The organism is Mycobacterium simulans (assembly GCF_900232995.1).
Lineage (GTDB): Bacteria > Actinomycetota > Actinomycetes > Mycobacteriales > Mycobacteriaceae > Mycobacterium > Mycobacterium simulans.
In genome coordinates this window covers 196,614-286,125 of record NZ_OCVX01000004.1, presented here as the reverse complement: position 1 = coordinate 286,125, position 89,512 = coordinate 196,614, and the positions used below count along the sequence as shown (strand labels likewise).

The window sequence follows — 89,512 nt, the reverse complement described above, 5'->3', positions numbered from 1 at the left end:
GCGCTGGCGGCCCCGGACCCGACGGCGGTGCGGCCGGGGCGATCGGCACCGGCGGCAAAGGCGGAGCCGGCGGCGACGGCGGCAACGGTGGCACCGGGCAAGCCGGCACCTCGGGAACTGCGCCTACCGCCGGCCGCCAGGGCGGTGGTGGCGGCGCCGGCGGCCGGGGCGGTGATGGTGGTGCGGGCATCGGCGGGGCCGGCGGTGGCGAAGGCGGCACGGGTGGCGCCGGTGGCAGGGGTGGTGACGGTGGCGAGGGCGGCAGATTTACCGGCACCAAAAACAGCGGCGAAGGTGCCGCAGGCGGCGTCGGTGGCGCAGGCGGCGCCGCCGGGGCCGGCGGGGTCGGCGGAGACGGCAACGGCGACGGCGGTACCGGTGGCCAAGGCGGCTCGGGGGGCAAAGGCGGGACAGGCGGTAACGGCAACGGGAGCGGCAGTGGCGGGATCGGCGGAGCCGGCGGGACGGCTGGTGCCGCCGGTATGGGCGGGGCCGGTGGCGGCAACACCGGCAACGGCGGCGACGGCGGAATCGGCGGAGCCGGCGGTGGTGGTGGCACCGGGGGCAAGGGGGGCGAGGCCAGCGGAGGTACCAACGGCGGTGCCGGTGGAAAAGGAGGCGCCGGGGCAGTCGGTGCCACCGGTGGGTCCGGCGGCACCTCGGTGTTGGGCACTGGTGGAACCGGTGGAACCGGTGGAACCGGCGGAAACGGCGGCACCGGCGGCGACGGCGACAACGGTTTCGGCAACGTCGGTACCAGCGGCGGCATCGGAAGCGCCGGCAGCGCTGGCCTCGGCGGTACCGGAGGCGCCGGCGGTGCCGGCGGCACCGCGGGCACCGGCGGCGCCGGGGGGCCCGCGTGATCCGACTAGTTCGGTGAGATTGCCGAAGCGACCTGCAGGGGTATGTAGGTCAGCAGCTGAGGAACGAGGCCGCCAAACTCCGTTTCGCCGAAGCTCACGGGGCTCTGGATGGGGATGGTGATAGGCCCAGCTGGAATGAGTATCGTCGCCGAAATCGGTTGCGGCTGAGCCAGAATCCCGTAGAAGGGTAAGTGGACCACGATCGGTGTATTGGCGCCGATGGTGGGGAGTGGCGGGGGGAGCACCACCGTCTCGGTCACCGGGATCGTTAGGTCGACGACGGTTTCACCGTTGAGGAAGCCGTCTGCCACATAGGCGGGCATGCCGAGGAGTGCGCCCACCGCGCCTACTCCGTCGCCGGCTTGCAGTGCCGTCCCGAACGCCGTCATGCCGGTGGCCAACCCGTCCAGGGTGGCGATCGGCGGACCGATCAGCGCAAAGCCCAATGAGGGCATGGCCACGCCGACCGCGTCGAACAGGTTCTGCACCATCTGGCGGGGGACGGAGCCCGGGGGCGACAGGTTGATCAGGTCCTGCTGCCGCTGTGCCGCAACATCCATCATGGGGAGTAGCTCGCCGGCCGGGCCGTGGATGATGACTTCCTGCCCGTTGCGCAGCTCGACTCCGTCGAGGAACAGACGTATCAACGCGCGCGGCACGCCGTGCACGGCGCCGTGGTAGTCGCCCGTCAGCGCCGATTGGCCGATCGTCCCCAGATCGGACTGAAAGCCCGGGAGATTGGCCTGAAGCTCTCGAGCCCCGTTCGCCAGTGACGTGTTGACAATGTGGTCGTAGGCGGCTTGTTTGGCGATATATGCCTGCGTCGCAGCGACCGGGTCGTAGGTCGCTGCGTACTGGACGGCGGCCTGCAACCTGGCCGGAAGGTTCTGGATGGTGTTTGCTATGTCCGTGGCGATTAGCTGCGCGTAACCCTGCTGGTTACTGATGACCTGCTGCAGCACCGGGAAGGGGTGGGCGGCCCAATTGCCGAGGATGGTTTGCAGATTGGCATTGGTATGGGCGAAGAGAGCTTGATATGGGCCAACGACAGGGGCTGGGGCGCCGGTCTGGTTGGGGCCGAATAGTCCCGGCAGGATTGAGCCGGGGTTGCCGCCAATAAGCGAGGAAATGACCGACCCGATCTGCTGACCGGCGCCATTGAAGATCCCCGAGGGCGCTCCGCCGGTGATCGGGCTTAGCCCGCTCGGACCCGTCGGGATCAAGCCGCCGAGAAGCTGGTCGGTGGCGGCCGCGGCGTTCGGAACGTTGGCGATCTCGGTGTTGAGATATGCCGTCGCGCCACCCTTCAACAACCTGACAAATTCGTCATGAAACGTCGCAGCCTGGGCGCTCAAAGCTTGAAACTGCTTGCCGTAGCTGCCGAACAGTTGGGAGAGAGCCACCGACACTTCATCGGCGGCCGCAGCCTCAACGCTAGTTGTAGGGCCCGCCGCCGCCGCAGTGGCTTCGGCCAGCGTCGAGCCCACACCCACTAAGTTTCCGGCCGCGCTGGTCAGTGCCTCCGGCGCGGTGATCACAAACGATATGGCGACGACCCCCTCGGCTCACCACTACCCACGAACGTGATCATGCTCCCAAAAGAGGCGCCGACACGGGCGCGAATCCAGCTATTGAGTCCTGCCATGGGCCGAACCCACCGCCTCACCCAGTGAGGCGAACCCGCCCTCATGCAACCGGTGGGCGATGCCGTCGTGAATGTTCTTGGCCCACAAGCCCCCGCCGTAAACGAAGCCGGTATAGCCCTGCAGCAATGAGGCTCCCGCGGTGATGCGCTCCCAGGCGTCGTCCGCGGTTTCGATACCGCCCACGCTGATCAGCACCAACCGATCACCGACCCGGTCATACAACCGGCGCAACACCTCGACCGCGCGTCGCGCCACCGGCGGGCCCGAGATACCACCGGCGCCCAGCTTGTCGACCCCGAGCGTGCTCAGTCCGGCACGCGACACCGTGGTGTTGGTTGCCACGATGCCAGCCAGACCCAGCTCGAGCGCCAGATCGGCGATGTCATCGATGTCGGAATCGGAGAGGTCCGGCGCGATCTTCACCAGCACCGGCGTCTTGCTAGCTGCGGTCTCGGCGAGGACGGCCTCAAGGATCGGCCGCAGCGACTCGACTGCCTGCAGATCTCGCAAGCCCGGCGTGTTGGGCGAGCTGACATTGACCACCAGATACGACGCCAGCGGTCCGACCAGCCGGGCGCTGGCGCGGTAATCGTCGACGGCCCCGGCGGCCGGGGTCGTCTTGGTCTTGCCGATGTTCACCCCGATCGGTATGTCGGGACTGTGCCGTGCGAGCCGGACGGCCAGTTCGCCGGCGCCGTGGTTGTTAAACCCCATCCGGTTCAGCAACGCGCGGTCGGCGGGCAGCCGAAACATCCGCGGAGCCGCGTTGCCGGGCTGCGGGTGGGCGGTGACAGTGCCGATTTCGGCGTAGCCGAAACCCAGTGCCCCCCAGGTGGATAGCCCGATGCCGTCCTTGTCGAATCCGGCCGCCAGCCCAAGCGGTCCCGGGAACCGCACCCCGAACACCGTGCTGGCCAGCACCGGATCCGTCGGGCCGAGCCGCCGCCGCAACAATCGGCGCACCCAAGCGATGGCGGTGACGTCGCGAAGGACGGCAAAAACCAATTTGTGAACACGCTCGGGCGGAATCAGAAACAGCAGTCGTCGCAGCAGCCCGTACCATCGGTGCTGGCCCAACGTCACAGCCCCGGTTGGTCAGGCAAGCGGTTATTGGAACGAGATTTCTTGCGGCGCAACAACACCCGCCTGCTGCCGTCGGTGTAGAGCCGCACCCGGGTCAGCTCCCAGCCGCGATACTCGGCCTCGATGGACAGTCGGGTGGACGCGCTGATCCTGGTCACTTCCGGCGGCAGGCGTAACGGCGCCCACTCGTATTCGTCGGACATGTCGGTGTCCCAACCCGCGGGCAACCGAGCCCGCCGCGGCGCGGGCCCGTTTTTCATGGGCGACCCGCCGCATGCTCGATGACCTGGACCCCAGCACCGGACCCCGACACCACGTACAAGGTGTCCGACGCTTCGTCAAAGGCCAGCGAGTTGGGTTGCTGCACAGTTGGGTAACGCACCTTTTCCACGGGTATTCCGGTGCTCAGATCGTAACCAATGACGATGTTCGACGCCGTTTGGGACACCCAGGCAAACTCCCGCGAGCCAGCCAAACCGTACGGGGCGCCCCGCACCGGGTAAGCCTGGCGCAGGATCAGCGGGTCGACCCCGTACACCAGCAGCTGGCCGCCACGCGTGTCGGCTACCAGGACCCGACCCAGGGGATCGGCGGTCAGCGTGGTTGCTCCCTCGCCGGCACGCAGGGCCTGCTCCGCATGACCGTCGGCGCCGATGGTCGTCACCGAAGTCTGGCCACGATCCAGCACCACTGTCGTATTTCCTTGTGCCACAAGGGCATCGACGCGTGCAAAGATCTTTATCCGGTTGGCTACCGAATCGGGCCTCGATTCGGAGGCGCCCAGCGTGTACACCGCGCCGTCGGCGCTGCCCAACATCAGCTTCCCGTCGGCGCGGCGCGCGATTGCGGTGTATTCGACGTTCGGGGTGCCGGCGACATTCACCTGTGTGACGTGTCCGGAGACCAGGTCGACTGTGAAATAGCCTCCGCGGGATGACAGATAGGCGATGCCGCGGCCGTCGCAGGTCAACGCCGTCGCAGGACCAGGTAGGACGATGGCACGCGGTGGAAGCTGTTCGTGACCGAACAGGCTGATGCTGGCCGGCCCCGCCGGGTTGGCCCCGGGGTCGAGCACCACCAACTGCCGACTACTGCCGTCGAAGAGCGCCGCCTGCGGGTGGCCGACCAGCGGCTGCACTGCGCCGGCCGGATTCTGCGACACGGGCGGTGACACGGCGGGCTGTGCAGGTTGCACAGTCGGAGGGGAATTATTTAGATAATTTGCCCTACACCCCACAACGAGCCCCGCCAAGGACAGCAAAAGCAATAATCCACAAACCTGCCGGTGAACTGCCTGTTTATTTGGCCTTAGCAACGCGTTAGCCCTCGAAAGTGGAACATCGGATCAAATTCTAAGGAACGTTGTGAACCCAATCTCGCCATGTTGCCCTCGCCAAGACGTACCGGCGAGGTATTCTCGCGGCATGACCGTCACCGCAGACCGGCATACTGCAGACAATGAGTTTGCTGTCGAGGACATGTCGACGGGGATTTTCGCCAGCGGGTACGGACAAGTCGGTGATGGACGCAGTTTTTCCTTCCACATTTCGCACGGATCACTCATTGTCGAAATTTACCGGCCGCGGCTGGCGGGGCCGGTTCCGCAGGCCGAAGATGTCGTCGCGAAGGCAGTGCGCAGCCTGGTCGACATCGACCTCACCGACGAGCGCAGCCTAGCCGCCGCGGTACGGGATTCAGTCGCGCGCGCCGAACCGGTATCTCGCTAGTTGTGATCGCAAGCCCGGCCGTGGCGATCGCAAGCGCGGGCGCAGCGGGTCGCCACCATCTGGACTAGTCACACTGAGTGGCGGCCGTCCTCATTAGGTACGGTCGTCGTCGTGTCTGCGGTTTCGGCGATGTCCTGGTGGCAAGTCATCGATTTGGCCGTGCTGCAAGGTTTAACCGAGTTCCTGCCCGTGTCCTCATCGGGACACCTGGCGATCGTGTCGCGGGTTTTCTTCAACCGCGACGCCGGCGCCTCGTTCACCGCGGTCACCCAATTGGGCACTGAAGCCGCAGTACTGCTCTATTTCGCACGCGATATCGTGCGGATCCTCAAGGCATGGTTTAACGGCCTGGTCGTCACGTCCCATCGCGACGCCGACTATCGGCTCGGTTGGTACGTCATCATCGGGACTATCCCAATCTGCGTCTTGGGCCTGTTGTTCAAAGACGAGATCCGCTCGGGTGTGCGCAACCTATGGGTGGTGGCGACGGCGCTGGTGGTGTTTTCGGGGGTGATTGCCCTGGCCGAGCATCTGGGTCGGCAGATCCGGGACATCGAGCACCTGAACTGGCGAGATGCCGTGGTGGTGGGCGTCGCCCAGTGCCTAGCGTTGGTGCCTGGGGTCTCGCGATCGGGGGCGACGATCAGCGCCGGACTGTTCGTCGGACTCGAACGCGAGCTGGCTGCCCGATTCGGCTTCCTGCTGGCCATACCTGCGGTCTTCGCATCCGGGTTGTTCTCGCTGCCGGACGCGTTTCACCCGGTAACCGAGGGGATGAGCGCAACGGGTCCGCAGCTATTGGCGGCGACCCTGATCGCGTTTGTCATAGGCCTCGCCGCGGTGGCGTGGTTCCTGCGGTTTCTGGTCCGGCACAACATGTATTGGTTCGTGGGCTACCGACTAGCCGCCGGGACGGGTGTGTTGGTCCTGCTGGCGACCGGGACGGTGTGTGCGACGTGACCGTCCTCCTGCTACGCCATGGCCGATCCACCTCGAATACGGCCGGGATCCTGGCCGGTCGCTCCGAGGGCGTCGACCTCGACGACAAGGGGCGCGCGCAGGCGACCGGCCTGATCGATCGGATCGGCACCTTGCCGATCCGGGCGGTGGTGAGTTCGCCGCTGCTGCGGTGCCGTCGCACCGTCGAACCCCTGGCCGACGCGCTGTGTCTGGCGCCCGTCATCGAGGACCGGCTCGCCGAAGTCGACTACGGCGAGTGGACCGGTCGCAAAATGGGCGACTTGGTCAATGAGCCGTTGTGGAAGGTCGTGCAGGCACATCCGAGTGCGGCGGTGTTTCCCGGCGGGGAGGGCCTGGCGCAGGTGCAGACGCGTGCGGTGGCCGCCGTGCGCGACCACGACCGGCGGCTGGCCGATCAGCATAGTGGCGACGTGCTCTGGCTGGCGTGTACTCACGGCGACGTGATCAAGGCGCTGATTGCCGACGCGTACGGCATGCATCTGGACGGCTTTCAGCGAGTGACCGCCGACCCTGGCTCGATAAGCGTGATCCGCTACACCCAGCTGCGGCCGTTCGTCGTGCACGTCAACCACACCGGGCCGCGACTATCGGCTGGCTTGGCGGCCGCGCCGCCGCAGCAGGAAAAGGGACAGGAAAAGGCTCAGGTGCCGTCCAGCGACGCCGTCGTTGGAGGCTCGACCGACTAGCGGGGCCGAACGCGCTATCTGCGATCGATCGCACAGCGACGGCAACTGCCGGTATTTTGGAGGTGCAATGGCCCGCGCAATTCATGTATTCCGCACACCCGACCGCTTCGTGGCCGGGACCGTTGGCCAGCCTGGAAACCGCACGTTCTATATCCAAGCGGTGCACGACTCCCGGGTGGTGTCCGTGGTCTTGGAGAAGCAGCAAGTCGCGGTGCTCGCTGAACGCATCGGAGCGCTGCTGCTCGAGGTCCATCGCCGGTTCGGCACCCCGGTTCCGCCCGAGCCCACCGAGGTTGACGATCTCAACCCGCTGATCATGCCGGTGGATGCCGAATTCCGGGTCGGGACAATGGGACTGGGCTGGGATTCAGAAGCGCAGACGGTGGTGGTCGAACTGCTGGCGGTCACCGACGCGGAATTCGATGCCTCCGTGGTACTCGACGACACGGAGGAGGGGCCCGACGCGGTGCGGGTGTTTCTGACGCCGGAGTCGGCGCGCCAATTCGCTACCCGGTCCAACCGCGTCATCTCGGCTGGGCGTCCACCGTGTCCGCTGTGCGATGAACCGCTGGACCCTGAGGGACACATCTGCGCACGCGCCAACGGATACCGGCGCGAGGCGCTGCTCGGGTCCAACGATGATCCCGAGGAATGACCACCGTGAGGCGTTGCGCGACGGCGCGGTGACGGTTCTCGGACGCATTCGCTCGGCGAGCAACTCCACCTTTCTGTGCGAGTCGACGTTGGGTGACACCAGCGTGCACTGCGTATACAAGCCGGTCTCCGGTGAGCAGCCGTTGTGGGATTTTCCCGACGGGACATTGGCCGGCCGTGAACTCAGCGCCTACCTGGTGTCGACGCAGTTGGGTTGGAATATTGTGCCCTACACCGTCATTCGCGACGGACCCGCGGGGTCGGGGATGCTACAGCTGTGGGTGCAGCAGCCCGGTGACGCTATCGATTCCGATCCCCGGCCCGGGCCCGACCTGGTGGACCTGTTTCCCGTCGGCAAGCCGCAGCCGGGCTATCTGCCGGTTCTGCGCGCCTATGACTACGCCGGCGACGAGGTGATCCTGATGCATGCCGACGACATTCGGCTGCGCCGGATGGCGGTGTTCGACGTGCTCGTCAACAACGCCGACCGCAAGGGCGGCCACGTCCTGCATGGTCTCGACGGGCATGTCTACGGCGTAGACCACGGCGTGTGTCTGCATGTCCAGGACAAACTGCGCACAGTGCTGTGGGGTTGGGCGGGTAAGCCGATCGACGACGAAACCCTTGAGGCGGTTGCCGGGCTGGCCGACGCGCTTTGTGGCCCGCTCGCCGAAGAGCTCGCCGGGCAGATCACCAGTGCTGAAATCGCCGCGCTGCGCCAGCGCGCGCATGCGCTGCTGGACAATCCAGTGATGCCCGGACCGAACCGACACCGTCCGATACCCTGGCCGGCCTTCTAAGCCGAGCTCTGCCGTCCGCGATACTGAAGCGGTGACTGACGCCGCGCTGGCCGCCGACCTCGCTGCCGACGCAGGAAAGCTGCTGCTGCAAGTGCGCGATGAGGTCGGGTTCGGGCAGCCATGGGCGCTCGGCGATGCGGGTGATTTCCACGCAAACGAGCTGATCCTGCGACGGCTCCGGGCCGAGCGGCCCAACGATGCGGTGCTAAGTGAGGAAGCCCACGACGATCTGGCTCGGCTGCAGTCCGACCGGGTGTGGATCATCGACCCGCTGGACGGCACTCGGGAGTTCTCCACGCCCGGACGCGACGACTGGGCAGTACATATTGCGCTCTGGCAGCGTCCCACCGACGGGCGGCCGGAGATTACTGACGCCGCGGTGGCGTTGCCGGCCCGCGGAAACATGATTTACCGCAGTGACACCGTGACCGCCAACGCCGCCCGGGTCGGTGTTCCCGGCACGCTGCGGATTGCCGTCAGCGCCACCCGGCCACCTGCGGTGCTGCACCGCATTCGGCAGAAGCTAGCCATCCAACCGGTCGCCATCGGTTCAGCCGGTGCCAAAGCCATGGCCTTGATCGATGGTCATGTTGACGCCTACCTGCACGCCGGCGGTCAATGGGAATGGGACTCGGCGGCGCCGGCGGGTGTGGTGCTTGCCGCGGGCATGCATGCGTCGCGTCTGGACGGCTCGCCGCTGCGCTACAACCAGTATGACCCCTACCTGCCCGACTTCGTGATGTGTCGTGCCGAGCTAGCTCCGATCCTGCTCGACGCTATCCGGCGGGCCTGGAGCTAGATGTTGCGTCCAGACCGTCCAGACTGCGCTCACCGCTGCCGATTGGGCCTTGGACAGGCGCTTAGCGCAGGCTCGGCGCCATTAAAGTCGACGGCATGAAGTCGTGGCCCCCCGTACCGGTCCCCGCGCTACCGGGACGCGGTCCTGAGCTACGGCTGTACGACACCGCCGATCGGCAGGTGCGCCCGGTGACTCCCGGTAGCAAAGCCACCATGTACGTCTGCGGCATTACCCCCTACGACGCCACCCATCTGGGCCACGCCGCCACCTACCTGGCGTTCGATCTGATACATCGGATATGGCTGGACCTCGGTCACGACGTGCTCTACGTGCAGAACGTCACCGATGTCGACGATCCGTTGTTCGAGCGCGCCGATCGCGACGGCGTCGACTGGCGCGACCTCGCCGAGCGCGAGGTCGAGCTCTTTCGCGACGACATGCACGCGCTGCGGGTATTGCCGCCCCACGAGTACATCGCAGCCACCGACGCGGTTGCCGAAATGGTCGAGCTGATCGAGAAGATGCTCGCCTCCGGGGCGGCCTACGTGATCGATCCGGAAATAGGGGGGCACCAGGACATCTACTACCGGGCTGACGCAACGCTGCAGTTCGGCTACGAGTCGGGCTATGACCGCGACACCATGCTGCGGCTGTTCGAGCAGCGCGGTGGGGACCCGCGTCGGCCCGGCAAAACCGACGAGTTGGACGCTCTGCTATGGCGCTCAGCGCGGCCCGGGGAGCCCACCTGGCCGTCGCCGTTCGGGCCTGGCCGGCCGGGCTGGCACGTCGAATGCGCCGCGATCGCGCTCAGCCGTATCGGCAGCGGCCTGGACATCCAGGGTGGCGGCAGCGACCTGATCTTTCCGCATCACGAGTTCACCGCTGCGCATGCCGAATGTGTCAGCGGCGAAAGGAGATTCGCGCGCCACTACGTGCACGCCGGGATGATCGGCTGGGCCGGGCACAAGATGTCCAAGAGCCGCGGCAATCTGGTGTTGGTATCAGGCCTGCGCGCTCAGGGGGTTGAACCTGCGGCGGTCCGGCTTGGTCTGCTTGCCGGGCACTACCGTATGGATCGCCTTTGGAGCCAGGAGGTCCTCGACGAGGCGACCGCCAGGCTGCAACGCTGGCGTACCGCGACCGCACTGCCCGCGGGCCCGGACGCCGCCGACGCTATTGCCCGGGTTCGCCGCTACCTCGCCGATGATCTCGACACGCCCAAAGCGATTGCCGCACTGGATGGTTGGACCACCGATGCGCTCGAGTACGGCGGCCACGACGCCCAGGCGCCAAAGTTGCTGGCAACCGCAATCGATGCCTTGCTCGGGGTGGTCCTGTAAGCGCACGGTGGTACGTTTTCGGCCATGACATCGCTGCAAGACAAGGTCGTCTTCATCACGGGTGCTGCCAGGGGAATCGGGGCTGAGGTCGCGCGCCGACTGCACAATAAAGGCGCCAAACTCGTGCTGATCGATCTCGGCAGGGCAGAGCTGGCCACGATTAACGCCGAACTCGATGGCGATGACCGCCTGCTGACCGTGGTTGCCGACGTACGCGACTTGCCTGCCATGCAGTCCGCGGCCGATCAAGCCGTCGAAAAGTTCGGCGGCATCGATGTTGTCGTGGCCAATGCCGGAATCGCCAGCTACGGCTCCGTGCTGCAGGTCGAGCCCGAGGCATTCAAGCGCGTGTTGGATGTCAACGTGCTTGGTGTCTTTCACACCGTGCGGGCCACCCTACCGGCGGTGATCGAGCGTCGTGGCTATGTCCTCGTCGTCTCGTCGTTGGCGGCATACACGGCGTGTCCCGGCCTGGCGCCGTACAACGCAACCAAGGCCGCAGTCGAAATCTTCGCCAACGCCCTGCGATTGGAGGTCGCCCACCGCGGTGTCAGCGTCGGCTCGGCCCACATGTCCTGGATCGACACCGCCCTGGTTCGCGACACCAGGGCTGACTTGCCGGCGTTCAGCGAACTCCTGACCCGACTGCCCTGGCCGTTGAACAAGACCACGTCGGTGAACAAGTGCGCGGTGGCTTTCGTCAAGGGCATCGAGGGCCGCAAGTCGCGCGTGTACTGCCCGAGTTGGGTGGGCGGGGCCCGTTGGGTAAAGCCGGTGCTGTCACTCCGGATCGGTGAACTGCCCGTCCGCAAAGCCGCCGCCGAGCTAGTGCCCCGCCTGGACGCCGAGGTCGCCGCGCTCGGCCGTTCCGCCAGCGCCTACAACGAGACCTTGGAGAGCTAATAGCCCGTGAAAGTGGCTATTTGCGGAGCCGGAATCGCCGGTCTTGCCGTGGCGGAACGAATGTCGGCGCTCGGCGCGGAGGTGGTGGTCCTGGACCGCTCATCCACTCCCAGGGCGCACGGCCACATGATCGATTTTTTCGGTTCCGGATACGAGGCTGCCGAGGCGATCGGGGTCCTGCCTGCAATTCAGGAGGTCGCATACCGCATCGACGCAGCCAGCCTTGTCGACGAGCACGGTCGCCGACGAGTCGGTCTGCCCTACGGGGAGATGGCGAAGGCACTGGACGGGCGGCTGTGCAGCGTCATGCGACCCGACCTGGAAAAGGTGTTGCGGGACAACCTTCCCCGGAATGTGGACCTGCGCATTGGTAGATCGCTGTCCAAGGTGTCGCACCGAGATGATGGGGTGACGGTGACGCTGGACGACGGAGCGGAGCTTGATGCCGATCTCTTGGTCGGCGCCGACGGCATTCACTCGACCGTGCGGGAGTTGGTATTCGGTGCCGAGTCGCAGTATCTGCGCTACCTCGGGTTCCATTGCGCCGCCTTTGTGTTCGACGCACCCGACGTCGGTGAGACTACGCGGGATCGGTTCGTCCTCACCGACACTGCCGACCGCCAGATGGGCTTCTATATGTTGCAAGACAACAGGATTGCGGTGTTCGCCGTGCATCGCACGTCCGATCCGAAGCTGCCACACGACACCCGCGCCGCCATCCGGGATAAATATGCGGGCATGGGATGGTTGGTGCCCGAGGCGTTGCGGCGATGCCCCAGATCGGAGGAGATCTACTACGACCAGGTCGCGCAGATCGAGATGCCGCGCTGGAGCAAGAACCGGGTGATACTGATTGGCGACGCCTGCTCGGCGGTGTCGCTGTTCGCTGGGCAGGGCGCTTCACTGGCGGTTGCTGGCGCTTATGTGCTCGCCGAACAGCTACGCAGAACGTCGTCAGTGGACCGTGCGTTGGACTTCTACGAGCGGCTTTGGCGTCCGGTGGTCGAGGAGAAACAGAGGGGCGGTCGCGATTCCGCCGGCTGGTTCTTGCCGGCATCGTCGTCGCAGCTCCGGCTCCGACGTGCCGCGCTGCGGTTGGCGTGGCTTCCCATAGTCAGCCGGCGCATCAGTGCCCGGTTGGTCGGCGAACCCACCGCCGTGATCGCGACGCTGCGTCCGGGTGGCGAGGATTCCGACAGCTCGCCAACGGCTGCCGAGGACTCGGTGCCTTGATGAGAAACGGTTCGGCTGCACAGCGCAAACGCCTTCGCCGCCTGGGTATTACACGATAGCCCGCTACGGCCCAAGGTGAACGCCAAAGTCGCCGCGTGTGGTCGTCGTACGGCGTACGATCTGCGTGTTGCCGCCTGGCTCGATAATTCACCGGGTGATGGCCGGGTGGCCGTGATTGAGCGGAGGCAACATGTCCTTTGTGATCGCGACACCGTCGGTGCTCGCCGTGGCGGCCTCAGATTTGACGGGAATCGGTTCGGCGATCACCGCGGCCAACTCGGCCGCGGCGGCCTCGACGACAGGCCTGGCGGCAGCCGCCGCAGATGAAGTATCGGCGACCATTGCGGCTCTGCTCGGTGGTCATGCACAGGCCTATCAGGCGATCAGCGCGCAGGCGGCGGCGTATCACGAACAGTTTGTGCAGGCATTGACCGCCGGCGGCGGACTATATGCGGCGACCGAGGCTGCCGCCGCCACGCCGATGCAAGAGGCGCTCAACCTGATAAACGCGCCCACCCAGCTGCTGTTGGGCCGCCCGTTGATCGGCGACGGCACCAACGGTGGGCCCGGGCGGGCCGGCGGGGCCGGCGGGCTGTTGTTCGGCAACGGCGGCAACGGCGGCGCGGGCGCGCCTGGCCAGGCGGGCGGCATCGGCGGCAGCGCCGGATTGTTCGGCAACGGCGGGGCCGGCGGCGCAGGTGGGGCCGGCGGGGCCGGCGGCAACGGCGGCACCGGCGGCTTGTTGTTCGGCAATGGCGGCCCAGGAGGGCAAGGCGGGTCTGCTGTGGCGGGCATCAATGGGGGCATCGCAGGGCACGGCGGTAACGGCGGCAGCGCCATCGTGTTCGGTAGCGGCGGAAGCGGTGGGCATGGCGGCATTGGCGTCACCGGGGCAGATGGGGTCAACCCGACCGTCAGCGCTAACGCGGCGGCGCCTGGCGTAGTGGGCGTTGGCGACGTCGAGGATGGAAATGCCACCGGTGGTCTAGGGGGAGCTGGTGCTACCGGACTAACCGGCGCCACCGGAGGCACCGGCGGGCAAGGCGGGTCCGCCGTCTCGCAAGTATCAGGCAATGCCACGAGCGGTGCTGGCGGTGAGGGTGGCCTTGGGGGTAACGGCGGCACGGGCGGGGAGGGTGGTGTCGCGACAGCCACTTCTGGCAGCGCTTTCGGTGGCGACGGTGGTAGGGGCGGTGACGCCGCGGCCGCCGGCGGTGCGGGGGGCACAGGCGGACGAGGCGGGGTCGCCCAGGCCCCCGGCAATGGCGCCGTGGCCGGTGATGGCGGTACTGGTGGCAACGGCAACTTCAGTGACGTGCACGGCGGCGTCGGTGGCGTCGGCGGTGCCGGTGGCGCCGGCGGTCACGGCGGGCTGCTGATCGGCAATGGTGGCGCCGGTGGCAATGGCGGCGTTGGTGGCGCCGGAGGTGCCGGCGCCCCCGGCGGCGTAGGCGGCGACGGCGGAATGGGTGGCAGCGGCGTGGCGGTCGGCGGTTTCGCCGTCGGTGGCGACGGTGGTACCGGAGGTAACGGCAACAGCGGTGCGTTCGGTGGCGTCGGCGGCATTGGGGGTCAGGGTGGCGCTGGCGGGGCCGGGGGGATGCCGGTCCTGTCTCTTTTACACATCCTCCGGGCCACGGGGAAGGGGGAAAAGTCGTTTGGCGGGCTCTGCTTGTAAAAAAAAGGCGCCGCCGCAGATAGCGTTCGAACTCCGCGGCTAGCGCGTCGCCGTCGATCTTGCCGAGAGCGTCGTTGACGTCAAGCTCCGCGTCGCCGTGTTGCTCGAGCGCCTGCACGTAATCAGCCAATTCCTCGTCTTCGGCGGTCATCTCGGTAATCTCGCGCTCCCATGCTTCGGCCTGCGCGGGCAGATCGCCCAGCGGCACCTCGATATCCAGCACGTCCTCGACTCTGTGCAGCAGCGCCACCGTCGCCTTCGGGTTCGGTGGCTGCGACACGTAGTGCGGTACCGCCGCCCAGAACGTCACCGCCGGGATGCCGGCCGCCACACAGGCGTATTGAAACACTCCGGCGATCCCGGTCGGGCCCTCGTAGCGGGTTTCCTCCAAGCCGAACAGCCGTGCCGACTCGGATGAGTAAGCCGCCCCGGTGACCGGCACCGGCCGCGTATGGGGGGTATCGGCCAGCAGTGCCCCCAGGATCACGACGGTGTCGACATTGAGTTTGTCGATGATGGCCAGTAGTTCATCGCAAAAGGTGCGCCAACGCATGTTCGGCTCCACCCCATACATCAGCACGACGTCGCGGTCGCTACCGGGCGGTCGGCAGTGTGAGATCCGCATCGCCGGCCACGCCAGCTCCCGAGTAACCCCATCGACTTGCCGGATGACCGGACGATTCACCTGGTAGTCGTAGTAAGCCTCGTCGTCGATCGCGACGATCGGGGCCGCATTCCATGAGGCAGCCAAGTGCGCCACCGCATCGCTGGCCGCGTCGCCGGCATCGTTCCAGCCCTCGAATGCCGCGACGACGACGGTGTTGTGCAGCTCCGGCAGCGTTTCGCTACCCTCCAGCCCACCGTCTAGCCCACCCTCTGGCCCCCCATCTGGCAGAGTCACCTAGCCAGCCTACGACCTTGCGGGCCGGCGACGATGCGGACACTGTCCTGTGGCAGATGCGGCCCCTGTGACTGCACGATCGCTGTTAGAGCGCTGTCAACGACTGAGGAAATTCCATAGGCCGACTATTCTTGCCATGTGACCGTGTCCTTTTGCCCGCCGTTTTCTAAAGCCAACGAACACTCCGACGACACCGATGTGCTCGACGTTTTGGCGCGGCGTCCGGCGGTGGGCTTACGTTTTTGTGGTGCTATGGGGGCGCAGCTACAAGTCGCCGATCTGAGCCTCGATGATGTCGCCAACCGGCGCCGACGCGGCCGAGACGAAATACGTTCGGCCGCAATCGGGTTAACCCCAACAACTACGACATTGCCGCCAAGATCCGCGAGCTGGCGCTCAAAAGGCACCGCGATCGCACAGCGGGTCAGGTCGAGCTGGGCGTCCAGACGTCGGGTGACGACGTAGACTTTTCTGGTCGAGAGGCGTTGCAACGGTTATTGGGGGGACCCGGTCCCTGCCGGTATCCGCCACGCTCGGCAGATTCAAGGACGCCTTCCGCTACGGAAGGATTGCATGTGAACGTGCCCGAGCCCAATATCGCTGAGCCGAAATTCAGCCCCGAGCCGAACATCCGACCCGACTGCACCGACGAACTGACGGCAGCTCTCGGACAGCGGATCATGGTGATCGACGGCGCGATGGGCACGGCGATCCAGCGGGACCGGCCGGACGAGGCCGGCTACCGCGGCGACCGGTTCACGGAGTGGCCGACCGCTCTGCAGGGCAACAACGACCTGCTCACCCTGACGCAGCCGCACATCATCGAGGGGATCCACCGCGAGTATCTCGAGGCGGGCGCCGACATCCTGGAGACCAACACGTTCAACGCGAACGCGATCTCGCTCTCCGACTACGAGATGGCCGACCTGACCTACGAGCTGAACTACGCCGGCGCCGCCCTGGCCCGCAGGGCAGCCGACGAGTTCAGCACCCCGGAGAAGCCCCGTTACGTCGCCGGCGCCATCGGACCGACGACTCGCACCGCGTCGATCTCGCCGGACGTCAACGACCCCGGCGCCCGCAACGTCTCCTACGACCAGCTGGTCGCCGCCTACCTCGAGGCTGCCAACGGCCTGGTCGACGGCGGTGCCGACCTGCTGATCATCGAGACGATCTTCGACTCGCTGAACGCCAAGGCGGCGGTGTTCGCGGTCGAGACGCTGTTCGAGGACCGCGGACGCCGGTGGCCGGTGATCATCTCGGGCACCATCACCGACGCTTCCGGGCGAACGTTGTCCGGTCAGGTCACCGAAGCGTTCTGGAACTCGATCAGGCACGCCAAGCCGATTGCGGTCGGCCTGAACTGCGCCCTGGGCGCGCCGGAGATGAGGCCCTACATCGCCGAGATGGCGCGGATCGCGGACACCTTCGTCTCCTGCTACCCGAACGCCGGCCTGCCCAACGCCTTCGGCGAGTACGACGAGACCCCGGAGCGCCAGGCCGGCTACATCGCCGACTTCGCCGACGCCGGCCTGGTCAACCTGGTCGGTGGCTGCTGCGGAACGGCGCCGCCGCACATCGCGGAGATCGCCAAGGTCGTCGAGGGGAAAGCGCCGCGCAAGCTGCCCGAGATCCCGGTGGCCACCCGGCTCTCGGGTCTGGAGCCGCTCAACATCACCGACGACTCCCTGTTCGTGAACATCGGTGAGCGCACCAACATCACCGGCTCCGCCCGGTTCCGCAACCTGATCAAGGCCGAGGACTACGACACCGCGCTGTCGGTCGCCCTGCAGCAGGTCGAGGTCGGTGCGCAGGTCATCGACATCAACATGGACGAGGGCATGATCGACGGCGTCGCCGCGATGGACCGGTTCACCAAGCTGATCGCGGCCGAGCCGGACATCAGCCGGGTTCCGGTGATGATCGACTCCTCCAAGTGGGAGGTCATCGAGGCAGGCCTGAAGAACGTGCAGGGCAAGCCGATCGTCAACTCGATCTCCATGAAGGAGGGCGAGGAGAAGTTCATCCGCGAGGCGCGGTTGTGCCGCAAGTACGGCGCCGCCGTCGTCGTGATGGCGTTCGACGAGCAGGGTCAGGCCGACAACCTGGAGCGCCGCAAACAGATCTGCGGGCGCGCCTACCGGATCCTGACCGAAGAGGTCGGCTTCCCGCCCGAGGACATCATCTTCGACCCGAACTGCTTTGCGCTGGCGACCGGTATCGAGGAGCACGCCACCTACGGGATCGACTTCATCGAGGCCTGCGCCTGGATCAAGGAGAACCTGCCCGGGGTGCACATCTCCGGCGGCATCTCCAACGTGTCGTTCTCGTTCCGGGGCAACAACCCCGTCCGCGAGGCGATCCACGCGGTCTTCCTGTACCACGCCATCAAGGCCGGCCTGGACATGGGCATCGTTACCGCCGGTGCGCTGGTGCCCTACGACTCGATCGACGCCGAGCTGCGGGACCGGATCGAGGACGTCGTCCTGAACCGCCGCGAGGATGCAGCCGAACGGCTGCTCGAGATCGCCGAACGGTTCAACAAATCGGACAAAACCGAGGATCCGAAGGCGGCCGAGTGGCGCAACCAACCGGTGCGCGAGCGGATCACGCACGCCCTGGTCAAGGGGATCGACGCCCACGTCGACGCCGACACCGAGGAACTGCGGGCCGAGATCGCCGCCGCGGGTGGTCGCCCGATCGAGGTGATCGAGGGCCCGCTGATGGATGGCATGAATGTCGTCGGCGACCTGTTCGGCTCGGGAAAGATGTTCCTGCCCCAGGTCGTGAAGTCGGCCCGGGTGATGAAGAAGGCTGTCGCATACCTGCTGCCGTTCATCGAGGCGGAGAAGGCTGAGAACACGGCGTCCGGCACATCCAAGTCCAAGGACACCAACGGCACGATCGTGATGGCGACCGTGAAGGGCGACGTCCACGACATCGGCAAGAACATCGTCGGGGTCGTCCTGCAGTGCAACAACTTTGAAGTGATCGACCTCGGTGTGATGGTGCCCGCGGAGAAGATCCTGGCCGCGGCGCAGGAGCACGACGCCGACATCATCGGCCTGTCCGGCCTGATCACCCCGTCGCTGGACGAGATGGTCAACTTCGCCGTCGAGATGGAACGCGAGGGGCTGGAGATCCCGCTGCTGATCGGTGGTGCGACCACCTCCCGCGCGCACACGGCCGTGAAGGTGGCGCCACGCCGCAGCGGTCCGGTGGTCTGGGTCAAAGACGCGTCCCGCTCGGTGCCGGTCGCCGCCGCGCTGCTCGACGACAAGCAGCGTCCAGCCCTGTTGGAGGCCACCGAGAAGGACTACGCGTCGCTGCGCGAACGGCACGCCCAGAAGAACGAGCGGCCGATGCTGACGCTGGAGAAGGCTCGCGCGAACCGGACGCCGATCGACTGGGAGGGCTACACGCCGCCGGTGCCCGCCCAGGGCGTCGGCGTGCGCGAATTTCATGACTACGACCTCGCCGAGCTGCGCGAGTACATCGACTGGCAGCCATTCTTCAACGCCTGGGAGATGAAGGGCAGGTTCCCCGACATCCTCAACAACCCGGCCACGGGCGAGGCTGCCCGCAAGCTCTACGACGACGCCCAGGAGATGCTCGACACCCTGATCAAGGAGAAGTGGCTCACTGCTAACGGGGTGATCGGGTTCTTCCCGGCGAACGCGGTCGGCTCGGGTATTGAAGACATCGAGGTCTACACCGACGAGACCCGTACCGAGGTGCTGACCACGTTGCACAACCTGCGCCAGCAGGGCGAGCACCGAGACGGCATTCCGAACCGGTCGCTGGGCGACTACATCGCCCCCCGAGAAACGGGGCACCGGGACTACATCGGCGCCTTCGCCGTCACCTCTGGGCTGGGCAGTCAGGAAAAGATCGCGGAGTTCAAGGCGGCCCTCGACGACTACAGCGCGATCCTGCTGGAGTCGGTGGCCGACCGGCTGGCGGAGGCTTTCGCCGAACGGATGCACGAACGGGTCCGCAAGGAATTCTGGGGCTACCAGCCGGAGGAGCAGCTGGACAACGAGGCACTCATCGGTGAGAAGTACGTGGGCATTCGCCCGGCGCCCGGCTACCCGGCCTGCCCCGAGCACACCGAGAAGATGACGCTCTGGAAGTTGATGGACGTCCGGGAGCGCACCGGCATCGAGCTGACCGAATCGATGGCGATGTGGCCCGGCGCCGCGGTCAGCGGCTGGTACTTCTCGCACCCGCAGTCGCAGTACTTCGTGGTCGGCCGGATGGCCCAAGACCAGGTCGCCGATTACGCGAAGCGCAAGGGCTGGACGCTGGCCGAAGCCGAGCGCTGGCTCGCCCCCAACCTCGGGTACAACCCGGAGGACTGAGCCTTACGTTGGTCGAGTTCGCGCTGGCCTCTGAGACGGTTTCGTGGCGACATCGTGCTTGACGATCGAGGACTCCAACACCGGCCCGTGTTCGTCGACGGTCGCGAGCGCACGGTGTCGTCGAACTTGAAGCAGTGCTCCTTGAGCTGCACCACCCGCACATCGCGCCCTTCTGCGGTTGTCAGATCCCTGCCAGTCCGGGCAGCGCCGACGGTCGACCGACGCGTTCGTCGTACACCACCCCGAGGCAATGCTTCAACGTCTAGCCGCTCCAGGTGTTCGGCAGCATCGGCTCTGCCGGGGCATCGTCAAATTTGCCACGGCTGAGGCGAGTGAAGCCTTTCGCTTGTGCCGCCGTCGATTTCGGAATTGTGTCGGAGAACCCGAGCGGCCCCGAGCCACGGTCACCGGCGGAGATCGGCTCGGCGGTCGGCGCGGCCGGGATCGTCATGGGGGTATCGACTTCGAGGAATTCATAACGGTGCTGCCGCAGCCGCCCGCGCCCTCTCGCGACTTTCTTCGCACTCGCCAGGGCGGCCTCGGCCGGGACTTTCGCTGCGGGTGCGGCGGCATCCGCGGCGGCAGCGACGAGTGATTTCGTTCGGGCACTGGGAGTGAACCCCTCGCCGTCGGGACCGCCGACTGCGTAAAACCCTTGGGCTGCACTCCATCCGAGCGCCGAATGAGACGCCGGTGCCGGCGACGTGGTCGGCGCCGGAGCGGGTGCTGCTGCGGCAGCGGAGCTGACGCCCGCCAGCGTGGCGCCGGTCGCCGCCGGCCACAGATGCTGGCCGGACCCATCGGAGTGCACACCAGCGACCACCGGCACCGCTTCTTGCGGTAACGCATCGAACCCGGCAATTCCGGCCAGGCCGATGAGCCCGGCCGGCAATCCAAAAGGACTCAGCGCTGGGGTGAACGGCCCGAAGTAAATCATCGGGTCCAGGAACAGGTAGGCCATGAATTTGAACACCGGGCCGGACACGAAGGAGATGAACCAGTCCAACGCCTGAACGACGAACTGGCCAAGCGGCCCCGACAGGGTCTCGGCGGCGAGGTTGCGAAGGAACGTCAGGAAATCCTGGAGGGCCTGAAGAATGATCTTCACCGGGTCGGGAAAGCTGCTGGCTGCCGGGGCGGCCTCGGCGGTGACAATCGCCGGCGCCCGCGACGTCGTGGGGGTCGCCGCCACGCTGTCCTGGGCGACGGCTTGATAGACGCTCATTGTGATGGCGGCCTGGATCCACATCCGCAGGTAGTCGGCCTCATTGAGAGCGATGGGGATGGCGTTGATACCGAAAAAGTTGGTGGCCACTAGAGCGCCATGCACGGCGTGGTTAGTCGCGAGTTCCGCGAGCGTCGGCATGCTCGCCAAGGCGGACGCATAACCCGCGGCGGCCGTCTCGTGTGCAGCGGCTGCTGCCATGGCCACCGCGGCGGCCTGGTTCAACCAGTAGAGGAACGGCTGATGGGCCGCCACGAACTGGTCGGCGGTCGAGCCCTCCCACGCGCTGGCCTGAACCGCAGCGAGAACGCTTGCGAGTTCCGTTGCAATGTCGGTGTATTGGACGGCGAGGGCGTGCCAAGCCTCCGCCGCGGCCAGCAGCGGACCGGGGCCGGCGCCGGTGGACAACAGCGTTGAATGCACCTCCGGCGGAAGCGCGAACCACATCGGCATGGCTACCATCGGCTGCTCCCTTGGACATGAGGAAAATAACGAGGGTAGGCTAGCCTACATTAGGCTATCCTAAGTAAGCGTCCTTTCGGTGTGGGCCCGGCTAAACCGCCGTGACTTTGCTCGCCGGCACATGGAACAATCGCTGGCCGTGAAGACCTTCGAGGATCTGTTCGTCGAACTCGGCGACCGCGCCCGCACGCGGCCGGCCGGCAGCGCGACGGTCGCAGCCCTGGACGCCGGGATACATACGCTGGGCAAGAAGATCTTGGAGGAGGCCGGGGAGGTGTGGCTGGCCGCCGAACACGAGCCCAATGAAGCGCTGGCCGAGGAGATCAGCCAGTTGCTCTACTGGACTCAGGTATTGATGATTTCGCGTGGACTGTCCCTCGACGACGTGTACCGAAAGTTATGAGCATGTTGCGGGTGGCGGTACCCAACAAGGGTGCGCTCAGCGAACCGGCCACCGAGATCCTCGCGGAGGCCGGCTACCGGCGCCGAACCGATCCCAAGGACCTGACCGTCATTGATCCCGTCAACAATGTCGAGTTCTTCTTCTTGCGGCCCAAAGACATTGCCATCTATGTCGGTTCCGGCGAGCTCGACTTCGGGATCACTGGCCGGGATCTGGCGCTGGATTCTGGTTCGCCGGTGCGCGAACGATTGGCGCTGGGTTTCGGGTCGTCCAGCTTTCGTTACGCCGGCCCGGCCGGGCAGCGCTGGACGACGGCCGACCTCGCCGGAAAACGGATCGCCACCGCGTATCCAAACCTTGTCCGAAAAGACTTGGACAGCAAGGGAATTCCAGCAACCGTGATCAGACTCGATGGCGCCGTGGAGATTTCGGTACAACTCGGGGTGGCCGATGCCATCGCCGACGTGGTGGGCTCCGGTCGCACGCTGAGCATGCATGATCTGGTGGCCTTTGGTGAGCCACTGTGTGATTCGGAGGCGGTGCTGATCGAGCGTCTCGACGAAGACCACAACGACAACGCCATCGCGGCGCGCGATCAACTGGTCGCCCGGGTACAGGGCGTGGTGTTCGGCCAGCAGTATCTGATGCTCGACTACGACTGCCCGCGCTCGGTCCTGGACCAGGCCACGTCGATCACGCCGGGATTGGAGTCACCGACCATTGCGCCGTTGGCCGACCCGGACTGGGTCGCAATCCGCGCGCTGGTGCCGCGCCGTGGCGTCAACGGCGTCATGGACGAACTCGCTGCTATCGGGGCCAAAGCGATCCTGGCTTCCGACATCAGGTTCTGCCGATTTTGAACATGTGGCGAGGCGGTCGCTGTGTTAGCGTCCCGCTAGGGCCGTTCCCGTGGCTGTTCGTCTGTCCCAGGAGGGATCGCTGTGACGCAAGTCCTTGTCCTGCTACTGGCCCTCTTAATCGGTTTCGTTGCCGGACTGCGTTCGGTGACGGCTCCCGCGGTCGTTGCCTGGGCCGCTTTCCTGAACTGGCTCAACCTCAACCACACGTGGGCTTCCTGGATGGGCAACATCGTGACGGTAGTGATCCTCAGCATTCTTGCGGTCGCCGAACTGATCAACGACAAACTTCCCAAGACACCGCCGCGGACCGCGACACCGGTGTTTGCGGTCCGGATTATCTTGGGCGGCTTGGCCGGCGCGGTCGTCGGCACCGCGTGGGGCTACCGGTGGGGCGGACTGGGCGCCGGTGTGATCGGCGCCGTGCTCGGCACTCTCGGCGGCTATCAGGCTCGGCGCCGGTTGGTTGCCGCCCGTGGCGGGCATGACCTGCCCATCGCCCTGATGGAGGATTCGATCGCCGTCCTGGGTGGTTTCGCCATTGTTGCGGCAGCGGCCGTTCTGTGACAGCGGGCTTCCGTGAGGCACAAGCCTTCGACGCGATCATCGTCGGCGCGGGCCAGGCCGGGCCGCCGCTGGCGGGCCGTCTGACCGAGGCCGGGCAGCGGGTCGCGGTCGTGGAGCGCAAACTGATCGGCGGCACGTGCGTCAACACCGGATGCATCCCCACCAAGACGCTGGTGGCGAGCGCTCACGCCGCGCATCTTGCCCGTCGCGGCGCCGAATACGGTGTTGCGACGGGACCGATCAGCGTGGACATGGCGAAAGTCAAGGCCCGCAAAGACGACATCATGCTCAACGACCGCAAGGGTGTCGAAGCCTGGTTAGCGGGCATGCACGGCTGTACCGTCTTTCGCGGACACGCCCGCTTCGAGGATCCGCACACGCTGCGGGTCAACGACGATGTTCTACGAGCTGACCGGATTTTCCTCAACGTCGGCGGCCGCGCGGTGGTGCCGGACATTCCTGGGCTGTCCGACGTCGAATTCCTCACCAACGTGTCGATCCTCGAACTCGACACGGTGCCCGAGCATCTCGTCATTATTGGCGGCAGCTACATCGCGCTGGAGTTCGCGCAGATGTACCGGCGCTTCGGGGCCCCGGTAACTGTCGTGGAGCGGGGCCCGCGGCTGGCATCCCGAGAAGACGAGGATGTCTCGGCAACTATCAACGAGATCCTGGACGCCGAAGGGATCGACATCGTCCTCGACGCTAACGATGTGCGGGTCACTAAGCGCGATAACGGTTTTGAGTTGACACCCAGGGCCGGAGCCAGCCCTGTTCAAGGAAGCCATCTGCTGGTGGCCGTCGGCCGACGACCCAACACCGACGATCTAGGTCTGGAGGCGGCGGGCGTGCAGACCGATGCCCGCGGGTACATCGTGGTCGACGACCAGCTGAAGACCAGCGTCGACCACATCTGGGCGATGGGCGATTGCAACGGCAAGGGTGCCTTCACCCACACCTCGTATAACGATTTCGAGATCGTTGCCGCCAATCTGCTCGATGATGAACCGCGTCGGGTCAGCGACCGCATCACCACCTATGCCCTCTATATCGACCCGCCCTTGGGTCGCGCGGGCATGACCGTGAGCCAGGTCCGCGCGTCGGGTCGCAAGGCGCTGGTAGGCAAGCGGCCGATGACCAGGGTCGGCCGAGCAGTGGAAAAGGGTGAGACGCAAGGCTTTATGAAGATCGTTGTCGACGCCGAGACCCACGAGATCTTGGGAGCGGCCATCCTTGGCGTCGGCGGGGACGAGACGGTTCACGCGATCCTAGATGTCATGTCAGCCAAGGCGCCGTACACCACGCTGTCGCGAACCATGCATATCCATCCCACGGTCAGCGAGCTCATTCCCACGATGCTGCAGGATATGTCGCCCCTCGACTAACCCGTCTCATCTGCGCTGGACCAGAAGCGTTTGCGCCGAGGTACCTACGAAACCGGTCTTATCGAAGACCTCGCACGTCGTCACCCCCACACCGTCCGGACCGATCGACGCGAGAGCGCGCAGCCCGAAATCGCGCCCTGTTGGCAGTCGGTGCAGGTGCACGACCGTGTCGGTGTTCATGAAGACGAACTCGCTCGGATCCAGAACTGCGCCCACGCCGTTGGCACAGTCCACCACGACGGCAAGTCGCTGTAGCGCCGATGTCGGCTCAGTGTCGACGATGTGGGCTAGTGGGCTGAACCAGGACACCGCGGCGGATTGTCCTTCGGTCTTCTGCGGGCGCCAATCGAGGGCGTCGAAATAGCCGCGAGCGTTTGCGAATGCGGCCGGACGGGGTTGAGCCGGTCCCTCCACGAGCGGGGGATAGCGGTCAGATGCTGTGTGGGCGGTGTCGGAAACCGCCAGCAGCCAAGCGGTTACCCGTGCCACCACACGATCGGCGACCATCTCGGCCATGATCATGCTGACGCGCGAACCCGAACGTTCCACCCAGGCCCGGGCCCGCACCGGGGCCACCGGAATGGCCCCGAGGATGTCCAGGCCGAGGCGGCCGATACGGTGACCGGAGCCCGCCGAAAGTTCCTCAATCAGCTTGGTCAGCAGCGCCAACGGGGGTGAGCCATGCTGAATTTCGGGACCCCAATTGCTGCGGGTGAAGTCGGTGGGGCTAAATGCCAGATAGTCGCCGTGACCGGGGAGGCTGCGGTAGAAGCAACCGTTCATGCCGCCGGTTCGGTCGGACACGAGTCCGTACCGTCCGGCCACCCCGGATAGGGCGGCGGCGTCCCGCCAAAGGCCGGGCAGTGCTTTTGGTGAGGGCACCAATCGCATAGTCGCGACTGGCTGGGCCGGAAATCGCCTGTCGCGCCGGCGGATTGGATCGCCCGCCAGATAGCCATCAACGTCTTCTCGAAACGCAGCAGCTCGTCACCGTCCGGTGAATAGTCCAACACCTGGCCATCGGCCAGATAGATCAGCCGCAGCCGGGTGGGTAACACTCCGCGGGAACGAAACAGCGCCACCGCGTAGAACTTCATTTGGAACATCGCCTTGAACTCGGCCAGCGCCCGCGCGGCCGGCGGCGCCTTGCCGGTCTTGTAGTCGACCACCCGTAGCTCACCGGTTGCGGCCACGTCGATCCGGTCGATAAAGCCGCGCAGCAGCGTGCCATCGGCTAGCTCGACCTCCACGCGCTGTTCGCAGCTTTGCGGGCTAAACCGCGTGGGGTCTTCGAGCCGGTAATAGCCGGCCAGCAATGCGCGGGCTTCGTCCAGCAATTGGACGCGCTGTCCGGGGTCGAGCTGGGCGGCCAGCTCGGGCTCCCCGGCGATCACTTGGTCCCAGGCGGGCTCCACGAGTGCGCTTGCCGCGTCCGGGCCACGCTGCACGGCGGGCAGCGCGTAGAGCTGCTCGAGCGCGACGTGCACCAGCGACCCCCGTAACTGTGCAACCGACGGCGCCTCAGGCAGCCGATCGATCGCACGGAACCGATACAGCAGCGGGCATTGTTTGAAGTCCGCCGCCCGCGACGGTGACAACGCCGGTCGCGACACGCGAACAGCCGGCTCTGGCGCCACCAGCTGGTCGGTCATGCCCGCAGCCTAGAGCGGGGCGCCGACAACCCCGAGCATCGACTACGGCGAGTCGGCTGGCACGCTATACGGCGTGTCAGCAACCGGCCCGTTCACCGTTGGTGAACGTGTCCAGCTCACCGACGCCAAGGGTCGGCACTACACGATGTCGCTTACCCCCGGTAGCGAGTTCCACACCCATCGCGGCTCGATCGCTCACGACGTGGTGATCGGGTTGGAGCAAGGCAGTGTGGTCAAATCCAGCAATGGCGCCCATTTCCTGGTGATGCGTCCGTTGCTGGTCGACTACGTGATGTCGATGCCTCGGGGACCACAGGTGATCTACCCCAAGGACGCCGCGCAGATCGTGCACGAGGGCGACATCTTTCCCGGCGCGCGGGTGCTCGAGGCGGGAGCCGGCTCGGGTGCGCTGACCTTGTCGCTGCTGCGGGCGGTCGGGCCGGAGGGACAGGTGATCTCCTACGAGCAGCGCGCCGATCATGCCGAACACGCTCGTCGCAACGTGACCAACTTTTACGCCGGACAACCCGACAACTGGCAGCTGATCATCAATGATGTCGCCGACTCCGAACTGCCCGACGGGTCGATTGATCGTGCGGTGCTGGACATGCTGGCGCCATGGGAGGTGCTAGACGCGGTGGGCAGGCTGGTGATCTCCGGCGGGGTGCTGGTGATCTACGTGGCCACCGTCACCCAACTGTCGAAGGTTGTGGAGGCACTGCGGGCTCAGCAGTGTTGGACCGAACCGCGATCGTGGGAGACGCTGCAGCGAGGCTGGAATGTTGTCGGTTTGGCCGTTCGGCCGCAGCACTCGATGCGCGGGCACACCGCGTTCCTGATTACGGCGCGTCGGCTGGCGCCCGGTGTAGTGGCTCCGGCGCCGCTGGGGCGCAAGCGCGAAGGACGAGACGGCTAAATTTCGTATCACCCGCCGTCCGGGCCAGCCGTACCTGCTTCGCCGGGGTTGCCGCTCAGCCGTCCGCCGACCCCGGCGACCCCACCGAACCCACCGAACCCACCTGCGCCAACGGTCAAGCTGGTTCCCCCGGCGCCGCCGTCACCCCCTGCACCACCGGCACCGATCAGTCGGGCATCGCCGCCGGCACCACCGGCCCCACCGTTGCCGCCTGCCATGCCGATGAACATGTCCCCGCCGATTCCACCGGCGCCACCTGCGCCGCCTGCACCGCCGTTGCCGTACAGCAGCCCGCCGTCGCCGCCGGCCCCACCGCCGCCGCCCGTACCGCCAGGTCCGCGAGTGATGTTGAAAGGGCCGTCCCCGCCGGCACCGCCGGCGCCGCCCTGGCCGCCGGTGCCGATCACCAGCCCGCCCCGTCTCTTATCCACATCTGACGCTGCGGCCCCGTGCAGGGGCGCACAGACCCGCCCCCCCCCCCCCCCCCCCCCCCCCGCCCCCGCCCCCCCCGGCCCCCCCCGCGGCCGCCCCCGCCCGCCCCCCCCCCCCCCCCCCCCCCGCCCCCGCCGTTGCCGTACAAGATCCCGCCGGCCCCGCCGGCCGCTCCGGTGCCAGGCGCGGCATTGGCGCCGTCGCCAATCAGCGGGCGGCCCAAGAGCAATTGGGTGGGCGCATTCAAAGCGTCGAGCAGCATCTGCTCGACGCTGGCTGCCTCAGCGGCCGCATACGCGCTCGCGCTCCCATTGAGGGCTTGTATAAAGCGGTCGTGAAATGCCGCCGCTTCAACGCTAAGCCTTTGATAGGCCTGGCCTTGCGCCGAAAACAGCGCCGCTACCGCAGCCGACACCTCATCAGCGCCGGCGCCCACCACCGCGGTGATCTGGGCCGTCGCTGCAGCGTTGGCCGTACCCAACGTGGAGCCGATGTGCTGCAACTGTGCGGTCGCCGCCTCTAACACCTCTGGGCTCACCAGCATCATTGACATTTCCCCACCTCCCACCGCCCGGGCATCCTGGCTCATTGCAGGGCCGACGCATTGGGTCAGACATAAAGCGTATCCCGATCCCAGCTGGACGTCCGGGCTTTGGGTGCCTGCATTCAGTGCGGATGACCTAGTCGTCGCTACGGTGCAATCCCCTTCGCACGGACAACAACTCGAACTCCGGATGTGCGGCTACCAGACGTTCGGCCGCGTCCAGGACATCGACGGCGTGGCCGCGATCGCTCGACACCACGGATACGCCGATGCCGGCCCGTCGGTAGAGGTCATTCGAACCGGTCTCGGCGGCCGAGACGCTGAACTTGCGTTGCAGCTCCGCAACCAGCGGGCGGATTACCGACCGCTTCTGTTTGAGCGAGCGCACGTCGCCCAACAGCACATCGAACTCGAGCCAGCCGATCCACATACGTTCCGCTCAGCCTGGAGTTGAAGTCGGGGCCGGCGCTTGGTTGGGGGCGGTCGACGGTGCAGGGCTGGGTGCGGGCGTCGAACCCCGTGAATTTCCCAGGGCCAGTAGCATTTCCGCGGTTTGCCGGGACAACTGCCAGCCCCCCTGGAAGGGCTTGAACTCCATCGGGAAGGTGAACTCACGGTTGTTGGGTTGGGCGGTGGTGACGACGACGGTGGCCACCACGTCGGATGGGTTCCGGTCCGACCAGGCGAGGTTGTTGGCCGCGAAGGTCATGGGCAGATACCCGCCGTCTCGCGCGGCGGTGGTGAACCGGTCCAAAGCGGCGGCCGTCTCGGAGGTTGAGCCTTCGACGAGGTTCAGCTTGTTGGGGCCCGGCACGGCCGGATCGGCGAGCCGCGACAGCACATCGGTCAGCGCTTCGGGTGCCGGCAGCGGGGCACTCGGCGGCGCCGCAACCGCACTTGAAGTCGCCGGTGGGACGGGGGGAGCAGCAGGCGACGTTTTCTTTGGCTCGTCATGCGCACACCCCGAGAATCCGAGCACCGCTACGACGGCGGCGGCGCTCAGGGGTATGCAGACATTTCGGCGCATCCAGAGGCAGTCTCGGCTATCGGCGGCTGACGAAAGAAACGAAAGTCACACCGGCGGCTGCGGCGCCGATCCCCGCGGCGGCTGCGACGCCTGTGGCTAGGGATTTCGCAGTCACAGTGATCCTTTCAAGGTCCTTTCAAGGTCCTTCCGAGGTTCTTTCGATCGGCCCGAGTCGAAGCAGAGGTTACCAGTGCGAAACAAGTTGTTACTTTTCAAGGCCATTCGAGGGCATGTGACTCCACACATCAATCGCCGATCGCCGGTAGCGTTGATGTATCCGCCACGCCATTCCTGGTGCGGGAAAGGAGCGCAACATGGGTGACTCAGAGCGTTCTGACGCCTTTAAGACCCCTCGCGATATTCCCCTGTCCAGCGAAGATGCCGCCGAGTTGGAACAGCTGCGGCGCGAAGCCACAGTTCTGCGCGAGCAACTTGAGCACGCGGTTGGACAGCAGAGCTCGACGCGCTCTGTTCGGGATGTGCATCAACTCGAAGCCCGTATCGACTCACTCGCGGCCCGCAATTCCAAATTAATGGAAACTCTTAAAGAAGCCCGTCAACAACTGCTCGCGCTCCGCGAGGAAGTTGACCGACTGGGGCAGCCGCCTAGCGGTTACGGGGTCTTGCTGTCCGCCCACGACGACGAAACGGTGGACGTGTTCACCTCGGGTCGCAAGATGCGCCTGACGTGCTCACCCAACATCGACGCCAGGTCCCTCAAGAAGGGCCAAACGGTCCGGCTCAATGAAGCCCTGACCGTGGTGGAGGCCGGCACATTCGAATCCGTGGGCGAGATATCGACGTTGCGTGAGGTTCTGGCCGATGGTCACCGTGCGCTGGTCGTCGGCCACGCCGATGAGGAACGCATCGTCTGGCTGGCCGAGCCGCTGGTCGCCGAGGACCTTCCGGACGGCCACGCGGACGCCCTCAATGACGACACCCGGCCCCGCAAGCTGCGCCCCGGCGACTCGTTGCTGGTGGACACCAAAGCCGGCTACGCCTTCGAGCGCATTCCCAAGGCCGAGGTCGAAGACCTGGTGCTCGAAGAGGTCCCGGATGTCAGCTACCAGGACATCGGCGGCCTGACACGCCAGATCGAGCAGATTCGCGACGCCGTCGAGTTGCCGTTCCTGCACAAAGAGCTCTACCGCGAGTACGCCTTGCGCCCGCCCAAGGGTGTGTTGCTCTACGGCCCACCCGGCTGTGGGAAGACGTTGATCGCAAAGGCGGTGGCCAACTCATTGGCCAAGAAGATGGCCGAGGTCCGCGGCGACGACGCCCGTGAGGCGAAGTCGTACTTCCTCAACATCAAAGGCCCCGAGCTGCTCAACAAGTTCGTCGGCGAGACCGAGCGTCACATCCGGCTGATCTTCCAGCGCGCGCGGGAAAAGGCGTCGGAAGGCACACCCGTGATCGTGTTCTTCGACGAGATGGACTCGATCTTCCGCACCCGCGGTACCGGTGTCTCCTCGGACGTCGAGACAACCGTCGTCCCCCAGTTGCTCAGTGAGATCGACGGGGTGGAGGGGCTGGAGAACGTCATCGTGATCGGCGCCTCCAACCGTGAAGACATGATCGATCCCGCCATCCTGCGGCCGGGACGCCTCGACGTGAAGATCAAGATCGAGCGCCCGGATGCCGAGGCGGCAATGGACATCTACTCGAAGTACCTCACCGAGTCGCTGCCGGTGCATGCCGACGACCTCGCCGAGTTCGACGGCGACCGCACGGCGTGCATCAAGGCGATGATCGAAAAGGTCGTCGATCGGATGTACGCCGAGATCGACGACAACCGATTCCTCGAGGTCACCTACGCCAACGGTGACAAGGAAGTCATGTACTTCAAGGACTTCAACTCCGGGGCGATGATCCAGAACGTTGTCGACCGGGCAAAGAAGAACGCCATCAAGTCCGTATTGGAGACCGGCCAGCCGGGTCTGCGCATTCAGCACCTGCTCGACTCGATCGTCGACGAGTTCGCCGAGAACGAGGACCTGCCCAACACTACGAATCCCGATGACTGGGCGCGGATTTCGGGCAAGAAGGGTGAGCGGATCGTCTACATCCGGACCTTGGTCACCGGCAAGTCGTCGAGCGCCTCGCGGGCCATCGACACCGAGTCGAACCTCGGCCAGTACCTGTAAGCATTCGTCGATCAATCCGACTAACGTCGCACCGGTGCGGCTCCGTATTGATCCCGGCGACGATGACGCGTTCTACGACACCCGTGACGCGTTGCTCGACGAACTCGACCACTGGTTGGATGGCCCGGAGCGGGAACGGGCGGCACTGGCAACCGACATCGAGATCTTGCTGGATTGGCGGTATCACGATTCGAACGGTGCTCTTGACGAATTTGGTCCCAGTGACGTCACGGAGTTTTTGCTGGAGTGGTGTCCGCGCCGGTTCAAGGGCCATGCCGAGGGCGCCAGTTATCTGTGCAACGCAGTCGGAGTCTACGTGGACTTCATGGCAGCCACCGGACGTCTCGTCGGCGGTGTCGAACGCGCCAACCGGCTGAGGAGGCTGGCCGCCGATCTCGTCCCGACTGTGCGCGAAGAGTTGGGCAGCCCCACTCCGGGTGAAGACGACTCCGACCCGATGGAGGCATCGCAGCCGTGCGAATTGCCGTTCGTCTACGTCCCCGCGCGGGGGGCCGACGTGGAGGCCGCCGCCTGCGCGGCGCCGCTGCTGGCGAAGCTCGATGCCCTGCGCGACTATCTGGGTGCCGATGGCAAGCGGCTGACCGACAAGGGAAACCTCAAGTTGGCCGACGGTCGTGCGCTGCTTGAGCTGCTCGACACCGGCGACGAGATGGATCCCCAAATCGGCGACAAGACATGGCGCACCGCGTCCACGGCGAACCTGCCGTGGTTGAACCTGATCCTGGACATCGCCAAAGAGGCCGGCGCCGTCCAGGTGTACCAACGTCGTTTAACGCCGGTAAAAGCGTGGGCCGCCCGCCCGACCGTTGCCCGGGCTGAGGCCCTTTTCGCAGCGATCGTCGATGTGGGTCCGTTGGAGTCGCTCTACTCAGGCCGGATCTGGTTCCTCGACGAAATGCATCAGTTGCTCGACAACGGAATCGTGCATTGGCTGGCTCCGCTGCTCGCCGTAGGCGCCGAGCTGCCTTTCGAGTCCTTCCTCGAGTGGTCGCAATCGGTGGTAGCGCGTCAGATCGCCCCGCACATACCGGAATGGAAGGAAAATCTCGACGAATTCACCCAGCGCGACATCGGCCGAATCTTCGAAGTCCTCGAGGAGGCCGGGGTGGTGCGCTGGACCGACCGCGTCGAGCTGCCGCAAAGGTACGGCCGCAGCTATTGGACTGGCGGCACCGTCGCACTCACGGGTTTTGGCCGCCATGTTCTGCCGGACCACCTCGACGAGGCTGGATATGTGCTGCGACGCCTCGGCGATGTGTGCGACGGGGACGGCACCGCCTTGATTGAAGCGATGCTTTTGGTTGGCGACACGAGCCATGCGCCGCTCGTAGCAAACTGGCAGGCGGACCGTCCGGCCGTCGAGCGGGTGCAGATGCTTGCCGAGGCAATCGTCGCGGCTTCGAGCTCCGCCAGTCGAATGATGGGCTTTCTTGCGCTGCATGAGTTTGACATCGAAGTAGCCGAACCGTTGGTTCGTCAGCTGTTGGACACCCCGGTCGCCGGCCACGCCGCGCTGTGGTTGATACAGCGAGGATGCGCGGATCCCGAGACCCTGGCCAGCTTCGTCGACGTCGCGGTGCTTGTTGATGTGCTCGCGGGCGATGTGGCTAACCCGGAAGGACTATGCAGCTTCTTCGCTGGTCTGTCCGAACCGCTTCAGCTGCTGGAAAACATGTGGCGGCATACCGCGCCCGAGACCGCGGTCGTGCTTGACACGCTGGGCCGGCATCTGCCGGATAAGGCACTGGCCAAAGCTGCGCGAAAGGCTGCGATACGTCACCGGAGTTGGATCGCGAACCGCTGACGCTGGGGCTAGGCGCTCACCAGCGAATAGCTGTTGGTCAGGTCGTCCTGAAGCACTTGGGCAGCGCGGGTCGTGGTGTCGATCCTCAGCTCGCTGGGCAGTACGCGCACATGGTAGGACCACCCGTCCGGCAGCTTGAGCCGGTCGGCCAGCTTGCGTAGGTCGGCACGCGCCAGGTTGGGGTCGACCACCTGGCTCCAGGTCTGCATGACCCAGCGCCGTCCCTTAGGGTCCTGGAGTTCGTAAACCTCTTCCCCGGCGTTGAAGACGAACACGGTGTGGCGGCTTACTTGATTGGGTGTATAGGGGGCGGGGTTCATCGATGACAGCAAGACCGTGGCCTGCTGCAGCATCTCGATGCCACCGAAGGTCTTGGTCACCGGTGGGCCCTGCGGGGTTTTCTCAATGGAGTTCATCAGCCAGTAGCGCGGACCGTTGAGCAGCGCCGTGGCCGCACCGTGTTCGGTCGCGAGGGCCTGGGCGTCGAGCGCGGACCACAGGTCGGCCGGACATTCGTTGAGCGGAAAACTGTTGTAGACGGTGGCCTGGGGACCGGCCTCACCCGGAGTTACGAGAAGGACTTCGCCGTAGCGCTTCCCGGATAGGTCGGATACCTCGTTGCGCACATGTTCGGCCTGCACCAGGGTGAAGTTAATCACTCACGTTACCGGCGTCAACACTGCTCGTAGCGAGGTTGCCGCGGTAGCGGTTGCGGGCGGTCAGCGTGGCGTGCAGATCGTGGATCAGTGGGTCGACGAAGGTTGAACGGTAATCGGCATCACCAGCTGCGCGGGCACTGATGTACATGAAGGTCAATGCGCCCAGGAAAAGACACAGATGTATCAGGGAATCTGGTACCGGAACCGTCAGGCCTAACACGGTCGAGCTGCTGGATCCGGTGTGGGCCCATTCCTTCAGCAGCGCTGGGGTAAGCACGATCAGCCCGAGAATCACGTATATCGCGGTGGTGAGTGCTGCGACCACCAGGATCTGCGCGAGCTGTGACGCGGCGAGCACAAAGACAACATTGACGCGCTCCACCCTGGTCAGGGGTGGGCTGCTGAGCGGATCGGGGATCGCCTCAAACGGGGTGTTGGCCAGCTCTTCGCAGTCTGTGGGCACCGCTGCGGGTGACCGCAGCATCGGCCGGACCCGCTCCACGGTGGCAGAGACGACGAAAGCGGCGGCGATGCTCATTAGAAAGACCATCGCGAGCGTCAGACGCTCTCCGCTAATCGTTGCGGACATAAGCCAGACGTTGCCGTTGAAGAACACCAAAGTGGTCAGCAGAACAACCGGTAGGGCCCGGACTGCGAGGGTGCCAATGCACGCAATGTGCGAGACCATCATGCGCACCGACCATCCGGCCACCGACCCGATCCCGCTTGCCGTCAGGAGGAGCACCAGGACGGCGGCGAAGGCCGCGTCGGGCAGGCGAGATATCGACGTTTGGACAATGACGATGATTGCCACAATGCTGACCGCAATGGTCGCGGCAACCGAACGCTTCCGGTTGTCGGATAGCCGGGACACCAGCCAACCGACAAACGTGATCAGGGCCGGAGCGGCGGCGACTAGTGCCAGTAGCGCCCACTGTCGGGGTGTGGGCGCTCCATCGATGACGACTTCGTCGCCGTGGGTGATCAGCAGGACTGGCAAGGCCCAACAGTGCACCGTTGCGTACGCTGCCAGCATGGGCGCCGATCGTGGCCACAGCCGTCGCCATCGGGCCCGCCTGGTGAGCACCGACGGCAAGCCGCGCTGGAGGAACCAGGCTTCAGCCGCGGCACGCGGCGAGTCCGGGGATGCCAGCGCGCGGCGCAGGGAAACGTTCATCGCGGATCACCCTAGTGGCGGTCAACCCTTCTTGTTGCTGGTCTGACTTGGACGGCGTTGAGTGTGCGTTGACGGCGTTGAGTGTGCGGCTAGGGCGATGATCCGCACCGCGTTCCGCTCTACAAGCACGCTCAATGCCGACAGCACACAGTCGATGTCGCTTTGCCCTTGGCCGCCCCACCTCGGGCCCCACCGGGCCCGCATCGTCGATCGGCCTAGGCTTACGCCATGCAACGGATTATCGGAACGGAGGTCGAGTACGGGATCTCATCGCCGTCGGCCCCGACCGCCAACCCGATCCTCACCTCGACGCAGGCGGTGCTTGCCTACGCCGCCGCCGCCGGCATTCAGCGCGCCAAACGCACCCGCTGGGACTATGAGGTGGAATCGCCGCTGCGGGATGCCCGGGGCTTTGACCTGAGCCGCTCGGCCGGCCCGCCGCCGGTCGTCGACGCCGACGAGGTCGGCGCGGCCAACATGATCCTCACCAACGGGGCGCGGCTCTACGTCGATCACGCTCACCCGGAATACTCCGCGCCCGAGTGCACCGACCCGCTCGACGCGGTGATCTGGGACAAAGCCGGCGAACGCGTGATGGAGGCGGCCGCCCGACACGTCGCCAGCGTGCCCGGGGCCGCGAAGCTGCAGTTGTACAAGAACAACGTCGACGGCAAAGGGGCGTCCTACGGGTCACATGAGAACTACCTGATGTCGCGGCAGACGCCGTTTTCGGCGATCATCGCCGGGCTGACGCCGTTCCTGGTGTCTCGGCAGGTGGTGACCGGTTCCGGCCGGGTCGGCATCGGGCCCGCCGGTGACGAGCCGGGCTTCCAGCTGTCCCAACGCTCCGACTACATCGAGGTCGAGGTAGGGCTGGAGACAACGTTGAAACGCGGGATCATCAACACCCGCGACGAACCGCATGCCGACGCCGATAGGTACCGCAGGCTGCACGTCATCATCGGCGACGCCAACCTTGCGGAAACGTCGACCTACCTGAAGCTGGGTACCACGGCGTTAGCGCTGGACCTGATCGAAGAAGGCATCGACCTGACCGATCTGGCGCTGGCCCGGCCCGTGCACGCTGTCCACGCGATCAGCCGCGACCCGTCGCTGCGGGCAACCGTGGCCCTTGCCGACGGTCGCGAGCTGACCGGCCTTGCGCTGCAACGGATCTACCTGGACCGGGTGGCCAAGTTGGTCGACAGCCGAGACCCCGATCCCCGCGCAGCCGACATCGTGCAAACCTGGGCAGACGTGCTCGACAAGCTGGAGCGCGACCCGATGGACTGCGCCGAGCTGCTGGATTGGCCGGCCAAGCTGCGATTGCTCGAGGGTTTCCGGCACCGGGAGAACCTGAGCTGGTCGGCTCCCCGGCTGCACCTCGTCGACCTGCAGTATTCCGACGTCCGGCTGGATAAGGGCCTGTACAACCGCCTGGTGGCACGGGGCTCGATGAAGCGTCTGGTCACCGAACACCAGGTGTTGCAGGCGGTGGACAACCCGCCGACGGATACGCGTGCATATTTCCGCGGCGAATGCCTGCGCCGCTTCGGTGCCGATATCGCCGCGGCCAGTTGGGACTCGGTGATCTTCGACCTGGGCGGTGATTCGCTGGTTCGCATCCCGACGCTCGAGCCGCTGCGCGGCAGTAAGGCACACGTCGGAGCGCTATTGGATTCGGTGGACAGCGCGGTGGAACTGGTGGAACAACTGACCAGCTGAGGCCGGCAGTCCGGCGACGGTGCAGGCCGGCACGGCCTGAGGTGGGGGCACCTCCCAGCCGCGCAGCGGCGAGGGGGAGAGCCGGACAATCGAGCTTAAGCCAAGATGCGTCGGTGTTGACCGGTACTGTTAGAGAAAGACCAGCGGGCGTGTGGCACGCAACCCGCGGCCTGTAAACAGGCCATGACGAAGCAGGAGGCGGCGATGGCTCAGGAGCAGACCAAACGTGGCGGTGGCGGCGGCGATGATGAGGACGTCGTCGCCAGCACCGCTGCGGGCCAGGAGCGTCGCGAGAAGCTGACCGAGGAAACTGACGACCTGCTCGACGAAATTGACGATGTTCTCGAGGAAAACGCTGAGGACTTCGTTCGCGCATATGTCCAAAAGGGCGGACAGTGAACTGGCCGTTCTCTGACCGCCTGACCACTCAATCACTTTCCGGAACACCCGCCGTAGACCTGTCGTCGTTCGCCGACTTGCTTCGCCGTCAGGCGCCGGAATTGCTGCCGGCAAGCATCAGCGGGGGAGCGCAATCCGGCGGCGCCGGTCCCCAGCTGCCGCATGGCACCACCATCCTTGCGCTCAAGTACCCCGGTGGTGTCGTCATCGCCGGCGACCGGCGCTCCACGCAGGGCAACATGATCGCCGGGCGCGATGTGCGCAAGGTGTACATCACCGACGACTACACCGCTACCGGCATCGCGGGCACCGCCGCGATCGCCGTCGAGTTCGCCCGTCTATATGCGGTTGAACTCGAGCACTACGAGAAGCTCGAAGGTGTGCCGCTTACGTTTGCCGGCAAGGTCAACCGGCTGGCGATCATGGTGCGTGGCAACCTGGCCGCCGCGATGCAAGGGCTGGTGGCCCTGCCGCTGCTGGCAGGCTACGACATCCAAGCATCCGATCCGGAGTCCGCGGGCCGCATCGTCTCATTCGACGCCGCCGGCGGCTGGAACATCGAGGAAGAGGGCTACCAGGCGGTGGGGTCGGGGTCGATCTTCGCCAAGTCGTCGATGAAGAAGTTGTACTCGCAAGTCACCGATGCCGATTCCGCGTTGCGGGTGGCCGTGGAAGCGCTCTACGACGCCGCCGACGACGACTCCGCCACCGGCGGCCCGGATCTGGTCCGCGGCATCTATCCCACGGCGGTCACCATCGACGCGGACGGCGCGGTTGACGTGCCGGAGAGCAAGATCGCCGAGCTGGCCCGCGACGTCATCGAAAGCCGTTCGCGCGCAGACACTTTCGGTCCGGACGCGGAGCCGCGGGGTCAAAAATGAGCTTCCCCTACTTCATCTCGCCTGAGCAGGCGATGCGCGAGCGCAGTGAGCTCGCGCGCAAGGGCATCGCACGGGGCCGCAGTGTGGTGGCGCTGGCCTATGCCGGTGGCGTGCTGTTCGTCGCGGAGAACCCGTCTCGCTCACTGCAAAAGATCAGCGAGCTGTACGACCGGGTGGGCTTTGCGGCCGCGGGCAAGTTCAACGAATTCGACAATCTGCGCCGCGGCGGTATTCAGTTCGCCGACACCCGCGGCTACGCCTATGACCGTCGCGACGTCACCGGACGCCAGCTGGCCAACGTCTACGCGCAGACGCTGGGCACGATCTTCACCGAGCAGGCCAAGCCCTACGAGGTCGAGTTGTGTGTGGCCGAGGTGGCGCACTACGGCGAGACGAAACCGCCTGAGCTCTACCGGATCACCTACGACGGGTCGATCGCCGACGAACCCCATTTCGTGGTTATGGGCGGCACGACCGAGCCAATCGCCAACGCGCTCAAGGAGTCCTACACCGAGAATGCCGATCTGCCTGACGCGTTGCAGATCGCGTTGAATGCGCTGCGTGCGGGCAGTGCTGAGGCCTCCGGCAACGGCCAGCCCACACTCGGCGTGGCCAACCTGGAGGTCGCCATCCTCGACGCCAACCGGCCGCGGCGGGCGTTTCGACGCATCAGCGGCGCCGCCTTGGAAGCCCTGCTACCGAAGGCGGACTCCAAGGAATCCAAGGAATCCAAGGAATCCAAGGAGCCCAAGGGTTCCAAGGGTTCCAAGGACGCGAAATCCGGCGGTGAATCGGGGGACTAACCCCTGGCTTTCGGGTGCTGCAACGCTTCGGGATTGGCGATCCGAATCGGCTTGCCGTCCAGCCACGCCGCTACCGCTTCTACGGTGTCTGAGTAACAGGCGCTGAGCATTTCGCGGGTGACGTATCCCAGGTGTGGGGACAGTGTCACGTTCTTGAGACGTCGCAATGGGTGATCGGGTGGCGGCGGTTCGATGTCGAAGACGTCCAATCCGGCTCCGGCGATGCGACCCGTGCGCAGCGCGGCTATCAGAGCGGCCTCGTCAACGATCGGGCCACGAGAGGTGTTGATCAGGTAGGCATCCGGCTTCATCAGGGCGAGTTCGGATTCCGCGACGAGACCTCGGGTGCGTTCGGAGAGCACCACATGGATGGACACCACGTCGGACTCGGCGAACAGTTCCGCTTTATCGACCCGGCGAGCGCCGGCCGCCTCGGCCACCTCGGCAGTCAGATTCTGGCTCCACGCAATGACATTCATGCCGAAGACCTTCGCGTATTCGGCCATGCGTTTGCCTACCCTGCCGAGACCGAGGAGACCGAGCGTCTTGCCGGACAGCGTCAGACCTGTGCTGGCCTGCCACGCACCATCACGCATGCGCCGATGCTCTTCGGCCAGATTGCGCACCGTCGCGATCATCAACCCCCAAGCCAGTTCCGCGGTGGCGTCGCGGGCGGAGCGGAATAGGGGATTGGCGAAGTTCGAGTGCGCGACAAGGACGCCGTGTCCGGTTGCCGCGTCCATGTCGAGGTTCCGCAGGTTCATGCCGACGATGGTGATCAGTTTCAAGTTCGGCAGCCGCTCGATGAGCGTGCGTGGAAACGCCATTCGCTCACGCAGCGTGCACACCACATCGAACGTCCGAAGAGCGTCCGCCGCCTCGTCTTCGGAGAGGTGGCGGTCAAAGGCCGTCACCTCGGATCTGGTCTGTACCGGCGACCAGTCAGCGACGTCAAGGGCCGCGCCGGCGTAGTCGTCGAGTATCGCCACCTTTCGCAAGCGGGCTAACCATCCTGACCGGACAAGCCGTCGGCCCCCTCTGTTCCGGTTTGGCCGGCTTTTCCGGGGGTGGCCCCACCGCCTACCGTGCCGGCGTCTCCGCCGCTGACCCCGCTGCCTCCGGTGCCGCCGGTTCCACCCTGGCCCGCGGTGCCGTTTGTGCCGGCCTGGCCGAACAGCAGCCCACCGGAGCCGCCCAGGCCGCCGGTGCCGCTGCCGCCGCCGTTGCCGCCGCTACCGCCGACGCCACCATTGCCCCCATTGCCGGCGTTGCCGCCGAAGGTGAAGGTACTGGTGTCGCTGACGGCGTCACCGCCGGCGCCGCCGTGACCGCCAAGACCGCCGTTGCCGCCGGTGCCGCCACGGCCTCCGACGCCGGCATTGCCGCCAGCGCCGCCATTGCCAATCAACCCGCCGGCGCCGCCATTACCACCGGCACCGCCGGCGCCGCCGGTGCCACCCGTGCCGCCGGTTCCGCCGGTACCGCCGAGGCCGCCCTCACCCCCGGCGGCGGTCCCAGACCCGCTGCTATTGGCGATCCCACCGCCACCGCCGGCGCCGCCCACACCGCCATCGGCTCCAATGCCGCCGGCGCCGCCGACACCACCGACACCACCGGCCCCGCCGGTACCGACCAGCAGGCCGCCGCGCCCGCCGTTACCGCCAGCGCCGCCCGTGCCGCCCGCGCCACCGGACATTCCTGTGCCGCCGTCGCCGCCCGTGCCGCCAGCCCCCGCAAAACCATTGGTGTTGCTGGCGGCCACTCCGCCCGCGCCGCCAGCGCCGCCCGCACCGCCGGGGGCTGCGCCGTTGGTCCCATTCCCGCCGGCACCCCCCGTCGCATCACCCGCGGATGCGACGGCGCCTCCGCCACTGCCGCCGGCGCCCCCGTTGCCGCCGGCGCCGCCCGTGCCGCCATTGCCGCCAGTTGCATTGCCGTCGCCGGTGATCACGTTGCCGCCGGTACCGCCGGTGCCGCCGGTAGCGCCGAGACCGCCATCAGCGCCGTCGCCGCCGTTGAGCCCCACGGCATTGCCATCGGTGCTGATGCTGGTGCCGTTGCTGCCGGTCGCGGCCGTCCCGCCAACGACAGGGTTGACGCCGGCTGCCCCGGCCAGACCAGTGCCGCCTTGGCCGCCAGCACCCCCAGTGCCGAACAACATGGCGTTACCGCCATCACCGCCGCGCCCGGCAATGCCGCCGTTAATGCCGGCCGTGGCCGTGCCGCCTTGGCCACCAATCCCGCCGTTGCCGTTCAGCCAGCCGCCGTCGCCGCCCCGGCCGCCGACCGCTCCCGCTCCGCCCGCTCCACCGGCACCACCGTTCCCGAACAGTCCGGCGCTGCCGCCGTTGCCGCCCGCCTGGCCGGACGCGCCTGAGCCACCATTGCCGCCGTTACCCCACAGCAGCCCGCCGGCCCCGCCGTTGGCGCCGCTGCCGGGGGCACCATTGGCGCCGTCGCCGATTAGCGGGCGCCCCAGGAACGCGAGGGTGGGTGCGTTGATCGCATTCAGTAAAGCTTGCTCGGCGTTGGTCGATTCAGCGGCCGTATAGCTGCCCGCGCTCGTGCTGAGGATCTGCACAAATCGCTCATGGAACGCCGCGGCCTGGGCACTGAGCGCCTGATAGGTCTGCGCATGGCTGCCGAACAACGCGGCGATGGCTTCCGACACTTCGTCCGCGGCCGCCGGCAGCACCCCTGTGGTCGCGGCTGCCGCGGCCGTGTTGGCAGCTCCGAGCGCCGAGCCGATACCCGCCAGATCCGCGGCAGCCGAAGAAACCATCTCGGGCATTGCAATAAGAAACGACATTTTCCCTCCGTTTTCCCTTGCGTTCAACGTGCGACGTTCCGCTCGTGCCCGATCGGAGACGGACGTCGCCAGCGACGAATCTTATTGACGCTGCGGCAGATATGTGTGCATTTTCGATTTTCCTGCCGGATGCGGTTGGCGCGCTGACGCGAAACCGCAATCCTTCTGCGGGCGCGGTCGAGCACCGTCGTGGTCGGACAACAAGTACTCTCGATATGTGCAGCGTCGAATCATGGGCATCGAGACCGAGTTCGGTGTCACCTGCACGTTCCACGGCCATCGACGGCTATCCCCGGACGAGGTGGCCCGCTACCTGTTCCGGCGGGTGGTGTCCTGGGGCCGCAGCTCAAATGTTTTCTTGCGTAACGGGGCCCGCCTCTACCTTGACGTGGGCAGTCATCCCGAGTACGCCACCGCCGAATGCGACAGCCTGGTGCAGCTGGTCACCCACGACCGGGCCGGCGAATGGGTGCTCGAAGACCTGCTCATCGACGCCGAGCAGCGGCTTGCCGACGAAGGCATCGGCGGCGATATCTACCTGTTCAAGAACAACACCGACTCCGCGGGCAACTCCTACGGCTGCCACGAGAACTACCTGATCGTGCGGGCCGGCGAGTTCTCCCGGATCTCCGACGTGCTGCTGCCGTTTCTGGTCACCCGCCAGCTGATCTGCGGGGCCGGCAAGGTGCTGCAGACCCCCAAGGCGGCAACCTTCTGCTTGAGCCAACGTGCCGAGCACATTTGGGAAGGCGTTTCCTCGGCGACCACCCGCAGCCGGCCGATCATCAACACTCGCGACGAGCCGCACGCCGACGCCGAGAAGTACCGGCGGCTGCACGTCATAGTCGGCGACTCGAACATGTGCGAGACCACCACCATGCTCAAGGTGGGCACGGCGGCGTTGGTGCTGGAAATGATCGAATCGGGGGTGGCGTTCCGCGACTTTTCCCTGGACAACCCGATCCGCGCCATCCGCGAGGTCAGCCACGACGTCACCGGCCGGCGGCCGGTCCGGCTGGCCGGCGGGCGTCAGGCCAGCGCGCTGGACATCCAGCGGGAGTACTACACCCGCGCCGTCGAGCACCTGCAGACCCGCGAGCCCAACGCGCAGATCGAGCAGGTCGTCGACCTGTGGGGTCGCCAGCTTGACGCCGTCGAGAGCCAGGATTTCGCCAAGGTCGACACCGAGATCGACTGGGTGATCAAGCGCAAGCTGTTCCAGCGTTATCAGGACCGCTACAACATGGAGTTGTCCGACCCAAAGATCGCCCAGCTGGATCTGGCCTACCACGACATCAAACGCGGGCGCGGCGTCTTCGATCTGCTGCAGCGCAAGGGCTTGGCGGCGCGCGTCACCACCGACGAAGAAATCGCCGACGCGGTCGACCGTCCGCCGCAGACCACCCGCGCCAGGTTGCGTGGTGAGTTCATCAGCGCCGCGCAGGCCGCGGGCCGCGATTTCACCGTCGACTGGGTGCATCTCAAGCTGAACGACCAAGCACAGCGCACGGTGTTGTGCAAAGACCCATTCCGTGCGGTCGACGAGCGAGTCAAACGGCTGATCGCGAGTATGTGACGCTTGACGAATGGCGACCTCGAAAGTCGAACGGCTGGTAAATCTCGTCATCGCGTTGCTGTCCACCCGCGGTTACATCACTGCCGAAAAGATCAGGTCCAGCGTGGCGGGCTATGCGGACAGCCCCAGCGCTGAGGCATTCTCCCGGATGTTCGAGCGCGACAAGAACGAGCTGCGTGACCTCGGCATCCCGCTCGAAGTCGGCAGGGTATCCAACCTGGACCCCACCGAGGGCTACCGCATCAATCGCGACGCCTACGCGTTGCCTCCCGTGGAGCTGACGCCCGACGAGGCGGCCGCGGTAGCAGTGGCCACCCAGCTGTGGGAGTCGCCCGAATTGATCACCGCGACGCAGGGTGCGCTGCTTAAGCTGCGGGCCGCCGGAGTAGACGTCGATCCTGACGCCCCGGTGGCGATCGCGTCCGCGGCCGGCGTGCCGGGTTTGCGCGGCTCCGAAGACGTCCTCGGAATCCTGTTGTCCGCCATCGATTCCCGGCAGGCGGTGCAATTCCCGCACCGTTCATCGCGCGCCGAGCCGTATACCACCCGCACCGTCGAACCGTGGGGGGTGGTCACCGAGAAGGGTCGTTGGTATCTCGTCGGCCACGACCGCGACCGCGGCGCCACCCGAACCTTCCGGCTATCGCGGATCGGCGCGGATGTCACACCGATCGGCCCGCCTGGGGTGGTTACCGTGCCCGACGGCGTGGACCTGCGCACGATCGTGGCACAGACCGTCAGCGACGCGCCGACGGGTATCCAGGCCACGGTTTGGGTCGCCGAGGGGCGGGCCACCGCGCTGCGTCGCGCCGGCAGGTCCGTCAGGCCTCTGCAACTAGCCGGTCGCGACGGCGAGGTGATTGAGCTCGACGTCGTAACCAGCAACCGCGTGGCACGGGACATCGCCGGCTACGGAGCCGACGCGATCGTGTTGGAGCCGCGGTCTCTGCGCGACGATGTGTTGGCCCGGTTGCGCGCCCAGGCGGGCCTGAGATGACACCCGTTTCGACTCGCCTGGTTCGGCTGCTCAACATGGTGCCGTACTTCGAGGCCAACCCGCGGATCACCCGTGCCGAGGCCGCCGCGGAACTCGGTGTATCAGCCAAACAGCTTGAGGAGGACCTCAATCAGCTGTGGATGTGCGGCTTGCCGGGTTACGACCCTGGTGATCTCATCGATTTCGAATTCACCGGCGACACCATCGAGGTGACGTTCTCGGCGGGCATCGATCGGCCGCTCAAGCTCACATCGCCCGAGGCCACCGGGCTGCTGGTCGCGCTACGAGCCCTGGGCGACATCCCGGGCGTCGTCGATCCGCGGGCGGCGCGCAGCGCGATCGCCAAGATCGCGGCCGCCGCGGGTGCCGCCGGGCACGACACCACGGTGGCGGCAGCCCTCGACGAGCAGGCTCCGGCCGAGAGCCGGGCCGCGGCCGTGGTGCGCGCCGCGGTGCGCGATAAACGTGCGCTAACCATCGACTACTACTCCGCGTCACACGACACGCTGACCAGACGGACAGTGGACCCGATCCGGGTGCTGTTGATCGGCGGCCACAGCTACTTGGAGGCGTGGTCACGCGAGGCCGAAGGCGTTCGGCTGTTCCGCTTCGACCGGATCGTCGACGCCGTCGAACGGGGGGAGCCGGCCGTGCCGCCGGAACCGGCGGTGCAGGCGCCGCCCGACACCTCGCTGTTCGACGGGGATCCGTCACTGCCGTCCGCGACGCTGCGCATCGCGCCGTCGGCGTCGTGGATGTTCGACTACTACCCGATGCGGGAGGTACGCGAGCTGCCCGACGGCTCCTGGGAGGCAACCATGACCTACGCCACCGAGGACTGGATGGCGCGCTTGGTGCTGGGCTTCGGTCCGGATGTACAGGTGCTGGCGCCGGAATCGCTCGCGCGGCGGATACGCGATGCCGCCGCCGCCGCATTGGAGGCTTATCAGGCTGTTGAGCAGGCGTGAGTCGTGGACCCTGCAGCACGTCGCGGCGCGGACACACCGGCACTCGGCTCTGCTGCGGTAGCATCGGGAGAACGTCTGGAGGTAATCAAAGTGGGCAGTCTTAGTCCGTGGCATTGGGCGATCCTCGCTGTAGTGGTGATCGTGCTGTTCGGTGCCAAGAAGCTCCCCGATGCGGCGCGCTCGTTGGGCAAGTCGTTGCGAATCTTTAAGTCCGAGGTCCGCGAAATGCAGAACGAGAACAAGGCCGAAGCGTCGATTGAGAGCCCCACACCGGTTCAGTCGCAGCGTGTCGACCCGCCGGCCACTACAGAGCCCGGTCACACCGAGGCGCGTCCGGCGTAGTCCGATATCGCTTGACCGAATGTCGTGAACGGTTCTCGGGTCTCAGCGCGCGCCTTCGGTCTACTCAAACGGCTCAACCCTCGTAACAGGCGCAGCCGTGTCAATCCTGACGCGACGATGTCGTTGGTCGACCACCTGACGGAGCTTCGCACCCGGCTGCTGATCTCGCTGGCCGCAATCCTGGGCACCACGATTTTCGGGTTTATCTGGTATTCGCATTCGATCTTCGGGCTGGAGAGTCTCGGCGAATGGTTGCGGCATCCCTACTGCGCGCTGCCGCAGTCGGCGCGCGCGGATATCAGCGCTGACGGGCAGTGCCGGTTGCTGGCCACCGCGCCGTTCGACCAATTCATGCTGCGGCTCAAAGTGGGAATGACGGCCGGGATCGTACTGGCCTGTCCGGTTTGGTTTTACCAGCTGTGGGCATTCATCACGCCCGGTCTGTACAAGAAGGAGCGCCGCTTCGCGGTGGCGTTCGTGATCCCGGCGGCGATCCTGTTCGCCGCCGGTGCCGCGCTGGCCTACCTGGTGCTGTCCAAAGCACTTGGTTTTCTGTTGACGGTTGGCAGCGATGTGCAGGTGACCGCGCTTTCCGGCGACCGGTATTTCGGGTTCCTGATCAATTTGTTGGTGGTGTTCGGCGTCAGCTTCGAATTCCCGCTGTTGATCGTGATGCTCAACATGGTCGGCATGCTGACCTATCAGCGGCTCAAGTCGTGGCGTCGCGGCCTGATTTTCGCGATGTTCGTCTTCGCAGCGGTGTTCACGCCAGGGTCCGACCCGTTTTCGATGACCGCTCTCGGGGTGGCGCTGACGGTGCTGCTTGAGTTCGCCATTCAGATCGCTCGGGTACACGACAAGCGAAAGGCTAAGCGCGAAGCCGCAATTCCTGATGACGAAGCATCCGTCCTTGAGCCGCCTTCGCCGATACCGGCGCCGTCGGTCATCGGCGGACCCCATGACGACGTCACCTAGATTCTCTTTGCGCGAACGTGCGTGTTGGTACGACGACACGCCGATATTGACGTACATTTGCGCGCTTTCGCGGGATAGGTCGGCGGAGTGACCGACCTGCCTCAGCTGGCGCGGTTCAGCGCCGAACTGCCCTTCTCGCTCGACGAATTTCAACGGCGGGCCGGCGCCGCGCTCGAACGCGGTCACGGTGTGCTGGTCTGCGCGCCAACCGGTGCCGGAAAAACCGTGGTCGGCGAATTCGCCGTGCACCTGGCGCTGGCGTTCGGCGGCAAATGCTTCTACACCACCCCGCTGAAGGCGTTGAGCAACCAGAAGCACACGGATCTGACGGCACGCTATGGCCGCGACCGGATCGGGTTGCTGACCGGTGACCTGTCGGTCAACGCCGACGCACCCGTCGTGGTGATGACCACCGAGGTGCTGCGCAACATGCTCTACGCCGATTCGCCTGCACTGCGAGGACTTTCGTATGTAGTGATGGACGAGGTGCATTTCCTGGCCGACAGGATGCGGGGTCCGGTATGGGAGGAGGTGATCCTGCACCTGCCCGACGAAGTGCGGGTGGTCAGCCTGTCGGCGACGGTGAGCAACGCCGAGGAGTTCGGCGGCTGGATTCAGACCGTGCGGGGCGACACGACGGTGGTGGTCGACGAGCATCGGCCGGTGCCGCTATGGCAACACGTCTTGGTGGGCAAGCGCCTCTTTGATTTGTTCGACGACTCGCACGTCAACCCGGATCTACTACGCCACATCGCACATCGCCGCGAGGCCGACAGGATGGCGGACTGGCAGCCGCGTCGTGGACGTGGAGGTCAAGGACGACCCAGGTTCTACCGGCCACCAGGGCGAGCTGAGGTGATCGCAGCACTGGATGCGCAAGGGCTGTTGCCGGCGATCACCTTCGTGTTCTCCCGCGCCGGCTGTGACGCCGCGGTCGCCCAGTGCCTGCGATCCCCGCTGCGGCTGACCACTGAAGAGGAGCGCGCGCAGATCGCAGAAGTCATCGACCACCGGTGTGGGGACCTTGCGGACTCCGACCTGGCGGTGCTCGGGTACTACGAATGGCGGGAGGGTTTGCTGCGGGGTCTGGCCGCGCACCACGCCGGGATGCTGCCGGCATTTCGGCACACCGTCGAGGAGCTGTTCGCAGCGGGTCTGGTCAAGGCGGTTTTCGCCACCGAAACCTTGGCGCTCGGCATCAACATGCCGGCCCGCACGGTGGTGTTGGAGCGGCTGGTGAAGTTCAACGGCGAGCAGCACGTTCCGCTGACGCCGGGGGAGTACACGCAGCTGACCGGGCGTGCCGGCAGGCGGGGCATCGATATCGAGGGTCACGCCGTCGTGCTCTGGCATCCCGATATCGAGCCATCTGAGGTGGCCGGGCTGGCCTCCACCCGCACCTTCCCGCTGCGCAGCTCGTTTGCCCCGTCGTACAACATGACGATCAACCTGGTGCAACGGATGGGACCGGAACTGGCGCACCGGCTGTTGGAGCAGTCGTTCGCTCAGTATCAGGCCGACCGGTCCGTCGTTGGGTCGGTTCGAGGTATTGAACGGGGCAACAGGATGCTGGCCGATATCGCCGCCGAGCTCGGCGGGCCAGACGCGCCGATCCTCGAATACGCCCGGCTGCGGGCGCAGATTTCCGAGCTGGAGCGTTCGCAGGCCCGCGCTTCTCGGCTGCAGCGACGGCAGGCCGCCAGCGACGCTCTGGCTGCGCTGCGCCGGGGCGACATCATTACCATTACCCACGGCCGCCGTGGCGGGCTTGCGGTGGTTCTGGAATCCGCGCGCGACGCCTCGGATCCGCGGCCGTTGGTGCTGACCGAACACCGATGGGCGGGCCGGATTTCGTCGGCCGATTACTCGGGTGCGACGCCGCCGGTCGGGTCGATGACGCTGCCCAAGCGGGTCGAACACCGCCAGCCGCGGGTCCGGCGAGATCTGGCCTCGGCGCTGCGCTCGGCGGCCGCGGGACTCGTGCTTCCGGCCCCACGCCGCGACAAGGAGGCCGCGTTTCACGATCCGGAGCTGGCGTCGTTGCGGGAACAACTGCGCCGTCATCCCGCGCACAGCGTCCCCGGTCGGGAGACGCAGATGCGCCAGGCCGAGCGCTACTTGCGCATTGAACGAGACAACACGCAGCTGGAGAAGAAAGTCAAAGCCGCCACCAATTCGCTGGCCAGAACGTTCGATCGGATCGTCGGACTGCTCACCGAGCGGGACTTCATCCAAGGCCCTGTCACGGATCCCACGGTCACCGACGACGGCCGGCTACTGGCGCGGATTTACAGCGAGAGCGACCTCTTGGTCGCCGAGTGCCTACGCACCGGCGCGTGGGCTGATTTGAAACCGCCTGAGCTGGCGGCGGTGGTCTCGGCGGTGCTCTACGAGTCGCGCGGCGGGGACGGGCCCAGTGCTCCGTTTGCCGCCGATGTACCCACACCCCGGTTACGGCAGGCGTTGAATCAGACGGCGCGGCTGTCGACGACACTGCGCGCCGACGAGCAGACGCACCGGATCGGCCTGAGCCGTGAACCCGACGACGGCTTCGTCAGCGTTATCTACCGCTGGGCGCGAACGGGCGACCTTGCGGCTGCGTTGGCAGCTGCTGACGTCTCAGGTAGTGGTTCGCCGTTGTCGGCAGGCGATTTCGTGCGCTGGTGCCGGCAGGTGCTGGACCTGTTGGACCAAGTCCGCAATGCCGCACCTGACCCTGATCTGCGGGCGACGTCCAAGCGCGCTATCAATGACATTCGGCGCGGCGTCGTCGCAGTTGACGCCGGGTAGGCTGGGCCAGAGCTACGGTTACATCGCCGAATGTGATCAGGACGGATTGAGGAGAAACGATGAGCGGACCGCAGGGATCAGACCCGAGGCAGGGCTGGCAACCGCCCGGCCAGGGGGGCGACCATTCCTCGGACCCGACCATGGCTGGGTCGCCCTGGCAGCAGCAGCCGAATCAGGACGCGACGTGGCACGCGCCGGCGTATACGCCGGGCGAGTATCCGCAGTACCAGCAGCCAGCTGACCCTGCGTATCCGCAGCAGTACCCGCCGTCGGCGCCTCCCTATGGGCAGCCCGACTTCAGTTCGCAGGCCACGCAGTACGGTGCGCCCCCGCAGTTTGGGCAATATCAGCAGCCGGGACAGTACGGCCAGCCACCGCAGTATGGTCAGCCAGGTCAGCCCGGCCAATACGGTCAGCCAGGGCAGTACGCTCCTCCCGGCCAGTACCCCGGGCAGGTCAGTCCCTATGACCAGGGGGGCAAGGGCTCCAAGCGCTCCATGGCGGTGATTGGCGGTGTGGTCGGCGGTATCGTCCTGCTCTTCGTCATAGGCATCCTGATCACCGGGTTCTGGCAGCCCGGGTTTTTCGTCACCACCAAACTCGACATCAACAAGGCCAACGCCGGCGTGCAGCAGATCCTCACCGACGAGACCACCGGCTACGGCGCGAAGAACGTCAAAGACGTCAAGTGCAACAACGGCGCGGACCCAACCGTCAAAAAGGGAGCCACTTTCGACTGCACCGTCAGCATCGATGGCGCCTCAAAGCACGTTACGGTGACCTTCCAGGACGACAAGGGCACCTACGAGGTCGGCCGACCGCAATAGCATTTCACGCCGGCAGCGCGTCGAGTGCCTTCTGGAGTCGAGCAATCGAAGACCCGACGCCGAATTGGGTGGCCAGCTCCGCGGTGCGCGCTGGGTCGGCGGCGGCCAGCGGCAATCTGTCGGTGCGCGTCGATAGCTTGACCGGCGCGTTGGTGGCTACTCGCACCACCTGTCCTGCGGCCTCGATATAGTCCCTCGCGGCATGCAGCTTCGCGCGTAGTCCTTTGGCTAGCTTGGATTTCGGATCTTCGGCGGCGGCCAGGATCGCGTCGAGCGAGCCGTGCTGCGCCAGCAGGGTGGCTGCCGTCTTCTCACCAACACCGGGCACCCCCGGTAGGCCGTCGGACGGATCACCGCGCAATAGCGCGAGTTCGGCGTAGGCGGGACCGGCCCGATCTACCGGCACCCCATAGAGTTCGGCGACCTCAGCGGGCCCGAACAAGGTGGCCTTGGAAAGCCCGCGGCCCAGGTAGAGCACCCGAACGGGAACGGGATCGTCGGCAACCACCTGCAGCAGGTCGCGGTCCCCACTGACCACGACCACCGGGTTGCTGCGTTCCTGCGCGGCTAATGTGCCCAGCACGTCATCGGCCTCGAAGCCCGGTGCGCCCGCCGTCGGGACCCCGAAGGCGTCCAGCAGCTCCATGATCATGTCGACCTGCGGGGTAAGTTCGTCGGGCACTTCTTCGATGTCGGGTTGTCCTTTGGGCGCTTCTTCGGCCACCCGGTGGGCCTTGTATGACGGGATGAGGTCCACCCGGAACTGCGGCCGCCAATCCAGGTCAAGGCACACAACCAGCCGGTTCGGCCGCTGCTGGGTGATCACGACGGCCATCGAGTCGATGAATCCTCGGACGGCGTTGACCGGCCGACCATCGGGAGCGGTGATCGAGGACGGCACTCCGAAGTACGAGCGGAACCACATGCTGGCGCCGTCGAGCAGCAGTACAGGTGCGGGCATGCGGGCTATCTTTTCCCGGTGTCGAACGTCGACTTGTTGTCGGCCATCTCGCAAAATCGGCACATCAAGTCGACGCTCGACGAGCCGCGATTAACCTGGCTGGCATGGATTCTCGCCGATTCGACGCCGAGGTATATGCCCGCCGATTGGCCGCTGCGGCCGCCGCGACCGGTGCCGCCGGCCTGGACGGCCTGGTGATCACCCCGGGCTACGATTTGCGCTACCTCATCGGCTCGCGGGCGGAGACGTTCGAGCGGCTCACCGCGCTGGTTGTGCCTGTGGCCGGTTCGCCTACTGTGGTGCTGCCGCGGCTGGAGCTGGCTTCGCTCAAGGAATCCGCTGCGCTGGAACTGGACCTGGCCGTGCGGGATTGGGTCGACGGGGAAAATCCATATGAGTTAGTCTCTGGCGTTTTGGGTGGTGTGCGGGCCGCTGTCACTGACTCGATGCCGGCGCTGCATTTGCTGCCGCTTGCCGATGTGCTTGGTGCGACACCGGTTCTGGCCACCGATGTGATGCGCGAGCTGCGGATGGTGAAGGAGGCTGCCGAGGTCGATGCGTTGCGTAAGGCGGGCGCGGCGATCGACCGGGTGCATGCCCGGGTGCCGGAGTTTCTAGTGCCGGGCCGAACCGAGGCCGACGTCGCGGCGGATATCGCCGAAGCGATTGTCGCCGAAGGGCATTCGGAGGTTGCGTTCATTATCGTGGGATCGGGTCCCCATGGCGCTGACCCGCATCACGGATACTCCGATCGTGAGCTGCGGGTGGGCGACATCGTCGTCGTCGACATCGGTGGGACATATGGGCCGGGCTACCATTCCGACTCCACGCGGACCTACAGCATCGGCGAGCCTAGTTCCGAAGTGATGCAACAATATTCGGTATTGCATCTTGCGCAGCGCGCGGCCTTTGATGCGGTTCGTCCTGGCGTGACCGCCGCCGAGGTCGACGCTGCGGCCCGCGCGGTCTTGGCCGATGCGGGGCTGGCGGAGTACTTTGTGCACCGCACCGGGCACGGTATCGGGCTGTGCGTGCATGAAGAGCCCTTCATCGTCGCGGGCAACGACCTGCCGCTGGCCGCGGGCATGGCGTTTTCCATCGAGCCGGGCATCTACTTTCCGGGCCGCTGGGGGGCGCGCATCGAGGACATTGTCGTTGTGACGGATGACGGGGCGGTGTCCGTCAACAACCGGCCGCATGACCTGATTGTCGTGCCGGCGTCCTAGCGAGCGAAATGTCATGTGCGCCAATTGGGTTGGTGTTATGTCTTTGCGCTCGCGGTTCAGCCCAGGCTGGTGGTTGGCGAGTCGATCCGGTGTGAATCCTGGCCTTTGAGGGTGAATTCTGGGCGCGAAAACCGGCCGGATCCCGCCCTGGACACACGCTGAAAGCCGTGACTTCACACTCGATCTCGAGGCGGGGTCGGTGGGCTCAGCGGCTAGCGTTAGCGGTTCGAGTCGGAATTATCGTCGCCTTTTTCAGTCGGAAGCAGGATGCGCCTGGTTACGACCGGCTTGCCTTCAACGTGTTTAGTCACTGCAGGTGGGAGGGGTGGCGGTGTACTGATACGGCCCTGCACTGGCGCGCCGTTCTTAACCGATGGCGCCACGATGCGTTTGGTCTCGGGTTTGGCGTCGCTCGGCCCTCCGGTCCCGTGCATGGCACCCGGCGGCATCATCGGCATCGCACCCATGGCGCCCCTTGGCGCTGTTGACGCTTCCGGCGCAGCCGTCGGAGCTGGCGAGGTCACGTGCGACGAGGTCGGCACGGTACCGGCCGATGGAGTTGGCGGCGGTCCGAGCATCGCGGTCGGTGTGGTGTCGATACCACCACCCGCGCCCCCTGCAGTTCCGGCAAGCCCACTTCCGCCGCCACCGCCACCGAATTCGCTTTCGGCGCTGAGCAATTCACCAGGTGTGGCCTCGCCGGCCTTTGCGCCTTGCTGCAAAAGACCCATGCCCGTTTGCATGGCCTGTTGACCAGCTTGGGCGAGTTGCTGCGGGATCTGACTTAGCGGTTGCAGCGCACCGCCGAGGGCACCGGCGATACCACCTGCGACACCAGACGCCATCTGCGGCATTTGCTGCAGCATCTGTGCCATGTCGCCCTGACTGCCGACGCCGGCCAGCTGCGCGGCTGACTGTTCTTCATTCGCGGGGAATTTGGCGAGCGCTTCATTCAGCTTCGCTTCGCGTTCGGCCTGTCCAGCTTGACCGGCCTCGATATCGCCGGGGATACCGACATTGGTTGCTGCCCCCAATACGGCGAGCAAGTTGTCGATGACCGACCCCGGATTGGCGACTTGCGCCGGCGTCAGTGGCGGTGGGGGAGGTAGTCCAAGCAGCGCGGCGAGCTGATCGAGGATTATCTTTAGCTGCTGATCGCCTCCGCTCACTGGGGCCTCCCGGGTGTGGTCGCTTGGCTCAGCGCTTGAAACCAAGCGAAGTGGTAATGGGCGCCGGCCGTGTCACCCCCGACAAGTGCGTCGATGGCTCCGAGCAGCTGCCAATTTCCCACGAGGTTGGCGTTGACGTGATCAGGATATGAGTCCAACACCCGATCGCGGACTTCGGCGAGGTGTTCGCGAAGCAACTTGGATTCGGAGTCGAGGACTCCTGTGCCGGTTGATGCTGCTTTGGCAAGAGTGTGCGCTAGGCGAGGCAATTCGTCGCGCCATTTTGTGGCTTGGCCGAGTTCCCAACCGAGTTCGTCGACCGCCGGTACGTGACGTGCTCGTGTTGAGGTCGCGACGGGTTCTTCTTCCTCGGCTGGCAGGTAGTGAACGGGTGTGTAGCTGGCCGCGGCACTAACCTCGCCAAGAAGCACTTCGATATCGCCTCTGCGATGAGCTGGTGCAAGCAGTTGCACGCCCACCGGCACGTTGATGTCAGGTGGTATCCAACCGCTGGCCAGGTCGGTGACGAGAACGGTTGTGCCGTCGGCTCGTTCGCCGACGGCCCATCGTAGGCGGGGTTCTTGACGGGCGACTGCATCTATGAGCCGCTGCAGCCTCGCGCCAGCGGTCGCAGCGGCAGAAACCGCCCCGGCTGCCGCACCGCCGCTGGCAGCGGCGACCGCCTGTTCAGTCACTCCCGCGGGCGTTTGTGGCACAGCTGGGGCAGCGGCAGTCTGGCGTACTACTGCGGGCTGGCCCAGTCCACCTGTCCCGGCCGGGGAACTGGTCGGCGCCGCTGCTGATGCACTTGGCGTCGAGCCCGCTGGCGTGGTTGGCAGTACGGATGCTGTCGGCGCTGGTGGCCTGATGTCGGCGCCGTAGGACGGCATTGGGCCGGCCGGCGCTAGGGCGGCGGGCGCCGGGGCTGCCGGGCCCACAGGGCCCGCAACGTAAGTCGTGGTTGCTTCGCTCGGTGGGGCGCTTGGGGGCGGCACGGGTGCGGCGGCCGCAGTATGGGTCGGATGAGGAGCGTCAAACACTGGCGCGTGTGCAGTCGATGGCGGTGTCGGCGCGACTGCTGTCTCGGGGATGTGTGGCGTGCTTGTCTGCAGTTGCGGCTCAACTGCGTTCAGTGGGCCGCCGGTTAGCGCTTGCGTTGCTGCCGACATCGGGGTCCCTGTTTGCATCCCGTGATCGAAGCTTTGCATTAGTTCGGATGGGGTGATACCGGTGGAGAGGTTGGCGGACGCAACAGGTGTCGGGGCTGAAACGTTAGACAGACCTGGCGCCGGAACTCTCGGTGGGATCGTGCCCGCGACCGAGATGGGGCCCTCGCTACCTAGATGTATGGGAGATGGCAACGGCGCGGGAGCCGGTCGTGGTAGGCCATCCGCCTGTCCTGTTTGAAGAATTGAACCAATACGGCGGTTGCCGGTTGCAGTCACGACTGGCAGCGCGTCGCGCGCGCCGGTAAGTGAAGCGTTCTCAGGATTGAAGGATTTGCCGCTTTCGGGTCTTAGGACGTCCGATTCTCCAGTGCCATGCAACGAGCTTGACGGATCAACAGCTGCCATCACTTGTTGACGGATTGCGTCCTTGTTGGGTGATCCAAACATGTGTCCGATATCGAGACCGTGGTCTTTGGTGAATTGTAAGGCGGACCGGGCGCTACCATCTCTGCTGAGAATGTTTTGCATTGCGCTAATGATATTCTGAGCACAGTTCGCAGCATTTCCGTTCGCGCGAGTTTGGCAATTAAGCACCACGTCGATGACACGCTCGATCTTTGTCGTTGGGAGATCTTTTGAACCCAGGATGGCGTCAATTTGAGAATTACCGTCTGCCGCGACTGTCGTAAGCGCCGCTCGTAATTCTCTGACGGAGCTGTAAGAAAGATCACAGGCAGCCTGCTTAGTCTCATTCTTTTCCGCGACATCCAGAGCTTGCTTCTCGCCTCGATGGAACGTGCTCCGGAGATCGTCAGCAGTTATTCCTTCTTGGCCCCCTAACGGGCCAGACCGCGCCTGGTTCAATTGGTCCCGAAAACGGTGGTATGCGGCCGCAGTCGCGCTGAAATGTGTCGATGCACTCGCTAAGATATTGAGGTTTGAACCCGCTGGCCATACGTTACCCACAAGGATTTGCGACCACTTCCCCGGTGGGTAATCGGTCATTTGCATAACCCGTCTATTTTTGCAAAAGAAGCGTCTACGGCCTTACGTAATGGGCCCGTAGTAGAATTTGGTGCGTCTGCAAGAGAATTGAGTGCGAGTTGCTGAAGGGTATTGGCGAGCGTGCGGACATCGTTGGCTAAGTCTGTTGGTGTGGCGGGGTCTCCATAAATACGATTTAGGAGATATTCACCGCCATCGAATAGCGCCAATCGGGCGTGGGCGGCCACAGCGATTCTGCCGGTTTCATCGCCCGGAATTGGGTCCTGGCGATTGGTATTTATGCTGACCGCTTCGTGAACCAACTCATTGGCTGCGCAAACGTTGGCCTTTGCATCAGCGATTTGCTGCGCGGTGAACGCCGGAGCTGGGGGCGCCGGCGACGGATCGGCGCGCAGTTGGGGATGGAACCACCCAACGATGGCTACGGCCACGGCGACGAGCGCTACGGCCAGCGCGACGAATGTGAGCCAGCGCGAAGGGGCGTGTATGTGCATGGCTGGTGCCGGCGGCCACGGCGCTGGCACCCCGGGTGATGTTGAAAGACCAGCAGGGCCGGCAGTCCGGGGACTTTCATGGCGTGGCAAATCGGGCATTGGGTGATGGTATTCGCTAAGTCGCTCTTCGGCTATTCGTCTTTGCTGGAATTGATGCTTGATGCTATCAACATCGGTAAAGCTGATCCAGCTAGTTAGCTGACCTTCAGTAAACCTGCTGTGGACGCGACCCCGTGGTGCCCCGGTGAATTGCTATCTCGCGGGTTGGGTGCTTCGGTGGGCTCGGGTAGGGGTGAATACCGGTGGCGGACGGCATGGGTAAGAATCCGTGCGTGGCTGATGATGTGCCAGGCGCTGGCTCAGTTGACAATGGCGGCGCACACCTCGCATGCCATTTGCAGCGGTGTGATTGCCATGAGTGTGGGTGTGTGGTCGTGAGCTGATGGCGCCGTTGGCGGTAGATCCCGCGGCCCTCGACAATGCCGGTTCTGCGGTGGTCTCCGCTGGCGAGGGTTTGGGGTCGGTGATCTCCACGTTGACCACGACGCTGGCCGGGTCTGTGGGTATGGCAGGTGCTGATCCGGCTGGAGCGGTGTTCGGGCGCGCCTATGACAGGTCGGCGGCCGCGCTGGTCCATGCGATGTCGGTCGCGCGGAACGGGTTGTGCAACCTTGGCGATGGTGTGCGGATGACCGCGCACAACTACTCGTTGGCCGAGGCGATGTCCGATGTCGGCGGGCGGGCTGTCCCGCTGCCGGTGCCGCCGTTGACCGGGTGTGTTGCGGCGGGTTCGCCGCCGTCTGCGGTCGGGGCCGTCGGTGGCGCTCCGCCGGGTTGGGGATGGGTGGCTCCCTATATCGGAATGATTTGGCCGAACGGGGATTCGGGAAGGTTGCGGGCCGCGGCCGCGGCGTGGCGTAGTGCGGGCACACGGTTCGCGCTGGCTGAAATCGAGTCGACAGCCGGTCCGATGGGTGCTATCCGTGCACAGCAGCTCCCCGAGGCCGGGCTGATGGAATCGGCGTTTTCTGATGCTTACGCCAGCACCGTCGCCATTGTGGGGCAGTGCCAGGCGATCTCGGCCCAGCTCGCCAATTATGCGGCTCGCATCGATGCGGTGCATGCGGCGATCTTGGATTTGTTGGCCCGCATCTGTGATCCACTGACCGGGATCAAAGAGGTGTGGGATTTTTTGACCGGCGAGGACGAAGACGAGATCCGACGTATTGCCGCGGACATCGCCGAGGTAATCGACCAGTTCACCGGCGAAGTCAAGGCGTTGGGTGCTGAGATCACAGCGGTGGTTTCGCAGGCCGAGACGGTGATCACCACGATGGGCCGCCACACGGCCAAGGAATGGGGTCAGTTCCTGCATGGCAACCCCGTGGGCCAGGTCATCAATTTTGCTGGGCAGCGTTTGAAAGGCATCGGTGAGGCAGCCGAGGGACTGGGCGAAACCGCCTTGGCCTACAACCAGATCCGGATCTTGGTCGATCCGCTTGGCTTTAACCGTGACGCGGGAGAGATGGTGCGGGGCATGGCGCCGCTGGTCGGACTCGGCGGCGCGCACGCACCTTCGGTAGGACAGGCGTGGAGGGAGCTGCTCAAGGACACGGTCCACTGGGATGATTGGTCTAAAAACCCCGGCGAGGCGCTCGGGAAGACCGAGGCCGACCTCGCGACGACGTTTCTGCCCGGCGGACCGATCTCGAAGATGGGAAGCAAAGGCCGCGATCTTCTTGAGGCAACTCGAGGGCTTAAGAAGCCACCCAACCCGCTCGCCCCACACGTTGAACCCCGGACCGCGACTCCGCAGTTGGGACAGGAACCGCCGGCGCCACGGACCGAATCGCCCGAACCCGGCCGCGCAGCGTCCGCACCGCAGCCCAAACCCGCACTGGCGCCCGCTAGCGGGCCGCTGCCTCACAGCCCAGCCGAATCCAAGACACCAGTCGCCGACAAGCCAGCCGCTGCTGAGCCATCCAAACCAGTAGCGCCGTCGCCAGCGTCGACAGGTCAGCCGCACGTACCCGCACCCACCGCGCCCGGCAAGCATTTAGCAGCGACCCACATGCAGCCCGTTGAACCGGTGCACGCCGCCGCGCACCGCTCGTCGCAGCCGTCGTCGGCCGTCATATCTGCGGCGCCACACGCGTCGGCGCCCCAGTTCAGGCACTCAGCTGGCCGGCCAGTTGAACTGCCAGCACCGCATGGTGGTCCGCACGGGGTTGGCGATGGCGGACCGGCAGCCGGCCATCCACCTGGCCTGCTCCCGGACCATGGTGGTCCGCAGTTGTCTGGCGACGTCGGGCCCGTGGGGCCTCAGGATCCAGTGCATTCCGACGAGCTCTCAGGCGATGGATGGCATCGGTTAGCCGACCAGTCGGTAGATCCCCATTATGGGAAACCGTTGGCGAGATATTGGGACTTTGCCGATAATCCAGTCGATCCAAGCCGAATTAGCCGGGGGGTTGCCGAACTAATTAAGGATCCGGACGCACCCTTTGGTCGCGACCTGCAAGGCCGTGCATACTCTGAGCAAGAATACGCTGAGCGCTTTAACGATCTGCGCCCGAATGGCGATCAGTGGATGAAATTCCCTGGAAATGACGGGGCCGTGCCGGGTACGAAGGTTGCATTCACGGATGGAGAACAATTCATCACAAGCTACGGTGCGCGATTGGACCGGGTGGGGAATGATTCGGGCAAGTACTTAGCGCTAATGGAAAATGGCATACCACGCTCATGGGAGGAACGCGCATTACATGTCAATAGTTTGACCGATCCATATAATGCATATACGTTCGCGCATCTTCCCAGTGGCTGGAAGATCGAAGTATCAGAAGTCGCACCAGGGGTCGGTCAACCCGGCGGATCGATACAGGTGCGGATCCTCAACACGGAAGGCAGGGCGATGACCGTGGAAGATCTAATTGAGCTAGGTGTATTAGAATGACCGACCACGTAGAAATTTCCCGAGAGCTTGAAAAATGGGGAGAACTTGCTGGTTACACCCTGACTCCTGGGTTCCGTAGTGATACCGGACGCGCGGTATTCTGGGCATCATTGGGCGAGATCCGACTCTTGATAGGAAAGAACGAGAGCGGCTGGATTATCATCACCGACTCTGACCGGATGGGCCCTGAGCATTTCGTCTTGGCGGCACCGTCGATGACAGCTATTGAAAGATACTTATTTGGAAAATTTGGTCGGGCTATTAGAAGTAAGCGAGGCCTTCGCCGCGTGCGTGTGCCAATTTCGAGGGAAGAAATATCGACCGGTTTTAGTATTGATACTCGGCAATTTGAAGGTGTCGACCGTCTGGCATTAATCGCGTCAGATGGCTCCACGGTCGCCATCGGTAGCGGGGACCCAATAAGTGGAACCGCAGACCTTGTCAAGCTGTCCGTGTATCTGACGGCGACGATCGATGAGATCGTCGCATCATGCAACGATCCTGACGGAAAGCCGCTCTTCAAACGTCGATAACGTATAGCCCTACACTAGTTGTCGCCGGCGATCTTCGTTGCTTGGAGCGAGCGGATCTACTCAGTCGCAGACTGGGCGACCCGCTGGGGGATCTGGCTCTGCGGCTGCAATGCTCCACCCATGACCCCGGCGATTCCGCCTGTAATGCCCGAGGCCATCTGAGGCATCTGCTGAAGCATCTGTGCCGTCTGCCCTGAATCGCCGAGACCGGTCAAGTGCGCGGCTGCCTGATCTTCGTTAGCCGGAAACCTACACTGTTTACAACGAAACAGCCGAACTGACGTTCTACTCGCAATTTGAAAGGCTCCGGTGGGCATGGATATAGATACCAGAAATCCGGAAGTTGAGGAATTGCTTAGCCGATATTAAAGCTGGCGGCAGATTTGTCACTATGCGGGAAATGCCTCTTGGGACGAATCGGCATGGGAGAATGGCCGGCTGTGTTTCCGGCATGGTTCTCCGCATCCTGATTGGTGGGGCTATATCATCGAAGCATTGGAAAGCGGTGGCTATCGGGTACTTCGTGCGTCCACTGAGCGTCGCATAAGCTCAGTAGAATCCCCGGAAGTTTTCTTTGCCCGATTCCAGGATGCCAGAAAGTTCGTCATCTAAAGTAGGGACGTATCTCAGGAGCGCCCGTCGGATGACGATGATAGGTCCAGAATGGCGCTCACCGGGCCTTGATCCGCAGGTGGATGGATACGTCGAAAGTGACGAAGGCGTTAAGTATGTGCTCCGGAGCAATCCCAAAGCATATTTTGGTATGACACGTGGCGATGCGCCCTACAGTCACATCCTCCCCCTTTCATACGACGAGCTGGATACCGTACTTCTCGACGGGTTTGCAGAAAGCATCACGGCACGGCTGAAGCCCAACGATGGAGCTTCTGGGTATCTTCCGTGAAGCAAACGTGAATTGTCTTGTTAACGAAAATTGGAGTGATACGGTTCCCTGACGGCAAAGCCCGGCATGGCCGCTTATTCAATCGTTATCAAAGCTTCTATATTTCGGGGAAGGTCATCCAATGGAGACTCATAAGAAGTGAGCGTATTCGAGGCAGATATGGATGAACGAGATGTCATACAATTGATTGCCCGTTATCATAACTGGCGGCGGATCTACCGGTACGCTGATGGGGAGGTGCCGAACGAACCCGATTGGGTCGACGGTCGGCTTTACTTTCGCAATGGTTATCCGTACCCAGCGTGGTCGGCGTTTATTCTCGAAGCCACTTCCGACCGGAAGTATCGCGTTCTACACACCTCGACGGAACGACGGAATACTTCCGTAGAATCGTCGCGTGCAACATTCTCACGGCTACAAGATGCCGGTAAATACATAATCTACGAAGTGGCAGATGCACTCCGGGTCAGGCTTGGACTCAAGCCTTTAGAACAGAAATGGCGAGCTACAGGTCTTGATCCTCGGGTGGATAAGATCGCGATCTCGGAGAAGCAAGCAAAGTATTTATTGCGCTCCGACGAGAAGGTCTACTTCCTTGCCTACTCCGGTGGTGTTCAACCGTACAGCCACATACTCTCTCTCTCTCTCTCGCGTATGACCAGTTAGATACGGTGCTACGTGATGGGTTTCCGAAGAATGTCATTCGCCCTCTTTCGATAGGAGGCGACGCTCCGCCGTCTAAACCGAATAAGCCTGAAGAGCTCAACTGACAATTTTCGTTATACATCTGGAACGAGGAATGAACGGACGATGGGAGTTCTATAGTGAGCAAGTAGATTTCCGTAACGGTTTTTCTACGCACGAAAAGAAGAGTTACTCCACCCACAGGTCTGCAGTCAAGTTGGTGACTGGGTTTTGCTACCGGCTTCTCGACGCCATAGTTTTGTGCGGGTCGACATCGCTGCCCCTGAGGTGTTTAATCTCCGGATTCTCTTGGGCAATGAGGCTGGTGCGACGAGCGGTAATTCCTGGCGGTCTCTCCCAATGGCGCCTCACAGACTGTCGCGGACGGTGGATCTGTATCAGTAGAAAGCTATACTGTTATGATCATCTTCAAGTAGATATGAGGGTTCATGAAGTTTCGAGACACGTACTTTTCGCGCGAGGACAGATACTCGATTGGCATAGAATCTTCCTCTGGTCGTTACTACGTCTCTATACCTGTCAGCAACGGTGTTGTTGATTATGAAGAATACTATGAGCTCACCGAAAAGCAATATCGTGAATTATTATGCGACAATACTCGAGCAAGTGAATTTGCAGAAGCTTGTCGTCGGCGGCAACACGACGACCTGCTTTTGCAAAAGCTGGGCAGTAATCGAGGAATACCTGTATAGAGAGACTCATAAATTAGAATTCTGCATAGGTTGACTTGACAAGACCGAGCGCTCGCATATAGACTATCTTCTATTTGAGGTACCGATGAATAAAATAGACTTTGACGAGGCGCGAAGACGGGCTATTCATACGATTAGGGAATTGGCAGAAAAAGGGCGGTTGAGTGATCTCATGATCGTCGATATGGCGATCGTAGAAACACAAGAAGCATGGTATTTTCCGTACGATGCGGTCGCGTTCGTCCTAAATGGAGATATTTCTGCTGCGTTGGCAGGAAATGTACCAGTGAAGGTGCCCAAAGGCGGGAGTGCTCTCACGTACGAAGCACTGAAATAGCAATAAATGGTCGGAGCGTCAATGAGCAAGGAAATCGCCGGAAAGATTTTTTTACACCCGAAGAAGCGGGCGTTACTCCGCCAACAGAAGCTGAGTTAGCCCGCGCGCGTAGACTATTCGATGAGTTCCAGCAACAAGTAGATGCCGTGGCCCCAACAGACCGACCGACACAAATCTCGCCGAAGTTTGGGATGATACTTCAGGTACCGAGTACGAACAAGTAGCAAGACGGCTGAGCCGCGATTGATGGATCTTGTCTGTCAACATCTGAGCTAGATAATCGCCGCCTAGTGTGCTGCGATTTCGCATTGACGCGGCTTTGCGGGCAGGCAGTTGTCCCATTCGAACGATATGGGTCTCGGGATCGAAGGTGTCGAACCGCAAACAGATGCGACGAATTGATCACAACGCAAAGTACTGCGGCTCCGCGACGGCGGCGGCCTGTAAGGCGACATCTTGGCGTGTCCCCGGTAGCTTTGATAGCGCCACATGCTGTGTATATGTCTTGCGATTTTCACACCACAATAACTTATTCGCCTGTTTTCTGCAGTTACACAAAATACAACACAGCAAGCACTGCCACGAATACAAACACGCCAAAAAACGCTGCAAATGCGCCTACCGAGAATGCGGTTGTGCGCTTGAAGGCCATCGTAAGTCCGCATAGAAAGAGAGGAAAAATCGGCGCAAAGAACCAGAAGTAGCCTATTGTAAGCATCGTTGATAGTACGCCAACGAACAGGCCCGCGAGGAGTTGGACAGGTCGTTTTCGAGCGTGGTCGAAAGGGCTTTGATAACCGGATGGTGTTGCCATATCAGCTCATCTGCTGGAAGGGATAACAAAGAATACGGTAATGACGAGCAATATTGACCAGCCCGTGAGTGGTGCCAGGATAACTCCGAGCGCTAACGTTCGCCAAAACGATGTTCTGGTACAGAAGAATAGAATTACGCCCACAGCAACAATAGCTAGAGATGTTTGAGAAACAAAAGTGTAAAAGAACCGTGTCGATATATGTCCGTGTTCAATGACTGACATGGCCTTGGCTATAATCGCCCACAGAAATCCACCGGCGATTGCCCCGGTAAACGTTGCTCGTATCCAGTCGACTGGTTCTTTCATCCAATCCTTACCCAAACGGAGATTTTATCGTGGCAGCAGCGGCGGCAGCATAACAACCGGATCATGAATACCTATCTGGGGCGGGTTGTCAGGCGTCCCCAGTGGGTAGGTGCCCGGTGGCGTCGCGACGAGCGGCGGAGCGATTGGCGCTGCCGATGGACCGTGTCCAGGATGGGGAAGTGCGGGAACTTTGGGAGCCGGATACTGATCGTTAAACCCTAACTCAAGAGCTTGGTCTCCGATCGGCTTGTGCCACCAAAGACCCGCTGCAGGTCCGAGAGCGCCATCCACGAACTGGCTCTTATCAACAACTGGCGGTGAGGCCATGCCTGCGCGAGCGTTGTCGTACTTGCTCCAGGCCGATCGCTGTAAATCTCGATTGCTGGAAAATTTGTCACGGTTCCACCTACGCGAGGCCCTGCTGCCGTCGGCTCAATGACGATAGTCCCGTTCACATCGAATGAGAGGGCCTTTGCAGGCGCTTCGCCGCCTGGTGAGAACGGATCGGCCGCACTGTATTTGATCATGACGGATCCGTTGCTGCGTTGCACCGCCGAGATTGTGGGTGTCCCGGCTCGAATCTGACCGGTCTTTTCGTCGATTGAAGGGTTTTGCCTGGCCACTATGATGCCGTTCTCGTAATCGACATAAATTGACACCCTCGATGCCTCCGGCCCAGCTGTGGGAGAGAACCCTCGATTGTCACCAAGATTGTTGTGGTACGGCGGTATATCGGCTTGGGGGTCTAACACCGCTCGGCCCGGAATGAAGAGGTTTGTCCGCACCACGCCTTGGCCGGGCACTGGTTCGATCCGGCCGACGACGATGTTGGCAGGCACACCACCGTTCTTCGGATCGTAGCTATGTGGGTCCAGGGCCGCAGCCGTCTCCCAGTCGGCCGCTGAACTCGGTTGTCGGCCGAAAACCTTTGTAAAGGCTTCGATCTGGTTCTGCCGCCTGTTGCCTTCTGGTTCAGCCTTGGATGGTGACCCGGACGCGTCAAGATCCCCGATGGGCGCCTGGTCGTAGCCATCGACTCGAAGGGTAGCCAGCGACTTTTGTAGATAGTCCGAGTAGCCGGTGCGTATTGACTGGATCTGAACCAGGGTTGCATTCGTGTCACCGATGGCTTGATGCTCGAGGGCGGAGATCCTTTGATCGATTATCGATCTTTCAACCGCACTGAGGTGGCCGCTGTTCTCCAGGTCGAGCGCTTCACCGAGTTGCCTGTCGAGGTCTTGTAGTTGTGTCTCCAAGGTCGAGATCAAAACGCCTGAGGTGTGTTGCGTTTCGGCGAGAGCCGCCGCGATGTTCTCTAAATCAATCGCGATCTTGGGCAACTGCTCGGATTGCATACCCAGCGATCTCGTGATGCGCTCGACTTCGGCGGAGTCATTGATCGGGTGATCACCGTTCTCTCGATTCCAGGACGCTTCGAAGCGCCGGCGTGCCTCATCAAACGCACTATTAGCCTCGGTGCTGCATCGACCCGCATCGTGAAATGCCTGAGCCAGGTCCGAAATCTGTGCTGGTCGACCACTTTGGAGACTTCTGTCAATTGCCCAAGGGTCGCCGCCCGCTTCGGCGATTAGCCGCGGAATGCTTATGTATTGGAGTCGCACCGCACCACCCGTAGTAACGCGGCGTTACGTTCGTCCATATCGGCGAATTCCGTTGCGGCGGCTGCCGCCTTGTCACCGAGTGAGGTAAGCGCTTCCTTGTTGGCGTCCAACGTTCGCACATGGTGGGCTTGTGCTGCAATGACCGCGTCGTGAAATGCCGCGGCCGCGGCGAAATCGCCGAACATTGTCGGTAGTTGCGGCCCGCGCGTCAGGCGGCTGACTCCGTCATGTGCGTGACCACCGGCGTGATGCGACTCTTGGGCTCCGGAGCGGAGTAATCCCATGTCGACGAACATCGCTTCCCCTCTCCGAGTATCAAGGCCTCGATATCGCAGCGGCGCCAAGCGATCCGGTCCTGACACGTGACTCCGAGGTGGGCGCGGCATCGCGCCCCTGACATGAGCTCTGGCGAGGTTAACCGCTGGTTTTTCGTCGCGCAATTCATCACGTGGGCTCAACCTGAAGGTCCGCGGGCGACGATCGGGGATGCGGTTGTCTGGGGCGGTGCGTCGGAAGGTGACACGGCGGTTGGTTAGCCAGTGTCACAAGGAATCCCGAGACGAAATGCGATAGCGTTAAGCATCGAGGTCTGCGTCGACATTTCCGCTCGTCTCTCGCGGATCCAACAAATAATCGCAACACTTCTACAACATCTCTCGATTCACGCGCGTGGACATGCGAACCTAGCCCGCATGCCCCGCGCCCGATGGCTGCAGAGCGCAGTCGTCGTAAGCGTGTTCGCGGTCGTCATAACGCCGGCCACACCGACGGCAGCCGATACCTCGCCGACGGCACCCTGCGACGCCATCAGCCCGATCGCGATTCCCTGCGTCGCGCTCGGCAAGGGCGCCGACGCAATCGCCGCAGAGTGCCGGCGCGCCGGCATAGCCGATACAAGCTGCACCATTCCGTTGGCCCACCGGGTCACCCAAGCGGCACGTGACGCTTACCTACGGTCATGGGTACACCGCACCGCGCAATTTCAGTACAGGCTCGGAAACCCGTTGCCGCTCAGGGATACTCAGTGGCTCGGCACCCACAACTCGTTCAACAGCGTCGCCGAATCGCTCACCGTGTCGCACGTCGATTCAAACCAGCAACTGACGCTGACCCAACAATTAGATATCGATGTCCGCAGCATCGAACTGGACCTGCACTACATCCGACGGCTCGAGCGCCTCGGCGCGCAAGATGTCACCGTGTGCCACGGTCTTGGACCGGACAAGGCGAACCTGGGCTGCACCACCGAGCCAACCCTCGCAAAGGTGCTGTCGGAGGTCGCCACCTGGCTTAATGCACCTGACCACACCGACGAGGTCATCCTGCTCTACCTCGAGGACCAGTTGAAGGACCCGGCCGCCTACGCGTCGGTGGTCGCCTCCCTGGAAGCCGGACTAAGGCGCCCGGACGGCGAAAGCCTCATCTACCGTCCTGACCAAACCCGACGCGCCGCCAACGGCTGCGTCCCCGTTCCGCTAGACGCGTCGCGTGACGACATCCGCACATCCAACGCGCAGGTGATCCTTGTCAGCAACTGTGTGCCGGGGTGGGCGGGCGACGTCTTCGACTGGAACAACCTCGAGGTCGAGAGCGGCTCGACCCCCAACTACCAGCCCTACCCGGCGTGCGATGCCACCTACGGCAATGCCGTCTACGCATCCAAACTAGTCCGCTACTACGAGGACTCCACGTTGTTCGGGGCCCTGTCGACTCCGCTCCGGCCGCCGGCCAATCCAGCGGCGCTCACCCCGCCGAAGGTGCAGGCGATGACCGATTGCGGTGTCAACCTGTTCGGCTTCGACCAGCTGCTGCCCGAGGACGGGCGCATCCAGGCGTCCCTATGGAGCTGGGCACCGGACGAACCGCGCGCGGGAGCCGGAACCTGCACCCTGCAGGGAGCCGACGGCCGCTGGATCGCCGCTCAATGCACGGACGCCCACCCTGCGGCTTGCCAGAGCCCGACCGGCACGTGGACCGTGACGCCGAGTGTGCCGTTCACAGGGGCTTCGTCAGCCTGCGCTGCGGCAGGATCGAACTTCACGCTGCCAAGAACGGGAGACCAGAACGCCCGTCTGCGTGCGGTAGCCGAGACCGCCGGCGGCGTGTGGGTGCGCTACACGACCAGGCCCGAGCAGTAACCAGACTTACTGCGGCATCCCCGCGGGGTGTGGGAAGACCTGGTGGAACTGGTCATGCAATTGTTCCAATTGTGCACAGCTCGTCAGTACCGTAGCGACGAACGTCGCGGCCAGCACCGCAAACAGCACCCGAGTTGTCGGCCGAGTTCTCCTGGTCTTAGCGGTCAAGATCGTTCCTTTCAGGTTGTCCGAAATCCGCTTTGCCACGCATTCAGGTAGTCGGCTTCTGACAGCAAAAGTTCCCCACCAAGAGTGGGCGCGAAAAGGAGCCGACTACTGACCCCGGTCCAGCAGATCCGACGACCCCAGCACCCGTTCGACCTCGACCTCGATGACGACTCGCCGAGGGTTGGCCCGAGGGGTGCGATAGCGCTGGGCGTAGCGCAGCTCGGCGTCGCGGACGGCGTCGATCTCCTTGTTAACGCTGGCCTTGCCCTCAAGCGAGAGCCACCGCGCGCCATCGACCTGGCTGAGCACGGCGATCCCGCCGCGATCGGCATTGACCGCCTTCTGCGAGCCGCCGGTGGTGATTACCCGGGCGATGTGGGTCTTGGGATCGAAGGTGAAGCCCACCGCGACGACATGCGGCGAACCATCGGTCCGCAGCGTGGTCAGCATGGCCAGATGGCGTTCGGAGAGAAACGCCAACGCGTCGTCACTGAGCCGCGTAGTGGTATTCGCCATCGCTCCTCACGCTAGCGCAGGTGATAATCGCAGCCGTGGACGACACGGGCGCAGGTCCGGTAGTAATTTTCGGCGGTCGCAGCGAGATCGGCGCCGAACTGGCGCGACGCCTGGCTCCCGGGGCGACGGTGGTCCTGGCTGCTCGGCAGGCCGATCAGCTACACGAACAAGTCGCCGACCTGCACGCCGCCGGCGCCTCAAAAGTGCACACCACCGAATTCGACGCCGACGACCTGGCCTCACACGGGCCGCTGGTCGCCTCGATCATCGCCGAGCACGGCCCCATCGGCATCGCGGTCCTGGCCTTCGGGATCCTCGGTGACCAGGCCCGCGCCGAAACCGATGCCTATCATGCTGTCGCCATCGTGCACACCGACTACGTCGCTCAGGTCAGCCTGCTCACACATCTGGCGGCGGCGATGCGCACGGCCCACAAAGGGTCACTGGTGGTGTTCTCCTCGGTCGCAGGCATCAGGGTGCGCCGCGCCAACTATGTCTACGGATCGGCGAAGGCCGGGCTGGACGGCTTCGCCAACGGCTTGGCCGACGCGCTGTACGGCACCGGCGTGAGGCTCCTCATCTCCCGTCCGGGATTCGTCATCGGACGCATGACGGCAGGCATGGCACCAGCACCGCTGTCCAGCACGCCCGAGCAGGTAGCGGCGGCCACCGCGCGTGCGCTGGTCAAGGGGCGGCGCACCGTCTGGATCCCCTGGGCATTGCGACCCATGTTCTTCACCCTCAAGCTCCTGCCGCAGTTCGTCTGGCGCAGGATGCCGCGATGATCATCGTCGTTGGTATCGGCGCCGACGGGATGCCAGGAATCTCGCAGACCGCAAAGTCCGAATTGCAAAGAGCCGCGGTAGTTTACGGCTCAAAGAGGCAACTCGACCTGCTCGACGGCACCGTAACCCCGGAGCGCCGCGAATGGCCGTCACCCATGCTGCCCGCCCTACAAACGCTGGATCCGGATGGAGCCGACATCCACGTGGTAGCCAGCGGAGACCCGCTGTTGCACGGCATCGGCGGCAGCCTGATCCGCATCTTCGGTGCTAAGAAGGTCCGCGTGCTACCGCACGTGTCGGCGGTGACCCTGGCCTGTGCCCGAATGGGCTGGAACGTCCACGACACCGAGGTGATCAGCCTGGTTACGGCGCAACCGGCCACCGCGGTGCGCCGCGGCGGCCAGGCGATCGTCTTATCGAGCGACCGCACCACACCGAAGGCGCTGGCGGTGTTGCTTAACGCCTACGGACGCGGTGATTCTCAGCTCAGCGTGCTCGAACAGCTCGGCGGTCCCAGCGAACGCAGACGCGACGGCACCGCGCGGGATTGGGCCGACAGTACCCCCACAAACGTCGACGATCTGAACGTGATCGCTGTCCGCTATCTGCCAGACGAGCTCCTGAGGACATTGCCCGACGACGCATTCGTCAACGACGGGCAGATCACCAAACACGGGATCCGGGCGGTGACCCTCGCGGCGCTGGCGCCGCGGCCGGGACAGCGACTCTGGGATGTTGGCGCGGGCTCGGGCAGCATCGCCGTCGAGTGGTGTCGGAGCTGGCCGGGCTGTAGCGCGGTGGCATTCGAACGCAACGAGCACCGCCGCCGCAACATCGGATTCAATGCCGCCGCCTCCGGCGTAAGCATCGATGTGCGGAGCGAAGCGCCTGAACAATTCGAGGGCGCCGCAAAACCTGACGTCATTTTCGTCGGCGGCGGCATTACCCAGCCGGGTCTGTTGGATGCTTGTCTCGACAACCTGCTCGCGGGTGGACACCTGGTTGCCAACGCGGTCACCGTTGAATCGGAAGCCATTCTTGCGCAAGCGCATTCGCGATATGAAGGTGCACTCAAGCGCTTCCAGCACTACCACGGCGAACCGCTCGGCGGCTTCACCGGCTGGCGCCCGCAGCTGCCGGTCACCCAGTGGACGGTGACCAAGCGGTGACGGTCTACTTCATCGGAGCGGGCCCAGGCGCCGCCGACCTGATCACGGTGCGCGGCCAACGGCTCCTCGAAACCTGCCCGGTGTGCCTGTATGCGGGTTCGATCATGCCGAAAGACCTGTTGGCGCACTGTCCATCCGACGCCAAAATCATCGACACCGGCCCGTTGACGCTTGACCAGATCGTCGCCGAGTTCGCGGCCGCCGACGCCGCCAACCTCGATGTGGCCCGGTTGCATTCCGGTGACCCGTCGGTGTATAGCGCACTGGCCGAGCAGTGCCGAAGACTTGACGCCTTAGGCATCAACTACGAAATCGTCCCGGGCGTACCGGCTTTCGCCGCAGCCGCTGCGGTGCTCAAACGTGAGCTCACCGTCCCGGGAGTTGCGCAGACCGTCACGCTAACCCGAGTAGCCACCCTATCGACGCCGATGCCGCCCGGCGAAGACCTCTCCAACCTCGCCCGATCCGGCGCCACCTTGGTGTTGCACCTGGCCGCAGCCCAGATCGACACCATCGTCCCGCAGCTACTCGGCACCGGCTACAAACCCGAAACACCAACGGCAGTAGTGGCTTTCGCTAGCTGGCCACAGGAAACCGTACTGCGCGGCAGCTTGGGCGATATCGCCACACAGATGCACGACGCCAACATCACCAAGACCGCCGTCATCGTTGTCGGCGATGTGTTGGCCGCCGAGGGTTTCACCGACAGCTACCTGTATTCGGTAGCCCGCCGAGAGGCCCACTGATGCGGCTGCTGCTGCTCGGCGGCACCGCCGAGGGTCGGGCGCTGGCCAAAACCTTGCACCCGCGCGTCGACCTCATCAGCTCCCTGGCCGGCCGGGTGCCCGACCCGGCGTTGCCCGTCGGCCCGGTGCGAATAGGCGGGTTCGGGGGCACCGATGGGCTACGGCGGTGGCTCACAAAAGAAGACATCGGCGCCGTCGTCGACGCCACCCATCCGTTCGCGGCGACCATCACCGCACACGCCGCGCAGGTCTGTGAGGAATTGCAAGTGCCTTACCTGGTGCTGGCTCGCCCACCATGGGACCCGGGCGCCGCCATCGTCGTTAAATCGGATACCGAAGCGGCAGAAATTGTTGCCCAACAAGGATTTTCACGTGTCTTCCTGACCACCGGCCGATCCGGCGTCAACGCCTTCGCCGACGGCGAAGCGTGGTTCTTGATTCGTGCCGTCACCGCGCCGGACGCCGCCTCGCTGCCGCGTCATCACCAGGTGGTGCTGTCCCGGGGGCCGTATCACTACGACGACGAGTTCCAGCTCTTACGGGAGCACCGCATCGACGCGTTGGTCACCAAGAACAGTGGTGGCGACATGACGCGAGCGAAGCTGGACGCCGCTGCCGCACTCCACATTCCGGTGGTGATGGTGGCACGCCCGGAACTGCCGGCCGGGGTGACGACGGTGGGCACCGTGCAACAGGCCGCCGATTGGGTTGCCGCGCTGGGCTAACCGGTCATGTCGTCGCGCTCCTGCCTCAAGCACCCGCGCGTTCCCGTTTGCTGCCGCCAGGGCGAGCGTGGTAACGGCCTCGTCGTCGCTTGACGCGGTCATGGGCATCCAGCTTAAACGGGGACACTGGCCGTGCATACGACCGGCTGTCGTAGCGGTGGTGATCTGGCGGTCCAGCGGACGTGTGATACTGCGGCATGCTCGACAGCCCGCACGCCCACTTCGGCCGGCGTGAGTTCCTGACCGCTGCCGTCCTGATTCCGCTCGCAGGTTGCGCGCGCCGTGCCAGCGGTGATCCTCCCGCAGTGACCACCGCGGTGGCACGACCGGATATCGCCGAACGCTTCATTGAGCTCGAGCAAAAATATGAGGCCCGCCTCGGCGTGTACGTGCCAGGTGCACAGATCGCATACCGCTCCGACGAGCGGTTCGCGTTCTGCTCGACCTTCAAGGCGCCCCTGGTCGCGGCGGTACTGCACCAATATCCACTGACGCATCTGGACAAGGTGGTCACTTACACCCACGACGACATCCGGTCGATCTCACCGGTGACCCAACAACACGTCGAGACCGGAATGACGATCGGGCAACTCTGCGATGCGGCGATCCGCTACAGCGACGGCACCGCGGCCAATCTGTTGCTGGCCGACCTTTCTAGTCCAGGGGGCGGGACGGCGACATTCACCGGATTTCTGCGCGAGCTCGGCGACACCGTGAGCCGGCTGGATCAACTGGAACCGGAGCTGAACCGCAACGCCCCGGGCGACGAGCGGGACACGACAACCCCGCGCGCGATCTCCCTTGTCGTCCAACAGCTGGTGCTCGGCAACGCGTTGCCCGCAGACAAGCGGGCGATGCTGATCGATTGGATGGCACGCAACACCACCGGAGCCAAGCGCATCCGAGCGGGATTTCCGGCCGATTGGAAAGTGATCGACAAGACTGGGTCCGGAGACTACGGCCGGGCCAATGACGTTGCGGTCGTGTGGTCGCCCGGCGGTGTGGCCAACGTCGTGGCGATCTACTCCGATCGTGCCGGCAACGGGTATGAGGCCGAACCCAGCGAGGAGTTGATCGCCGATGCGGCGGCGCTTGTCGCGTCCGTGCTGGGCGGCTAGCAGCTAGCGCGAGCCTGGGGAAATGACCTCAGCGATGTCAGACATGTTCAGCGCAGTGCCTTCGTTCCAGGCGGCCTGGAATTCTGCCGCGCTGAGCTGCTCGCGCACGCGACGTTCGCATTCCGAGTGGAAGTCGCCGACGAGCACACTAGCGAGTATGGCTCCGCTGGCACGGCTTATTTCGGCGGCCGCCGCCATCAGGACCGCGGCTTGTCGCGGCTGGTTGCAGGTTTCGGTAATCCAGGCCAAGAGTTCGAGTCCATTTGCGACCTCGTATTGGTTACTGACTTCGAGGCCAAGTTGAAGGCACTGGTAGAGGAATTGTTCGGCGCGCTGCAGATCGCCCAGGCGCCAGTGCGCCGCACCAACCGTTCCCAGTGCGGCTACTCGCATCACCCAGTCGCCGCGGGATTGAGCCAAGGCGAGAGATTTGTCAGACCACGCCAGCGCACCGTGGGGATCACCTGAAATTATGTCCAGCCAGCTCATAGCCCCCATCGAGTAGACCTGGACTTCGAAGTCATCGGTCGCGGCCATTGCCTGCTCGAGGTGGTCCTGCACGTGGTCGATGTTGCCAGTCATCAAGGCGATGTAGGCATCGTAAAAATGGATCCTGCCGCGCGTGTCGGGGTCCTCGACCACTTCGAAGAGGCTACGCGCCTCAGCAAGCCAGCTCATGCCTGTCACCATGTCTCCGTGATGGATGGTCAGGAGCGCCACGGTAAACAGCGCCCGCATGCGCTGCACGCTGGGTTCCGGTGAGGTGGCATCCAGAGCACGGCTTGCCCATCGGCAGCCTTCGCTGAGCACCGCATAGCAGAGCCAGAACTGGCGCATGGCAACGGTCATATCGACCGCCATGACTGGATTGTCGGTCAGGCTGAATTGCAGCGCCTCCCGGATGTTGGGCAGGTCACGGGTAAGGCGCTCGATCCATTGGAGTTGTTGGGGACCGAACCATTGGGCCTCGGCCTCAGCAAGCAGCTGGTGATACCACGCGGCGTGGCGTCGAGCCAATCGCAGGTGTTCGGCCTCGGTGGTGTGGCTGTTTCCGAAGTCGCGCAGTGTCTCCAAGAGCCGAAAGCACACCACGCCGTGGTGTTCGGTGCGGATCAGGATCGATTTGTCGACCAATGCGGACAGCAGGTCCAGGAATTCGTCCGCGGGCACGTCCTCACCGCAGATGCCGCGGGCGGTGGCTAGATCAAAGCTTTCGACCAACACCGATAGCCGGCGCCACAGTCGCTGTTCGGATTGGGTGCACAGGTCATAGCTCCAGTCCAGACACGCCATCAGGCTTTGTCGGCGAGTGGGGGCGCCGCGATGGCCGTGGCTGAGGAATCCGAAGCGGTCGGCGAGCTCCTCGGCGATCTGCTCGGCCGACATCACCCGGGTGCGCGCGGCGGCCAGCTCGATGGCTAGTGGCAACCCATCCAAGCGGGCACAGCTGCGCGCTATCGCCGTGGCATTGTGGACGTCGAGCTCAAATCCGGGAACCACTGCCCGCGCCCGCTGCACAAACAACTGCACGGCCGCATAACCGGCCACGCTGCCCAGCGTGGGATCTTCGCCGAGGGTCGGACACGACAGCGGGTCTAGCCGCAGCACCGCTTCGCCGCCGATGTCGAGCACCTCGCGGCTGGTGGCCAGCATCTGCAGCTGCGGGCAATCCCGCAGCAGCGTCTCGGCGAGATTGGCCACGTCGTCGATGAGGTGTTCGCAGCTGTCGAGTACCACCAGCGACTGACGCTGCCCGAGGAAGTCGACCAGCACCTCGGTCAGGGCTCGACCCAGCTGATCACGCACTCCCAACGCCGCGGCCACCACCTCGGTAAGCAGTGCACCTTCGCGCAGTTCGGCTAAGTCCACCCACCACGCGCCATCGGTAAACTGCTGGCGCAACTTGGCGGCGGTGTGGGCGGCCAAGGTGGTCTTACCAACCCCACCGACACCGGTCACCGTGACCAGCCGCGAGACTGACAACAACTCTTGCAGCTGGGTCACCTCCGCGTCGCGCCCCACGAAAGTGGTTACCGTCGACGGCAGCCTGCGCCCACGCCCCAATTCGCGCTGGTGTCCGACAAGACTGGTAGGGCGCCGCAAGAGTCCCGAATGTAGCCGCTCGAAGACGCGCGGGTGAGGCGGTGCCGCAACCCGCGAAACAGGGTGGGCCGCTTGCCCTTCGGCCTCGCCCGTGAGGATGTGCTGATGCAGTTGGCGCAGCCCCGAGCCGGGATCAACACCAAGCTCCTCGACAAGTCGCTCGCGTATCCGGCGATAAGTGTCCAGCGAATCGGCCTGCCGGCCATTGCGGAACTGGGCCAGCATCAACTGCCCGGCCAGGCGTTCGTCGAGCGGATTGGCCGCCTGCGCCGCGGATATCTCCACGAGTAACTCAGCGTGTCTACCCACCCGCAACGCGACATCGTTTCGGTCCAGCTCCACTGAAAACCGCTCAGCCTGCAAAGCACCGCGAATGTCGTTGATCCACGGAGTATCCAGGGACACGAATGGTTCACCGGACCAGATTGCCAAGGCCCGGTCGAACAAACCCGCGGCTTCGTCCGGGTCGGCGCTGGCGCGCGCCTGTGCCACCACAGACCGGAAGCGGTACAGGTCCACCGTCAACGGGTCCGCGGCAAGAACGTATCCGCCCGGCTCACGCGAAATCACCGTGTTCTCGGTGCCAGCAAGCAGATTCCGCAGCCGAGACACATAACCCGCAAGGGAATTTCGGGCATGATGCGGCGGCCGGTCCGACCACACCCGATCAACCAGCTGGTCCACCGGGATCGGCCGATTCACATCGATCAGGAATGCGACCAGCACACACCGTTGGCGGGCATGCCCGATTTCGAGTCGCCGCCCGTCGACTCGAGCTTCCATGTCGCCGAGCAACTTGAACTCGACCGCCATCCAGCAACCCTCTCCGCAGCTGCGCAGCGAACGCAGCATGTCTGGTGGTGGGTAGCATACGTCCAGCGGAGCAGCCATTGCGGCCACATCACGAGACTTCACAGTGATGGCCGTCAGATGACGCGAGATGAGCGCGGGACGGCTAGCCAGGGTAGCGTCGGGGAGTAAACACCTGCTCCCCGGAATCCGTTGAGTGCCATTGCGTTTGGGATGATCCGATGATCAGTAGGCAACGCATGTCGACGTCGGCGGGATTGAGGTCAGCCAGCCGCACCACGCGGACGTCTTCGTCAGGCCCGGATACATTCCGGCCGATCACCACCGGCGTGCCGGGCTCGCGGTGGGCCAACAACAGCTCGCGCATCGCGCCGACCTGCCACGTTCGTGTCTTGGAAGCGGGGTTGTAGATGGCCAGTACCAAGTCGGCGCCGGCGGCGGCGGCCAGGCGCGCGGCGATCACCTCCCACGGTTTGAGCCGGTCGGACAGTGAGATCACCGCATAGTCGTGACCCAGCGGAGCGCCGACCCGGCTGGCCACGGCCTGCGCGGCCGTCATCGCCGGAATCACCCGGATCCGCACGCTGGGCCATTGTTTGGCTTCCTCCAGTACGGCGGTGGCCATCGCGAACACTCCCGGGTCGCCCGACGACACCACCGCAACCGCGTTCCCCTGCTCGGCCAGCGCGCACGCCAATCGCGCGCGGGCGGGCTCGTCGGTGTTGTCGCTGGGATGGCGCCGCTGGCCGTCACGCACCGGCACCCGGTTCAGGTAGCCGTGGTAGCCGATAAGGTCGGTCGCACAAGCCAATTCACGTCGGCTCTGCGGCGTCATCCAGTCGGTGTGGCCGGGTCCCAGGCCCACCACCGCAACGCTGCCGGCCACCGACCCTCGTCGCCGTCCACCAGGAAGCATGGCCAGCGAGAAGTAGGGCACGCTGGTCTCGTCGACTTCCGCTGCGGGCAGCACGCGTTGGCCGGGTGTGCTTGCGCGCTCCACGTAGAACGCGTCGTCGAGTTGGCCGGACGCCGAAAGCGCTTCCCGCACATTGTGGTACGACCGGCCCAGCTTGAGAACCACGGCCGCGTCGACGTCGGCGAGCCGACGGGTCAGCTCGGCGACCGGCAACGTGCCCGGCAGCACCGACAGCACCTCATCACCGGCTACCAATGGTGTCGCGACCGCCGCCGACGCCGCGCTCACCGACGTCACACCCGGCACGATGACGGCATTGAAGCGACGGGTGAGCCGGGTGTGCAGATGCATGTAGGAGCTGTAGAACAGCGGGTCGCCCTCGGCGAGCAGCGCCACATTGCGCCCGGCGTCGAGGTGCGCGGCGATCCGCTCGGTCGCTTCGACGTAGAAGTCTTCGATCGCACCGACGTAGCCGCCGGGATGATCGGTGGTCTCGGTAGTCACCGGATAGACGAGGTGTTCCTCGATCTGGCCAGCCCGCAGATACGGTTCGGCGATACCGCGGGCGATGCTGCGACCGTGACGGGCGCTGTGGTACGCGACCACGTCGGCCTCGCCGATCACCCGGGCGGCCTTGACGGTCACCAACTCCGGATCACCGGGCCCCAGCCCGACTCCCCAGAGCGTGCCTCTCGACGTCATTCGGCGTCGCTTGCGATCGCGTTGACGGCGGCGGCTGCCATGGCGCTGCCGCCACGGCGGCCCCGCACCACCAGATACGACATGCCGCGCGGACGCTCGATCAGCTCCTGCTTGGACTGCGCCGAGCCGACAAAGCCGACCGGTCCGCCCAGCACCGCCGCCGGCGCCGGGGCCCCTTCGTCGATCAGCTCCAGCAGCCGGAATAGCGCGGTGGGCGCGTTACCGATGGCCACGATCGCGCCTGCCAGCTGGTTGGCCCACAGCTCCACACCGGCCGCCGAGCGGGTGGTCTGCCGACGCGCGGCCAGTTCGGCGGCGCGCGGATCGGCGACCAGCGTCACCACCTCGTTGCCGGCGGGCAGTCGTGCGGTGGTGATCCCGGCGGCCACCATCGACGAATCGCACAGCACCGGGGCGCCGCCCGCCAACGCGGCGCTGGCGCGGGAGACGACGTCGTCGGTGTAGGCGACGTGCTCGGTGAGGTCGACCTGCCCGCAGGTGTGGATCAGCCGGACCACCACGCGGGTGACGTCGGCGGGGAATCGCGTCAGGTCGGCTTCGGCGCGGATCGCCGCGAACGACAGTCGGTAGATTTCCGCCGCGTCGCGGATGTAATCGAGCACCTGCTCACCTTAGGACCTGAGAACCCGGTATCCCGTTCCGGCGGCTACCAGCACCTCACCCGCAAGCGGGCTGCCGCAGGCGCGTTCGCAGCCGACGAAGTGCCGATGCACGGCGGAATTTGGGTCCAGCGATTGTGCCGCGTCGGCCCGTACGTCGGCCGTGGAGTGCGCGCAGCCCGGGCTGCCGGTGCAGGCGCTGACGGTCAGCCAGGGGGAGTCTTCGTCGAATACCAACCCCAGCGGCGCCAGCACGCGCAGGGCCACCTCTGCTACATCCTCGCTGAGGTCGCACACCAGAACCGACCGCCACGGCGTGACCACCAGCGGAGCCTCGATCGCGGCCAGGAAGTCCGCGACACGTGCGGACAGGACTCCGAGCGGCACCGCCGCGCCCAGCGTGATGCGGCCGTCGTCCTGGGATATCCAGCCGACCGGTCCCGCGGTGACGGGTGGGAACGCAGCGCCCACCTCGACGCCGGGAAGCAGGTCATTAAGGTTGGTCAATTCATTTATCCGCCAAGCTTTTCCGCGGATTTCGACAAACCGCAGCGCGATGCCGAGCAGCGTCTCGGTGACATCGCTAACCCGCACTCCCGTGTCGCGTCCGCTCAGCAGCAGGGCGACACCGTCGTCAAACAGCTGCACGCCGACGTCGGCACCCAGCCCGGACACGTCACCGCGACCATCGTCGAGACTGAACCAGAACCGGCCGCCAAGGTCCGCGAGGCGCGGTTCGGCGCGGATCGCGGCGTCCAATTCTTCGACCCACGGCCGAACGTCGGCCTTGCCGCCGACCCGGCCGGTCAGCGGCGACGCCACGATGTTGCGGACCCGCTCGTGCGTCGCCGACGGCAGCAGGCCAGCCGCCGCCAGGGAACCCGCCACGGCCTCAACATCCCGGATCCCGCGCAGCTGAACGTTGCCGCGCACGGTCAGCTCGAGCGTTCCCGAGCCCACCTCGCTCGACAAGTTGGCCAGCGTCGCCAGCTGGGCGGCGGTGATGATTCCGCCGGGTAGCCGTACCCGCGCCAACGTGCCGTCGGCGGCCTGGTGCACGTGCAGCGCGCCCGGGCAGGCGTCGGTGTCGCGTGCTCGGGGCATGGTTCACGGTACGACGCATCAAGTTGCGCGGCTACCGCACCGTCGGAGACGTGGGATGGCTCGCCGGGCCTGCCCAGCGAACCGGTTACGGAACGCTATCCCACTGTTCGTCTTCCACATCCGCGATGCAGTGATACGCAATCACCGCCGTCCCCGGCTGTGCGACGCCGCCGGATATGTTGAGGCACGGACCGAGGGCACTGGTGACCTGGCCGTTGGCCTCGAGCTTCCAACGTTGGTTGTTCGTATTGGTCTGACACCGCATGAGCGTCACCGGGGTGTTATCCGCTGCGCCGCTGATGCTCACGCAATTCCCGGGGACGGCCATGCTCTCGATCTGACCGGCAGAGTTGACAACCCAAAGCTGGGATTTCGCCCCGGTGCAGGGATTGACCATCGTCGCGGAGTTGGCCCCATTCGGGCCGTCGAGACACCAATTTCCCAATCGGCTCTTCAATTGGATCGGGTCGGTGGCACTCGCCACGCTAGCGCTGAGCAGCGCGACACCGAACACCGCGCCGAATAGGCCGAGCGCCCGGCGCACACCGCTCATCAACCGTGTTTCATGCATTCGGCTTCCATCCTTTCGTCCTGGTCACCCTCACAAGACCGCAAGGTGCACCGGCCGCACCGAGACCACCACCGCCACAGATGGTTTGCCGCACCTACCAAGATTCAAACCCGGCCGGTGACTCGTTATCGGCGTCGCGGATTCGGGCATGGTTCGCGGTGCAGCCCCAGCGGCGTAGCGTGCCGGACAGCGAGGCTCGGTGGTTGTGGTGCCAGAGAAGCGTCTGCCGAAGGGTTTCCCTGCTGGACAAGAGGATTGGTGCGATCGGAACCGCGACTAGCGAAGATACGACGCGAGTTGCTGGCCGAACAACTTCAGCGGTTTCGGGTTGAGCATCTCAAAATGTGTGGACTCGACGGGGTGTTCGGTGATGTTGCCGGCAGCGTATGGTCGCCACATTGGCTGAAGCGCTGAGCCGTCGCCGCGGTTTTCCGAGAAAATAACCATGTCGCCATCGAATATGTCCGGGACATGTTGTGAAAGAAGTCGAATACTGGCATTCATGTTATCGACCATTTCCTCCACGATAGGCTTGGGCGGAAGTAGGAACTCCGTAGCCTCGTGGCGCTGCAAGAGTACCTCTGCCTGCTGATAGGTCAATGTTCGGAATTGTCCATCAATGTTGATGCCGTTCATTTGCAGCATGGTGCTAAGAAAGCTGCTCTCGGTCACCGGGTCTGAATCTTTCAGAGCGTTATCAAGGCCACCAGCAGCGGCTGGATTCAGAATCGCATCTAGGAGTAGTAGGCGTCGAACTACACATCCTCGTCGCTGCAGCTCGACGGCAAGCTGATGCGCGACAACGCCGCCAAAAGACCAACCCAAGAGATTGTATGGTCCGTCGGTATAAAACTCTTGAACCGTATCGGCGTATTGCGCGGCGATGTCGCGGATTGATCCACGCCATTCCCCACTTGGCGGCAGTGGGAAGCCGATGATGGGGCAGTCCACATATGCGGCCAGGTTTCGATATTGCCAGCTGAGTCCGCCTCCGGGTGGAGGACAAAACAACGGAATCCCGTCACCGTGTTTGAGTACTTCAACAGGAAGGAGCTCGATTGAACTGTCTGCCGAGCCCAGTCGCTGGCTTAGGCTTTCGACCGTCGGCGACTCAAACAACGCCCGCACCGGAACATCGGCATCGAATGACGTGTTGATCGCAGCGATCGCCCGCATCGCTGACAGGGAATCGCCCCCGAGATCGAAAAACGAGTCCTCGACCCCAACCCGCTCGAGCCCCAACACCTGGGCGTAGATGCCGGCCAGGATTTCCTCTACCGGACCGCTCGGCGCCCGATACCGGTCGCTGTCCCCGTAATCGGGGGCTCGCAGGGCGCGGGTGTCGAGCTTGCCGTTGAGCGTCAACGGCAGTTCGTCCAACGCCACCACCGCCGCGGGCACCATATAGGCCGGCAACCGAGTCGCCAGCGCAACACGTGCCTGCACCGGATCGGCCGTGCCGGTGACATAACCGACCAGACGTTTATCTCCTGGCCCGTCCTGGCGGGCGATCACCACCGCCTGCTCCACCCCATCCAGCCCGGCCAGTGCGGCCTGCACCTCACCGAGTTCGATGCGATACCCGCGGATCTTTACTTGCTCATCGCCACGCCCGACGTAGTCCAGTTGGCCGTCAAGACGCCACCGCACCAGGTCCCCGCTGCGATACATGCGTGCTCCAAGCACCCCGCCCCCGCCGAACGGACACGCCACAAACCGCGACGCAGTCAAGCCGGCCCGACCCCAATACCCCACCGCCAACCCAGAACCTGCCACATATAGCTCCCCGACCACACCGGCCGGCACCGGACGCAACGATCCATCCAGCACAAAAAATGCTAGATGCGCCAATGGCGCCCCGATGGGGCTGGCACTGCTGGCAGTGTCGCCGTCGACGATCTCCCGCAACGAGGCATGCACCGTCGTCTCGGTGATGCCGTACATGTTGTGCAGGCAGGGTGATCCCGGGTGGTTGTCGAGCCAATCCCGGAGCCGGTTTGGTTGCAGCGCTTCGCCGCCGAACACGACAGCTCGAAGCTTCAGGTGCCGTCCCGGCTCGGGTGAGACCGCGTCGGCGGTCTGCAGCGCATAGAACGCCGAGGGGGTTTGGCTTAAGACGCTGACTTGTTCACCGATCAGTAAGGCGTGCAGTTCGTCCGGCGAGCGGGTCACTTCGTCAGGTACCACCACCAGCCGCCCACCACTGAGCAGCGCACCCCAGATCTCCCACACCGAAAAGTCGAAGGCATACGAGTGGCACTGTGTCCACGCCTGTCCCGGTGCCAGCTCCAGTTCGGCATCCAGTGTTGCCAGTAGCGTGGTGACGTTGCGGTGGGTGATGGCTACCCCCTTGGGCACACCGGTGGTACCCGACGTGTAGATGACGTAGGCGACGTCATCGGCGCTTGGCGCCGGGGGAGCCGTGCTGGGTTGGGTGTCATGAACGGGATCGTCGATGTCGATGACCGCCAGGTTGCACCCGTCCAGCCGCGGGCGCAGTTCGGTCGTGGTGATCGCGGCGATCGGCGCGGCGTCGGCCAGCATGAACTCGATCCGCGCCGCAGGGTGCGCGGGGTCGATCGGCAGATAGGCCGCCCCGGTCTTGAGCACCGCCACGATTGCGACGACCGCCTCGACGGAACGGGAAAACAGCAGTGCGACAAAGTGTCCCGGGCCCGCACCATGAGCGGTCAGCAGGTGCGCCAACCGGTTGGCGGCCTCGTCAACCTCGCCATAGGTCCACGAACGCTCACCGCCGCTTAGCGCCACCGCATCAGGGCTGCGCGACACCTGCGCAGCGAACAACACCGGAATTGAGGGCGACGTGGCTGCCGCGGCCGGGGCCGTTAACACCGCCCGGTTGCCCCACTCACCCAGCCGGGCGTGCTCAGCCGCATCGAGCACATCCACCGACGAAAGCCGCCGTGTCGGATCGGCGGTCATCGCCAACAACACTCGCTCTAGCCGCTCAACCAGCCGCCGAATGCTGGCAGCGTCGAACACGTCAGTGCGGAATTCCACAAAGCCGCCGATGCCAGCGGGCTCACCGGTTCCGCTGAAGCGTTGCGCCAACGAGAAAACCAGGTCCATGCGCGCGGTGTGGGTGCTCACCGGGATCGAATCGACTTCTATACCTTCTAGGGCCAATTCGGCTGGGGGGTCGTTCTGCCACGCCAGCATCACCTGGATCAGTGGGTGATGAGTCAACGACCGACTCGGATTGAGCTTGTCCACCAACATCTCAAACGGCACATCCTGATGCTCAAAAGCCTCCAGGCTGCGCTCGCGCACCTGCGCCAGCAACTCAGCAAAGCTCAGAGCACCGGCCATCTGGACTCGCAACACCAACGTGTTGACGAAAAACCCGGCCAACTCATCCAGAGCCGGATCATCACGGCCGGCCACCGGGAACCCCACCGCTATATCGTTGGTCGCCGCGATCGTCGACAACAGTGCGCTCAGGGCGGTCTGGATCACCATGAAACTCGTGGCATCATGCTCCCGCGCGACCCTGGCCACCTGCTGCTGCAGCTGCGCCGACCATTGCACCCCAACAGTGGCGCCGCGGTAATCGGACATCGGCGGATAGGGCCGATCGGTGGGCAACTGTAGCCACTCAGGCATGTCCGCCAACGCCTTGACCCAATAGTCCACTTGGGTCTCGAAAGCGCCACTGCCGCTGCCGATCTCACCTAGGTTGGCGCGCTGCCACAGTGTGTAGTCAACGTACTGTACCGGCAAGCTAGCCCAATCCGGAGCCTGTCCCGCACTCCGATTGGCATAGGCCACACCAAGATCGCGCACCAGCGGTCTCAGGGACCAGCCGTCCGCAGCGATGTGATGGATGACGACCGCTAGCGCGTGATCGTCGTCGGCAACCCGAAAAAGCTGCGCTCGCAACGGGATTTCGGTAGCCAAATCGAAACTGTGGTGCGCCGCCGCGTCGATGGCGTCATGTAACCGGCCTTCCGGCCACGCCGTCGAATCCGTTATCTGCCAACCGAAGTCGGTCCGATCAGCGGTGATGACCACCTGCTGAGGGGTTCCCGCAACAGCCACAAACACCGTGCGCAGGCTTTCATGGCGAGCCACCACGTCAGCCAATGCGAGACGCAACGCATCGACATCCAGCCGACCGCGCAACCGCAATGCCCACGCCAAGTTGTAGACGGGCGAGGGTCCCTCTAACTGATCGAGGAACCATAACCGGCTCTGCGCGAACGACAGCGGAATCACCGAGGGCCGCTCGCTTGCCACCAATGGTGTGCGCCCCGACCCCGCACCTCCGGCCGCGATGCGGGCCGCTAACCCGGCAACCGTGGGCGCGTCGAACACAGTGCGCACCGCAAGATGGGCGTCCAGGGTGGTGTTGACCGCGGCGATCATCCGCATCGCCAGCAGCGAATCGCCGCCTAAGTCGAAAAACGACTCATCCACACCGACGCGGTCCAAACCCAGCACCCGCGCGTAGATGCCGGCAATGGTTTCCTCGGTGGATGTCGTTGGCGCCCGGTAGCGTTCGGCGCTACCGTACTCCGGTGCCGGCAGGGCACGTTTGTCGAGTTTGCCGTTGACGGTCAACGGCAAGGCCGGCAAAACGACCACCGCCGCCGGAATCATGTAAGGGGGCAGCCGGTCCGCCAGAGTCTCACGCGCCCAGCGCGCATCCACCGTCCCGGTGACATAACCGACGAGCCGCTTGTTGCCGGGGCTGTCTTCACGGGCGATCACCGCTGCGGTATCCACCCCCGGGAGCTGCGTCAGTGCGGTTGCGACTTCGCCGAGTTCGATGCGATAGCCGCGGATCTTGACCTGCTCGTCGGCGCGCCCGACATACTCCAGCTGCCCATCAGTGCGCCAACGCACTAGATCCCCGGTGCGATACATCCGTATTCCTGGCGCCCGCACGCCGCCGAATGGGCACGCCACAAACCGCGACGCCGTCAACCCCGGCCGGCGCACATATCCGCAACCCACCCCGCGACCGGCGACATACAACTCGCCGACCACACCCGCCGGCACCGGCCGCAACCACCCGTCAAGCACAAAAAACGCTGCCCCGGAAACCGGCGACCCAATCGGCGGAACCCCTGACCCGGCTGTCAACGGCGCGCTGGTCGACACCGTGATGGTGGTCTCGGTGGGCCCGTAGCCATTGACCATCACTCGCCCCGGTGCCCACCGGTCGACCAAGTCGGCTGGACAAGCCTCGGCGCCGACGATCAGTGCCAGCGAATCCAAACCCTGCGGCGATAACAGCGCCGCCGCTGAGGGGGTTTGAATCAATACTTCGACTTGTTCAGCGACCAACGCGGCGTGCAGGTCCGTCGCCGAACGTGTCACCGACTCGGGCACTACCACCAGCCGCCCGCCGTGTACCAGGGCGCTGAAGATCTCCCACACCGAGGTGTCGAAGCCATACGAAAACCACTGCATCCACACCTTTCCCGGCGCCGACGCCGGGCCCGCATTCGGTGCCTGAAGGAGCTGAGTCACGTTCTGGTGGGTGATTGCCACCCCCTTAGGCGTTCCGGTGGTGCCCGAGGTGTAGATCATGTAGGCGATGTTGTCGGGGGCTGGCGCCGGCAAGGCCGTGGCGGGGTCGGCGTCGATGCGGGGGTCCTCGATATCGAGCACCAAAAGGTCGTGACCGGGCAGCCGCGTCTTGAGGTCGGCGGTGGTGACCGCGGCCACCGGACGGGCGTCCTGCAGCATGAACTCCACCCGCGCCTGGGGGTGCATCGGATCGATGGGCAGATACGTTGCCCCGGTTTTCAGCACCGCCAGAATTGCCACGATCGCCTCAGCGGACCGGGTGAACAGCAGCGCGACAGTGGCGCCGGGTACCGCGCCGTGGTCGATTAGCAAGTGCGCCAGCCGATTAGCGGCCTCGTCGAGCTGGCGGTAGCTCAGCGAACGTTCGCCCGACACCAGGGCAACCGCCGCCGGGCTGCGTTGCACCTGCGCGGCGAACAACTCCGGTATCGACGGCGGCGTGGCTGGCGGGGCTGAGGCCGGGGCCGTTAACACCGTGCGGTTGCCCCAGCCATCCAGGCGAGTGTGCTCACCCTCGTGGAGCACATCGATCGACCACAACGGTCGCGCCGGATCGGCCGCCAGCGCCACCAACACCCGCGCCAATCGGTTTGCCAGGTCAGCGACGTCAAGACCAGCTGGCGCGGTCAATGCGCCCAAGTTGTCGGTGGTCTCTACCCTCAGCGTCAACCGCCCGCCGGTCAGTTCGACAACGACGGTGACCGGAAAATGCGTCGGGCTCACCACTTCCGACAGATGGAAAGTCGCCGCGCCGGCGCTGAGGTCGTTGACGAACAGGCCATCGGACGGGAAGTTCTCGAATACCAGCAGCGTGTCGAACATTTCGCCGATCCCGGCCAGCTGACGCAGCCACGCATGGCTGAAGTAGGCGTGCTCACGTAGCCGCGCGGCATCCCGCTGCACAGTCGAGCAGTGCTCGGCCACAGTGGATTTGGGGTCGAGACGAACCCGCAGCGGCACGGTGTTGATGAGCAGGCCGACCATCGATTCGACGCCGTCCAGCTCGGTAGGCCGACCCGAAACCGCGACCCCGAATACCACGTCGTCGCGGCCGGTTAGCACAGACAACACCAGCGCCCAAGCGACCTGCGTCAGCGTGTTCAGGGTGATCCCGCAGCTGCGGGCACAGTCGACCAGGCCAGCGGTCGCCGTCGTGTCCAGAACCAGCTTGGCGCGCTTGGGCAACTCGCCAGGCGAAGCGGCTGGTAATGCCGCTGACAAAAGCGTCGGCGCCGAGAGACCCGCGAGGTGCTCGCGCCAAACCTGTTCACTCGGCGCCAGGTCGCGCCGGTTCAGCCAGCCGATGTAGTCGCGATAGGGCCGCGGTGCCGGAGCAAGCGCATCAACATTGCCGCCGGCGTGGTACAGGGTGAACAGCTCGCCGACGAACAGTGCAAGCGACCAGCCGTCAAGCACGATGGCGTGGACGGCGATGTGGAATCGCCAACGCGCATCGGGCAATTCGAGAAGCAGGAACCGGATAGCCGGACCACGTTCAAGGTCGAATCCGCGCTCTTGCTCCTCGGCCTCCACAGCCGCCGCCGCCTCCGCGTCGACGTTGAGCTGCCGCCACGGCAGGTCAACTACAGACGGCACTACCTGCACTGGATGCGGCAGGCCATCAGTGACGAAACTGACCTGCACATTCCGATGGCGATCTAGCGTCGCCGCCACGCAGTCGCGCAACAAGTCAGCGTCCAAAGAACCGGACACGTCGACGGCCACCCTCATCACGTACGGGTCGTCAGACGGTGCCTCAGTGAGCAGAGTAAACACCAACAGTCCCTGTTGAAGTGGACTGAGCATCATCACGTCGTCAATGCCGGATGCCTGCAGAGTCGCCAGCTCAGCGGGCGATAATCCCGACATGCTCATGGGCGGATACCGAACGTCGTCGTCGACTAGCCCGAAAGTGTCACTGCCAGCGTCGGTCTCGGTCTTGTCCAGGGCAGCCGCTAGCTGCATGATGGTGCGGTGTTCGAAGACCATTTGTGGGGTCAGGGGCAGGCCCGCTGCCCGGACGCGGTTGGCCAATTGCAAGGAACTGATGCTGTCACCACCGAGAGCGAGGAACTGATCGGTGCGCCCGACGTCATGGACGCCCAGGACCTGCTCGATGGCTGCGGCAAGGGTTCGTTCGGTATCGGTACGCGCCGGTTCGATCGACGCGTTGCCCTGCACGGTTGATGTCGGCGGCCGAGCCGCACTCCGGGTGCGTGGCGACATGTTGCCGTTCACCGCAGGGTCAAGCCAAAGCCGCTTGCGCTGGAAGGCATATGTTGGCAGATTCACCCGCCGCGCGGTCGAGCCCGCGTATGCGCTAGACCAATCGATTGGCGTACCGCAGACGTACACACTGGCCAATCCGCTTACAAATGAGAGGGTTTCGTCGACTTTTGGTTGCAGCAACAATGTCGGACCGATTTCCAGGACATTGCTAATATCGCCGGGCAGCCGGGCGTTATCCCTAAAGGGCACAGATCTTTTCAGCTGATCCACCCAATATTCGTGGCGGCTCAGCAAAGCAGACTCGACATGCTCGCCGGTCAGCCCCGAGATGACCCCGATCGTCGGGGTTTGGTAAGTAAGACGCTCGCACACCGCGATGTCATCTTCGGCCGTGGCCATTACAAGAGCACACGCGTCTGCCAAGGACCATAAACCGGCCACGTAGGCGGCGGTGATCTCGCCGACAGAATGCCCCATCACGAAGTCCGGCCGAAAACCCCAAGACTCAGCAAGCCGGAATAGCGCAACCTCGATAGCAAACAATGACGCCTGTGGCGGCTTATCACGCTGTGTGTCAAAGAAAGAGCACACCTCGTCGAATGCGCCGGCATATACCGGAAAACTTGCATACAGCTGGTCTCCGATACCCAGCAATTGTCCGCTGTCGCCCGGAAATACCGCCGCAGTTCTCGGGGAGACCCTTGCCGCGCCACGCACCACAGCCGATGAGGCCCCGTCCGTCGCCAACGATCGCAAGCCGTGGAGCAATGCATCGCGATCCCGCCCGACAATAACTGCGCGATGCTCAAACTGCGCTCGCGAACTGGCCAGCGAGAACCCGACGTCGAGCGGACGCAACCCGGAATTCCGCTCGAGCAGCGTCACCAGCCGAGCGGCCTGAATCGGCAGTGCCGCTTCCGATTTCGCGGTAACCACCCACGGGATAACTGGGACAAGGTCATCGTCAGGCACATCATTCGTGCCAATCGCGACAGGCGATCGCGGAGCTTCTTCGATGATTAAGTGCGTGTTGGTGCCGCTAATACTGAAGGCGGACACACCAACTCGACGCGCGTCACCCCGCCGCGGCCACGGCTGCGGCGCGGTGGCCAACGAAACGCCTCCCGACGACCAATCCACAAATGGCGCGGGTTCATCCGCATGCAATGTCGGCGGGATAACTTCATGGCGCATCGCCTCGATCGCCTTGATGACTCCGCCGACTCCGGCCGCAGCAGACGTGTGGCCGATATTCGATTTCAGCGACCCCAGCCACAACGGCCGACCTTCCGGCCGGTTGCGGCCGTAGGTCGCCATCAGCGCTCCCGCTTCGATCAGATCGCCCAACATCGTGCCGGTGCCATGCGCCTCCACCACGTCCACCGACGCCGCGTCGACGTCGGCATTCACCAGTGCCTGTCGGATCACGCGCTGCTGGGCCAAACCATTCGGCGTCGTCAGCCCGTTGGACGCCCCGTCGTGATTAACCGCCGTGCCCCGCACTAGCGCCAATACGGGATGATCGTTCTTCCGTGCATCCGAGAGCCGCTCCAACAGGAGGATGCCCACACCCTCAGCCCATCCGATGCCGTCAGCGGTTGCCGCAAATGACTTGCATCGTCCGTCAGGAGCCAGTGTCTGCTGGCCCGAGAGCTCGGTAAAAACTGCAGGAGTCGTCATCACCGTGACCCCGCCGGCCAGCGCCAACGAACACTCACCCAACCGCAAGGACTTCACGGCCTCATGGATCGCTACCGATGACGATGAACACGCGGTGTCGAGAACAAGGGTTGGCCCCTCGAGCCCCAGGAAATAGGAAATCCGCCCGGCAGCCACACTGGGCGCGTGGCCGGTCATCAAGTAGGGCAAGCCACCATCTGGGATTCCAGCCTCGGTATCCATGCTCACGCGGGTGTTGGGCATCATTCCCAGAAAGACCCCGGTGTCGCTTCCCCGAACCGTCGACGGATCAATCCCAGCTCGTTCAAAGACCTCCCAGACAGACTCCAGTGCCAATCGCTGCTGTGGGTCCATAGTCAAGGCTTCGGGCCAGCTAATCTCGAAGAATGCCGCATCAAAATCGGCGGCGTCGGACACAAAACCACCAAAACGCACATAGGAATTACTGTCGGTGTCCCAGCCGCGATCGGTTGGCCAGCCCGACACCAGATCACGGCCCTCGGCGACGGCATTCCATAAGTCCTCAGGCGAATCCAGTCCACCCGGGTAGCGACACGCCATGCTCACGACAGCGATCGGCTCCCGCAGACTTACGAAGTCGGTGAAGTCTTTGAGCGTTTTCTGATCGATTTGTCCTTTCGTACCTTTATTGGCTAGGGCAAAAAGCTGGTCCAGTAGGCCCGCGTCATCGAGCTCGCTGATCGGGATCGACCCAAGGGTGCGCTGCAGAGTTTCTTGGTCGGATTTCCCGAGTCGCGTTGTCGCATTGTCGGATTCGGGCTGGCCGCGGCCGAGTTGCTGGTGCAGGTGGTGGGCGAGGGCGGCTGGGGTGGGGTGGTCAAAGATCAGGCTGGGCACCAGGGTCAGGCCGGTGCGTTGGGTTAAGGCGTTGCGCAGTTCGAGTGCGGTCAGCGAGTCGATGCCGAGGTCTTTGAAGG

Annotated in this window: 69 protein-coding genes and 2 pseudogenes; 42 read left to right on the top strand and 29 right to left on the bottom strand. The window is 64.5% G+C overall.

The annotated features are described in order from the left end of the window. On the top strand, positions 1–863 hold an 863-nt coding region (locus MSIMFI_RS17455; protein ID WP_191498404.1), incomplete at its 5' end, for a hypothetical protein. Positions 864–868: 5 nt separating this feature from the next. On the opposite strand, the gene MSIMFI_RS29330 is transcribed toward MSIMFI_RS17455, so the two are convergent. The 4 genes from MSIMFI_RS29330 to MSIMFI_RS17435 form a co-directional block, all read right to left on the bottom strand. After that, complete coding sequence (locus MSIMFI_RS29330; RefSeq protein WP_318187411.1) at positions 869–2,401, bottom strand: PE family protein; 1,533 nt, start codon at positions 2,399–2,401, stop codon at positions 869–871. A 90-nt stretch (positions 2,402–2,491) separates the two neighbouring features. Next, positions 2,492–3,586, bottom strand: coding sequence for a quinone-dependent dihydroorotate dehydrogenase (locus tag MSIMFI_RS17445; RefSeq protein WP_191498583.1), 1,095 nt, complete (start codon positions 3,584–3,586; stop codon positions 2,492–2,494). A 2-nt stretch (positions 3,587–3,588) separates the two neighbouring features. Continuing rightward, positions 3,589–3,852, bottom strand: a complete 264-nt coding sequence (locus tag MSIMFI_RS17440) for a DUF5703 family protein (protein WP_186243585.1) — start codon at positions 3,850–3,852, stop codon at positions 3,589–3,591. Then, on the bottom strand, positions 3,849–4,907 hold the full coding sequence (locus MSIMFI_RS17435) for a YncE family protein (protein ID WP_191498403.1): 1,059 nt from the start codon (positions 4,905–4,907) through the stop codon (positions 3,849–3,851). The genes MSIMFI_RS17440 and MSIMFI_RS17435 overlap by 4 nt, the downstream gene beginning before the upstream one ends. A 109-nt stretch (positions 4,908–5,016) precedes the next feature. On the opposite strand from MSIMFI_RS17435, the gene MSIMFI_RS17430 reads away from it, so the two are divergent. The 10 genes from MSIMFI_RS17430 to MSIMFI_RS17385 all read left to right on the top strand — a co-directional run bounded on the left by MSIMFI_RS17430 (position 5,017) and on the right by MSIMFI_RS17385 (position 14,393). Next, the gene (locus MSIMFI_RS17430) at positions 5,017–5,319 is read left to right on the top strand and encodes a hypothetical protein (RefSeq protein WP_191498402.1); all 303 of its coding nucleotides are present in this window, start codon (positions 5,017–5,019) and stop codon (positions 5,317–5,319) included. 129 nt (positions 5,320–5,448) lie between these two features. Beyond that, complete coding sequence (locus MSIMFI_RS17425) at positions 5,449–6,279, top strand: undecaprenyl-diphosphate phosphatase (RefSeq protein WP_186245823.1); 831 nt, start codon at positions 5,449–5,451, stop codon at positions 6,277–6,279. Beyond that, positions 6,276–6,986, top strand: a complete 711-nt coding sequence (locus MSIMFI_RS17420; RefSeq protein ID WP_191498401.1) for a histidine phosphatase family protein — start codon at positions 6,276–6,278, stop codon at positions 6,984–6,986. The genes MSIMFI_RS17425 and MSIMFI_RS17420 overlap by 4 nt, the downstream gene beginning before the upstream one ends. A gap of 67 nt (positions 6,987–7,053) precedes the next feature. Then, entirely contained in the window at positions 7,054–7,641 is a 588-nt protein-coding gene (locus MSIMFI_RS17415; RefSeq protein WP_186243581.1) for a DUF3090 domain-containing protein, read from the top strand. Continuing rightward, positions 7,625–8,440, top strand: coding sequence for an SCO1664 family protein (locus MSIMFI_RS17410; RefSeq protein WP_191498400.1), 816 nt, complete (start codon positions 7,625–7,627; stop codon positions 8,438–8,440). The genes MSIMFI_RS17415 and MSIMFI_RS17410 overlap by 17 nt, the downstream gene beginning before the upstream one ends. 31 nt (positions 8,441–8,471) lie before the next feature. After that, positions 8,472–9,239, top strand: a complete 768-nt coding sequence (locus MSIMFI_RS17405; protein WP_191498399.1) for a 3'(2'),5'-bisphosphate nucleotidase CysQ — start codon at positions 8,472–8,474, stop codon at positions 9,237–9,239. A 95-nt stretch (positions 9,240–9,334) separates the two neighbouring features. Next, positions 9,335–10,579, top strand: coding sequence for a cysteine--1-D-myo-inosityl 2-amino-2-deoxy-alpha-D-glucopyranoside ligase (mshC, locus tag MSIMFI_RS17400; protein WP_191498398.1), 1,245 nt, complete (start codon positions 9,335–9,337; stop codon positions 10,577–10,579). 24 nt (positions 10,580–10,603) lie between these two features. After that, positions 10,604–11,482, top strand: coding sequence for an SDR family oxidoreductase (locus tag MSIMFI_RS17395; protein ID WP_191498397.1), 879 nt, complete (start codon positions 10,604–10,606; stop codon positions 11,480–11,482). Positions 11,483–11,488: 6 nt separating this feature from the next. Further along, positions 11,489–12,715 carry an FAD-dependent monooxygenase gene (locus MSIMFI_RS17390; protein WP_191498396.1) on the top strand — a complete coding sequence of 409 codons (1,227 nt, stop codon included), beginning with the start codon at positions 11,489–11,491 and terminating at the stop codon, positions 12,713–12,715. A gap of 190 nt (positions 12,716–12,905) precedes the next feature. Continuing rightward, positions 12,906–14,393, top strand: a complete 1,488-nt coding sequence (locus MSIMFI_RS17385; RefSeq protein ID WP_191498395.1) for a PE family protein — start codon at positions 12,906–12,908, stop codon at positions 14,391–14,393. A 7-nt stretch (positions 14,394–14,400) separates the two neighbouring features. On the opposite strand, the pseudogene MSIMFI_RS17380 reads toward MSIMFI_RS17385, so the two are convergent. Continuing rightward, a pseudogene (locus MSIMFI_RS17380) lies at positions 14,401–15,249 on the bottom strand (PAC2 family protein); the annotation flags it as partial. A 620-nt stretch (positions 15,250–15,869) separates the two neighbouring features. On the opposite strand from MSIMFI_RS17380, the gene metH reads away from it, so the two are divergent. After that, positions 15,870–19,655 carry a methionine synthase gene (metH, locus tag MSIMFI_RS17375; RefSeq protein ID WP_191498394.1) on the top strand — a complete coding sequence of 1,262 codons (3,786 nt, stop codon included), beginning with the start codon at positions 15,870–15,872 and terminating at the stop codon, positions 19,653–19,655. A gap of 262 nt (positions 19,656–19,917) precedes the next feature. Here the strand turns inward: metH and MSIMFI_RS17370 are convergent, their stop codons facing one another. Continuing rightward, positions 19,918–21,342, bottom strand: a complete 1,425-nt coding sequence (locus MSIMFI_RS17370) for a PPE family protein (protein ID WP_224770301.1) — start codon at positions 21,340–21,342, stop codon at positions 19,918–19,920. A 121-nt stretch (positions 21,343–21,463) separates the two neighbouring features. On the opposite strand from MSIMFI_RS17370, the gene MSIMFI_RS17365 reads away from it, so the two are divergent. From MSIMFI_RS17365 to MSIMFI_RS17350, 4 genes are all read left to right on the top strand, one after another. Continuing rightward, complete coding sequence (locus MSIMFI_RS17365; protein WP_191498393.1) at positions 21,464–21,745, top strand: phosphoribosyl-ATP diphosphatase; 282 nt, start codon at positions 21,464–21,466, stop codon at positions 21,743–21,745. A gap of 2 nt (positions 21,746–21,747) precedes the next feature. Further along, on the top strand, positions 21,748–22,605 hold the full coding sequence (hisG, locus tag MSIMFI_RS17360; protein ID WP_191498581.1) for an ATP phosphoribosyltransferase: 858 nt from the start codon (positions 21,748–21,750) through the stop codon (positions 22,603–22,605). Positions 22,606–22,686: 81 nt separating this feature from the next. Next, positions 22,687–23,169 carry a glycine zipper 2TM domain-containing protein gene (locus tag MSIMFI_RS17355; protein WP_191498392.1) on the top strand — a complete coding sequence of 161 codons (483 nt, stop codon included), beginning with the start codon at positions 22,687–22,689 and terminating at the stop codon, positions 23,167–23,169. Further along, positions 23,166–24,554, top strand: coding sequence for an FAD-containing oxidoreductase (locus MSIMFI_RS17350; protein ID WP_191498391.1), 1,389 nt, complete (start codon positions 23,166–23,168; stop codon positions 24,552–24,554). Before MSIMFI_RS17355 ends, MSIMFI_RS17350 begins: the two co-directional genes overlap by 4 nt. A 6-nt stretch (positions 24,555–24,560) precedes the next feature. Here the strand turns inward: MSIMFI_RS17350 and MSIMFI_RS17345 are convergent, their stop codons facing one another. Further along, on the bottom strand, positions 24,561–25,337 hold the full coding sequence (locus MSIMFI_RS17345; protein WP_191498580.1) for a thioesterase family protein: 777 nt from the start codon (positions 25,335–25,337) through the stop codon (positions 24,561–24,563). After that, positions 25,334–26,206, bottom strand: coding sequence for a RecB family exonuclease (locus tag MSIMFI_RS17340; RefSeq protein WP_191498390.1), 873 nt, complete (start codon positions 26,204–26,206; stop codon positions 25,334–25,336). The genes MSIMFI_RS17345 and MSIMFI_RS17340 overlap by 4 nt, the downstream gene beginning before the upstream one ends. A gap of 73 nt (positions 26,207–26,279) precedes the next feature. On the opposite strand from MSIMFI_RS17340, the gene trmI reads away from it, so the two are divergent. Further along, a complete protein-coding gene (gene trmI / locus MSIMFI_RS17335; RefSeq protein WP_191498389.1) occupies positions 26,280–27,122 on the top strand; it encodes a tRNA (adenine(58)-N(1))-methyltransferase TrmI in 843 nt (280 codons plus the stop codon). Between the two features lie 23 nt (positions 27,123–27,145). On the opposite strand, the pseudogene MSIMFI_RS30060 reads toward trmI, so the two are convergent. The 3 genes and pseudogenes from MSIMFI_RS30060 to MSIMFI_RS17315 all read right to left on the bottom strand — a co-directional run. Next, a pseudogene (locus MSIMFI_RS30060) lies at positions 27,146–28,107 on the bottom strand (PE family protein); the annotation flags it as partial. Between the two features lie 127 nt (positions 28,108–28,234). Beyond that, positions 28,235–28,528, bottom strand: a complete 294-nt coding sequence (locus tag MSIMFI_RS17320; protein ID WP_186243548.1) for a DUF503 domain-containing protein — start codon at positions 28,526–28,528, stop codon at positions 28,235–28,237. 9 nt (positions 28,529–28,537) lie between these two features. Beyond that, positions 28,538–29,125, bottom strand: coding sequence for a hypothetical protein (locus MSIMFI_RS17315; protein WP_191498386.1), 588 nt, complete (start codon positions 29,123–29,125; stop codon positions 28,538–28,540). 314 nt (positions 29,126–29,439) lie between these two features. On the opposite strand from MSIMFI_RS17315, the gene arc reads away from it, so the two are divergent. Further along, complete coding sequence (arc, locus tag MSIMFI_RS17310) at positions 29,440–31,269, top strand: proteasome ATPase (protein ID WP_186243566.1); 1,830 nt, start codon at positions 29,440–29,442, stop codon at positions 31,267–31,269. Between the two features lie 34 nt (positions 31,270–31,303). Then, positions 31,304–33,094 carry a hypothetical protein gene (locus MSIMFI_RS17305; protein ID WP_191498385.1) on the top strand — a complete coding sequence of 597 codons (1,791 nt, stop codon included), beginning with the start codon at positions 31,304–31,306 and terminating at the stop codon, positions 33,092–33,094. An 8-nt stretch (positions 33,095–33,102) separates the two neighbouring features. Here MSIMFI_RS17305 and MSIMFI_RS17300 read toward each other — a convergent pair whose 3' ends face one another. Both MSIMFI_RS17300 and MSIMFI_RS17295 read right to left on the bottom strand, forming a co-directional pair. Further along, a complete protein-coding gene (locus MSIMFI_RS17300) occupies positions 33,103–33,720 on the bottom strand; it encodes a hypothetical protein (RefSeq protein ID WP_191498579.1) in 618 nt (205 codons plus the stop codon). 25 nt (positions 33,721–33,745) lie between these two features. Beyond that, the gene (locus MSIMFI_RS17295; protein WP_191498384.1) at positions 33,746–34,930 is read right to left on the bottom strand and encodes a hypothetical protein; all 1,185 of its coding nucleotides are present in this window, start codon (positions 34,928–34,930) and stop codon (positions 33,746–33,748) included. 228 nt (positions 34,931–35,158) lie between these two features. On the opposite strand from MSIMFI_RS17295, the gene dop reads away from it, so the two are divergent. The 4 genes from dop (at position 35,159) to prcA (ending at position 38,738) form a co-directional block, all read left to right on the top strand. Next, complete coding sequence (gene dop / locus MSIMFI_RS17290; protein WP_191498383.1) at positions 35,159–36,655, top strand: pup deamidase/depupylase; 1,497 nt, start codon at positions 35,159–35,161, stop codon at positions 36,653–36,655. Between the two features lie 204 nt (positions 36,656–36,859). Further along, positions 36,860–37,054 (top strand): ubiquitin-like protein Pup, encoded by a 195-nt coding sequence (locus MSIMFI_RS17285; protein WP_085250882.1) that lies wholly within the window; start codon positions 36,860–36,862, stop codon positions 37,052–37,054. Then, positions 37,051–37,935, top strand: a complete 885-nt coding sequence (gene prcB / locus MSIMFI_RS17280; RefSeq protein ID WP_191498382.1) for a proteasome subunit beta — start codon at positions 37,051–37,053, stop codon at positions 37,933–37,935. The genes MSIMFI_RS17285 and prcB overlap by 4 nt, the downstream gene beginning before the upstream one ends. Further along, complete coding sequence (gene prcA / locus MSIMFI_RS17275) at positions 37,932–38,738, top strand: proteasome subunit alpha (protein ID WP_191498381.1); 807 nt, start codon at positions 37,932–37,934, stop codon at positions 38,736–38,738. The genes prcB and prcA overlap by 4 nt, the downstream gene beginning before the upstream one ends. Here prcA and MSIMFI_RS17270 read toward each other — a convergent pair. After that, positions 38,735–39,736, bottom strand: a complete 1,002-nt coding sequence (locus MSIMFI_RS17270; RefSeq protein ID WP_191498380.1) for a D-2-hydroxyacid dehydrogenase family protein — start codon at positions 39,734–39,736, stop codon at positions 38,735–38,737. The genes prcA and MSIMFI_RS17270 overlap by 4 nt on opposite strands. A 5-nt stretch (positions 39,737–39,741) precedes the next feature. Further along, positions 39,742–41,547, bottom strand: a complete 1,806-nt coding sequence (locus tag MSIMFI_RS17265; protein WP_191498379.1) for a PE family protein — start codon at positions 41,545–41,547, stop codon at positions 39,742–39,744. A gap of 217 nt (positions 41,548–41,764) precedes the next feature. Here MSIMFI_RS17265 and pafA point away from each other — a divergent pair, with 217 nt between their 5' ends. The 7 genes from pafA to MSIMFI_RS17230 all read left to right on the top strand — a co-directional run bounded on the left by pafA (position 41,765) and on the right by MSIMFI_RS17230 (position 50,022). Beyond that, positions 41,765–43,123 (top strand): Pup--protein ligase, encoded by a 1,359-nt coding sequence (gene pafA, locus MSIMFI_RS17260; protein ID WP_139828749.1) that lies wholly within the window; start codon positions 41,765–41,767, stop codon positions 43,121–43,123. A 10-nt stretch (positions 43,124–43,133) separates the two neighbouring features. Then, positions 43,134–44,120 (top strand): helix-turn-helix transcriptional regulator, encoded by a 987-nt coding sequence (locus tag MSIMFI_RS17255; RefSeq protein WP_191498378.1) that lies wholly within the window; start codon positions 43,134–43,136, stop codon positions 44,118–44,120. Continuing rightward, the gene (locus tag MSIMFI_RS17250) at positions 44,117–45,088 is read left to right on the top strand and encodes a helix-turn-helix transcriptional regulator (RefSeq protein ID WP_191498377.1); all 972 of its coding nucleotides are present in this window, start codon (positions 44,117–44,119) and stop codon (positions 45,086–45,088) included. The genes MSIMFI_RS17255 and MSIMFI_RS17250 overlap by 4 nt, the downstream gene beginning before the upstream one ends. A gap of 90 nt (positions 45,089–45,178) precedes the next feature. Then, complete coding sequence (gene tatA / locus MSIMFI_RS17245) at positions 45,179–45,430, top strand: Sec-independent protein translocase subunit TatA (protein WP_186243556.1); 252 nt, start codon at positions 45,179–45,181, stop codon at positions 45,428–45,430. A gap of 117 nt (positions 45,431–45,547) precedes the next feature. After that, a complete protein-coding gene (gene tatC / locus MSIMFI_RS17240; RefSeq protein WP_396820309.1) occupies positions 45,548–46,405 on the top strand; it encodes a twin-arginine translocase subunit TatC in 858 nt (285 codons plus the stop codon). A gap of 87 nt (positions 46,406–46,492) precedes the next feature. After that, positions 46,493–49,195: a DEAD/DEAH box helicase gene (locus MSIMFI_RS17235; RefSeq protein ID WP_191498375.1), complete on the top strand. Its 2,703-nt coding sequence runs from the start codon at positions 46,493–46,495 to the stop codon at positions 49,193–49,195. Between the two features lie 59 nt (positions 49,196–49,254). Further along, the gene (locus MSIMFI_RS17230) at positions 49,255–50,022 is read left to right on the top strand and encodes a DUF4333 domain-containing protein (RefSeq protein ID WP_186243553.1); all 768 of its coding nucleotides are present in this window, start codon (positions 49,255–49,257) and stop codon (positions 50,020–50,022) included. A gap of 4 nt (positions 50,023–50,026) precedes the next feature. On the opposite strand, the gene MSIMFI_RS17225 is transcribed toward MSIMFI_RS17230, so the two are convergent. Further along, a complete protein-coding gene (locus MSIMFI_RS17225) occupies positions 50,027–50,983 on the bottom strand; it encodes a 5'-3' exonuclease (RefSeq protein WP_191498374.1) in 957 nt (318 codons plus the stop codon). A gap of 104 nt (positions 50,984–51,087) precedes the next feature. On the opposite strand from MSIMFI_RS17225, the gene MSIMFI_RS17220 reads away from it, so the two are divergent. Beyond that, positions 51,088–52,209, top strand: a complete 1,122-nt coding sequence (locus tag MSIMFI_RS17220; protein ID WP_191498373.1) for a M24 family metallopeptidase — start codon at positions 51,088–51,090, stop codon at positions 52,207–52,209. Between the two features lie 218 nt (positions 52,210–52,427). Here MSIMFI_RS17220 and MSIMFI_RS17215 read toward each other — a convergent pair whose 3' ends face one another. The 3 genes from MSIMFI_RS17215 to MSIMFI_RS17205 all read right to left on the bottom strand — a co-directional run bounded on the left by MSIMFI_RS17215 (position 52,428) and on the right by MSIMFI_RS17205 (position 55,983). Then, complete coding sequence (locus MSIMFI_RS17215; RefSeq protein WP_224770300.1) at positions 52,428–53,378, bottom strand: hypothetical protein; 951 nt, start codon at positions 53,376–53,378, stop codon at positions 52,428–52,430. After that, complete coding sequence (locus tag MSIMFI_RS17210; protein ID WP_191498372.1) at positions 53,375–54,073, bottom strand: DUF5632 domain-containing protein; 699 nt, start codon at positions 54,071–54,073, stop codon at positions 53,375–53,377. Before MSIMFI_RS17210 ends, MSIMFI_RS17215 begins: the two co-directional genes overlap by 4 nt. Positions 54,074–55,548: 1,475 nt before the next feature. Further along, positions 55,549–55,983, bottom strand: a complete 435-nt coding sequence (locus MSIMFI_RS17205) for a hypothetical protein (RefSeq protein WP_224770299.1) — start codon at positions 55,981–55,983, stop codon at positions 55,549–55,551. 487 nt (positions 55,984–56,470) lie between these two features. Here MSIMFI_RS17205 and MSIMFI_RS17200 point away from each other — a divergent pair, with 487 nt between their 5' ends. From MSIMFI_RS17200 to MSIMFI_RS17180, 5 genes are all read left to right on the top strand, one after another. Beyond that, positions 56,471–59,002 carry a TNT domain-containing protein gene (locus MSIMFI_RS17200; protein ID WP_318187410.1) on the top strand — a complete coding sequence of 844 codons (2,532 nt, stop codon included), beginning with the start codon at positions 56,471–56,473 and terminating at the stop codon, positions 59,000–59,002. After that, positions 58,999–59,535, top strand: coding sequence for a TNT antitoxin family protein (locus tag MSIMFI_RS17195; protein WP_186246118.1), 537 nt, complete (start codon positions 58,999–59,001; stop codon positions 59,533–59,535). Before MSIMFI_RS17200 ends, MSIMFI_RS17195 begins: the two co-directional genes overlap by 4 nt. Positions 59,536–60,577: 1,042 nt before the next feature. Next, positions 60,578–61,105 (top strand): hypothetical protein, encoded by a 528-nt coding sequence (locus MSIMFI_RS17190; RefSeq protein ID WP_191498371.1) that lies wholly within the window; start codon positions 60,578–60,580, stop codon positions 61,103–61,105. Between the two features lie 467 nt (positions 61,106–61,572). After that, entirely contained in the window at positions 61,573–61,836 is a 264-nt protein-coding gene (locus MSIMFI_RS17185) for a hypothetical protein (protein ID WP_191498370.1), read from the top strand. A gap of 85 nt (positions 61,837–61,921) precedes the next feature. Further along, entirely contained in the window at positions 61,922–62,173 is a 252-nt protein-coding gene (locus tag MSIMFI_RS17180) for a YrhB domain-containing protein (RefSeq protein WP_191498369.1), read from the top strand. A 1,341-nt stretch (positions 62,174–63,514) separates the two neighbouring features. On the opposite strand, the gene MSIMFI_RS29760 is transcribed toward MSIMFI_RS17180, so the two are convergent. Together MSIMFI_RS29760 and MSIMFI_RS17170 are read right to left on the bottom strand one after the other, a co-directional pair. Continuing rightward, on the bottom strand, positions 63,515–64,918 hold the full coding sequence (locus tag MSIMFI_RS29760; RefSeq protein WP_449870851.1) for a putative alpha/beta hydrolase: 1,404 nt from the start codon (positions 64,916–64,918) through the stop codon (positions 63,515–63,517). Then, positions 64,900–65,214, bottom strand: coding sequence for a DUF2563 family protein (locus tag MSIMFI_RS17170; protein WP_191498367.1), 315 nt, complete (start codon positions 65,212–65,214; stop codon positions 64,900–64,902). The genes MSIMFI_RS29760 and MSIMFI_RS17170 overlap by 19 nt, the downstream gene beginning before the upstream one ends. A 396-nt stretch (positions 65,215–65,610) precedes the next feature. On the opposite strand from MSIMFI_RS17170, the gene MSIMFI_RS17165 reads away from it, so the two are divergent. Next, on the top strand, positions 65,611–67,056 hold the full coding sequence (locus MSIMFI_RS17165; RefSeq protein WP_191498366.1) for a hypothetical protein: 1,446 nt from the start codon (positions 65,611–65,613) through the stop codon (positions 67,054–67,056). Between the two features lie 6 nt (positions 67,057–67,062). Here the strand turns inward: MSIMFI_RS17165 and MSIMFI_RS17160 are convergent, their stop codons facing one another. Together MSIMFI_RS17160 and MSIMFI_RS17155 are read right to left on the bottom strand one after the other, a co-directional pair. Beyond that, entirely contained in the window at positions 67,063–67,224 is a 162-nt protein-coding gene (locus MSIMFI_RS17160; RefSeq protein ID WP_186243541.1) for a hypothetical protein, read from the bottom strand. Between the two features lie 105 nt (positions 67,225–67,329). Continuing rightward, positions 67,330–67,740 carry a F420-dependent biliverdin reductase gene (locus tag MSIMFI_RS17155; protein WP_191498365.1) on the bottom strand — a complete coding sequence of 137 codons (411 nt, stop codon included), beginning with the start codon at positions 67,738–67,740 and terminating at the stop codon, positions 67,330–67,332. A gap of 35 nt (positions 67,741–67,775) precedes the next feature. On the opposite strand from MSIMFI_RS17155, the gene MSIMFI_RS17150 reads away from it, so the two are divergent. The 5 genes from MSIMFI_RS17150 (at position 67,776) to bla (ending at position 72,283) form a co-directional block, all read left to right on the top strand. Next, positions 67,776–68,525 (top strand): SDR family NAD(P)-dependent oxidoreductase, encoded by a 750-nt coding sequence (locus MSIMFI_RS17150; protein WP_191498364.1) that lies wholly within the window; start codon positions 67,776–67,778, stop codon positions 68,523–68,525. After that, positions 68,522–69,694 (top strand): precorrin-6y C5,15-methyltransferase (decarboxylating) subunit CbiE, encoded by a 1,173-nt coding sequence (gene cbiE / locus MSIMFI_RS17145; RefSeq protein WP_191498363.1) that lies wholly within the window; start codon positions 68,522–68,524, stop codon positions 69,692–69,694. The genes MSIMFI_RS17150 and cbiE overlap by 4 nt, the downstream gene beginning before the upstream one ends. Next, entirely contained in the window at positions 69,691–70,440 is a 750-nt protein-coding gene (cobM, locus tag MSIMFI_RS17140) for a precorrin-4 C(11)-methyltransferase (protein WP_191498362.1), read from the top strand. The genes cbiE and cobM overlap by 4 nt, the downstream gene beginning before the upstream one ends. Then, a complete protein-coding gene (locus MSIMFI_RS17135) occupies positions 70,437–71,165 on the top strand; it encodes a cobalt-precorrin-6A reductase (protein ID WP_191498575.1) in 729 nt (242 codons plus the stop codon). The genes cobM and MSIMFI_RS17135 overlap by 4 nt, the downstream gene beginning before the upstream one ends. 197 nt (positions 71,166–71,362) lie before the next feature. Continuing rightward, complete coding sequence (gene bla / locus MSIMFI_RS17130) at positions 71,363–72,283, top strand: class A beta-lactamase (protein ID WP_191498361.1); 921 nt, start codon at positions 71,363–71,365, stop codon at positions 72,281–72,283. 3 nt (positions 72,284–72,286) lie between these two features. Here the strand turns inward: bla and MSIMFI_RS17125 are convergent, their stop codons facing one another. The 6 genes from MSIMFI_RS17125 to MSIMFI_RS17100 all read right to left on the bottom strand — a co-directional run. Continuing rightward, positions 72,287–75,277: an AfsR/SARP family transcriptional regulator gene (locus MSIMFI_RS17125; RefSeq protein ID WP_224770298.1), complete on the bottom strand. Its 2,991-nt coding sequence runs from the start codon at positions 75,275–75,277 to the stop codon at positions 72,287–72,289. 64 nt (positions 75,278–75,341) lie between these two features. Next, positions 75,342–76,814, bottom strand: coding sequence for a precorrin-2 C(20)-methyltransferase (locus MSIMFI_RS17120; RefSeq protein ID WP_191498359.1), 1,473 nt, complete (start codon positions 76,812–76,814; stop codon positions 75,342–75,344). Continuing rightward, the gene (locus MSIMFI_RS17115; protein ID WP_191498358.1) at positions 76,811–77,437 is read right to left on the bottom strand and encodes a precorrin-8X methylmutase; all 627 of its coding nucleotides are present in this window, start codon (positions 77,435–77,437) and stop codon (positions 76,811–76,813) included. Before MSIMFI_RS17115 ends, MSIMFI_RS17120 begins: the two co-directional genes overlap by 4 nt. Before the next feature lie 9 nt (positions 77,438–77,446). After that, positions 77,447–78,538, bottom strand: coding sequence for a precorrin-3B synthase (cobG, locus tag MSIMFI_RS17110; RefSeq protein ID WP_191498357.1), 1,092 nt, complete (start codon positions 78,536–78,538; stop codon positions 77,447–77,449). A gap of 85 nt (positions 78,539–78,623) precedes the next feature. After that, entirely contained in the window at positions 78,624–79,109 is a 486-nt protein-coding gene (locus MSIMFI_RS17105) for an Rv1419 family lectin (RefSeq protein WP_191498356.1), read from the bottom strand. A gap of 276 nt (positions 79,110–79,385) precedes the next feature. Continuing rightward, positions 79,386–89,512, bottom strand: a 10,127-nt coding sequence (locus MSIMFI_RS17100) for a non-ribosomal peptide synthetase/type I polyketide synthase (RefSeq protein ID WP_191498355.1), incomplete at its 5' end; no start/stop codon positions are given.

Bases quoted from the DNA above. Each gene is read 5' to 3' on its own strand.
- MSIMFI_RS17440 (WP_186243585.1), bottom strand. From the start codon at position 3,852: ATGAAAAACGGGCCCGCGCCGCGGCGGGCTCGGTTGCCCGCGGGTTGG.
- MSIMFI_RS17430 (WP_191498402.1), top strand. From the start codon at position 5,017: ATGACCGTCACCGCAGACCGGCATACTGCAGACAATGAGTTTGCTGTC.
- MSIMFI_RS17425 (WP_186245823.1), top strand. From the start codon at position 5,449: ATGTCCTGGTGGCAAGTCATCGATTTGGCCGTGCTGCAAGGTTTAACC.
- MSIMFI_RS17415 (WP_186243581.1), top strand. From the start codon at position 7,054: ATGGCCCGCGCAATTCATGTATTCCGCACACCCGACCGCTTCGTGGCC.
- MSIMFI_RS17410 (WP_191498400.1), top strand. From the start codon at position 7,625: ATGATCCCGAGGAATGACCACCGTGAGGCGTTGCGCGACGGCGCGGTG.
- mshC (WP_191498398.1), top strand. From the start codon at position 9,335: ATGAAGTCGTGGCCCCCCGTACCGGTCCCCGCGCTACCGGGACGCGGT.
- MSIMFI_RS17395 (WP_191498397.1), top strand. From the start codon at position 10,604: ATGACATCGCTGCAAGACAAGGTCGTCTTCATCACGGGTGCTGCCAGG.
- MSIMFI_RS17385 (WP_191498395.1), top strand. From the start codon at position 12,906: ATGTCCTTTGTGATCGCGACACCGTCGGTGCTCGCCGTGGCGGCCTCA.
- MSIMFI_RS17370 (WP_224770301.1), bottom strand. From the start codon at position 21,342: ATGGTAGCCATGCCGATGTGGTTCGCGCTTCCGCCGGAGGTGCATTCA.
- MSIMFI_RS17365 (WP_191498393.1), top strand. From the start codon at position 21,464: ATGGAACAATCGCTGGCCGTGAAGACCTTCGAGGATCTGTTCGTCGAA.
- hisG (WP_191498581.1), top strand. From the start codon at position 21,748: ATGTTGCGGGTGGCGGTACCCAACAAGGGTGCGCTCAGCGAACCGGCC.
- MSIMFI_RS17345 (WP_191498580.1), bottom strand. From the start codon at position 25,337: ATGAACGGTTGCTTCTACCGCAGCCTCCCCGGTCACGGCGACTATCTG.
- MSIMFI_RS17340 (WP_191498390.1), bottom strand. From the start codon at position 26,206: ATGACCGACCAGCTGGTGGCGCCAGAGCCGGCTGTTCGCGTGTCGCGA.
- MSIMFI_RS17320 (WP_186243548.1), bottom strand. From the start codon at position 28,528: ATGTGGATCGGCTGGCTCGAGTTCGATGTGCTGTTGGGCGACGTGCGC.
- MSIMFI_RS17315 (WP_191498386.1), bottom strand. From the start codon at position 29,125: ATGCGCCGAAATGTCTGCATACCCCTGAGCGCCGCCGCCGTCGTAGCG.
- arc (WP_186243566.1), top strand. From the start codon at position 29,440: ATGGGTGACTCAGAGCGTTCTGACGCCTTTAAGACCCCTCGCGATATT.
- MSIMFI_RS17295 (WP_191498384.1), bottom strand. From the start codon at position 34,930: ATGAACGTTTCCCTGCGCCGCGCGCTGGCATCCCCGGACTCGCCGCGT.
- dop (WP_191498383.1), top strand. From the start codon at position 35,159: ATGCAACGGATTATCGGAACGGAGGTCGAGTACGGGATCTCATCGCCG.
- MSIMFI_RS17285 (WP_085250882.1), top strand. From the start codon at position 36,860: ATGGCTCAGGAGCAGACCAAACGTGGCGGTGGCGGCGGCGATGATGAG.
- prcA (WP_191498381.1), top strand. From the start codon at position 37,932: ATGAGCTTCCCCTACTTCATCTCGCCTGAGCAGGCGATGCGCGAGCGC.
- MSIMFI_RS17265 (WP_191498379.1), bottom strand. From the start codon at position 41,547: ATGTCGTTTCTTATTGCAATGCCCGAGATGGTTTCTTCGGCTGCCGCG.
- MSIMFI_RS17255 (WP_191498378.1), top strand. From the start codon at position 43,134: ATGGCGACCTCGAAAGTCGAACGGCTGGTAAATCTCGTCATCGCGTTG.
- MSIMFI_RS17250 (WP_191498377.1), top strand. From the start codon at position 44,117: ATGACACCCGTTTCGACTCGCCTGGTTCGGCTGCTCAACATGGTGCCG.
- tatC (WP_396820309.1), top strand. From the start codon at position 45,548: ATGTCGTTGGTCGACCACCTGACGGAGCTTCGCACCCGGCTGCTGATC.
- MSIMFI_RS17230 (WP_186243553.1), top strand. From the start codon at position 49,255: ATGAGCGGACCGCAGGGATCAGACCCGAGGCAGGGCTGGCAACCGCCC.
- MSIMFI_RS17225 (WP_191498374.1), bottom strand. From the start codon at position 50,983: ATGCCCGCACCTGTACTGCTGCTCGACGGCGCCAGCATGTGGTTCCGC.
- MSIMFI_RS17220 (WP_191498373.1), top strand. From the start codon at position 51,088: ATGGATTCTCGCCGATTCGACGCCGAGGTATATGCCCGCCGATTGGCC.
- MSIMFI_RS17195 (WP_186246118.1), top strand. From the start codon at position 58,999: ATGACCGACCACGTAGAAATTTCCCGAGAGCTTGAAAAATGGGGAGAA.
- MSIMFI_RS17185 (WP_191498370.1), top strand. From the start codon at position 61,573: ATGAAGTTTCGAGACACGTACTTTTCGCGCGAGGACAGATACTCGATT.
- MSIMFI_RS17180 (WP_191498369.1), top strand. From the start codon at position 61,922: ATGAATAAAATAGACTTTGACGAGGCGCGAAGACGGGCTATTCATACG.
- MSIMFI_RS17170 (WP_191498367.1), bottom strand. From the start codon at position 65,214: ATGTTCGTCGACATGGGATTACTCCGCTCCGGAGCCCAAGAGTCGCAT.
- MSIMFI_RS17165 (WP_191498366.1), top strand. From the start codon at position 65,611: ATGCCCCGCGCCCGATGGCTGCAGAGCGCAGTCGTCGTAAGCGTGTTC.
- MSIMFI_RS17155 (WP_191498365.1), bottom strand. From the start codon at position 67,740: ATGGCGAATACCACTACGCGGCTCAGTGACGACGCGTTGGCGTTTCTC.
- cbiE (WP_191498363.1), top strand. From the start codon at position 68,522: ATGATCATCGTCGTTGGTATCGGCGCCGACGGGATGCCAGGAATCTCG.
- bla (WP_191498361.1), top strand. From the start codon at position 71,363: ATGCTCGACAGCCCGCACGCCCACTTCGGCCGGCGTGAGTTCCTGACC.
- MSIMFI_RS17125 (WP_224770298.1), bottom strand. From the start codon at position 75,277: ATGGCTGCTCCGCTGGACGTATGCTACCCACCACCAGACATGCTGCGT.
- MSIMFI_RS17120 (WP_191498359.1), bottom strand. From the start codon at position 76,814: ATGACGTCGAGAGGCACGCTCTGGGGAGTCGGGCTGGGGCCCGGTGAT.
- cobG (WP_191498357.1), bottom strand. From the start codon at position 78,538: ATGCCCCGAGCACGCGACACCGACGCCTGCCCGGGCGCGCTGCACGTG.
- MSIMFI_RS17105 (WP_191498356.1), bottom strand. From the start codon at position 79,109: ATGCATGAAACACGGTTGATGAGCGGTGTGCGCCGGGCGCTCGGCCTA.